At 44.9% G+C, this 115,343-nt stretch carries 100 protein-coding genes, 2 pseudogenes, 1 riboswitch and 1 other annotated feature (2 of these 104 only partly in view); of the genes and pseudogenes, 73 read left to right on the forward strand and 29 right to left on the reverse strand.

Going from position 1 to position 115,343, the window contains the following annotated elements; genetic code table 11:
• Nucleotides 1–156 carry the 5' portion of a cysteine hydrolase family protein gene (locus ACFQZT_RS25335; RefSeq protein ID WP_379304420.1) on the reverse strand. 333 nt of this gene lie to the left of the window's left edge, so 156 of the gene's 489 nt are visible here — the first part of the coding sequence; it begins with the start codon at nucleotides 154–156; the stop codon falls past the left edge of the window.
• A gap of 53 nt (nucleotides 157–209) precedes the next feature.
• Complete coding sequence (locus ACFQZT_RS25340) at nucleotides 210–719, reverse strand: GNAT family N-acetyltransferase (RefSeq protein ID WP_379304422.1); 510 nt, start codon at nucleotides 717–719, stop codon at nucleotides 210–212.
• A 141-nt stretch (nucleotides 720–860) separates the two neighbouring features.
• On the opposite strand from ACFQZT_RS25340, the gene ACFQZT_RS25345 reads away from it, so the two are divergent.
• From ACFQZT_RS25345 to ssuE, 3 genes are all read left to right on the forward strand, one after another.
• A complete protein-coding gene (locus tag ACFQZT_RS25345; RefSeq protein WP_379304424.1) occupies nucleotides 861–1,088 on the forward strand; it encodes a DUF7667 family protein in 228 nt (75 codons plus the stop codon).
• Nucleotides 1,089–1,177: 89 nt separating this feature from the next.
• Nucleotides 1,178–4,381: a glycosyltransferase family 39 protein gene (locus ACFQZT_RS25350; RefSeq protein ID WP_379304426.1), complete on the forward strand. Its 3,204-nt coding sequence runs from the start codon at nucleotides 1,178–1,180 to the stop codon at nucleotides 4,379–4,381.
• 160 nt (nucleotides 4,382–4,541) lie between these two features.
• The gene (gene ssuE / locus ACFQZT_RS25355; RefSeq protein WP_379304428.1) at nucleotides 4,542–5,090 is read left to right on the forward strand and encodes an NADPH-dependent FMN reductase; all 549 of its coding nucleotides are present in this window, start codon (nucleotides 4,542–4,544) and stop codon (nucleotides 5,088–5,090) included.
• A 69-nt stretch (nucleotides 5,091–5,159) separates the two neighbouring features.
• Here the strand turns inward: ssuE and ACFQZT_RS25360 are convergent, their stop codons facing one another.
• Nucleotides 5,160–6,179, reverse strand: a complete 1,020-nt coding sequence (locus ACFQZT_RS25360) for an aldo/keto reductase (protein ID WP_379304430.1) — start codon at nucleotides 6,177–6,179, stop codon at nucleotides 5,160–5,162.
• A gap of 218 nt (nucleotides 6,180–6,397) precedes the next feature.
• Between ACFQZT_RS25360 and ACFQZT_RS25365 the strand changes: the two genes are divergently transcribed.
• From ACFQZT_RS25365 to ACFQZT_RS25380, 4 genes are all read left to right on the forward strand, one after another.
• Nucleotides 6,398–7,246, forward strand: coding sequence for an AraC family transcriptional regulator (locus ACFQZT_RS25365; RefSeq protein ID WP_379304432.1), 849 nt, complete (start codon nucleotides 6,398–6,400; stop codon nucleotides 7,244–7,246).
• A 660-nt stretch (nucleotides 7,247–7,906) separates the two neighbouring features.
• Nucleotides 7,907–8,179, forward strand: a complete 273-nt coding sequence (locus tag ACFQZT_RS25370; protein ID WP_379304648.1) for an RNA polymerase factor sigma-54 — start codon at nucleotides 7,907–7,909, stop codon at nucleotides 8,177–8,179.
• A gap of 16 nt (nucleotides 8,180–8,195) precedes the next feature.
• Nucleotides 8,196–9,086: a dihydrodipicolinate synthase family protein gene (locus tag ACFQZT_RS25375; protein ID WP_379304434.1), complete on the forward strand. Its 891-nt coding sequence runs from the start codon at nucleotides 8,196–8,198 to the stop codon at nucleotides 9,084–9,086.
• 26 nt (nucleotides 9,087–9,112) lie between these two features.
• Nucleotides 9,113–10,549 (forward strand): aldehyde dehydrogenase family protein, encoded by a 1,437-nt coding sequence (locus ACFQZT_RS25380; protein WP_379304650.1) that lies wholly within the window; start codon nucleotides 9,113–9,115, stop codon nucleotides 10,547–10,549.
• A gap of 385 nt (nucleotides 10,550–10,934) precedes the next feature.
• Here the strand turns inward: ACFQZT_RS25380 and ACFQZT_RS25385 are convergent, their stop codons facing one another.
• From ACFQZT_RS25385 to ACFQZT_RS25395, 3 genes are read right to left on the reverse strand one after another with little or no spacing between them, the layout of a single operon-like run.
• Entirely contained in the window at nucleotides 10,935–12,137 is a 1,203-nt protein-coding gene (locus tag ACFQZT_RS25385; RefSeq protein ID WP_379304436.1) for an NAD(P)/FAD-dependent oxidoreductase, read from the reverse strand.
• Nucleotides 12,134–12,472 (reverse strand): (2Fe-2S)-binding protein, encoded by a 339-nt coding sequence (locus ACFQZT_RS25390; RefSeq protein WP_379304438.1) that lies wholly within the window; start codon nucleotides 12,470–12,472, stop codon nucleotides 12,134–12,136. Before ACFQZT_RS25390 ends, ACFQZT_RS25385 begins: the two co-directional genes overlap by 4 nt.
• Nucleotides 12,469–12,741 carry a (2Fe-2S)-binding protein gene (locus ACFQZT_RS25395; protein ID WP_379304440.1) on the reverse strand — a complete coding sequence of 91 codons (273 nt, stop codon included), beginning with the start codon at nucleotides 12,739–12,741 and terminating at the stop codon, nucleotides 12,469–12,471. The genes ACFQZT_RS25390 and ACFQZT_RS25395 overlap by 4 nt, the downstream gene beginning before the upstream one ends.
• Before the next feature lie 176 nt (nucleotides 12,742–12,917).
• Between ACFQZT_RS25395 and ACFQZT_RS25400 the strand changes: the two genes are divergently transcribed.
• On the forward strand, nucleotides 12,918–14,024 hold the full coding sequence (locus ACFQZT_RS25400) for a M24 family metallopeptidase (RefSeq protein ID WP_379304442.1): 1,107 nt from the start codon (nucleotides 12,918–12,920) through the stop codon (nucleotides 14,022–14,024).
• A gap of 93 nt (nucleotides 14,025–14,117) precedes the next feature.
• Here ACFQZT_RS25400 and ACFQZT_RS25405 read toward each other — a convergent pair whose 3' ends face one another.
• On the reverse strand, nucleotides 14,118–15,866 hold the full coding sequence (locus tag ACFQZT_RS25405) for a sigma-54 interaction domain-containing protein (protein ID WP_379304444.1): 1,749 nt from the start codon (nucleotides 15,864–15,866) through the stop codon (nucleotides 14,118–14,120).
• Between the two features lie 165 nt (nucleotides 15,867–16,031).
• Between ACFQZT_RS25405 and ACFQZT_RS25410 the strand changes: the two genes are divergently transcribed.
• The 7 genes from ACFQZT_RS25410 (at nucleotide 16,032) to ACFQZT_RS25440 (ending at nucleotide 23,647) form a co-directional block, all read left to right on the forward strand.
• Complete coding sequence (locus tag ACFQZT_RS25410; RefSeq protein ID WP_379304446.1) at nucleotides 16,032–17,222, forward strand: NAD(P)/FAD-dependent oxidoreductase; 1,191 nt, start codon at nucleotides 16,032–16,034, stop codon at nucleotides 17,220–17,222.
• Nucleotides 17,219–18,241 carry a proline racemase family protein gene (locus ACFQZT_RS25415; protein ID WP_379304448.1) on the forward strand — a complete coding sequence of 341 codons (1,023 nt, stop codon included), beginning with the start codon at nucleotides 17,219–17,221 and terminating at the stop codon, nucleotides 18,239–18,241. Before ACFQZT_RS25410 ends, ACFQZT_RS25415 begins: the two co-directional genes overlap by 4 nt.
• 53 nt (nucleotides 18,242–18,294) lie before the next feature.
• Nucleotides 18,295–19,299 carry a proline racemase family protein gene (locus tag ACFQZT_RS25420; protein WP_379304450.1) on the forward strand — a complete coding sequence of 335 codons (1,005 nt, stop codon included), beginning with the start codon at nucleotides 18,295–18,297 and terminating at the stop codon, nucleotides 19,297–19,299.
• Nucleotides 19,300–19,325: 26 nt separating this feature from the next.
• Entirely contained in the window at nucleotides 19,326–20,162 is an 837-nt protein-coding gene (locus ACFQZT_RS25425) for a TIM barrel protein (protein WP_379304452.1), read from the forward strand.
• 256 nt (nucleotides 20,163–20,418) lie between these two features.
• Nucleotides 20,419–21,786 (forward strand): ABC transporter substrate-binding protein, encoded by a 1,368-nt coding sequence (locus tag ACFQZT_RS25430; protein ID WP_379304454.1) that lies wholly within the window; start codon nucleotides 20,419–20,421, stop codon nucleotides 21,784–21,786.
• 72 nt (nucleotides 21,787–21,858) lie between these two features.
• On the forward strand, nucleotides 21,859–22,749 hold the full coding sequence (locus ACFQZT_RS25435) for a carbohydrate ABC transporter permease (RefSeq protein WP_379304456.1): 891 nt from the start codon (nucleotides 21,859–21,861) through the stop codon (nucleotides 22,747–22,749).
• A gap of 22 nt (nucleotides 22,750–22,771) precedes the next feature.
• Nucleotides 22,772–23,647 (forward strand): carbohydrate ABC transporter permease, encoded by an 876-nt coding sequence (locus ACFQZT_RS25440; protein WP_379304652.1) that lies wholly within the window; start codon nucleotides 22,772–22,774, stop codon nucleotides 23,645–23,647.
• A gap of 776 nt (nucleotides 23,648–24,423) precedes the next feature.
• Here the strand turns inward: ACFQZT_RS25440 and ACFQZT_RS25445 are convergent.
• The 6 genes and pseudogenes from ACFQZT_RS25445 to ACFQZT_RS25470 form a co-directional block, all read right to left on the reverse strand.
• On the reverse strand, nucleotides 24,424–24,684 hold the full coding sequence (locus tag ACFQZT_RS25445; protein WP_379304458.1) for an AraC family ligand binding domain-containing protein: 261 nt from the start codon (nucleotides 24,682–24,684) through the stop codon (nucleotides 24,424–24,426).
• A 245-nt stretch (nucleotides 24,685–24,929) separates the two neighbouring features.
• Nucleotides 24,930–25,865 carry an alpha/beta hydrolase fold domain-containing protein gene (locus tag ACFQZT_RS25450; RefSeq protein WP_379304460.1) on the reverse strand — a complete coding sequence of 312 codons (936 nt, stop codon included), beginning with the start codon at nucleotides 25,863–25,865 and terminating at the stop codon, nucleotides 24,930–24,932.
• 41 nt (nucleotides 25,866–25,906) lie between these two features.
• Complete coding sequence (locus ACFQZT_RS25455; protein ID WP_379304462.1) at nucleotides 25,907–26,875, reverse strand: alpha/beta hydrolase fold domain-containing protein; 969 nt, start codon at nucleotides 26,873–26,875, stop codon at nucleotides 25,907–25,909.
• A gap of 39 nt (nucleotides 26,876–26,914) precedes the next feature.
• Nucleotides 26,915–27,736, reverse strand: coding sequence for a purine-nucleoside phosphorylase (locus ACFQZT_RS25460; protein ID WP_379304464.1), 822 nt, complete (start codon nucleotides 27,734–27,736; stop codon nucleotides 26,915–26,917).
• Nucleotides 27,737–27,763: 27 nt separating this feature from the next.
• Nucleotides 27,764–28,834, reverse strand: a pseudogene (deoB, locus tag ACFQZT_RS25465) (phosphopentomutase).
• Nucleotides 28,835–28,960: 126 nt separating this feature from the next.
• On the reverse strand, nucleotides 28,961–30,346 hold the full coding sequence (locus tag ACFQZT_RS25470) for an MFS transporter (RefSeq protein ID WP_379304466.1): 1,386 nt from the start codon (nucleotides 30,344–30,346) through the stop codon (nucleotides 28,961–28,963).
• A gap of 544 nt (nucleotides 30,347–30,890) precedes the next feature.
• Here ACFQZT_RS25470 and ACFQZT_RS25475 point away from each other — a divergent pair.
• Nucleotides 30,891–31,616 carry a GntR family transcriptional regulator gene (locus ACFQZT_RS25475; RefSeq protein ID WP_379304468.1) on the forward strand — a complete coding sequence of 242 codons (726 nt, stop codon included), beginning with the start codon at nucleotides 30,891–30,893 and terminating at the stop codon, nucleotides 31,614–31,616.
• 401 nt (nucleotides 31,617–32,017) lie between these two features.
• Here the strand turns inward: ACFQZT_RS25475 and ACFQZT_RS25480 are convergent, their stop codons facing one another.
• The gene (locus ACFQZT_RS25480) at nucleotides 32,018–32,821 is read right to left on the reverse strand and encodes an AraC family transcriptional regulator (protein ID WP_379304470.1); all 804 of its coding nucleotides are present in this window, start codon (nucleotides 32,819–32,821) and stop codon (nucleotides 32,018–32,020) included.
• Nucleotides 32,822–32,982: 161 nt separating this feature from the next.
• On the opposite strand from ACFQZT_RS25480, the gene ACFQZT_RS25485 reads away from it, so the two are divergent.
• Entirely contained in the window at nucleotides 32,983–33,726 is a 744-nt protein-coding gene (locus ACFQZT_RS25485) for a phytanoyl-CoA dioxygenase family protein (protein WP_379304472.1), read from the forward strand.
• A 93-nt stretch (nucleotides 33,727–33,819) separates the two neighbouring features.
• On the opposite strand, the gene ACFQZT_RS25490 is transcribed toward ACFQZT_RS25485, so the two are convergent.
• From ACFQZT_RS25490 to ACFQZT_RS25500, 3 genes are read right to left on the reverse strand one after another with little or no spacing between them, the layout of a single operon-like run.
• The gene (locus ACFQZT_RS25490) at nucleotides 33,820–34,701 is read right to left on the reverse strand and encodes a carbohydrate ABC transporter permease (RefSeq protein WP_379304474.1); all 882 of its coding nucleotides are present in this window, start codon (nucleotides 34,699–34,701) and stop codon (nucleotides 33,820–33,822) included.
• Nucleotides 34,702–34,710: 9 nt separating this feature from the next.
• The gene (locus ACFQZT_RS25495) at nucleotides 34,711–35,610 is read right to left on the reverse strand and encodes a carbohydrate ABC transporter permease (RefSeq protein ID WP_379304476.1); all 900 of its coding nucleotides are present in this window, start codon (nucleotides 35,608–35,610) and stop codon (nucleotides 34,711–34,713) included.
• A gap of 55 nt (nucleotides 35,611–35,665) precedes the next feature.
• Entirely contained in the window at nucleotides 35,666–36,961 is a 1,296-nt protein-coding gene (locus tag ACFQZT_RS25500) for an ABC transporter substrate-binding protein (protein ID WP_379304478.1), read from the reverse strand.
• A gap of 333 nt (nucleotides 36,962–37,294) precedes the next feature.
• Here ACFQZT_RS25500 and ACFQZT_RS25505 point away from each other — a divergent pair, with 333 nt between their 5' ends.
• The 32 genes from ACFQZT_RS25505 (at nucleotide 37,295) to ACFQZT_RS25660 (ending at nucleotide 78,776) form a co-directional block, all read left to right on the forward strand.
• Nucleotides 37,295–37,975 (forward strand): ArsR/SmtB family transcription factor, encoded by a 681-nt coding sequence (locus ACFQZT_RS25505; RefSeq protein ID WP_379304480.1) that lies wholly within the window; start codon nucleotides 37,295–37,297, stop codon nucleotides 37,973–37,975.
• Between the two features lie 46 nt (nucleotides 37,976–38,021).
• Complete coding sequence (locus tag ACFQZT_RS25510) at nucleotides 38,022–39,320, forward strand: MFS transporter (RefSeq protein WP_379304482.1); 1,299 nt, start codon at nucleotides 38,022–38,024, stop codon at nucleotides 39,318–39,320.
• A gap of 136 nt (nucleotides 39,321–39,456) precedes the next feature.
• Nucleotides 39,457–40,488: a LacI family DNA-binding transcriptional regulator gene (locus ACFQZT_RS25515; RefSeq protein WP_379304484.1), complete on the forward strand. Its 1,032-nt coding sequence runs from the start codon at nucleotides 39,457–39,459 to the stop codon at nucleotides 40,486–40,488.
• A 767-nt stretch (nucleotides 40,489–41,255) separates the two neighbouring features.
• Nucleotides 41,256–42,374: a hypothetical protein gene (locus ACFQZT_RS25520; protein ID WP_379304486.1), complete on the forward strand. Its 1,119-nt coding sequence runs from the start codon at nucleotides 41,256–41,258 to the stop codon at nucleotides 42,372–42,374.
• 12 nt (nucleotides 42,375–42,386) lie between these two features.
• A complete protein-coding gene (locus ACFQZT_RS25525) occupies nucleotides 42,387–43,640 on the forward strand; it encodes an AMP-binding protein (RefSeq protein WP_379304488.1) in 1,254 nt (417 codons plus the stop codon).
• The gene (locus ACFQZT_RS25530) at nucleotides 43,637–43,897 is read left to right on the forward strand and encodes a phosphopantetheine-binding protein (protein ID WP_379304490.1); all 261 of its coding nucleotides are present in this window, start codon (nucleotides 43,637–43,639) and stop codon (nucleotides 43,895–43,897) included. The genes ACFQZT_RS25525 and ACFQZT_RS25530 overlap by 4 nt, the downstream gene beginning before the upstream one ends.
• Nucleotides 43,894–44,928: a Gfo/Idh/MocA family protein gene (locus ACFQZT_RS25535; protein ID WP_379304492.1), complete on the forward strand. Its 1,035-nt coding sequence runs from the start codon at nucleotides 43,894–43,896 to the stop codon at nucleotides 44,926–44,928. The genes ACFQZT_RS25530 and ACFQZT_RS25535 overlap by 4 nt, the downstream gene beginning before the upstream one ends.
• The gene (locus ACFQZT_RS25540) at nucleotides 44,891–46,012 is read left to right on the forward strand and encodes a DegT/DnrJ/EryC1/StrS family aminotransferase (protein ID WP_379304494.1); all 1,122 of its coding nucleotides are present in this window, start codon (nucleotides 44,891–44,893) and stop codon (nucleotides 46,010–46,012) included. Before ACFQZT_RS25535 ends, ACFQZT_RS25540 begins: the two co-directional genes overlap by 38 nt.
• 32 nt (nucleotides 46,013–46,044) lie before the next feature.
• Nucleotides 46,045–46,317: a phosphopantetheine-binding protein gene (locus ACFQZT_RS25545; protein WP_379304496.1), complete on the forward strand. Its 273-nt coding sequence runs from the start codon at nucleotides 46,045–46,047 to the stop codon at nucleotides 46,315–46,317.
• Nucleotides 46,314–47,285 (forward strand): DUF6005 family protein, encoded by a 972-nt coding sequence (locus ACFQZT_RS25550; protein ID WP_379304498.1) that lies wholly within the window; start codon nucleotides 46,314–46,316, stop codon nucleotides 47,283–47,285. Before ACFQZT_RS25545 ends, ACFQZT_RS25550 begins: the two co-directional genes overlap by 4 nt.
• Nucleotides 47,243–48,607 (forward strand): glycosyltransferase, encoded by a 1,365-nt coding sequence (locus tag ACFQZT_RS25555; protein ID WP_379304500.1) that lies wholly within the window; start codon nucleotides 47,243–47,245, stop codon nucleotides 48,605–48,607. The genes ACFQZT_RS25550 and ACFQZT_RS25555 overlap by 43 nt, the downstream gene beginning before the upstream one ends.
• Before the next feature lie 3 nt (nucleotides 48,608–48,610).
• On the forward strand, nucleotides 48,611–50,392 hold the full coding sequence (locus ACFQZT_RS25560; RefSeq protein ID WP_379304502.1) for an ABC transporter ATP-binding protein: 1,782 nt from the start codon (nucleotides 48,611–48,613) through the stop codon (nucleotides 50,390–50,392).
• Nucleotides 50,389–51,975: a class I adenylate-forming enzyme family protein gene (locus ACFQZT_RS25565; RefSeq protein WP_379304503.1), complete on the forward strand. Its 1,587-nt coding sequence runs from the start codon at nucleotides 50,389–50,391 to the stop codon at nucleotides 51,973–51,975. Before ACFQZT_RS25560 ends, ACFQZT_RS25565 begins: the two co-directional genes overlap by 4 nt.
• The gene (locus tag ACFQZT_RS25570) at nucleotides 51,944–52,210 is read left to right on the forward strand and encodes an acyl carrier protein (RefSeq protein ID WP_379304505.1); all 267 of its coding nucleotides are present in this window, start codon (nucleotides 51,944–51,946) and stop codon (nucleotides 52,208–52,210) included. The genes ACFQZT_RS25565 and ACFQZT_RS25570 overlap by 32 nt, the downstream gene beginning before the upstream one ends.
• Nucleotides 52,207–53,349 carry a hypothetical protein gene (locus ACFQZT_RS25575; RefSeq protein ID WP_379304507.1) on the forward strand — a complete coding sequence of 381 codons (1,143 nt, stop codon included), beginning with the start codon at nucleotides 52,207–52,209 and terminating at the stop codon, nucleotides 53,347–53,349. The genes ACFQZT_RS25570 and ACFQZT_RS25575 overlap by 4 nt, the downstream gene beginning before the upstream one ends.
• Nucleotides 53,350–53,364: 15 nt before the next feature.
• Entirely contained in the window at nucleotides 53,365–54,309 is a 945-nt protein-coding gene (locus tag ACFQZT_RS25580) for a hypothetical protein (protein WP_379304509.1), read from the forward strand.
• Nucleotides 54,299–55,165, forward strand: coding sequence for a sugar phosphate isomerase/epimerase family protein (locus ACFQZT_RS25585; protein ID WP_379304511.1), 867 nt, complete (start codon nucleotides 54,299–54,301; stop codon nucleotides 55,163–55,165). The genes ACFQZT_RS25580 and ACFQZT_RS25585 overlap by 11 nt, the downstream gene beginning before the upstream one ends.
• Nucleotides 55,166–55,181: 16 nt before the next feature.
• Nucleotides 55,182–56,300, forward strand: a complete 1,119-nt coding sequence (locus tag ACFQZT_RS25590) for a class-II aminoacyl-tRNA synthetase family protein (protein WP_379304513.1) — start codon at nucleotides 55,182–55,184, stop codon at nucleotides 56,298–56,300.
• Between the two features lie 44 nt (nucleotides 56,301–56,344).
• Entirely contained in the window at nucleotides 56,345–57,391 is a 1,047-nt protein-coding gene (locus ACFQZT_RS25595) for an LLM class flavin-dependent oxidoreductase (protein WP_379304515.1), read from the forward strand.
• A 191-nt stretch (nucleotides 57,392–57,582) separates the two neighbouring features.
• A complete protein-coding gene (locus ACFQZT_RS25600) occupies nucleotides 57,583–59,373 on the forward strand; it encodes a glycoside hydrolase family 36 protein (protein WP_379304517.1) in 1,791 nt (596 codons plus the stop codon).
• A gap of 30 nt (nucleotides 59,374–59,403) precedes the next feature.
• On the forward strand, nucleotides 59,404–60,429 hold the full coding sequence (locus ACFQZT_RS25605) for a LacI family DNA-binding transcriptional regulator (protein WP_379304519.1): 1,026 nt from the start codon (nucleotides 59,404–59,406) through the stop codon (nucleotides 60,427–60,429).
• The gene (locus tag ACFQZT_RS25610) at nucleotides 60,426–61,985 is read left to right on the forward strand and encodes a glycosyltransferase family 39 protein (protein WP_379304521.1); all 1,560 of its coding nucleotides are present in this window, start codon (nucleotides 60,426–60,428) and stop codon (nucleotides 61,983–61,985) included. Before ACFQZT_RS25605 ends, ACFQZT_RS25610 begins: the two co-directional genes overlap by 4 nt.
• A 241-nt stretch (nucleotides 61,986–62,226) precedes the next feature.
• Entirely contained in the window at nucleotides 62,227–63,543 is a 1,317-nt protein-coding gene (locus tag ACFQZT_RS25615; protein WP_379304523.1) for an ABC transporter substrate-binding protein, read from the forward strand.
• A 19-nt stretch (nucleotides 63,544–63,562) separates the two neighbouring features.
• Complete coding sequence (locus ACFQZT_RS25620) at nucleotides 63,563–64,504, forward strand: carbohydrate ABC transporter permease (protein WP_379304525.1); 942 nt, start codon at nucleotides 63,563–63,565, stop codon at nucleotides 64,502–64,504.
• Nucleotides 64,504–65,319, forward strand: a complete 816-nt coding sequence (locus ACFQZT_RS25625; RefSeq protein WP_379304527.1) for a carbohydrate ABC transporter permease — start codon at nucleotides 64,504–64,506, stop codon at nucleotides 65,317–65,319. The genes ACFQZT_RS25620 and ACFQZT_RS25625 overlap by 1 nt, the downstream gene beginning before the upstream one ends.
• Before the next feature lie 44 nt (nucleotides 65,320–65,363).
• Nucleotides 65,364–66,662, forward strand: coding sequence for an alpha-glucosidase/alpha-galactosidase (gene melA, locus ACFQZT_RS25630; protein WP_379304529.1), 1,299 nt, complete (start codon nucleotides 65,364–65,366; stop codon nucleotides 66,660–66,662).
• 29 nt (nucleotides 66,663–66,691) lie between these two features.
• Nucleotides 66,692–68,011, forward strand: coding sequence for an ABC transporter substrate-binding protein (locus tag ACFQZT_RS25635; RefSeq protein ID WP_379304531.1), 1,320 nt, complete (start codon nucleotides 66,692–66,694; stop codon nucleotides 68,009–68,011).
• A gap of 173 nt (nucleotides 68,012–68,184) precedes the next feature.
• Nucleotides 68,185–69,024, forward strand: coding sequence for a carbohydrate ABC transporter permease (locus tag ACFQZT_RS25640; RefSeq protein WP_379304654.1), 840 nt, complete (start codon nucleotides 68,185–68,187; stop codon nucleotides 69,022–69,024).
• Entirely contained in the window at nucleotides 69,021–69,836 is an 816-nt protein-coding gene (locus ACFQZT_RS25645; RefSeq protein ID WP_379304533.1) for a carbohydrate ABC transporter permease, read from the forward strand. The genes ACFQZT_RS25640 and ACFQZT_RS25645 overlap by 4 nt, the downstream gene beginning before the upstream one ends.
• A 45-nt stretch (nucleotides 69,837–69,881) precedes the next feature.
• Complete coding sequence (locus tag ACFQZT_RS25650) at nucleotides 69,882–73,895, forward strand: S-layer homology domain-containing protein (protein ID WP_379304535.1); 4,014 nt, start codon at nucleotides 69,882–69,884, stop codon at nucleotides 73,893–73,895.
• A gap of 95 nt (nucleotides 73,896–73,990) precedes the next feature.
• A complete protein-coding gene (locus ACFQZT_RS25655; RefSeq protein ID WP_379304537.1) occupies nucleotides 73,991–76,294 on the forward strand; it encodes a DUF5018 domain-containing protein in 2,304 nt (767 codons plus the stop codon).
• A gap of 178 nt (nucleotides 76,295–76,472) precedes the next feature.
• Nucleotides 76,473–78,776 carry a COG1361 family protein gene (locus tag ACFQZT_RS25660; protein WP_379304539.1) on the forward strand — a complete coding sequence of 768 codons (2,304 nt, stop codon included), beginning with the start codon at nucleotides 76,473–76,475 and terminating at the stop codon, nucleotides 78,774–78,776.
• Between the two features lie 72 nt (nucleotides 78,777–78,848).
• On the opposite strand, the gene ACFQZT_RS25665 is transcribed toward ACFQZT_RS25660, so the two are convergent.
• On the reverse strand, nucleotides 78,849–80,351 hold the full coding sequence (locus ACFQZT_RS25665; protein ID WP_379304541.1) for a response regulator: 1,503 nt from the start codon (nucleotides 80,349–80,351) through the stop codon (nucleotides 78,849–78,851).
• Nucleotides 80,348–82,102, reverse strand: coding sequence for a cache domain-containing sensor histidine kinase (locus ACFQZT_RS25670; RefSeq protein WP_379304543.1), 1,755 nt, complete (start codon nucleotides 82,100–82,102; stop codon nucleotides 80,348–80,350). The genes ACFQZT_RS25665 and ACFQZT_RS25670 overlap by 4 nt, the downstream gene beginning before the upstream one ends.
• Nucleotides 82,103–82,320: 218 nt before the next feature.
• Here ACFQZT_RS25670 and ACFQZT_RS25675 point away from each other — a divergent pair, with 218 nt between their 5' ends.
• From ACFQZT_RS25675 to ACFQZT_RS25700, 6 genes are all read left to right on the forward strand, one after another.
• Nucleotides 82,321–83,649, forward strand: coding sequence for an ABC transporter substrate-binding protein (locus tag ACFQZT_RS25675; protein WP_379304545.1), 1,329 nt, complete (start codon nucleotides 82,321–82,323; stop codon nucleotides 83,647–83,649).
• Nucleotides 83,650–83,737: 88 nt separating this feature from the next.
• The gene (locus ACFQZT_RS25680) at nucleotides 83,738–84,610 is read left to right on the forward strand and encodes a carbohydrate ABC transporter permease (RefSeq protein WP_379304547.1); all 873 of its coding nucleotides are present in this window, start codon (nucleotides 83,738–83,740) and stop codon (nucleotides 84,608–84,610) included.
• Entirely contained in the window at nucleotides 84,607–85,419 is an 813-nt protein-coding gene (locus tag ACFQZT_RS25685) for a carbohydrate ABC transporter permease (RefSeq protein WP_379304549.1), read from the forward strand. The genes ACFQZT_RS25680 and ACFQZT_RS25685 overlap by 4 nt, the downstream gene beginning before the upstream one ends.
• A 40-nt stretch (nucleotides 85,420–85,459) precedes the next feature.
• Nucleotides 85,460–87,394 carry a hypothetical protein gene (locus ACFQZT_RS25690; protein ID WP_379304551.1) on the forward strand — a complete coding sequence of 645 codons (1,935 nt, stop codon included), beginning with the start codon at nucleotides 85,460–85,462 and terminating at the stop codon, nucleotides 87,392–87,394.
• Nucleotides 87,395–87,572: 178 nt separating this feature from the next.
• On the forward strand, nucleotides 87,573–88,406 hold the full coding sequence (locus ACFQZT_RS25695) for a 5'-3' exonuclease (RefSeq protein WP_379304656.1): 834 nt from the start codon (nucleotides 87,573–87,575) through the stop codon (nucleotides 88,404–88,406).
• 172 nt (nucleotides 88,407–88,578) lie between these two features.
• Nucleotides 88,579–89,991: a HEAT repeat domain-containing protein gene (locus tag ACFQZT_RS25700; RefSeq protein WP_379304553.1), complete on the forward strand. Its 1,413-nt coding sequence runs from the start codon at nucleotides 88,579–88,581 to the stop codon at nucleotides 89,989–89,991.
• Between the two features lie 95 nt (nucleotides 89,992–90,086).
• Here ACFQZT_RS25700 and ACFQZT_RS25705 read toward each other — a convergent pair whose 3' ends face one another.
• A complete protein-coding gene (locus ACFQZT_RS25705) occupies nucleotides 90,087–90,929 on the reverse strand; it encodes a helix-turn-helix domain-containing protein (RefSeq protein WP_379304555.1) in 843 nt (280 codons plus the stop codon).
• A gap of 75 nt (nucleotides 90,930–91,004) precedes the next feature.
• Between ACFQZT_RS25705 and ACFQZT_RS25710 the strand changes: the two are divergent.
• Nucleotides 91,005–91,298: pseudogene (locus ACFQZT_RS25710) on the forward strand (UxaA family hydrolase); the annotation flags it as partial.
• Between the two features lie 115 nt (nucleotides 91,299–91,413).
• Here ACFQZT_RS25710 and lacZ read toward each other — a convergent pair.
• Nucleotides 91,414–94,569, reverse strand: coding sequence for a beta-galactosidase, LacZ type (gene lacZ / locus ACFQZT_RS25715; RefSeq protein WP_379304557.1), 3,156 nt, complete (start codon nucleotides 94,567–94,569; stop codon nucleotides 91,414–91,416).
• Nucleotides 94,570–94,703: 134 nt separating this feature from the next.
• Here lacZ and ACFQZT_RS25720 point away from each other — a divergent pair, with 134 nt between their 5' ends.
• On the forward strand, nucleotides 94,704–95,549 hold the full coding sequence (locus ACFQZT_RS25720) for an AraC family transcriptional regulator (RefSeq protein ID WP_379304559.1): 846 nt from the start codon (nucleotides 94,704–94,706) through the stop codon (nucleotides 95,547–95,549).
• Between the two features lie 263 nt (nucleotides 95,550–95,812).
• On the opposite strand, the gene ACFQZT_RS25725 is transcribed toward ACFQZT_RS25720, so the two are convergent.
• Nucleotides 95,813–96,121, reverse strand: coding sequence for a hypothetical protein (locus ACFQZT_RS25725; RefSeq protein WP_379304561.1), 309 nt, complete (start codon nucleotides 96,119–96,121; stop codon nucleotides 95,813–95,815).
• Between the two features lie 245 nt (nucleotides 96,122–96,366).
• Entirely contained in the window at nucleotides 96,367–96,663 is a 297-nt protein-coding gene (locus ACFQZT_RS25730) for a DUF3055 domain-containing protein (protein ID WP_379304563.1), read from the reverse strand.
• 196 nt (nucleotides 96,664–96,859) lie between these two features.
• On the opposite strand from ACFQZT_RS25730, the gene ACFQZT_RS25735 reads away from it, so the two are divergent.
• Nucleotides 96,860–97,873 carry an HRDC domain-containing protein gene (locus ACFQZT_RS25735; protein ID WP_379304565.1) on the forward strand — a complete coding sequence of 338 codons (1,014 nt, stop codon included), beginning with the start codon at nucleotides 96,860–96,862 and terminating at the stop codon, nucleotides 97,871–97,873.
• Between the two features lie 50 nt (nucleotides 97,874–97,923).
• Nucleotides 97,924–98,188, forward strand: a binding site (T-box leader).
• Nucleotides 98,189–98,234: 46 nt separating this feature from the next.
• Entirely contained in the window at nucleotides 98,235–99,497 is a 1,263-nt protein-coding gene (gene tyrS, locus ACFQZT_RS25740) for a tyrosine--tRNA ligase (protein WP_379304567.1), read from the forward strand.
• Between the two features lie 56 nt (nucleotides 99,498–99,553).
• On the opposite strand, the gene corA is transcribed toward tyrS, so the two are convergent.
• On the reverse strand, nucleotides 99,554–100,489 hold the full coding sequence (gene corA / locus ACFQZT_RS25745) for a magnesium/cobalt transporter CorA (RefSeq protein ID WP_379304569.1): 936 nt from the start codon (nucleotides 100,487–100,489) through the stop codon (nucleotides 99,554–99,556).
• Between the two features lie 411 nt (nucleotides 100,490–100,900).
• On the opposite strand from corA, the gene ACFQZT_RS25750 reads away from it, so the two are divergent.
• Entirely contained in the window at nucleotides 100,901–101,305 is a 405-nt protein-coding gene (locus ACFQZT_RS25750; protein ID WP_379304571.1) for a helix-turn-helix domain-containing protein, read from the forward strand.
• 100 nt (nucleotides 101,306–101,405) lie between these two features.
• Complete coding sequence (locus ACFQZT_RS25755) at nucleotides 101,406–101,765, forward strand: hypothetical protein (protein WP_379304573.1); 360 nt, start codon at nucleotides 101,406–101,408, stop codon at nucleotides 101,763–101,765.
• Nucleotides 101,766–101,824: 59 nt separating this feature from the next.
• On the opposite strand, the gene ACFQZT_RS25760 is transcribed toward ACFQZT_RS25755, so the two are convergent.
• Complete coding sequence (locus ACFQZT_RS25760) at nucleotides 101,825–102,058, reverse strand: hypothetical protein (protein ID WP_379304574.1); 234 nt, start codon at nucleotides 102,056–102,058, stop codon at nucleotides 101,825–101,827.
• Between the two features lie 232 nt (nucleotides 102,059–102,290).
• Here ACFQZT_RS25760 and ACFQZT_RS25765 point away from each other — a divergent pair, with 232 nt between their 5' ends.
• Together ACFQZT_RS25765 and ACFQZT_RS25770 are read left to right on the forward strand one after the other, a co-directional pair.
• Complete coding sequence (locus ACFQZT_RS25765) at nucleotides 102,291–102,491, forward strand: hypothetical protein (protein ID WP_379304575.1); 201 nt, start codon at nucleotides 102,291–102,293, stop codon at nucleotides 102,489–102,491.
• A gap of 395 nt (nucleotides 102,492–102,886) precedes the next feature.
• On the forward strand, nucleotides 102,887–103,072 hold the full coding sequence (locus ACFQZT_RS25770) for a globin family protein (RefSeq protein ID WP_379304576.1): 186 nt from the start codon (nucleotides 102,887–102,889) through the stop codon (nucleotides 103,070–103,072).
• Between the two features lie 319 nt (nucleotides 103,073–103,391).
• On the opposite strand, the gene ACFQZT_RS25775 is transcribed toward ACFQZT_RS25770, so the two are convergent.
• Complete coding sequence (locus ACFQZT_RS25775; RefSeq protein ID WP_379304578.1) at nucleotides 103,392–103,556, reverse strand: hypothetical protein; 165 nt, start codon at nucleotides 103,554–103,556, stop codon at nucleotides 103,392–103,394.
• Nucleotides 103,557–103,752: 196 nt separating this feature from the next.
• Nucleotides 103,753–103,872 (reverse strand): bacteriocin, encoded by a 120-nt coding sequence (locus ACFQZT_RS25780; protein ID WP_379304580.1) that lies wholly within the window; start codon nucleotides 103,870–103,872, stop codon nucleotides 103,753–103,755.
• Nucleotides 103,873–104,000: 128 nt separating this feature from the next.
• Here ACFQZT_RS25780 and ACFQZT_RS25785 point away from each other — a divergent pair, with 128 nt between their 5' ends.
• Complete coding sequence (locus ACFQZT_RS25785; RefSeq protein WP_379304582.1) at nucleotides 104,001–104,237, forward strand: hypothetical protein; 237 nt, start codon at nucleotides 104,001–104,003, stop codon at nucleotides 104,235–104,237.
• Here ACFQZT_RS25785 and ACFQZT_RS25790 read toward each other — a convergent pair.
• The gene (locus tag ACFQZT_RS25790) at nucleotides 104,218–104,880 is read right to left on the reverse strand and encodes an SEC-C metal-binding domain-containing protein (protein ID WP_379304584.1); all 663 of its coding nucleotides are present in this window, start codon (nucleotides 104,878–104,880) and stop codon (nucleotides 104,218–104,220) included. The genes ACFQZT_RS25785 and ACFQZT_RS25790 overlap by 20 nt on opposite strands.
• A gap of 173 nt (nucleotides 104,881–105,053) precedes the next feature.
• Here ACFQZT_RS25790 and ACFQZT_RS25795 point away from each other — a divergent pair, with 173 nt between their 5' ends.
• The 7 genes from ACFQZT_RS25795 to mqnC all read left to right on the forward strand — a co-directional run bounded on the left by ACFQZT_RS25795 (nucleotide 105,054) and on the right by mqnC (nucleotide 111,452).
• Nucleotides 105,054–105,191: a hypothetical protein gene (locus tag ACFQZT_RS25795; protein ID WP_379304586.1), complete on the forward strand. Its 138-nt coding sequence runs from the start codon at nucleotides 105,054–105,056 to the stop codon at nucleotides 105,189–105,191.
• Entirely contained in the window at nucleotides 105,188–105,409 is a 222-nt protein-coding gene (locus ACFQZT_RS25800) for a hypothetical protein (protein ID WP_379304588.1), read from the forward strand. The genes ACFQZT_RS25795 and ACFQZT_RS25800 overlap by 4 nt, the downstream gene beginning before the upstream one ends.
• 407 nt (nucleotides 105,410–105,816) lie before the next feature.
• Nucleotides 105,817–106,005, forward strand: coding sequence for a helix-turn-helix domain-containing protein (locus ACFQZT_RS25805; protein WP_379304590.1), 189 nt, complete (start codon nucleotides 105,817–105,819; stop codon nucleotides 106,003–106,005).
• Nucleotides 106,006–106,478: 473 nt separating this feature from the next.
• A riboswitch (SAM riboswitch) is annotated at nucleotides 106,479–106,607 on the forward strand.
• 101 nt (nucleotides 106,608–106,708) lie between these two features.
• On the forward strand, nucleotides 106,709–107,650 hold the full coding sequence (gene metA / locus ACFQZT_RS25810) for a homoserine O-acetyltransferase MetA (RefSeq protein ID WP_379304592.1): 942 nt from the start codon (nucleotides 106,709–106,711) through the stop codon (nucleotides 107,648–107,650).
• A 38-nt stretch (nucleotides 107,651–107,688) separates the two neighbouring features.
• Nucleotides 107,689–108,855, forward strand: coding sequence for an aminotransferase class I/II-fold pyridoxal phosphate-dependent enzyme (locus ACFQZT_RS25815; RefSeq protein WP_379304594.1), 1,167 nt, complete (start codon nucleotides 107,689–107,691; stop codon nucleotides 108,853–108,855).
• Nucleotides 108,856–110,028 carry a trans-sulfuration enzyme family protein gene (locus ACFQZT_RS25820; protein ID WP_379304596.1) on the forward strand — a complete coding sequence of 391 codons (1,173 nt, stop codon included), beginning with the start codon at nucleotides 108,856–108,858 and terminating at the stop codon, nucleotides 110,026–110,028.
• Between the two features lie 287 nt (nucleotides 110,029–110,315).
• Nucleotides 110,316–111,452 carry a cyclic dehypoxanthinyl futalosine synthase gene (gene mqnC / locus ACFQZT_RS25825; RefSeq protein ID WP_379304598.1) on the forward strand — a complete coding sequence of 379 codons (1,137 nt, stop codon included), beginning with the start codon at nucleotides 110,316–110,318 and terminating at the stop codon, nucleotides 111,450–111,452.
• 60 nt (nucleotides 111,453–111,512) lie between these two features.
• Here the strand turns inward: mqnC and ACFQZT_RS25830 are convergent, their stop codons facing one another.
• Nucleotides 111,513–112,583, reverse strand: a complete 1,071-nt coding sequence (locus ACFQZT_RS25830) for a GGDEF domain-containing protein (protein WP_379304600.1) — start codon at nucleotides 112,581–112,583, stop codon at nucleotides 111,513–111,515.
• A 199-nt stretch (nucleotides 112,584–112,782) separates the two neighbouring features.
• Between ACFQZT_RS25830 and ACFQZT_RS25835 the strand changes: the two genes are divergently transcribed.
• The gene (locus ACFQZT_RS25835; RefSeq protein ID WP_379304602.1) at nucleotides 112,783–113,727 is read left to right on the forward strand and encodes a putative sporulation protein YtxC; all 945 of its coding nucleotides are present in this window, start codon (nucleotides 112,783–112,785) and stop codon (nucleotides 113,725–113,727) included.
• Between the two features lie 370 nt (nucleotides 113,728–114,097).
• On the forward strand, nucleotides 114,098–115,343 hold the 5' portion of the coding sequence (thrS, locus tag ACFQZT_RS25840; protein ID WP_379304603.1) for a threonine--tRNA ligase. Its footprint extends 689 nt past the window's final position; the window shows 1,246 of its 1,935 coding nt (coding positions 1–1,246); it begins with the start codon at nucleotides 114,098–114,100; its stop codon lies off the right edge, out of view.

Here is a 115,343-nt window from a genome sequence, read left to right on the forward strand (position 1 = left end):
GTCTTCCACATCCTGAATATGGATGATCGGGTGCCCCTTCGCGCGAAGGATGCTAGCGACATAATTGATATATTCGCAAGCGCTTGATACGGTGTTTTGGGGTAGACTTTGCAGGAAAACCTTTTGCATATCGATAACTAAAAGTGCGATTTTCATCGAATCTCTCCTAACTAAAATGTTGATGTGTTTAAGCTGAATTTACTCGCTTTCTAGATCTGTTTATAGTAAATCACAGTCTCTTCCAGGCTTCCGTCGGCTGATTTGGCAAAAAAGGGAATGCGCCCAGCTTCGGTGTAACCGATTGATCGATATAAAAGATTGGAAGGATCGCTTGCCCGGGTATCCAGCACTAATAAGCTTCTGTCCGCCTGTTTGGCCTTCTCCTCTGCGATTTGCATAAGCAAACGGGCGGTACCTTTTCTTCGGCCCAGAGGATGTACCATTAACTTAGCAATTTCCGCTCGATGCCCGGCATTTTGCTTTAACGCTAAATGCAACTGCACGGTTCCGATCATTTGATCGTCGTCTACAGCAATCCATAAATAAACGCCGGGTTGGACAACCTCTTGCCAATAGGCGTGCGCGTCCTCAGAACTTAAAGGAGGTAAAAAACCGATCGAAGCACCATTTTCAACGACCGTTATTAAAAGTTCGCTTAAGTTGTTTAATACGTTTTGGTCCATCGCCTTTACTTCGATGATTTCAATACCATTACCCACGCAAACCAAATCCTCCCTTCTTTTGCAACTACATTTTACCTTTATTTACATATTCGTACAAGTGTTCTTGTTTCACATCCTCCATCTTTGTCCATACTGCATAATGTTAGCTACTTCTATCTTCAGGAGGACTTAGGAACGATGTTGGCCGTTCATCAACGTATGGCGGAGTTATGGACATTGCGCAGAGCGCGGGAGCTGACGAGAGCGGAACAAGATGAGCTGATGCTGTGCTTGGAAGCGAACGCGACCTATGTATGGAATCGATTAAAGCTGGAGAATTTATCGCTTTGCGCTTCACTCACCGCCGATTATGATTGGCTGCACGAGATTTGCGAGCGCATCGAAAAGCTTGAGCCTAAGCACTGACCAGGGAGTCGGTGCTTTTTTCCTTTTCTGCGGCAAGTGGGACGAGTATAATGGGAATAGTTAGGATTGGGGGAAAAGGAGATTTCTGCATGTTAAGCTGGTTCAAGCAACTGGGGAGCTCCCCCAAAAGGATGCTGATCATGGGCATTCTTCTTCTTGTCGCGCTGCTGATGCGGCTGCTGATTGCGCCCGTCTGGATTGGCTATGATACGGATGTGCGAACGTTCATGGCATGGTCCGATCGCGCTTATACGGTAGGTCTGTCTGGACTATACACGAATGCCAAAGACTATTTCCTTGACTACCCGCCAGGATATATGTATGTGCTCTATGTGGTTGGCATGCTTCACCACAAGCTCTCTATCCCTTGGGAAAACTGGGAATCGTTGATCATTTTAAAGCTTCCGGCAATCTTAGCCGATCTGGTAACCGCTTATGTCATTTATCGTCTTGCTCTAAGCAAGAATGGCGGCGCGAGAACGTGGCTTCAAGCTTTGGGTCTTGCTGCTTTGTTTGTTTTTGACCCTGCCATTTGGGTGAACTCAGCGGTTTGGGGACAGGTTGACTCGTTTTTCATGCTGTTTATTCTCGCCACCTTCTTGATGCAGCAGCAGGGAAAGCTGCCGCAAGCATCGGTTTTTATAGCGCTAGCCATCTTGCTGAAACCGCAAGCTTTGTTGTTTGGCATCTTTCTGCTGATCGATGTCATTCGCAGACGCAATGCGGTGGTATGGCTGTTAAGCATCCTGAGCGGTGCGGCGACGATCGCCGTGTCGGCGCTCCCTTTTGCCATAGGAAGAGGATATGGATGGCTGTTTGAACTGTATTCCGGTACATTGGCCTCATACCCGTATGCCTCGTTGAATGCCTTCAATGTCATGGCGCTGCTGGGCGGCAACTTCATCGATATGACTTCAGGTGTGCTGCACATCTCCTATCAATGGATAGGCTGGGTGCTTATGGGGTTTTCCATTATTTACGTTTGCTACTTGTATATACGCAGCAGGGGGCAGCGCGGAGCACTGCTTTACATCTCATTTATGTTTATCACCGCCGTGTTTATGTGCATGACCAAAATGCATGAGCGCTATTTGCATTATGGTCTGCTGCTGGCGCTTTGTAGTTTCATATACATAAAAGATCGCCGGATTCTCCGGTTGTTTATCGGATTCAGCCTTACTCATTTTATTAATGTTGCGGATGTGCTATTGCGCAGTTTCCACCAGGATTATCACATTCCGCGTTATGATTCGTTGATGCTTATCGTTTCAGCGGTAAATGTCATTTTGTTCGGCTATGCATGTTTATTGGGATGGAGGCTTTTCGTGGAACCACTTCAAGGACAGGGGGCGGAGGATCATAACCCGCATCCACCTGAGAAACTAGGTCCATCGTTCTCCGAACGCTGGGACGCCATTTTCAAACCTCGTGAAGACGAGATCGAAAGAAGCGGCAAAGGACGCTTTTTTGCTAAAAAAGATATGTGGTACTTAGGCGGTTTGGTATTGGTTTATACGCTTATTGCGCTGTCCCACCTCGGCGGGCATAAGGACCCTGTTACGTTTTGGAAACCGGCAAACTCGGGGGAAGCCGTAGTGGTTGATTTAGGGGCTGCCCATAACCTTACGAGAATTAACAGTTTTGCGGGCGTTGGGGAAGGGGCGTACTCCTATTGGTTCTCCATGGACGGGAAGGATTGGAAGAACCCGATAGCGGTGAAGTCCGATCATACGAAGGTATTTACATGGAATACCGTAGAGCCAAAGCTGGATGCGCGCTATGTAAAAATTACAATCGACTCGCATGAGAGTGCAGCGCTTCATCTCCATGAAGTGGGAATTTTCGGTGACGGGAGCACGGCGATTTTACCGATCCTTCAAGTCACCGAACAAAATGTAAGTGCGTCTGATGAAGGCAAACCTGCTCTACTGTTTGATGAGCCAAGCGTAGTGCCATACACACCTACGTATATGGAAGGTTCCTATTTCGATGAGATTTATCATGCGAGAACAGCGTATGAGCACCTTCATCAAATCGAGCCTTATGAAAGCACGCATCCGCCGCTCGGCAAAATTCTCATTTCGATTGGGATCTACGTGTTTGGCTTAAATCCGTTTGGATGGAGAATCATTGGCACCTTATTCGGTGTAGCGATGATTCCCGTCATCTATGTGTTCGCCAAGCGGATGTTCGGACGCTCTGAGTTTGCATTTGTCGCTGCATTTTTGCTTACGTTCGACTTTATGCATTTCGCGCAGACGCGGATCGCGACGATCGATGTGTATGGGGTATTCTTCATCATGCTGATGTTCTATTTCATGTACCGTTATACGACGCTCAATTTTTATCGCGAACGGCTTTGGGCGACGCTTGTACCTCTTGGTTTATCCGGATTGTTTTTTGGCATAGGGGCTGCTTCCAAATGGATCGTGATTTATGGCGGTGCAGGGCTCGCCTTGTTGCTCCTGTTATCGCTGCTTGAGCGCTTTAGCGAATATCGTTTCGCTCGACAGTTACTGCGCGAAGACTCTTCCATTACGGAATCTGAATCGACTGTAGATGCTGCTTCTGAACAGGTCCGTTTAACAGCCGAACAGAGCAGCCGATTGCAGCTTGTACAGCGTCTTTTCTTGAGAAATACGATCCTTACGCTTGCTTGGTGTGTGCTTATGTTCATCATTGTGCCGCTTGGCGTCTATACATTATCTTATATCCCGTTTATGATGGTTCCCGGACCGGGTCACGGCCTGAAGGACATCGTCACGTACCAGGTGCACATGTACAAATATCATAAAGATCTCGTCGCTACGCACCCGTTCTCATCTCCATGGTGGGAATGGCCGTTGATGCTGAGGCCGATCTGGTACTATCAGGCAAAGCTGATGCCGGAGGGCATGCTGTCCAGCATCATTTCCTTCGGGAATCCGCTCGTTTGGTGGCCGGGATTCATAGCGGTGTTATTATCGTTTTATGTGGTTTTCAAACGAAGAGATCGCAAGCTTCGCATGCTGCTGATCGCCTATTGCTCACAGTATTTGCCATGGATTCTTGTGCCGAGACTCACGTTTATTTATCATTATTTTGCGATGGTTCCTTTCCTTATTCTCATATTAACCTACTATATAAAAGAGTATTTGGAGGAAGGATCGCTGTATAGACGGAAGCGGGTATATGGATATTTGACAGGGGTGCTGCTGCTGTTCGTGCTCTTCTATCCGATCTTGTCAGGCATGATCATTCCTGCTAAGTATTCGTTTTTCCTACGCTGGCTGCCCGGCTGGAACTTCTTTTAAGCAATTAGGTGTTGACGATCAGTTTGGGCGATGATAAGATAAATCCAAGTGAAATACTATGATTTGTTCAAGTCGACCGGACTACTGGAGACTCCCCCTTTGCCCTCGTGATAAAGGCTGTGGAGTCTTTTTTTAAAACTAATAACGGAGAGTGAATGACATGGCTAAAGTAGTGATTATTTCTGGAAGTCCGACCCCAACATCCCGATTGCACGGCGTCATTGAAGTCGCCAAAGTGGAGCTGCTGCAAGCCGGATTGGACGTCGAATGGATTAAAGTTCGAGATATCCCGGCGGAGGATCTGCTGTATGCTAACTTCAATAGCGAAGCGATCGTAAAAGCCAACGCGATTGTTGCTGAAGCGGATGCCGTATTCGTCGCAACACCGGTGTACAAAGCCTCCTACACGGGCGTTCTGAAAGCATTTCTCGATCTTCTCCCACAAAAAGGGCTTGACCGTAAAATTGTGCTCCCGCTTGCAGTAGGCGGTACGATCTCGCATTTGCTTGCCATTGATTATGCATTAAAGCCAGTTTTGTCGTCGTTAGGCGCCCAGAACATTTTGCAAGGCGTATATGTATTGGATAAGCAAGTGACTTGGGGCGATCAGGGCCAGGCTATTCTGGATGATGAAATCTCTACGCGTTTACACGAATCCGTCTCCGAGTTCATTCAAGAAATCAAATGGCATACAAATCGTCAAGCATAATCCATAACAAAGCGGCAGTCCTGAACCTTTATGTTCATGGCTGCCGCTTTGTTATTGCAAAGAATGGGGTTATTTCAATGCTGCTGTAACTTGAGGGTCAAGCAGCTTGGCTGTAAACCAGTTCGGATATAGTGGCTCAGGACGTGTCAATTGATCCAGAGTTGCGAGTTCTTCCGAGCTCAGTTCCAGCTCGCTTGCGTTCAAATTTTCATTGAGTTGGGCTATTTTACTAGAACCCAGCAGAATGCTGTTTACATGAGTCTGCGCTAGCAACCAAGCAATCGACACTTGCGCAGGGGTTGCGCTATGTCGCTGCGCAATGTCCCGTACAGTATCCAGAATGGCAAAGCCATGTTCCTTGTCATGTGGAAAGAAATCGAATCCGCTCAGTCGGTTGTTCGGATCGTTGAGGTTGTCGCGCGTATATTTCCCGCTTAAGAATCCGCTGGCCAAAGGGCTCCATACCGTTAATCCCACTCCGCAGTTCGTCATGAACGGCACCGTATCATGCTCGACATCACGGCCGATTAAGGAGTAATACATTTGGCCGTTAATGAACGGGGCCCATCCGCGTTCGCGCTGCATCTGAAGCGCTTGGGCTGCAAGCCAAGCCGGCCAGTTAGAATAGCCAATATACCGGACTTTTCCTTGACGGACAAGATCGTTCAATGCTTCAAGCGTTTCTTCAAGCGGAGTGAACGGGTCAGTCTTATGGACGATATAAAGATCAATATAATCCGTATTCAATCTGGTCAAGCTCGCTTCGCATGCGTTGAACAGATGCCTGCGGGATAGTCCGGATTGAACAAGGGCAGAACCCACCCGCATGCCGGCTTTAGTGGCGACGATTGTTTCTTTCCGGCACGCACCCAGCAATCGTCCGAGCATTTCTTCGCTTTGTCCGTCTGCATAAGCGTCAGCCGTGTCAAAGAAGTTAATGCCGACGTCAAGGGCATGGTCCACCAGATTTTGCGCCACATCCTGATCGACTTTGTATACGCTTGGAATGTTCCCCGAGCCAAAAGTCATAGTCCCGAATGCCAACCTCGATACGATCAAACCGGAATTGCCTAATCTCGTGTATTTCATTATGTACACAACCTCCTAAGATAATGAATGCCTCTTGTCTTGACTCAAGTATAATATGTTCCGGACTGCTCTTTCTTGCACATAATGATCACGATATTGTACAAAATGCTCATTCATCGTACAGGTCGCATTGAACTTGATCAGAAGTCGCGATACAATGAAATGGAAATTGTTGGGCGAAGTCCCCGTAATATTCTCGCTTAATGGAGGTGAAATTCTTGCCGAACGATCCAGTCGTGACAGGCAGCGCCTTGGGGTGGTCCGATGTGAAGGTTTCGGGTTGGGAAGGCGTTTCTCCTCAAGAAGCTTTCGAGCCGGTTTTGTCCGACCATCTGCTTGTGATCCATCTGACCCCGGAGCCAGTGCGTGTGTTTGAACGGGCGGACGGGTATCGCGGAGACGGGGTGGCGCATCAGGGCGACATCAATTTGTTCTCGGCAGGCGATATGTCATTCTGCAGGTGGGAAGAGGACATCTCGTTTATTCGCCTGGATGTGCCGCCGACCTTAACCGATCAGGTGGCCGCTGAAATGGAGCTTCCGCAAGGAAGTGCCATCGATTTCGGCAGGCACATTCGGCTGCGCGATGACCGAGTCGTCCACTTGGCGCAGTGGCTGCTGGCGGATTTGAAAGACGGTGGGCCTGGCGGCAAATTGTATACCGATTCGCTCATTCGGATGTTGTCAGTTCATTTGCTGCAACGCTACGGTACGGTTGACGGAAAGCAAACAACAGCCCATCAGCGGCTGGCCCGGAAGCAATTGGTGGGCGCCCTGGAATATATTCATGCGCATCTCGGGCAGGAGATTTCCTTAGATGATCTGGCGGCGTCGGCTCATGTCAGCTCCTCACATTTGGTTCGGCTTTTTAAGGAAGCCATGGGAGTGCCTCCGCATCGTTATGTCATACAGGAGCGAATTCGTAGAGCACAGCAACTATTGCTAGGCGGAAATGCCGTACATGACGTTGCAGCGGCGCTCGGTTTCAGCGACCAGAGCCATTTACACCGCCATTTCACACGCATCCTGGGCGTTACTCCGCGTGAGTTTGTGCGTCAATCCCGATAGCATTGGCATGCAAACTTCAAGTTTTATTTTCATACACGACAGTGGGCTGGAAGAAAGAGGATCTTGGGATGCTTAAAAAATGGAGACAAACGTACTGAAACGCTTATCCATGGATCATGGGTCCACTAGCTGGAAAGGTGTTTTTCATCGTTACAGAGGCGAAGGGGAACTGAAGTCGTGTCTCTAACGATGTTTTGAATACTTACTGACGAGAAAAAAGCGGATTTGTACGCGAGTGTAGCTCTGGAAAGATGTTCTTCATCGTAACAGACATGTGTGGATGCTGCAATCGTGCCTCTAATGATATTTTTCATCTTTGCAGACGAGAAGATGGCGGATTAATTAAGACAAGTTCGTTCCCAAATGCTCCTAAGTTGGGATTTAAGGGAAGTAAAAAGACCGTTTAGCCTGTGAAATGGCTTTAAACGGTCTTTTGTCTTTTTCAGTGGAAAGGAGAGGCTTCCTTTTTGCTCAAAATTGGAGGCACACATGGTGAAAATTTTTGGTACATAACTAGATCCCGCCAAACATTGGCATGCAAATTGCTAGCTACTATATTGGATCTTGTTTCTTAACTGCTGGAGCAGTTGTTAGATAACCCATTTATGGAAATTGAAAGGATGCCGGTTTAGGCGATTGCCAGAGATTCGAACGCTATTGATGGAGCTTCAACTGTGGGTTAGGGGACATTTACAGGATCTAGCTAAAGGAATAGCTGACAAAATATCTAAGGAATTGGACATTGACACGCATCAAGTGTCTAAAATTTTAGACTGCATTCGTATGATTGATTCTCGTCCTGGTCTTACCTTGCTGAGGAGAAGCTATTTTGTTCCAACTTGCGGCGGAAAAGCAGATGATACGAGTATTTTGAGGAGGAGGGATGCGTATTCGAGCATTTCTGACGGTTTGCTGAGAAAAAACTTAAATTGAGAGGAGACAGATCAATATGATTCAATTTCCAGGTGTTTATGTTGCTACAATTACGCCTTTTACAGATGCTTATGAGGTTGATTTCAAACGTCTGCAAGAGCATGTCGATTGGTTGATCCAGAATGGTGTGAATGGCATTATTCCTACGGGGTCGCTAGGTGAGTATGCGGCTCTTACCAGAGAAGAGAGAGCGCAGGTGATTACGGCAACAATCGATGCGGCAGCGGGGCGGGTACCGGTTGTCATCGGTTCGGCGGCACCTTCTACGAAGCAAGTGGTTGAATTGATTCAGTTCTCCAAAGAGAAAGGCGCTGTTGGCGTTATGGCGCTTCCGCCAATCAATTACAAGCCGACCGAAGCTGAGGTCATTGCCCATTATGAAGCGATATCTAACGCAGGTCTGCCTGTTATCGTGTATAACAATCCGTTTGATTATCCGGTTGATTTAACACCTCGTGTCTTGCAAAAGCTATCGCAGTTTGAAAATATCGTTGCCGTCAAAGAATTTTCAGGTGATGTGCGCCGTATTTACGACATCATCCGCGAAACCGATCTGGAAGTGATGATCGGCGTGGATGATCTGGCAATGGAAGGCGCCTTGGCGGGGGCAACCGGGTGGATCGCCGGATTCGCCAATGCATTGCCGAAAGAAAGCATCGATGTGTTCGAATGGGCGAGAGCCGGGCGTGTGCAAGATTCACTCGATCTTTACCGCTATTTACTGCCGCTATTCCACTTCGATGCAAGTCCGCGCTTGGTTCAAGCGATCAAATACACGATGGATTTAATTGGCCGTCCGACAGGTCCGAGCCGTCCGCCTCGCTTGCCGCTTGCTGAAGAGGAGAGACTCGCTGTCCTGGCGGCATACGAATATGCTGTCAACCGGCCTGTTCATGCAAAACCATAATATCATAACGGGGAGAATGTTCTATGATGCAAAGTAAAAACTGGATCGGTGGTGAATGGGTCACACCGACAGCAGGTGAAATTGCCGTTACCAATCCATCGAACTTGCATGAACAAGTAGGCATCCTGCATCTTTCCGGCGAGTCCGATGTGATTCAGGCTGAACAAGCAGCCCACTTGGCACTGCCCGGCTGGGCAGGATTGTCCGCACCCAAGCGTGGTGAACATCTGTCGCGCCTGGCAGCAGCGCTTGAGGCTGATCTCGAAGAGCTGGCCACACTAGCAAGCCGGGAGATGGGCAAGCCGATCACAGAGATGAAAGGCGAAGTGATGCGGGGCGTAAACCTCCTGAAGTATTACGCGGCCGAAGGCGTACGCTCGCTCGGAAGTGTCATTCCATCTTATGAAACGAATGTTTTGCAGTATTCGAAACGTATCCCGCTCGGCGTCGTCGGCATCATCACGCCATGGAATTTCCCCGTAGCCATTCCGATATGGAAGATTGCCCCTGCCTTGATTTGCGGTAACACCGTTATTTGGAAACCGGCGGAATATGGATCACTAACGGCAACCAGAATGACGGAAATATTTCACTCAGCAGGCCTTCCTGCCGGCGTATTGAATCTTGTGATCGGCAAGGGAAGCCAAATCGGCGACACGCTGCTTAAACAATGTAACCTGAATGCAGTCAGTTTCACCGGTTCGACCGCAACAGGGTTACATGTGGCTGCCTCTTGCGCAAAGCGAAATATCAAATACCAGACGGAAATGGGCGGCAAAAATGCGGCGGTCGTACTGAAGGATGCGGATTTGGATAAAGCCGTTCCGGCGATTCTTAGCGGAGCGTTTCGATCAGCGGGGCAGAAGTGTACGGCGACCAGTCGAATCCTCGTAGAACGGGAAATTGCGCCCGCTTTTACAACTGCGATGCAAAAAGCGGTTCAATCGTTGATAATCGCACCGGCACTCAATCCTCACGCTTATCTGGGTCCTGTCGCTTCGTCACATCAATATCGAAGTGTTATGTCCTATGTGAAGATGGCCCATGAACAAGCTCAAGTGATTGCCGAATGCAGCCACAAAGTGACGGAGAGCGAAGGGCATTTTGTGTACCCGCTGCTTGCATCTGGGGTAGGAAGTGATCATCCGCTCGTTCAAGAGGAAATATTCGGACCCGTTGCCGTCATGTTGGAAGCAGACAATTACGAACATGCGGTCGATTTGTGCAACAGCACCGTATTCGGATTAAGTGCATCTGTGTTTACGAGAGATTTGTCGTACGCTCTTCGCTTTCTAGATGATACGCAAGCCGGGATGGTGCGCGTCAACCAGGAAACAGCCGGTGTGGAATATCAGGCTCCGTTTGGCGGAATGAAAATGTCGAGCTCTTACTCTAGGGAACAGGGACAAGCGGCGCTCAGCTTCTACAGTGAAGTCAAAACTTGTGCCATCAATTATGCGTAATTAAACAAATGCGGCCGAGCATGTACTGCTCTCGGCCGCATTTGTAGTTGTATTAAGTTGCTACAGTTCTCCCTTTCCGTTGAATAAAGAACCAAGGTCGCTAATAGAGAATATTTTGACGCATTTGGTGGGTAAAGGACCACCAATCAGGCTTCGAAAGAATAAAAGTCCATAATTAGCGATGATTGTTCGTTGTTTATGGACTTTTGTTCTTTCGAGCCCCGAAATGGCGATTTCTCCGAAATTTAGCGTCAAACGTGTTCACTATCAACGACCTTTGTTCTTTGTCCAGCGGGTGCCTCGAAAGTTCCTGTTATTTCTGCGAAAGTGGCTGATGGCAGTGGGTAACTCGCATATGAGTTGCGAAATTGATTCATATGATCGCTTATTTCCTGAACTCGCCGTACATCGTTTCTATTTGCCGGCGCCCTTCAGCGACCTGGGGGTGAAACTGAATGAGTGCTTGTTCACGCATCGCCCGAACATTCCTTACTGCTCGCTGCATCTCATCATTATTTCCGTTATCCCTGAGAAAAGCCGCAATCGAAATGCCCGCAACCGTGCCTTGGGCCGCCGCTATCTTGGCGCTTTCTATTCCCGTAATATTCCCCGCAACGAACAAGCCTGTAAGCGGTGTTTGCATCTGGGCGTTGTGGAGCGGGACATGCCCGCCTAATGAAGGGACGAAGCGGAAAGGGCATCCCGCTACAGCTGCCAGCTCGGCTAGAGGATACAGGCTGCCCGCCATGCATACGAAATCGACGGGATCGCTTCGTATGGAATGAGACACAATTTCGCCTTTTGGTGTAAGATCGGCGAGCTGCACGCTTTCGACTTTTTCCTTCCCTTCAATATTTATAGCTGCTTTACGCAGTTGGAGCGGGATCCCCCAAATTTTAATACCGTTCTTGGGGTAAAGACGGAGTCCCCATGTTTGCAGCGGGGAATAACGCATCAAGCCGCTGCCAAGTCGAAGAATCGGGGTGGGTGCAAGGTGCCCCAGGCGCATCATGGACTGCATCACTTTTTGAGGCGAGCTAGCCTCTCTGTTAATGATGCTCCTAGAGGGAAGCACCATGGCGGCAATATCGATGCCGGCTAATTGCAGCTCGCGTGCAATGGCCATCGATAGCACATTGATTCCGACAATGATGCCGCGCATGCCCACACGGACCCTGTGCACATTCGTCATCACCTGAGCAGCTCCGATGGACATGACACCAGGGAGCGTCCACCCTGGAATAGGGGTAGCGGTCTCAGCCGCACCAGTAGCAAGCAGCAGAGCAGTCACTGCACGTACACCGCTGGACGTATAGACTTCCCAACCGTCAGACGTTTGCTTGACATCGTATACGGAAACTCCAAGTTCAATATCCACGCTTAGAGACTTGGCTTTGTCATGAAGCTTGGCCGCTTCTTCGATTCCGTTCCACCAAGACCCGTTCGGTTCTTGATGCATCTGACCCAGCAGTCTGCCCCCGGGTTTCATGAATTCGTCGACTACTTTTACTTTTATCCCGCGTTCTGCACAGGAGATTGCGGCTGACAATCCGGCGGGACCGGCTCCGACGATAAGTACGTCAGTCATGAATGATGAGCTCCTTTCTTTAATGGGGAGGGAAGCGTTCTGCCTGAACGAATGTCCATATCGTCCTTTAGCAATGTGAGACATGCTCGCTGACCGTCTACCCCGTCAACCGTAACACGGCATTCAAAGCAGTGTCCGATATTGCAGTAAATGCCGCGCGGAGTGCCGGTATCTTCGTGATAGCGTAGCGTGCGGATACCATATGCGAGCAGGGCTGCGGCAATCGTCTCACCCTCGAACGCTTCATACTCCTGATCGTCGAACCGGAATGTCAGCCTTTTTCCTTTGTTCCATTCGCCCAAAATGGGGTGGTCCATAATTCGCCCGTTGCTCATGGATGATCTCCTCCCATGCATTGAAATGAAACAGGGCGGACAGGAGGCTGATGTTTCAGCGACAAGTCATGGGAGACAGGCGCATCCGTAAGTTCCTGAACGATTGTATCAACCAATAAACGGCAGGTGCGTCCGCCGCAATAACCCATGCCTGCCCGGGTGCGCAGTTTTAACTCGCGGGAAGAACAAGGATATCGTTTGGCGGTTTCCAGCAAATGAGCAAGGCTTACTTCCTCGCATCGACAAATAATAACGGATGTCAGATCCATGAGGTTCCTTCCTTTTCGGTTTAATGCGATTCCTTCATACACGTTTCAAGCAAAAATCGCGCCAAATCGGAACGAATACGATCGTGGAAAATGTTCAGACCAACATAAAGCCGGAAAAACTGGCACGTTATTTGCTTGAGCAGGATGATGGATGCGAAAAACGGGAGGGTATATGTATGAGTTCCATTTATGAAATGAGATTGCACAAACTGCGTGATTACTTGGAGAAAGAGCATATCGACATCGCTTTGATTACGAATCCGACGAATATTTATTACTTTACCGGGTTCCTTTCAAATCCGCATGAGCGATTTATGGCGCTTATCGTCGACACTCTCCATGCAAGAGAAAGCATGATTGTTCCCGGTCTGGATCTCGAAGCAGCAGAACAACATTCAATCGTTCGCGATTTGGTCCCCTGCTCGGACAGTGAGAATCCATACATTCTATTGAAAAACAAAGTGGGTAGAACGCGAATCGGCACGTTAGGATTGGAAAAAAAGGCTATAAGTCTTTATCGTGTTGAGCGGCTGCAGGAGTTGTTTTCCGACCTGCAAAGTACGGATATTGAGCCATTTATTAACCAGGAAAGGCTGGTTAAGTCGGAACAAGACCTCGTCAGCATCCGCAGGGCGGTTGATATCGCCGAAAAAGTGCTTGAAAGCACCGTGCAAAAAGTTAAAGTCGGCATGTTGGAACAAGAGCTTGCGGCTGAACTGGAATATAAGATCAGGAAGTTTGGCGGTGATAAGCCTGCATTCGAATCCATCATACTGACCGGAAAAAGATCATGCATGCCCCATGGCAAACCGGGCGCTTATCCGATTCGGGAAAATGACTTTCTGCTCTTCGATATGGGGGTATATGCGGACGGATTTTGTTCGGATATCACCCGGACGTTTTTAATTGGGGAAGGGACCAAGGAGCAGGAAACGATTTATGAAACCGTGCTGACCGCGAATTTAGCAGCCATTCAGGCAGTCAAAGTTGGCTTGCCATACGGCATTATCGATCAAACGGGGAGAGGTATCATAGCAGAAAAAGGATATGGTGCTTACTTTAATAATCGCATTGGACACGGTATAGGCCTGGATTTGCATGAGGATCCTTCCATTAATGGCGACAACGGGATGCTCATTGGTCCGGGTCACGTATTCACGATCGAACCGGGCATTTACTTGCCATCGCTTGGCGGAGTGCGCATCGAGGATGATGTATATGTTCAGCCAAATGGTCAAGTTGAAGTGCTGACGCACTATCCAAAACAATTGCGCAGATTGTAATATTGAATCTTTATGAGCAGGACTGTCTAAATTTTTAGGATTTGTGTCGAGCGATGTACAAAAAATTAGACAGTGTGGTTTCCCCAAATTGGATCATTCGGAAAAACCAAGCTTGTTCATCCTGTTGTACAGCGTCGCGCGAGACATGCCGAGCCGTTTGGCAGCCGCCAGCTTGTTGCCCTTCTCCAGTTCCAAAGCTTTGACAATGATCTGTTTCTCATGGATTTCCAATTCCTCCTGTAAGGTGTGGATCACATTCGAAGCTTCCTCTTGCAGGGGGGTATCAGCATTATTTTGAGATGAGTAGATCGACACAGGCAAGTCATCCCTTCTCACCGAGCCGTCTGCAGCAAAAACAACCAGTCGTTCAATCGTATTTCGCAACTCTCTTATATTGCCGGGCCAACTGTAATGAAGCAAATCCAATAAAACTTCTTGAGGGATATTCTGTATAAGCCGGTTATAGCTGATTGAGAATTCGTTCAGAAAACAATGTGTTAATTCGATAATATCTTCTTTTCTCTCGCGCAATGGGGGAATGTCGATCGTAACCACATTCAAACGGTAGTAAAGGTCTTCACGGAACAATCCTTTTTTGACTTGGGCGTCCAAATCGCGATTGGTGGCGGCTATGACGCGGAAATCGGCATTCAACTGCTTGGTTCCGCCTACGGCGTAATATTTTTTCTCCTGCAGTACACGCAAAAGCTTGACCTGCATATCAAGCGGCATTTCACCAATTTCATCCAAAAATAGGGTACCGCCTGTCGCAAGTTGGATTTTCCCCTTCTTGCCATTGTGGTCAGCACCGGAGAACGCCCCTTTTTCGTATCCGAAAAGCTCACTTTCGAATAAGGAAGGAGGAATAGCGCCGCAGTTGATCGCGATAAAAGGAGCGTCCTTTTGTTCCCGGACGTCATGGATGGCCTTCGCGAAAAGCTCTTTGCCGACACCGCTTTCACCGAGAATTAGCACAGTCGCCTTGGTTGTTCCAACCTTTTTGCACATGTCGATCGTACGTTTGATTGCGCTGCTAGTCCCTTTGATTTGGCTGAATGGGTCGGTGGAGGACTTGAGCTGGGCCATCTGTTGCTGCAGTTGATGGACCTTGGAAGTGGCGTTGAAAAGCTCCTGATTCAACCTGACCTCACTGGTGATGTCGGTTTCTGCAACAACGGAACCGATAATTTGTCCTTGTAGCCGAATGGGGTTTGAGTTAATCAGGACATATAAATCAGGCCGCGGTTGGTGCAGCTTACGGATGACGGATTCGCCGGTTTTATGTGTTTTTAAGATCTGCAGCATGTCGACGGGAAAGAAGTCGGGCATCGGTTTGCCGAGAATGTTTTCGGCTTTAATAGAAAAGATTCGCTCGGCTCCCTTGGTCCACACAACCGTCCGTTCGTTATCGTCGATCATTGAAATAGAGGCATCCATGGTATTGATCATCGTTTCAAAATAGGCTTCTAAATATCGATGTGCTTGATGAAATGCTGTAAGCATGTCGGCAGCGGTCACATACCCGCTTGGCTGGCCGGTAGCATCTTTAACAAGAATGTAATCGTTTTCGCGGAAAAGAGGAATAACAGCATCCAGCTGCGTATCTTTGGAAACGGAAACGGTGGTTTGCCAAGGCAAATCCATCAAACTAAGCTCGATAGCCGGGTGATGTCCCACATAAGAAAAAAGCCGCTCGCCGTCTTTATAAAAAAGGACCGCTTTTTGAGTCGGCTGCAGGGAGGAGATATATTGCGCCATTGTAGGTTCTGCGTCGCCTTCTTTGTCGATGAAACAATAATCGTTCCGAGTCAGCTCGTCAATGGTAGGGGCTTTGTGCTTCATTATGATGACCTCACCTTATGAATTGAAAGTTTTTTTGTTTAGATTATACACTCCATGGGGATAACTGTAAATTTTTTTAGACATACACGATTCAACGATGTGGCACGAAAATTGCTTTTTGAATGGGCAGATTGTGATTCTAATTTGTTGGAAGGGAAAATGGTCATGAGTGCGAACCATGCAGAGGTTGTCATTATTGGAGGGGGCATCGTCGGATCAGCCATTGCTTATTTTTTGGGTAAACAAGGGTTGGACGTGACTGTGCTTGAAAAAGGGGAACTTGCGAGCGGCACCTCATCTCGATGTGACGGGAACATTTTGGCGATCGATAAAGATCCGGGCTTTGACAGTCAAATGTCACGGGTTAGCCAACAGATTATTGATGAACTGAGCCGGGAATTGACCTGCCCATTCGAATACAGAGCGCCAGGCAGCATTCTCGTCTGTGAAACGGATGAAGAAATGGAGGCGGCGCAGCAGTGGGTGAGCAGACAAAAGGCGTTAGGGCTTCCGTTTCGGATGCTGGACCGGCAGGATATTCGCCAGGAATCCCCGTTCCTTGCCGACGATCTTCCGGGAGGTCTCGAATGCGGAACGGATTCGACCGTCAATCCTTATCTGCTTACTTACTCCTTATTTGATGATGCTCAAAAAAAATATGGTGTGCGCGTCTGTCTGAAAACGGAAGTTACATCCATCAACAGAGATCCCATCACAGGACATTTTACGATCAACACGAATCAGGGCGTATTTACCGCAAAAAAAGTCGTAAATGCGGCAGGCGTATGGGCGCCGCACATCGGAAGGATGGTCGGTTTGAACATTCCGATCGTTCCACGAAAAGGGCACCTGATCGTTGCCTCGCGCCAAGTCCCTGTTGGCCTAAGGAAAGTGATGGAATTCGGATATTTGATCTCCAAATTCGGCGGTCAGCGGAAGGTCGACCCGGTTACGGAAAAATACGGCGTTGCTCTCGTGTTCGAGCCTACGGAAAGCCAAAATTTCTTGATTGGCAGCAGCCGGGAGTTTGTCGGATTTGATACCCGCGTGAATCTCGAAGTTGTACGTTGTATGGCAAGAAGAACGCTCCGTTTTTATCCGAAAATCGGGGATTTTCAGATCATCCGCACCTACACAGGGTTGAGACCTTGGACAAAAGATCATTTGCCGATCGTTTCCGCTGTCGATGAGGTGCCTGGCTTTTATATCGCTGCAGGTCATGAAGGTGACGGCATCAGTCTAGCTGCGGTTACAGGGAAATTGATGAGCGAAATCATAACGGGGCAGTCCGAAACGATCCTATCAACCGAGCCGTTAAAGTTCGAGCGATTTCAAGAGAGGGTGAGCCATACGTGAAGAGCAAAAAAGTGTTTATGACCGTTGATACGCATACCGGCGGAAATCCTACGAGAACGGTGATCAGCGGACTTCCCAAACTGGCAGGGTCCACGATGTCGGAAAAAATGCTGCAAATGAAAACGGAGTATGATTGGATTCGAAAGATATTGATGTTCGAACCTAGGGGGCACGGGGTCATGTCAGGCGCTGTGCTCGTGGAACCCTGCCACCCGGAGGCGGATATCGGCGTGATCTACATCGAAACGGGCGGATATTTACCAATGTGCGGTCATGACACCATAGGCGTTTGTACGGCGTTGGTCGAGACCGGAATGATCGCCGTCAATGAGCCTATAACGAAAATAAAGCTTGATACGCCTGCGGGACTGGTTGAAGCGGAACTTGCGGTACAAAATGGGAAGGTTCAAAAAGTAGCTTTTCAAAATGTCCCTGCATTTTTATATAAGCAAGTGGAAGTTGAAGCGGAGGGACTGGGCAGCGTGTTTTGCGACATCGCATATGGCGGCAACTTTTATGCGATAACGGATGCCCGGGTGCTGGGGCTTGAGCTTACGCCATCGAATGCGGATACCATAGTGGAAATGGCAGTAAACTTGCGCAAAGCGATCAACCGATCGATCGAGGTGGTGCATCCGGAAGCTCCGTATATAAAAGGATTAACCCACGTTGAATTTTATACAGACCCTACGCATCCAGATGCCCATGTGAAAAATACCGTTATCGTCCCTCCGGGCGGAATTGACCGCTCTCCCTGCGGCACAGGAACGTCGGCCAAGCTTGCGGTTATGTTTGCCAAAGGAGAAATTGGCATGAATGAAGAGTTTGTGCATGAGAGCATTGTCGGTTCACTCTTCCGCGCTCAAGTCGTCGGCACGACGCAGCTAGACAGGTTCCCGGCTGTAATAACGAGAATCGAAGGTTCGGCTTGGATGATGGGGATGCATACCTTTTTTGTGCATGAGGATGATGAACTAAAAGAGGGATTTTTATTGATTCCGCCTGCAGAAGATCACTAAAAGGGAGAAACTTTGAGCTGTGCCCAAAGATCCCTATATTAGGAGGCCAGACGATGGAACTGAAGCAGTATTACACCACGATTGACGCGCATACGGGGGGAGAGCCTCTGCGTATGATTATTGGAGGGATTCCACCGCTAAAAGGCGACACCATCCTTGCAAAGCGGGCATATTTTCGCGAACACTTTGATTACATTCGAAAAGTGCTTATGTACGAACCGCGCGGGCATCATGGCATGTACGGATGCGTGATCACCTCGCCGGTAAGCCCCGATGCCGATTTCGGCGTACTGTTTATGCATAACGAAGGATTTAGCACGATGTGCGGACATGGCATCATAGCTGTGGTAACTGCTGCCATCGAAATGGGCTTTCTTCCGGCAACCGGGAAACGCTCGCAGATCATCATTGATAGTCCGGCTGGTAAAGTGTTTGCGAATGCCGAATACGACGGTACGGAGGTGAAATCGGTCTCGTTTCAGAACGTTCCATCGTTCGTTTTCGCTCAAGATGTGCCTGTATCCGTGCTTGGCAAGTCTTTCAAGGTAGACATTGCTTTTGGCGGCGCATTCTATGCGATTGTCAAAGCAGAGGAACTTGATGTCTCTGTTGAAATTGGACAGTTGCCACAACTTCAAAGATGGGGCTCTTCGATAAAAGCCTACATCGAGAGCCATATGACGGTAAGACATCCCTTGGAGCCGGAGCTGCAAGGCATTTATGGCGTGATCGTTTCCGATTCTCCGCGTAAGGAAGGCTCGCATCTGCGAAATGTGACGATATTCGCCGATGCGCAGATCGACCGTTCGCCTTGTGGAACGGGAACTTGCGCGCGGATGGCAGCATTATATGCCCGGGGCGAAATAGAAATCGGTCAAGACTTTGTACATGAAAGCATAATAGATAGCCAGTTTACAGGGAGTATCATGAGAACTGGAACAGTGGCTGATTTTGCAGCTATCGTACCGCAAATTAAGGGGAGAGCTTTCATCACCGGAACGCATCAGTTTGTTGTAGACCCATCTGACCCGCTAGGGGAAGGCTTCCTTCTGGGGTAATGGAAGCCAAGGAGGAGGAAAAGTAAATGTATCGATATAGCGTAACGCAATGGATCTATGGAAATGAAGATTTGGAAACGAGTCTACTTAGGTTGAAGAAGTGCGGCTATGATGGGGTGGAACTTGCCGGCGAACCTGATCAGATGGATCTGGATGCCGTTCAATCACTGCTAATCAAACACGGTCTGATTTGCACCTCCATTTGCGGAATCTATACAGCGGACCGCGACCTCTCTAGTCCTAATTCGGAAATACGGAGTAGAGCGATTCAATATGTGAAGGCGTGCGTCGACATAGCTGCGGAATTAGGTGCTTCTGTAGTCATCGTCGTTCCGTCGCCCGTCGGAAAAATCGTCCCGGAATCTTCCAGACAGGAAGAATGGAAGCTGGCTGTTTCCAGTCTTCAAGATGCAGGGTCCTACGCGGAATCGAAAAATATCGTTCTGACGATTGAAGCGTTAAATCGATTCGAAACCTATTTGGTCAATAAGTTAAGCACGGCTAAACAGCTTGCCCAAGAGGTGGGCCTAGGCAACGTGAGGATCATGGCGGATTTGTTCCATATGAATATTGAGGAAAGAAGCCACAGATCCGCGCTTCAAAACATTGCTCCTTATTTGGCTCATGTCCATATTGCTGACAACACCAGAGAAGCGGCAGGTTTAGGTCAGACAAATTTTGAGGAAGTGTTTAGAACCTTAATGGAGGTCGGATACAAGGGATGCATTACCATGGAATTTATGCCTCCGGTTTCTAATCCGTATCTGACGGCTCAACAAAGCGAAGCCGGCGTACTTTTAGATCAATATACACAACAATCAATCGAACATATTAAGGGTATCGTTAGCGCATTGACGAATTAATGTTTTGAACATTAGTATAAAAAAAAATTTGTCCCTGGCCTTGGCCAGGGTTTTTTCTATATGGAGGAGCACTTTATATCAACTATAGATACAAATCAATCAATCCTATGCATTCTACTTTCAGGACTAAATATGTACTCTAATAGAGAACATTTCAAAAAAGTTTGTTTGATAAGGGAGGGTGGTGTACATCACGAGGGATGGGATACGCAAGAATATGATAGCGCTGTCATTAATTTGCTAAGGGGTGCGAAGTATGAAGAAATTATTTCTTTCAATCTGCTTAATTTTGATGAGTGCGAATTTATTCGGATGCAACACCGGGAATAACAGCACTGCTGCAAACCCGAAGGCAACCACCCAAGATAACCTACAAAGCGAAAAAAATGATAAATCCGCCAAGAATGGCGATAAGAAAAATCTGGTTGTTTGGACGTTTGTCGATACACACAATCAATATTACCAACAAGTGAAGAAAGAGTTTGAGCAAGCACATCCCGATGTATTTGTTGATATTAAACAATTGGAGTATGATGCGTTATACGATAAATATACGGTTGTGGCCAAATCCGGAGGCAAGGATGCGCCCGACCTCATCGACGTGGAACAAGGAGCATTTCCAAGATATATTAACGGAAACATACCTTTTGAGCCTTTAGATTCCTATTTGCAAAAAGACAACTTAACCGATGCGATTCCGAAAGGACGCCGGGCTCTTTATATGGTTGACGGAAAATCATACGGTATTGAAATCGCAGCCTGTGTCTCGGCTTTATATTATCGGAAAGATCTTTATGATCAAGCAAGCATTGATGTGACCAAGATCAAAACTTGGGACGAATTTATGGAAGCTTCGAAAAAATTGACCGGGAAAGATAAGTTTATTTTTGCCGGTACGCCAAAAGATCAAAGCAAGTTCGAACAACTGCTTCGTCAAGAAGGTGGAGATATCGTAACGGCAGACGGCAAAATCGGCTTTAATACGCCAGAGGGTGTATCGGTATTAAAGCGACTACGTGTTTGGAAAGATGCAGGGATTATGGATAAAAGCAGCCCTGATGGCCCGCAATTGTGGGATGGATACAAGAAAGGAAAATATGTTGCGGGATTTGGCGCTGATTGGTGGGCCGGTATGCTAGTGCAGAACGCTCCCGATTTAAGTGGGAAATGGGTGGCTGTACCGATGCCGCTCGGAGGTCCTAATTCCGTACCGACGACAGTAACCGGCGGCACAGGGATGGCAATTACCAAATTTAGCAAGAACAAAGACCTGGCTTGGGAATTTTTAAAAATGTCTCACCTGGATACGAAGATGGTTGTGAAGAGCTTTCAAATCATCAACCTGTTTCCGGCTCTTGAGAGCGCTTCTAATGATCCCGCTTTACATGGGGAAAGTAAAATGACGAAATACTTCGGTGGCCAGGACCTTGCAGCTATGTACGGAAACCTGATTTCGAAAGCACCCAACCAGAACCAGGCTTGGTGGCGCCCTCTCGTTTCGAAAGCTTGGGATAAGTTCGAACCGGATTATCAGAAAGGCAAGATGACGCCTGAACAATTTTTAGAGAATGTAGCGAAAGAAACACAAAGTTTAATGGATGCAGAAAAAAGTAAACAAAATTAAGAAAGCAGGGAGAAGAGGTGTGTGCTTGTTTAACGCATCTCTTCTTCCAACTTTGGGTGAGGAGGGGATTGCTTGCTAACGAAGTCGGCATTTCGATTGAAGATGGCGCCGTTTTTGTTTATTAGTCCATTTTTTATAGCTTATGCGATTTTTGGATTATATCCGACACTGTTTGGTTTATGGCTTAGCTTCCAACAGGGTTTGGATAATTATGATTTTGCTGGGTTGCAAAACTACATGCTCGTCATAAAGGATGAATTGTTCTGGAAATCCATGTGGAACGGTACCAAAATGGCGATGGGCAGTTTGTTTATTATCCTGCCTTTTGCTTTGGGAATAGCGGTCTTGATTAATCGACCTCATATCGCAAAACGCAAAGGTTATTTTGCAACTTTTTTCTTTACGCCGAATATCACATCAGCGGTAGCTGTCGGGATCCTGTTCGATTTTATTTTTAATCAAGAAAGCGGCGTTCTCAATATGTTTCTTGGATTGTTCGGCACTCCGAAAATATCCTGGTTGAATGATCCGCTATGGACGATGCCGGCGCTTGTTATTCTTTGTACTTGGCGATTTTTAGGGATAAACATTTTATATTTCATGGCAGGACTTCAAAATGTGCCTGCAGATTTGATCGAGGCCGCCAAGATTGATGGAGCAAATTCTATTCAACGTTTATGGCACATCACACTTCCGCTGCTGCGTCCAATTATGACCTTTATCGTGTTCCAAGCCATTCTTGGTTCTTACAGCATATTTAGTGAAGTTTTTATATTGGCGGGAAAAGGCTTTGGCCCCGAACAATCGTTAATTTTTCCGACCAGCTATATGTATGATGAGGCCTTTCGAAGCAATAACTTTCCATATTCGTCGGCCTTGGGCTATGTATTTACCATTTTGATGCTCATCATCGGATTGCTTCAGTTAAAATTCTTTAATGTGAAGAATCAAGGCGAGGAGTAAGGGGGGGCTAACTGTGAATGAAATGGCGGTTTCTCAGAACATAAAAGCACAAGAATATGGGAGAACAACTTCTATTCAGAAACGTGTCGTAAATTCGATATCCTATCTTGTACTTGTAGCGGTTAGTCTTCTATTTGTCACACCTTTTCTTTTTATGATCGGCACGACCTTTAAACCGTACAGTGATATCGTGGGCCAGCCCCTAAATCCGTTCCCGATGCACCCTACTCTCGAGAACCTGACTCATTTATTTGAAAAGATTCCTGTCGGGACCCAGTTAATCAACAGTTTGACGATTTCCGTTTCCGTAACCATATTGTCCATCATATTCAATTCGTTAGTGGCATTTGGATTTGCGAGGTATCAATTTAAGTACAAAAATGTTTTTTTTACGGCGATGCTCGCGACGATTATGATCCCCGGACAGCTGACGCTCGTTCCATCCTTTATCATGTTTCGTTCTTTTGGCTGGCTGGACAGTTTTTATCCCTTAATACTTCCCGGTATGGTAGGGGCATTTGGCGTCTTTCTGATTCGACAGGTCATGGTATCTATACCCGGAGAGATTTATGATAGTGCCCGCATCGACGGTTGTTCGGAACTAGGCACTTTTTTCAAAATTGCTATTCCCCTAAGCATAAGCGCAACAGGCATCGTAGGGTTGCTGACCTTTATGGGCTCGTGGAACGATTATTTGGGACCGTTGATCTACCTGACATCTGACACGAAGATGACGCTTGCCGTCGGTATTACGATGATGAACAACCCTTATGAACTCGATTATGCCTCTCCGATTACGGGTGCTTGTCTCATGTCCATTCCAGTACTCATTATACTAAGCATTGTCGGGCAGAAATATTTCGTAGACGGATTGACGGCAGGCTCTTTAAAAGGATAGCGATGAGCAAAGGAGAGATTTATTGTGACGGTAGTTCGTCTGGATCTTCAGCAGTCATGGTGGGCGATGGAAAGGCTCGGGGATGGGAACCGGGAATGGAGCATGGAGGAAAAATTTGAAAAAATAGCGGAAGCCGGTTTTACGGGAATTGTAGGGTTTCTGCCAGCTCCCTCAGATGCGGATAAGTGGCGTAAGCTGTTGGACCATTATCATTTCAGCTTCGGCGTGCTTGCGTTCCCGTGGAATCGTCAAGATTTCTCCACTTTTACGCATGAAGCAAAGGAATTTGGAGTGCAATATATCAATGCGCAGGTCATGGATGCTTATGTAATCGGGACGGAGGCGGAAAACTTACTTAAAAATCTAGTAGAGGAAGCGAAGGAGCAGGGGGTTCCTATGTATGTGGAAACGCATCGCGGAAGAATCACCCAGGACCTCCATCGTACGATCGATTACGTGAACGCCATACCTGATCTTCGGCTGACCATCGACTTGTCCCATTACGTCGTTGCCGGTGAAATGTCTGGCAATATGGAGAAGGAAGAACCTTATTTCGATAGTTTATTAAAAAGGACCTCTTGTTTGCATGGAAGGGTATCGAATGGTCAACAAATCCAGATCGATATCGGTCCGAATGGCGAACACCCTATGGTGCCGCATTTCATGCGCTGGTGGGAATCGGCGATCAAATACTGGTTGGTTCAATCTAAGCCCGGGGATTCGCTTCCGGTTCTTCCGGAATTAGGACCGCCGAACTATGCCATTACGACGCAACCCTACATTTCTTCCCATGTGGAAATCTCGAACAGATGGAACCAGGCGTTGCTGTTAAAAAAACTGCTCCAAGAAGCCTGGCAGCGCGCCCTACAAGCATGGTCGGGTTTCAGTATGACAACATTTCCGGATTGCGCATTGTGCAATTCTCCGTCGATTGAAACATCCATTTGCCCGGTATGTAGCAATACTAATTGTATATCCTGTTGAAGTCTTGGGCCAAAACGGCCGCCTGGAGGATAGACAATGGGGTTCTGGCGCAACTATTGAAACTAATCAAAGACGCCACCATATTGTTGTTTGACTATGCTGTCAAACCAAACATTGTATTGATTAATTCAACTGAGGTGAGGGCAGACGAATGATTGCATTCGACCTGCCCTTTCCTTATCATATGCATGACTTCAATTCCCGCGATTGTCTTCTCGGCAGTTTTGAAGACTTGAATCCCTAATCCCAGTCCAGAAGGCACTCTACAATGAAGAATAAATAAGGCGAAAAAGTATAATCAACGGAAAGTATTCGGATGTAACGACAAGTTGGCTTTCAAAAAGTCGCTTACGACCTTAAAGACTGTGGGATTCCAAAGTCCCATTCTATGGCTCGCTCCTTTGACTTTATAGAAGGTCACGTCCTGCCCGGCATCTCTTAACGCTTCATACAAGAGCACACTCTGCTGGAAAGGAATGAGTTCGTCTCGATCACCGTGCATGATCAAGAATGGAGGCAGCGGCTTCGCAGAGTCGATATAGTTAATCGGATTGGCCGCAGCTGCCTTGTCCCTGTTCTCCTGGATGGGCCCGCCAATTAGCAAGGATGCGGGGGAATCGGCTTCATCATGGTTCATCAAGGATGGGAATTTGCTTAGTTGCAGCAGATCGGACGGTCCACAGAAATTAATGACCGCTCTCACGTCGTTGGACTGATCCATGTAATGCTCGTTCATGAATGCGTCGACACCTTCACTCATGCCCACTAACGAAGACAGATGCCCGCCGGATGAATCCCCCCATACCGCGACCCGATTCGGGTCAATCTGAAACTGCTGCGCGTTGGCCTTCAAAAATCGAATGGCAGTCAATACATCCTGGATTTGCGCCGGGAACTTCGCTTCCAGAGAATGTCTGTATTCGACGCTCGCCACCACGTAACCTTGATGCGCGAAATCGGACAACTGCGGAATCGCTTCGTAGCGCTGTTGCGGGAGCCAAGCCGACCCTTGAATGAAAATCAGCAGGGGAGCGGGGTCTAACTGAAAGGTAGGCTTGATCAAATTCAAGCGAAGCGCTCTTTCCCCATACTTTACATATTCGATGTCCGGATAATAGTTCGCCATATACTTGTCCTCCCTGTCCCCGAAGACCACCTGCATGCCTTCGGGATGGCTAACGTCGGTTGGCACGTCCACGTCGAGCAATTTGAGAGATAAATTCATTTGTTCCATCTTTTTCAGCCTCCATTGGTGTAATTGCTGACAACCGGTAATCAGCTTATTTGAGTACTCATGACTTGTTCTACCCACTTGAAAATACGATTCATATTTTCTTCCGAGTGGAATTTTACCGATCCATGAATGGCTCCCGGTAGGATATCACAAATTACTCTTTCTTCCTTGCAAATTTCATTAGTCTGCAACGTAAAGTTAATTGATTGCTGCATGGGAATAATTTCATCTCCACTGCCATGTTGGATCAAAATTGGCGGTACATTTGAATTAATATGACTAATAGGATTGGCGTGCCTTAATGATACTGCACTTTCCGGTAATGGAGATCCTAGAAAAATCGAACAGACAGAGTCTTCTGTATTGTGGAATGGAAAGCTGTCTTCTTCAGAAAGTGGAAAAGCTTCCACGTAGCTTTCTGAGATATCCTCCACCTTTTTATTAGATTTGTTAATTAAACTATTTACTTTCAACTGATAATCTAATTTCGCGAAGTCAGTAACCGGATAAAGGGCTATGGCTCCTTTAATATTTGGTGAGAATTCGATATTGGAATCTTCTTTGTTATCGAAATAAGGATTATTACGATTTAGAACTGCCATTAAGGTTAAGTATCCTCCCGCACTCCCGCCAAATATGATGAGTCTGGAAGGGTCCAAATTATATTTAGTAGCATTAGCCTGTATATATCTAATTGCTTGTTTGACATCCATTACAGGAAATGGAAAAATAGCTACATCATTCATCCGATAGTTTGTACTTACAACTGCATATCCACGATGAATTCCTTCTAAAATAAACTCGTTGGCTTCGCTGGATCTTTTATCTAGAGCAGTAAATCCCCCGCCATGTATCATAAATAATACAGGAAATGGAGAATGGTTATGATCTGGCAACCAAATATCTAGTTTTTGTGCTTCTGACTCTGTACCATATGAAACGTCAAAATAGCCTTTATTACCCGAAATATCCAATGTTGTTTGAGTGCTTGCCCACATTCTTTTTGTCATTTTCAATCCTCCGGCGGTCACTATTTTTCCTGTTATTATTCATTCCATGTTGCCAACAATTTCTTTTACCAACTCTACGAAGCTCGACCTCACCTTCCCGGTCGTTTCGATCACCTCTTCGTGGGATAACGCTTGTTCAAGGATACCTGCAGCCATATTGGAAATGCAGGAAATGCCAAGCACTTCGATACCGGTGTAATTCGCCGCAATTACTTCAGGTACTGTTGACATCCCTACTGCGTCGCCGCCTATCGCCCGCGCCATCCTGATTTCTGCGGGTGTTTCGTAAGAAGGTCCGGAAAAACCGATGTAAACACCCTCTTTTAAATTCATCCGAAGCGCCGCCGCCGCCTTGTTCGCGTGCTCGCGGAGTCTCTTCGAGTAAACTTGCGACATATCGGGAAACCGGGGTCCGAGCTTCGTATCGTTGGGTCCGATCAACGGATTCGAAGACATAAGATTGATGTGATCGGAAATAAGCATCAAATCACCCGGTTTAAGCGCAGTGTTAACCCCTCCTGCGGCGTTGGTGACGATTAACGTACGAACACCAAGCTGCTTCATTACAAAAATTGGAAAAGCCACTTTATCCATCGAATATCCTTCGTAATAATGAAACCGTCCTTGCATCGCCATGACCGGTTTTCCTTGCATCATTCCGCATACAAGCTGTCCGGCATGTCCCTCTACGGTGGAAATAGGGAACCCCGGAATTTCACGATAAGGAATCATAGCCGGATTCTCGATTTCCTCGGCAAGTACCCCCAAGCCTGAACCGAGTATCAATCCGATTTGCGGCGCTATCGATAACCGTTCCTTAATAAAGGCTGCCGATTGTTCAATGTTGTTTGTAATGCTCATAAATAATTCCTCCCGAAAAAGGGTATATTACTTTAAGTCATTCAAAAAGCTGATGCCATATACCGGCAATGCAACTCTAAAATTGTCGGCTATAGTTGCACCGATATCGGCAAAAGTTGTACGTAGCGACAGCTCTTTGCCTCCCGCCACAAAACGGGGGGAATAGACGAGCAGCGGCACATACTCACGGGTATGATCTGTTCCCTTATAAGTCGGATCGTTTCCATGATCGGCCGTGATGATGAGCAGGTCATCCCCATCCATCCCGGCAAATACCTCTGGCAACCGCCAAGCGTTTGAATCGACTTATCCATTCCGTCCATATTGGAATTTGTCCGCACTGCCCGGGTAACTCCTTCGCCATCATAAATATCCGAGATTTTATCCAATGCGATCACATCAAAACCATTGTCCTCCAGTTCGTTCATCGTCGTGCGTCCAAACGGTTTAAGCGCAAAATCATGGCGATTCGATGTCCGCTTGAAATTCCCCGGTTCCCCGACAAAAGGACGAGCAATATTCGGCCAAGCATGTAGGGATCTTCCAGCGTAATATCACGGTAATACTTGCAAATGTCATATAATTCCTGCAAAGGCACTTCATCTTCATGAGCAGCGATTTGAAGTACAGAATCCGCGGACGTGTACACGATCAGAGATCCGGTCTTGACATGCTCTTCCCCAAGCTCCTCAATAATTTCCGTGCCGCTTGCCGGCTTGTTTCCGATCACATGGCGGCCTGTCTTCTTTTCAATGCGTTGAATAAGCTCTTCCGGAAAGCCGTTCTCGAAAACCCGGAAAGAGTATCGGTATAGAGACCCATGATCTCCCAATGTCCGGTCATAGTGTCTTTCCCCATCGATGCTTCCTGCATCTTCGTGTAGTAACCGAGAGGGCGATCGGTAACGTCAGACCCTAGAATTGGCTCGATGTTGGATAAGCCAAGCTTAGCCAAATTCGGCATGTTAAGCCCATCGCATTCCTGAGCTATATGTCCGAGAGTATTGACCCCGAAATCATCGAACTGTGCCGAGTCGGGCGCTTCGCCTATACCTACCGAATCCATGACAATAAGGTGTATTCTTTTAAACGCATTTATGTTTCGCGCTCCTCCGATTAGCCGATTGCGGTAAGCATGAGTATACCGTTCATGTCATTTTTTTCCTTCGAACTCCTCTTCAAACATCTTTTTATTTATTGCCTTTATTGATTCATTGTATCGGATTTACCCTCTTTTTTTAGAAAACGAGCCCTCTGTTACCCTATACAGGATTAAACAAAACACAGAGATCAACGATAAAATGATTAAAATATTACTGTACAAGGAAACTTCAGGTTTCGTTGAATTGATAATAATTCCATGCATAGATGATTGTTGCATTAAAGCCGCTGTATAGGCTATACCAATCGTTGTCCCTACAGTCAAAATTAATCCATAAAATCCATACGCTGCCCCCGATTTTTCCTTTTCAAAAGAAGACATGCACGAATCAACTAATGGAGCATACATAAATGCGAACGAACCGGAAAATATAGTCATGGAAATTGTCGTTAGAATAACTGAAGTTTGTATAAAAATTCCACCTAGCAATAAGCTGAAGACAACTCCAACCAATGCAATAGTGATGCATTGTTTCGTCCCGAACCATCTAGCTATTTTTCCGGATAATGCTCCAACAATGGCACCAAAAACACTCGCCGGAACTAACAATAACGAAATCTTATCAAGCTTCAAAGCATAAAGCTTTTCAACGAGAAACGGAAACACGAAAATATAACCCAATTGAACGGAGTAAATAATAAAAACGAGAACTAGAAGAGCAACATAACGCAGATTTTTGAAGTAAGATATACTAATGAAAGCCTTAGAGCTTTTGCTGATGTAAATCAAGAATAAACCGGCTGCGACAATAAATGCTAAAAGATATACATAATTAAATTGATTAATATACAACAATAAGGTTCCGGCAGTTGCTCCAATTAACATTAATCCAATTACATCAACGTTTCCGCGTTTCATTTCTTCCTTTGGAAGATATTTTAAAACTAAAGGAATAAATAAAATGGTTGCTAATGGAACTAAAAATAGCGTTGCCCAATTAAGATACGTGGAAACAAACCCTCCGGTCATTCCTCCGAGAATCAGTCCAATGGCGAAGCAGCTAGTACTATATCCGTAATACTTCTTATGTTCACTTGGCGGCAAATGTTTCGATACAAATATGATATATAAAGTTTCAGCTGCAGCTAATCCCGCGGTTTGTAGCATACGTGCTAAAACGACTACCTCGAATGATTCTCGAAATAAATATCCTAGAAGTGAACTAATAGTGATAAATACAAGACTTATAGTAAAAAGTCTTCTAATCCCGATAATATCCGTTAAGGTAGAATACACGACCGCACCGATTCCAAATATAAGTCCAGCCAAAGTCGTCTGCCAGCTGACCGTAGTAGCGGAAATGTTGAAATGCTTAGCCATATCTACGGACACAATTTTAAATGAATTATCAATGACCAAACAAAATAAAAAAAGCAACAAGAGAATGGGTACTGCTTTTTTTGCATGATTACCTTGAACGTTTGAAGTGACTACATCCTGATGAATCATCTTATTTCACCTCATCTTAGAATTTATTACAGTGTTGAGAGATGGAAGATCATACAAAATACTAGAGAAGTTACAATTATTTTGAATACGTTTACATAAAAATGTTGAATTATTGCTGGGCACGAGCTTAAGGAACTTCGGTTTCACAGAACTCCAAGTCCGGAACCTAGAATCAATCCGATGTACGGACGAATGCCGCCCGAGCGCTCCAAAATACACTATGAGGCTGCTTCCCTTACACGCGCCACATTCGCTCCTCCTTCTACATTTTGTGAAAAAATGCGCCTACAAAAAACGTGATACGATAAATTGAATTCGTACTACCTCCCGTCAGACGAATGTTCTTTAGTGGTTCGTTGTATAGTTAGATGTATACAAATAGAGTATATTGTACTAAAATGAATACGTCAACCGAATTTATATCCAGTAGTCAGTCCTTTACCGGTAATCCAAATTAACGCCAACAAGTAGTAACTAAATTTGCGCAAATTTTGCAATAAGATATAATGAGGCTATCGATTGTAGTAAAGTGGGGGGATTATAAATGTCATTGAAAGGTAAGTTAAGTTTATACGCGGAAATATATGATAAAATACTAAAACTGATTAATACAGGAGTATATCCGGTTGGAAGTAAGCTACCTTCGGAAGTAGAGCTTTCTAAAACGATGAAAGTAAGCAGAATGACGTTACGTCAATCTTTAAGCCTGCTTCAAGAGGATGGATACATTGAAACCATACATGGACAAGGAAGCTTTATAAAAGACAATGCCAATATACGCGGTTTTGGATTGGAGAAAATAGGTCGCACTGTTTTCAGTTGTTGTACAGAGGATATTGACGATATCGATTCTGATTTTCGAGTCAACTTTGTAAACGATTACGATTATGTAAAAAGCATTTTTAATATCGATACAGCCATGATACTTGCATGCAATAGATGGTACAAGAGTAAAAATAAAGTTGTTGCGCATACTTTTTCTATGATGCCAAGTGAAGTGGCTTCCAAACATAAAATAAACCTAAATGATACCAAAAGTCTTCAAATCATGCTTGAAGAGGAAATCTATGGGTTAGCACATTCTTCGAGTATAGAAATAAAGCATACCAAATCCGTACCGCCATCTACGAACTATAAATTTCATTCTAAAAACAATCTATATACTCTGTTAATTGAAATTCTATATGATTCAATTGGTAACGTTATATTGCATAATAAAATATATATACCATCTGAGCTCAGTTCAATTAAGTTTAACCGGATATATTGAGCACAATCCGTACGGCAGCCCAGCATCGCCTTGTTACGCTTGTGATATCGTCATGCGCCGAGTTTCACCAATATAACAAAAAAATGTCAATACTCCTTATGAGAACTGGCATTTTTTGTTATCCAATCAAAAGTGCATTTCATGCGCTGGTGGGAATCGGCGATCAAATACTGGTTGGTTCAAGCTAAGTCCGGGGATTCGCTTCCGGTTCTTCCTGAATTAGGGCAGCCGAACTACGCCATTACAACACAACCCTACATATCTTCCCACGTGGAAATCTCGAATCGATGGAATCAGGATTTGCTATAAAAAACTGTTCCAAGAAGCCTGGCAGCGCGCCATACAAGCGGAAGCTTGAGTACGAACTTGGAAACTGTAAGTAGACTTGTTATCAAGGTCCTTTATTCTCCTTTCCAATGTTGAAAACGAATTTCTGTAGGAGTTCTGCCTGTAGTTTGTTTAATGATGCGTGCAAAATGGTAGGACGTTTTAAATCCACAACGGTTGGCAATCTCGCCAATTGACAATCCAGTTTGAGTTAACATCTCATTAGCGCGCAACACCCGACAGTTCCATAAATACTTCATTGGAGTCGTTTCCTCAAATTTGCGGAACAATCTAACTAAGTGTTCAGGAGATAGGCCGACATCACTGGCAAGCTGCTCCAGAGACATATCATCATGGAAGTTCAGTTGGATCAGTGACTTGGCACGATGAACGGAAGGGTGAATGGATTCTTGACGTATTCGGGACTGTTCGGATTCATACAAGTGGAGAGCTGATAGTCCTAAACTTCGCATCGTCTCACTTGTTCTCGGATAACTGGATTGCAGCGATAGGATCAAATCCGTCAAGCGATTTAAATCTTCGGAGATGGGCAGTGAGAAGGGGAGCGTCTGTAAGTGTTCATAAGTTTCATCAGTAATCGGCGTCAGGTTGACTGCGATCCAGCGATGCCAAGTTTCTTTGTTTTTCGAAAAGTGAAATTGTTCCATATGGCCGGGTTTCAGTATGACTACATTTCCGGATTGCGCTTTGTGTAGCTCGCCGTCGATTGAAACTTCCATCTGTCCGGTATGGAGCAAAACCAATTGTATATCCTGTTGAAGCCGAGGGCCGAATCGGCCTCCCGGAGGATAGACAATGGAGCCGGCTGCCGTCGATTGGATGCGAGGAAAGGGGAAATGTTCGTTACGGTCATCCATTTTGATTCCCTCCTAATTCCAGAGATGGACTAAAAATAACACATATCAATTACAGATACAAGATCATCAATTGGTGCCATTGTCGCATAACGTTTGCAGCTTTATGCTTAAAGTGTAATCACATACTGAGATGTTCATTTATAAGAGGGAGGAAACAAGAAATGCTATCTATGCAAAGCAAATTGCTGCAGCCGTTAACGGCGGAACAAATCGCACAATATCAAGAGGATGGTTATCTGCTTATCAAAGAAGGGTGCAGCGAGGATCTGATCGATGCATTTAATAAACACATCTATGAATTACGCTCTGCCGAGATTATGCAGGAATGGGCGCGTGTAGCGAATAAGGATCGATTTTCGACCCGTTTGTTCAATCCTCATAAGCATGATAGTTTTTCCAGACAAGTTATGAAACTCTCGCTCATTCGCGGTGTTCTTGCCCAATTGATGGGAAAAGAAGCGGTATGCGTTCAAAGCATGTTTTTTTACAAAGAACCGGGCTCTCCTGGTCAAGCAGCTCATCAGGATTACTATTACATCAAAAATGATCCAATGACAATGGTAGCGGCGTGGATAGCGATGGAAGAAAGGATCGATGAAGAGAACGGATGCCTATGGGTCATTCCGGGAACGCATAAGCTTGGATTACTCCCTCACGGTAAGGTGAAAAATCTCGATGAGCATGAGGCGTGGACCGATGAGACGGAAGGAATCGATCTTAGCCGGCAAATTCCTGTCATCATGGAAAAGGGTGATATCCTTTTCTTTCATGAGCTGCTGATTCATTCCTCAAATCGCAACCGCAGCATAGATCGTTGGCGTCGTTCTTACGTATGTCATTACATTCGCGAAGACTCAGCGGTTACACTTAGAGAAGATTTAAGGGAAAAATATCCGCTGTATTAGGAGGTCACTGACTTGTTTAGCGAAAAGCAAAAGATACGAGCCGGCCGGTCGTATCTTTTCTTTTGCCGACCTCTGTTATTTTCATAAATACATTCAACCTTTAACAGAACCAATTGCCACTCCACCCATTATCCTTTTTGAAAAAATAGAGAATACAATAATTATCGGAATAACGGACAGTGCTACACCTAAATAAAGAAGCCCGTAATCTGTACCATAATAACTCTGAACCAGTGCTACTATTACTGGAAGCGGGAATTTGTCTTCAGAAAACAGAAGAACTAACGGCCCCATAAAATTGTTCCATGATCCAATAAAGGAAAATATCCCCAATGCGGACAAAGCTGGAAAAAGCATTGGTAATATAATTCTATTATAAATCATAAATTCACCGGCACCATCCATTCGTGCCGACTCCAAAATTTCGTTTGGTATTCCACTATCGATAAATTGCTTAAGAAAAAAGACTGTAAAGGCACTTGCAGCTGCGGGCAATATTATGGCAGCATAAGAATCCAATAAATGCAAGGTATTCATCCAACGGTAACTTCCGATTAATGATAATTGACCTGGTACCATCATTGTTGCTAGCAGAAAAGTAAATATTTTCTTATTTCCTTTAAAATTAAATTTTGAAAACCCATAACCAGTTAAGGCCCCGAAATATAAGTTTAGAAAAGTAGATGAAAAAGAGATGATAATACTGTTCATGAAACCGCGCCCGATATTTACGTTCTTGATCATTCGATCAAAATTATCAAGTAATGAATGACCCGGCAAATAAATAAATCTTGCCGCGATTTCATCGTTGCTATGGGTTGAGTAAATTAGCATTAGATAAAAAGGAATCATACATAAAATAGCTAGTAAGATTAAAAAAAAGTAAATCAAAAAATTGCTTGAAAAATGATTAGAACGATGGTTATGACTTTGCAATGAAATGATTTGCTTGTTTTCTTTTGCAGGCACAAACATTCTCTCTGATCACCTCGCTACTTCTTCGTTTTTCCCATTTGTAAGTCGGAAAGAAATGATGGAGAGTATGATAATGATTAAAAACAGGCAGAAAGCGATTGATGCTCCGTACCCGAACTTATTTTGCTTGAAGGCGGTAATATATAAATACATTACACTGGTTAGCGTAGCATTGTCAGGTCCGCCAGCACCGTTAGTAAGCGTGAAAGGTTGGTCAAAGATTTGTACGCCACCGATCAGTGAAGTTACGATTTGAAATATAATAATCGGTTTAAGTAAAGGGATTGTAATTCTAAAAAATATTTGTACCTTATTTGCACCATCAATCTGAGCTGCTTCGGAATAATCGGCATTAATCCCCTGTAACCCTGCGATATAAAGTAGCATCGAATAACCAAAGTATTGAAAAAACAAAATGGATGAGATCAACAGCCTCATAAACACCGGATTATTCTTCCAGTCTATAGGATTTATTAAAATCCCAAAACTCGTAAGCATATGATTTACGCTACCCGATTGCCAGTCAAACATGAGACTGACCAATAAACCAATTGAAGCTGCTGTTACGATGTTAGGAAAGAAAAATACAGCTCGGAAGAAATCTTTGCCTTTAAGAAATTTTTCATTTAATATGACAGCCAGCACTAGGCTAACCGTTAACTGCGGAATAACGGATGGAATCCAAATGATAAACGTGTTGAATAATGATTGATAAAATACAGAGTCCGTCAGCGCACGTGTATAATTAGCAAAGCCAATAAATTGTGGGAGGCTCATTCCATCACTGTTCGTAAAGCTTAAATAAAAAGAATATAGAATCGGATATATATGAAAAATGAGAAAGATAATTAGGAAAGGTGCAATAAATAAATATCCATAATTGTCTTTTCGAATAGGATTTGAAAACATAACCTTAGCACCTCCTTTAAAGCAGACCCGATTAAACCGGGTCTGCTAATGAATTTTAATCTACATTCAATTCAGAGAAGTCATGTTTAACATCCTTTTTAAACCTGGCAATCAGCTCATCTTTTGTTTTAATGTCGCCCTTCATGTACAGCTGTACATCTTTTGAGAAGATGGTATCGATATCGCCATCATATTTGGATCTGGTCACACTTGGTACCTTATCTGCTTCAATATTGAAGAACTCAAAATATTTCTGCCCACCTAAAAAGTCATCTTTTACTTCCGATGCTAATGCAGTGTTCACTTGTTTATTACTTGTAAAGTACGTCTGCTCTTTACCTAATTGCTTTAAAAAATCTTGGTCAAAAGAGTAGAAATTAATAAATTTCCAAGCAGCTTCTTGATTTTTACTTTTGTTATAAATGCTATAGAAAGTTCCTCCACCATAAAAGGCTCCCGGTCCATGAGCTAATCCCCACTGGCCTGAAGTTTTAGGTGCATTCTGTTTCAAAGCATATTGTAAATACCAAGTAGGACCCGGATAAAACATGACTTCACCGTTCTGCATGGTAGCATATTCTCCGGGACTCCAAGGGTCTAACTTCGCCGTAACATTGGAATCGTACGCGTTTTTCCCTAAGTCCACACCGTCTAAACGTGCTTGATCGATAATTAATTTTCCTTCCTTTACCCATGGCTCTTTAACACTGCCATTGGTAACTTTTGCAACTGCATTCCAGTTTGCAAACGCATGGATCTTTCCATTGCTCTCTTGCACCACTCTTTGTCCAAGCCGCATAACCTTATCCCAAGATGAGATTGCTTCACTCACTTTATCGGGATCATCCGTCCCTAAATACGTTTTGGCAAGATCCCGCCGATAATAAAAGCCTCCAGGAGTACCCTGATATCCAACAGCTTTCACATTACCCGTAGAATCTTTCTCAGTCGCCTGAATGTAAGGATACTGTTGAGGAAGAAGATCTTTCACATTAAAAGGAGCTAGATCTGCTAGAGCAGGGTTATCGATGAATTTACGCACATCCCCATTCTCTATAGCAAAGACGTCTGGTGCTTGTGCTCCAGTTTGAAGTGCCGACGTCAATTTGGTTATGTATTGATCCCCTGCTATATAAACAAAATTCACTTTAATATCAGGATATTTGTCCTGAAATTTCTGGATGGCATATTTCGCTTCATCAGTAAAACTCCAAACGGTTATTTCTTTGGTGGACTTACTTTTAGCGCTATCAGCCGATGGAATCGTAGCTGTTGAAGAGGAACATCCAGATAACATGGCGGCAATACCAACGAAACCAACCAATAAAGAAGTAGTAAGTTGTTTACGCATTAAGGACTACACCATCCTTTTAAGAGTTCTTAAAAATTTTAAAAGATAACGCTTACAATTCGATTGATTTTCTCACCTTCATTTCCCCGTTATAATAACCAAACGTAAAACGTAATTATGTATATTTTAGTAATGTACGCGTGTACATTTTACTTTGATATTTTCAATTCTCCCATAGACAAAATAATACGTCAACCATTTTTTGTTAAGTAAATTTACTAAAAATGATTCCGACGATCGGCAAACATTAATGATATTCCTTGACACTAAGCAGTGGTAACTTTATCATAATAACTATTCAATAAAACAATTGAATAGTTGAGGTGTTTTGCTGTGAACTTAGAACGAAAATGGAAAGATCAACTTTATCAGGAGTTTGCTCGCATTGGTAAGTGCCTATCAAGTCCTAAACGCTTGGAACTGATCGACTTGCTTGCTCAAGGCGCCAAATCTGTGGATCAACTCGCTAAGATTACCGGAATGAGTGTTGCAAATGTATCGCAGCATTTGCAAACTTTGCATGAATCACGATTGGTTCGTTTCACTAAAAAGGGTAACTATGTGATTTATGAAATTGCTGAACTATCTGTAGCTAATTTTATGGTGTCCTTACATCGTCTAAGTGAAAAGCAATTAGTGGAGGTTCAGCGGCTTAAGACTGAAATTTTGCAGCATCACGCAAGTATGGAACCCATAGCTTTGGAAGAGCTTATGGAACGGATGGAAAAAGGAGAAGTTTTGTTGTTAGATGTGCGGCCAGAGGATGAATATGCAATGGGACATATCCCAGGTGCTATATCTATACCTATTGAAGAACTAGAGAAACATCTATCGTCTTTACCAGTCAATAAGGAAATTGTGGCGTATTGCCGAGGTCCTTATTGTCTAATGTCTGCACAAGCGGTTGAAATTTTGAAAAGCAACGGCATTAAAGCTTTTCGTTTGGAAGAAGGCGTGCATGAATGGAAGCGTTATGTAGAACATTCTAATATTTCTAGCAAGGAGATGCTTTAGTAAGAAAGTTGGCATCATTATAAACAACGAAAGGTGGTTCTAAGCGATGACGCATGAACCCCATAATATAACCGACAGTTCGATTCGAGGTTACTTCGACTCCCCGGATATGCAACGACAATTGTATAAGCGTACCCTACTAATTGTAGTCATATCACAAATTTTTGGTGGTGCAGGACTTGCCGCTGGAGTAACAGTCGGTGCACTCCTTGCACAGGATATGCTCAGGACGGAAAGCATTACTGGTGTTCCAGCGGCATTGTTCACCCTTGGTTCTGCTGTGGCTGCCTTGCTTATTGGACGTCTTTCACAACGTTACGGGCGTCGGTTAGGGCTCGCCGCAGGATTCTTGGCAGGTGGCATTGGTGCGATAGGGGTAATATTGGCGGCAATAAATCATAATATTGTACTTTTGTTCATATCTCTGCTTATTTACGGTGCAGGAACGGCAACAAACTTACAAGCGCGTTATGCGGGGACAGACTTAGCTAAGCCTACTCAGCGGGCAAAAGCGATTAGTACTGCAATGGTTTCGACTACTTTCGGCGCAGTTACAGGTCCTAACCTGATAGATGTTACGGGCCGATTTGCAACTTCAATCGGAGTTCCGGCTCTTGCGGGTCCGTTTATTTTAGCTGCTGTGGCTTACATTCTGGCAGGACTGATATTTTTTATTTTCCTCCGTCCGGATCCATTGGTCGTAGCGAAAGCTATAATTAAAGTACAATCAGGAGCGGCGCAAACGAACTCACATAAAATTAACAATAGAGGCTTAGTTGTAGGGGCAACAGTAATGATCTTAACTCAAATTGTTATGATCGCAATTATGACAATGACGCCAATATACATGAAGCACCACGGGCATAGTATGGGAGATGTAGGATTAGTGATAGGCATCCATATAGGCTCGATGTATTTCCCTTCACTCATTACTGGTATTCTTGTTGATAAAATCGGTCGTACAGCCATGTCAATAGCTTCTGGATGTGTTCTACTGGCTGCTGGAATTGTTGCAGCTGTTGCGCCTGCTGATTCTATGTTGGTACTCATTATCGCTCTTGCTTTGTTGGGACTCGGCTGGAACTTTGGCTTGATCAGTGGGACAGCACTTATCGTAGATGCGACAGATCCAGCAACTCGTGCAAAAACTCAAGGAACGATTGATGTGTTAATTGCACTATCGGGTGCATCGGGGGGAGCATTATCCGGTATGGTTGTAGCTCATTCCAATTACACAACGCTTTCGCTTGCTGGTGGGGGCCTCGCACTTTTACTAATTCCAATAATGATATGGTCCCGTAAAAAACAAAAGGCAGTAGCTTCAGACAGTATCTCGTTAAACTGACTCGTCAGGAGATGAAGACAATTGCCTTATAACAGTCTGTGGGTTTATTTGCATCGTAATATTGCCATCGTCACCATAAGCCTGTAGAATATTTAGTAAATATCCGATTATGGATAAGGCGAAAGTGTGGTATGACATGGTAACGATTAAAGATATCGCGAATCAAGCGCAAGTTTCAAGCGCCACAGTTTCACGTGTTCTAAATAACGATTTGACCTTGCAAGTTGCTGATGAGACCCGACAGCGGATCATTGAAATCGCCAAGCAACTGGGCTATAAAAAGACGGGGTCTCGTGCAAATAAAAATCCTGCGGCCGAACCGGAAACGGAAAAAACAAAAAGAATCGGATTAGTCATCTGGGGTTCGGAGCAGCTCGAATCGTCCGATCCTTATTTCGTTTTTATTCGTCAAGGCGTCGGGAAGGAATGCGCGAAACACGGGATTACCGTCAGCAAGGTTCTGTTCATGGATGAATTCGATATGAATATCGACGACCAGGAGCTGGACGGCTTGATCGTTATCGGCAAAGTGCATATCGACCTGCTCAGAAAATCGACCAACATCAAGAACATTGTCTCAATCGATTATGTGCTTGAAGATGATTATGACTCTGTGATGTTCGATTTGCGAAAAGCGACAAGGCAAGCTATGGACCATCTGTTTCAACTCGGTCACCAAAAGATCGGCTATATTGGCGGAATCAGTTATATTCGTACAATTGAGGGCAAAGTCCATAATATTGATGTACGTCAAAATGAATTTGAAACGATCATGAGAGAAAAAGGATGGTTCAATCCTTCATACATGTTTGTCGACGACTGGCGCACGGAACAAGGCTATCTGTTGATGAAACAAGCGCTTGAATTGAAACATCCGCCAACAGCATTCCTTATCGGCAGCGACCCGATGGCCATAGCCGCGCTTAAAGCTTTGAACGAATTCGACCGCAAAGTGCCTGATGATGTTGCCATCGTAAGCTTCGATGATATTCCGCTTGCTTCTTTTGTAGCCCCTCCTCTTACAACGGTGAGGGTACTCACGGAAGACATGGGAATTACAGCTGTAAAGCTGTTGGTGGATCGCTTTAATGGCCGGGAAGTTCCTCTCCATGTAACGATTCCAACCAAACTGATCATTCGTGAAAGTTGCGGAACGAGACTCGAATAAGGGATTGGCGACAAGGCCGTCCACTCAGATCTGAAAAGATGTGAGCGGGCGGCCTTATGTGCGCTTGGCAGCGCAATCGACAAAGGAGTGAAAGTCTCCAGTACGCCGAGAGGTGGCGGAAGTAAATAGCTAACACATAGTAGTTAGTCTGAGAGGATAGGTGCGGAGGATGTGAAGGCAAACTCCGGAACAGGTGGCGAAACCATGTTGGCTGACGAAGTCGGATAACATGGTAAGGAAAGGGAATGTCCAATGCCACCGCTGGAGGAGGCTGAGGAAGCTTCACCGCGAAATGCGTAAGCGAGGTTAGGAGAACCGAGCAATGTCCGGGCTCCGCATGACAGCATGTAGAAGTTCGCATTCCACTTACGCCCAGTATACGTTGCCTAACAAATGGTTTAAAGAGATCGGTCTATGCAACCTTCTTGCTATTTACAAAGAACTTCATCCTCGGCGGGGATAACCGTGGAGGAGCCGGATGCGAAAATCCGCATGTCTGGATCTGAGAGAGGCTTATGCGTATGCGCATAGGCCTTCTCGATTTATCAGGCTATCACCCTTATATTTACAATTAATTACTTATTTTGTAATGGAATATTATTGAATTATACTAAAATTCATGCTATTATTTACTTAAATATTTAATTGTTTTACTAAAAAAAATTCGATATTCCTGCATTTTCATCACTTTGACTGATATTTCTACTATTTTAGGTGTGGATGGATGCTTTTTTGACTGTGGACTAAGCCGAAAGGGATGATTGGCTTTGGAATATTTACTAAATGAAATTAACGAAAACAAGCTTATTAACAAATTCAATTATGTAGCCTTCAGCTGCAGTGAACGACCGCGATGGATCTTACGTGAAAATATTAAAAAATACGCTTCCTATTATTATTTTTTATTTCATGAACTCAAGAGCGGTTTTCTAGAAACCAATTTTGATGAATTTGTTAGAACAAAAACGCAAACCGACATTTATGAGCGTTATGAAGCTAGTGATCATTTTCATAGTGATCTGGCGAAAATTATTAAAGAAAGAAAATACACGATTCTAACTATAAATTTAAGTTGTTTATTCGAACCGGAAAGTCAAGAGGCGTTGGATCAGAACGGTGAGAATCACCCGCATTTTACAATATTAAAGGGTGTTGATGCCAAAGAAGTTTTGGTAATCGATGAGGATTTTTCGAAAGAATACTGGGTTGTAAGCAACAGAATCAATGGCATGGATTATGTTGAGCAAACGTTTGACATCCAAAAATTCAAGAGAATGTGTTACGGCGCTGAACAAATTGATTTTGTTAAAACTAATAAACCTTCGGATATGGAAGGCAATATGATCCATTTTCATGAAGTCATTAACTTGAACCAAGAAACAGAGTGCAATATCCATGAGATTGCGAACTCATACTATTCCATGCTTACAGAGCTCTGCCATAAAAATCAGGCCTATGAACTTGCAATCATTGGCGGTTTTAAAGAGTTGATTCGAAACTTCGACCAGTACCCGAGCTTTAATTCGAAAGAATTTTATTTGCATGATTACGGTCCATACCCAAAAGAATTGCACATGTATATGGTACATATGAACAGTCTGCAAATTAAGCAAAGATTTTTAAATCAAGTGTTATCGGAAAGTCCCGAATTGAAAAAGCTGAACGAATTGTTTGATCCTATATTGAATAACTACCAATTGATTAAAAGTTTGTTGAGAAAATCGTTTGTAGCAGAGGATAAGGGGATTTTGAATACGGTTATCGAGAAATACATAATTGGGCTAGCCAATAAAGAAAACGCTTTATATGGATACATTTTACAAAATAAGTTATTGTCCCAACTGACCGAAACGTGCCAACACCCCCAATCTCACGTCATTAATTAAGAGGTATTTTTGATGATTGTAGACAAACAAAGATATGAGAAAAGCGATTTCGATTCCATGCATATCAAGATGGCGTCCATTCCGGAACTCCACCGGCCGGAAGGCAAGTTGTATGCAATTTGCATGAAGTCTCCTTTTGAAATCATGTGCTTGCTAAGTTATTTGCGTGACAAGGATGGGGCGTTGCTTTTACTTCATGGCGATACACCGCTTGAAACGGCAAAAAAGTTAGCTGCAGACGCTCATTGTAACTATTTGGTGTATGGTAAATTGACGGAAATTTTAAAATTATGCGAATTTAATGACGCCCAAGTTCCTTCTCTATTTCAGTATAGTTCGGGTACAACAGGCGAGCCGAAGCTTATTGCACGGACATGGGCAGAAATTGATGATGAAATTAACGGTTACAATCAAAAGCTGGTCTCTTCTGCAACGCCGATTATTCTTGTTCCGGTTTCTCATTCATATGGATTGATTGCCGGGCTTATGGCTGGGATCAAGCGAGGGATCGAACCGGTTGTTGTATTTGATAAGAATCCGAAATTTGCGATTCATACCATTCATTCCTTTGAGAAATCTATCGTTTATGGTGTGCCCTTCATTTTTCAATTGCTAGATACGATGGGGAGGGGCCATTTAAGATACGATCAACTTATCAGCTCGGGTGCCCCTTTATCTGAAAGCTTACTGCAACGATTGCAGCAAACTTCCGCCGATGTCTTTCAGCAATATGGCTGTACAGAGGCAGGCTGCATCTCGATAGGTCATTCATTGGCCTCTTCATCTGATGTAGGTAAGCCTTTGCCTCATATTCGTATGATGATGCGTGAAGAAGCTGATGGCCACGACTCCGCCATTTCACCGCAAGAAATTGTGGTAATGAATGGTAAAAGGGAGATTTATACACGGGATCTAGGGTTTATCTCAGAACAGGGTACGCTCCATGTTCTTGGAAGAATGGACGACTTAATTAATGTTTCTGGTATGAAAGTCATTCCCTCGGAAGTTGAGAGGATCATTGGGAACATACATGGTGTCGTTGAATCCGTCGTATATAGAATACAACATAAGGTATGGGGCGAAGCGGTTAAGGCGCTTGTCGTTGCATCGAATGATATTAAGGCCGAAGAGATCAGGGCTTGGTGCATGACGCAATTACCGGCATATAAGGTTCCAAGCGTAATTGAACTCGTTAAGGAGATTCCAAGACTGCAATCAGGCAAAATCAGCCGAAAATTACTAGTTGAACAGGAGTGGAACAAATGATGGAACGTAATGAAATTATTGGACAACTGCGAAATTTGATTGTTGAAAATTTAGAACTTGCTGTCCCGAAGCAATTATCGGAAACAGACCGGATTTACGAGGATCTGAACATTGATTCTATAATGGTATTGCAGTTAATGGTTTACATCGAAGAAACTTTTCACGTTTCAATTCCCGAGGAAGATGTAGATCCCTCCGTATTCCAAACGCTAGGATCGCTTGTTTCATTTATTCAGGAATTAAAGAGTAAGCAATGAAGGATAAAGTAAAACTGGGCATAGTCGGGTTTGGTCGCATCGTTGAGCTCGTGCATGTACCGTTGTTGAAAAAAATACCGGAAATTGAAGTGGCAGGAGTTTACGATATAACTCCGCAGCGTCTCGAACTTGCATCAAAGCGGGGGTTCACTGTGTTTGAGCAATTAAACGATTTGTTATCAAGCTCAGTTGACGCTGTGCTGATAGCGACACCGCCAAATAGTCATTTCTTTATTGCGGCTGAAGCGCTTCGCTGCGGTAAGCATGTGTTTGTTGAAAAGCCCGTGACCCTGAATACTCATGAAGCTTTGGTGCTGCAAGCATTGGCCGAGGATGTAAACCGCACGATAACCGTATTCCACAATCGGCGGTTTGACGGGGATTTTTTACTTGTCAAACAAGTTATGGAAGAAGGCGTTCTCGGGTCCGTCCTTTTTGTTAACCGATGCATTCATCGTTTTGGTTCAGGAGCCGCTTTTGGCGTAAAATCATTTCATTCGGAATGGCGCAACGAAGCGCAATATGGCGGTGGAGCTCTGCTTGATTGGGGGATCCACTTGATCGATCAATTGCTCGAACTGCGTATTGGCGAATGTGCTTCAATAAATTCACGGATGCACAGGCTCCCCTGGAATCAAGGCGAGGTTGAAGATTACGTGCACGCGTCACTATCCCTGGAGAATGGAATTATGTTATCCATGGAAATTAATTTTGCTTCCAATGCTCCGATTCCTATTTGGGTCGTGGGCGGGGACAAGGCAACGCTTCATATTGTTTCGGATAAAGAAGCGTATTTGATCGAAAAAGGGAAGATTGTTCGCCACATCACCTCGGACATGTTCCCAAAAGCAGGAGCAGAGCGCATTTACTCCTCTTTTGCCGGATACATTTTGAGGCGGGAAGCGCTTGAAGTGACTTTGGAGCAAGCCATACTTGCCATGCAGATGTTAGATGCAATACGTGAATCCGCCCGAACAAGGAAGGAGATGTCATATGGGAGTGCTATTCTCGGCACCGCAACAGGAATTTGAAATCATTCGAGAAGAATGGTTGGAATCTGTCTATGAGATCGCTGCACATGGCGTATTCGTCGGTGGCACTGCCGTTACTCATTTTGAAAAAGATTTTGCGCAATATTCAGGAGCATTGGGAAGCGTGGGGCTCGGCAACGGAACGGATGCATTGTTTTTGGCGCTCAAAGCGCTCGGCATCGGACCTGGCGATGAAGTCATAACGACTGCCAATACATTTATTGCTACAGTTGAAGCGATTCATCATACAGGGGCGCTTCCGGTACTCGTTGATTGTGACCCGACTAACTATCTGATTGATTTGAACCAAGTAAAAAAAAGCGTGACTTCACGGACGAAAGCCATTATTCCCGTACATCTTTATGGCCAGATGGTAGACTTAGAGGCGCTGACTTCATGGGCGAATGAGAGAGGAATCCATATCGTTGAAGATAGTGCACAGGCAGCAGGCGCCCGGTTAAACGGCAAGTCGGCCGGAAGCATAGGGACGATGGGATGTTTCAGCTTTTATCCCGATAAAAACCTAGGCGCATTAGGTGATGGAGGGGCCATCACTTCTTCATCCCCCGAGTTGTTAACTCAGTTGCGGATGCTAAAAAACCATGGCGGAGAAGTGCGTTATCAGCATGATATTCCAGGGTTTAATAGTAGGCTGGATCCCATTCAAGCCAGCGCATTACGAATAAAGCTGCGATATCTGGACGAGTGGTCAGTTATTAGGCGGAGGGTGGCTGCACAATACAGCACCTATTTGGGTCGCACAGGCTCCATAATTCTGCCCAAGCACCGCATGGACGAAAGTCACGTATTTCATTTATTTGTGGTCCGTGTCGACAAGGAAGCTAGAGATCCATTGCGTAAGCACTTACAAAAAAAAGGAATTTTAACCTCTATTCAATATCCTTTGCCTGTTCATTTGACGCCTGCTTTTTCATATCTTGGTTACGATCCGGGGTCTTTCCCGGTTGCCGAATTGTACGCAGAGCAAATCATTTCCCTTCCGATGCATATTGCAATGTCGGAGGAAGCGGTAGCCATGATAACAAATGAAATCACGGCATTCCTCGGTACTGGACAAGTTTAATCAATAGTTCTTATGTGAAGGAGCAGCAGCGAATGATAAAAGAAGATCAAAAAGAAGAGGTATACCGTTTTCTGAGAACAAGAATCGCGGAACTCGCAGAAAACGATCAGTTCATACAGCAAACGGATATTCATGACCAGATCATGGAGATGGGCATTGACTCTGTTAAAATGATCAATTTAATTGTTCAAATTGAAAAACAATACGAGATTATGTTTGATGACGAAGAAATGGTCTTGGAGAATTTCGCTACGATCCATCTGTTTGCAAATAGCATTTTGGGTAAATTGGGTATCCGGGCATGAGCGGTGCTCGGCAAACCCACTGCTTTCTGGATTGCATAGCATATGTTATGCAAGCTGGGCAAGACATCGATTGCCGCCCCATGTATGTAGGCATATGGGATGCGTCGTTTGAGGCTACCGGTGAAGGAATATCCTACTACTCGGACTCAATCGGCATTGAAAGCATGTGTAATATGATCGAGCAGCTATACGGCATTTCAATAAGCAGGCTGAATGACCCGTCAAAACTAAAAGCTGAGAACTATTCAACTTTACTTCATCAGCTTATGTTTAAAAATCAAAATCAATCCATCATCATATTGGTCGACCTATTTTATCTTCCCTATCCGAATCAGTGTTATCGAACCAAGCATCGCCCGCATTTGATATTGGTCGACCATTTGAAAGACGATCATTGCTTTTTAATTGATCCGTATTTTGCTTGGAATGATTATGTGCCGATCGAGATCTTGGAAGAATCGTTTTATTGTGGCGACCTGAATGTTGCCGTCATGATCGATACGATTAAATCACATCCTCCGGATGTGTCTGTTATCGCTCATTACATGAACAAGCATCTTCATTTATCTCCCAATCGGCTTACCGAACAGGTCCAATTGCTTATCGATAAGGTCATTGCTCAAGAAGCCGGCTCTACCATTGATCGTCTTTACCAGTCCATCGAACAGGTCAGTGTCATTGCCAAGCGACTCAACGGCTATGAAATGGTTTATTCATATTTAGATGATTCGCTTAAGCGAAGCTCGAGTAATGCTTACCGCAAGATTGCTGAAATAAATAAAAAATGGGAGAGCCTCCTTTTATCCATTATGCGCATAAGCATTTTAAGAAATCTGGACGGACTTCTCCCATTGCAAAAGAAAGTAAATCATATAAGCCAATTGGAATCGGAACTGAAGCAAGAATTACTGGATTTGTCTATACAATGGGGAGGAAGGACACTATTGAAACAGCAGCAAGGAAAATAAGAATCGGTTATATTGGAGGGCAGCCGAAACGGCTCAATGAGCGAATTATCGATAACCAGTGGATACAATATTTGGGCGAATATACAGAGCTGGTGAGCATCTCTCCTTTAAAAATATTCAAGCTCTTTAATGGGTCTATTAAACGCTGGATACAGTCACTGCCACAGTCGTTACATGTTCTGTCAGCGGATTTGGCCGATTTATGCAAACAGAATGACATGAAAATGATTTATTTTAATTTACCCCAGTTCATTCCATATCTTTTAATGGCACGCAATTATTCCGGTTTGGACGTAGGCTTGCTCTTCTTGACGCATTCGGTTGGTTCTGAGTATTGGATGAAACAATGGATTGCTATCGCTCCGTGGTTAACGGAAAGGGATGTGCTTTTGACGAGTACGGCATCCAGCCGAAAAGCTTTACTGCGCATATCGGATCGGTTCCAACTGGCCCGGCATATTCCTCTATGTATTGCATTACAGCCGATCGAATCTGAGCAAGTTACCGTAACCGATGAAACGAAGAAACATCTTTTATCGATAGGCCGAATTGAAGATGTGAAAAATATCCATGTATTGCTACATTGTTTTGCAAAAATCCAACAAATTGTACCTGGTACACATCTGACGATTGCGGGTGAATACACGGGACAATCGGAGCAACAAATCCGTCAGTACAGGCAGACGCTCGAACAAATCGTGGAGGAACTATCGCTTGAATCCGCGGTTTCTTTTATCGGACCGGTTGAGGGTGAGATGAAAGCTGAGCTGTTTCGCAGATCTGAGCTTCTTATCAATCTATCGACGGATCCGGGTGAAACGTTTGGATTTAACCTCATTGAAGCAAAAATTTGGGGGCTTCCTGTCGTTTGCGCCAAATGGGACGGTTTCCAAGAAGTTGTCGTTCATGGCGTTGACGGTTATCTGGTCGATTGCGATTGGGAACAAGAGCAGCCAACACTAGACACAGAACAAATTGTCCAATACTCGGTGAACCTTTTAGAAGATGAAGATCTGCAAAAAAGGTTCTCTTCACAAGCAAAACTGGAGGCATCCGCTTACGATTACAAAAAAATAATGCCTTACATCGTTTCAGAAGCCCGGAACGCATCCATGAAAAAGATACAAGCCGTACCGCAAGCGGCACAAATTGCTCAATCCAATTTGCTTGCTTTGCCGGATATTTACCATGTCGAAAATCTGCTTCATTTACCTTTTAGCCATCATCCATTAGTATCTATGCCTCTCAGTGAAAGTGCAGAATCTTTGAATACTTGGATTCCAAAAGCTAAGCCGGTAATTCATCATTTTGCAGGAAGGTGATGTATGAAGAGCATTAAGTTATATATGAGGTTAGTCCCGTATATTCAAAGCCGCAGACAGCTGACCCTGCTTGCCTACGCGTGTACGATGATTAGTTTAGCTCTAAATCTTGCTCAACCTTTTTTACTTTCGTACTTAATCGACCGGGTGTTTATTGCGGGAAATAGCGATCTGCTTGGGACTTTACTTGGTTTATCAACAGGGTGTGCAGCTGTATCGGCTATGCTGACCATTGTTCGCTCAGGTCTTTTTCGATACCTCGGAATCCAGAATACGCTTGATATACGGGATGTCATTCTTTCGCATGTCCGCAGAATTCCTCTTACGGAGATTGAGCGCCATGGCGCCGGGAAGTTTACGGCATTAATGGGAATGGATACCGCAACAATGGGGAATTTTCTTAATCACATTCTTGTAGAGCTAACCACACAGTGGTTCACGATGCTATTTTCAATTGCCGTGATCTTTTACATGTATTGGCGCCTTGGGGTCATTTCTCTTATTAGTATAGCCATTCTATTGCTGATTCCGCGTTTATTTTCAAAAACAATCTCAAGAAACGTTGCACATGTACGTAAGCATAATGAAGAAGTAGGTACGTATCTCTTTGAAAGCATAGAAGGTTCAAGAGAAATACGCGCTCTTGGGCTCGAAACGTGGGAGAGACAAAGAAATAAGGCGATGTATAACAATTTAGTAAAAGCCAGCACAAAAGAAACGTTATTCAATGTAATCTCAGGCCAAATGAGTTCATATATGATCAGCTTGATTATCGTATTGTTGTATGCATATGGCAGCAAGCAAATTCATACAGGAACATTGACGCTCGGAATGTTGATTGCGGCCATACAGTATTTTTACAACGTCTTAAATCCTATTCAAAGTATGAATAACTTTTTTGGAGAATTGCAAAAAGGCGAAGTAGCGATGAATCGAATAGAGACTTTCTTGAATAGTCCTGCAGAACCTGCTGCAATGGTCAACTTGGAGCAAGCAGCGACAAAGGAGCAATTGACTGTCTCTGAACCGATTTTAGGCGTCTCCAAGATCATTTGCCGTGATCTGCACGTCTCTTATGATGGAATATCCATTCTTAAAGGGATTGATTTTAAGGTTAATCAGGGGCAGATTGCGGCATTCGTAGGCCGCAGCGGTTCAGGGAAATCAACTTTATTAAAAGCAACCATAGGCTTCATGCCTATTGATCGGGCGGATCTTTACCTAGGCGGGCGTTCCTATAAACAATGGTCCAGGGAAGCTTTATCCCAGAGAGTTGGTGTCGTATTCCAGGAAAGTTTTTTATTTGTTGGAACAATCTTTGAAAATATTGCATTGGGGAATTTAAAGGCGACGGAAAATGAGGTCTATGAAGCAGCCTGCAAAGCGAACCTTAAAACATTCATTGATTCATTGCCGGACGGTTTACATACCAAAATTGAGCATAGAGGGTTTCAACTATCCGGAGGACAACGGCAGCGAATTGCAATTGCCCGAGTCATTTTAAAGAAACCGGAAATTTTGATACTGGATGAACCTACCTCCGCATTGGACCGCGAATCCGAAGAGCACGTGTTAGACGCGCTAAAGAATCTCATGAAGGATAAAACGACGCTTATTTCAACGCATCGTCTTGATACGCTCATCTCGGCGGACATAATTTATGTGATGGATGAAGGACGTATCGTAGAATCCGGTACTCATGCAGAATTGATGAAAAATAGTACGAAGTACAAAGTGTTGGCAAGAGGTGAAGAACTTCAAGGTAATTTGGAGATGAGCAGATGAATTCGCTTACATTATCGGATTTTTTCCAAGAAACTGCACGAGAGGATCGCGGGTGTCTATTTGTGCATGCCTCTACCAATGAAGAACGATGGATATCTTATCTGGATATGTATCGACAAGCATGCGATAGATCCAGGCAATTATGCAGTTTCACGATACGAAAACGTTTTATCGCTGCAATTTGGATGGAACAGTCTTCGGAATGGCTTGTTGCATTCATGTCGATCGTACTGGCCGGCGGTATCCCTATTCCCCTGCATCAATCGGCTAAGGCCGAAGACATCGTGGACCTCATCGAAAGCGTTGAAGCGGAGGTGGTCATGCTTTCAAGTCCTCAAGCTTTGAAATTAAACCATGTATTAGAGGATAAGCCGCATGGGAAATCTGCGCTCGGCAATGTTTTACTGATTGATGGAGAAACAGGAGAAATGCTTCATTCGCCAATGCGGACATCAACGTTAGATCGGATAAGGCGTTATATCCCACCAAGTGAAACTGCGGTCATATTTATGTCATCCGGATCAACAGGCAGTCCGAAAGGCATTATGCTTAGCGAAAAGAATCTGCTTTCAAACCTGCACGCCATTCAAGACTACCTGCAAATAGCGGAAAGCGATCGCGTATGGCTATCAAAGTCCTTAGGATACAGTTCAACGATTACGGGGGAATGGTTTTTGTCGCTTTATACAGGGGCGCATTTATATATGTCGGCGGGATCTTTTCATCCGCTATATTCGGTTAAATTCATACGTGATTATGGCATCACATTTATGTGTGCGGTCCCTTCTATGCTTATTCCCCTTGTTAAATCGACGAAGTGGAAACCAAGTGATTTATGCGATATGAAAAAAATGATCATTGTCGGCGCGCAAATGCCGGCTGCTATGTTAATTCAATTGATAGAGAGGCTACCTTGGGTGCAAATCATGCCCGGTTACGGGTTAACTGAAGCTTCGCCTAGAGTCAGCTATCTGCCTTATCAGGCTATTAGGAATAAAGCTAACTCTGCGGGCATTCCTGTTTCCGGAGTACAGATTGGCATCCATCAAAATGGCGAGCTGCAGAAGTCGGGGACTATCGGTGAAATTGTTGTAAATGGTCCTAATATCATGCTTGGCTATTATAACGACCCGCTAAAAACTGCGCAAGTACTGTCCGAATTTGGACTTCGGACCGGTGATATGGGTTATTTGGACGATGAAGGATATATATACATCACAGGCCGGCTTGATAATGCGCTTAATGTTGCAGGACACATGTTGTACCCGGAAACGATAGAAAAAGTGATTTACAGCCACCCTGATGTGCAGGAAGCCGCGATAGCCGGAGTGCCAGACGAGATATGGGGATGCCTTCCAATAGCTTACGTAGTGCCAAACAATCCTTTTAGTAACGAAAAAGATTTCGCTCAGGAGCTATTTTCATATTGCTGGAAGCATCTGACTTCATTTCAGCAACCTGCGAAAGTCGTCATTGTCCAATCGCTTCCTAAACGAGACAACGGCAAATTAGACCGCAAACAACTTCAAAGCATTGTAGAGGAGATGGAGCATGCATCGAACCATGGAAGAGCAAGACATTGACCGCAAGGTCATTGGGATCCTTTCTGCGATTAGCAGGCGAGAGGAAGAAACGATTCATTTCAACGATTCGTTAATCGACGATCTTGGTGTGGATTCTATACGGTTTCTGGAGATCCTAGCTGAGATAGAAGCCATGTTTCATTTTGAGTTGGAAATTGACGATTTACGTCCTGAGCTTTTTCGTACTGTTCAATCTGTCATTTATTTTGTGAAAAATCGGGTGACTGCGAAATGAGCTTGTCTAATGGAGAAGAGAGGCTTCAACAACTTGTTCATGAACTAGCCGATAAATATCCATTTTACCGGAATTGGCAACAACCGATCGTCCGTTTCGAGGATTTTCCGATTGTTGACAAGTTTATTGTCAATGAACATCGTGAACAGCTGCAGCTCCCGCTCTCGGTTTCGGCTATTGAATCGTTTACGTCAGGCAGCACCGGCATACCTTTTAAGTGCGTGAAATCATCAGAGGAGCAGATGAAGCTGTCGATGGCGATTCACCGGCATCGGAGGAAATGGGGGCTGCCAACGCGGTACCGCTCGGTGCTTCTGGGGAATATGATTTTTTCACACCCCAAAATGGTATCCCATTTTGCGAATCAAATCGCACATACTTCGCCGCATATGATTCAGGGCCGCTGTTCGGCGATATATGAAGTTGCCAACTATTTTACATCACAAGGAAAAATAAAGGTTCCCGATTCTCTGCTCTTCGTGCAAAATTGGGGCGAATCTCTTCAGCCGGCACAGAGACAGCTCATCGAGGACGTCTTTAAGGTGCCGCTAGTCGATTATTACGGCATGGAAGAAATATGGATCATTGCGTTTTCCAATAAAAAGGGCCAGCTTGTCATTGATGAGCAGGTTGTGCATGTAGAAGTCATGGATCCAAAAACCGGCTCCATATTACCGGATGGGGAGATTGGAGATATTGTCGTCACTTCTTTTATTATGAAAAGCATTCCCTTTGTCCGGTACCGTTCCGGTGACATCGGACGCGCGTACCGCGAAGTTTCAACAAATGAACGAATATTGGAATTGCTACCATTTCGATCGTCTCAAATCAAGTTGCCGGATCGTACGGTAGACTCATCTATTTTTCGTTACTTTGACAATTTCTATCAAAAGCTGGCGGTTGAAATGAACGTCAGGCAGTTTCAAATGGTTCAAGAGTCTATCACATCGTTTAAGTTGCTGGTCGTTACGGATCGCAGCGAGGATGAACGGGTGGCAGCTGCCGCTGTCCAATTGGAGACACTTTTGAAACAATCGCTATTTACTGAAAATGTCCATATTACAATCGAATGCGTTTCACAAATCTCGCCAAATCCGGTTAGCGGAAAGTTCCACCCCTTTGTAAGCATGATTTCTTAGGAGGATTTCGTTGATATGAAGCAATTTAACACAGCAGGGGATATCGTTAAATTGGCGGCAATGGAGTGCGCAGCATCTTGTATCATGACCGCTTTGACAATTGCCGGACATGACTATCGTTACTTCTTGCTCAGTTATTGGAATCTGAACTACAACTCTAAAATTATCATGTCCGGAAAAAATATGAGACATAATGATTTGCAGTTTGCTTATGGCATAGCAAAAGAATGCAGGTCAGGGACTGAGGATGATCTTATCGCCTTGCTTCGTCAAAACAATATGGCTATGCTATTTTGCAAAGCTTCCAAACTTCGGTTTTTTCCAAGAAACATGCTTGGTCATGAATCCAGCGGATTTCAACATTTCATCCTTCTCTATGGCTATCAACCTGAAACGGGAAAGTTCCTTGTCATCGATCCTGTAGCAGATTACAAGGGAGAGATTTCTGCCTACGAAGTTTGGGACTGCAGCGTAAAAAGCAGCGAAATTATTTATTACTCGCTCGAATTGCCCGACTATTATGAGCAACCTTCTGCAAGCCGCATATTTTCCAAGGAGTCAAGCGCTAATTTGAGAAATTATTCCGGAGACAAAGCCATCGCGGCCTTTATTCAAGATTTACAGGCATGCCTACAATGGCCGCAGGATGAGCGTGATACTTGGATAAACCAAAATAATATTACGATCTCTTCGATTGTGAAAACCCGCTCGATCGTATGGGAATGTTTTTGTGATCTCAACCTGATGACACCCGATGAAATCAGGGCAGGCAATGAAATTGTTGAACAGATTGTAAGTTTATGGACAACCGTCAATTTTTTGCTTATTAAACTTAAAAAAAATCATTCGAACGAAGCCATCGCAAAGTCTATCGAACAAAAGCTGGAGACCTTGAAAGTCAAGGAGCTCGAATGCCTTCAATTTATTCAGCAGAAGGGGCTGGAACTTTATGCAGTATAATATCTGCACCATTTCCTTCAGGCATGAGCTCGTTTCCTTTCGTGAACTCGTCCGTTTCGCACATAGGACCGGCTTTTCAGGCATTGAACTTTGGGGGGGGCATGCCAGGTCCTTACTCGCAAATCAACCGTTGAATATCGCAAGTATGGTTGAAGATATGGAACAAGATCATATTTGCGTATCGATGATTAGCGACTATGTAAACCTTTTCGTTGGACCGGAGCAATTTGAGGAAACCGTATGCAAGTGGCGTCAGTTGATTGAAATGGCCAATTTATTTAAAACCCGTAAAATTCGCATTTTTGCCGGGAATATGGCAAGCGGAGGCGCTAACGATCAAGATTGGGCACTTTGCGCCGAACAGCTCAGAATTTTGCTTGATCTCGCAATGGATCAGGGGATCTATACGGTTATCGAGACCCATCCCGGAACATTGGCAGATACGTTGGATTCGACAATACGTCTCATTCAACAAACGGATCATGACGCTCTTCGGGTCAATCTTGATTTTTTGCACATATGGGAATCGGGCTGCGAACCGATGGAAGCATTGTTCAAACTTAAGCCATGGACGATGAATTACCATTTGAAAAATGTTCAAGCGCGAAGTTATTTATCCGTGTTTGAACCGAATAATGTGTATTCACCAAACGGGTTACGTGAAGGTATGGTCGCGTTAGCGGAAGGCGTCGTTGATTATAAACCAATCATTCAAGAACTCGTCAAGGTTCAATCGCCCTATTTGGCTTCATTGGAATGGTTCGGCTATGAGCCATATAGACAATTAGAGACGGAGATAAGATGGTTGAAGGAAGTGGAACAATCTTCCAAATGTGAACTAAATAGCATTCTGTGATAACGAGGGAGTTTATATGGAGAAAAGGTATGCTACAGAGGGCATTTTATCCCCTAAGCAAGCGCACTCGCTTGTTTCCAAACTGATATACAGCGTAGAGGGAATAACCAATTGTTATCTGGATACGGTTACGCAAGAGGTGGTTGTCGGTTTAACGGTTGAAAGTGATAGGGTCTCTTTGGATAAAACAGTAAGTCTCATGATGCAAAAAGAGAAGAATCACAGAGTGCTCAGCAATCGTGTGTATATTGAAAATCTAACGGGCCAAACATCAAGCAATCCGTTATTTGAAGTGGATACTGTTTATGAAAATGACGGATCGGTTCGAAGAGATATTGCGGTCCTTTTAATTGACCATCTTGATGCGCTCTTTGTTAAGCATACGGGTCACGCGCATCCTGAATTGCGCAGTTATCCTTCGCTGATACCTTTAAACTCATTGGAAAAATGCAGCTATATCCCTTATTTTCCTCAAAACATTCATCTGGTTTCTGAATTTCCTCATCAAATGGAAGCATTGGAACGCGTTAAGGAAACGTCGGATCTACAAGGGAATGCCCGCCTTAGCCCGTATGCTTTATCTCCTGCAGTATGCTTTCATTGCTATGAGGAACTCTCCGGCAGACGGTTAAGCGAGCCGGTTCTTTTGACCGCTAGAGGCTTGTGCTTTAGACATGAAGCCGCCTGGAGACTGGGCAAGCATCGCTTAAACGAGTTTAGCATGAGAGAGGTTGTCATTTTCGGGAGCGGCGAGTATGTGGAATCGATTCGGATGAAGCTTATGAACGACGTGTGGAATCTGTTCGTGGATCTAGGGCTAACCGGAAAAATTGAAACGGCGAGCGACCCCTTTTATTTTTCGGAGGATGCCGCCAAAAGCCAGCATCAATTAATGGCGAATACAAAATATGAATTGGTCGTTGCACTTGGGGATGAGAACTTTTCAATAGCCTCGTTTAACCATGTGGGTGACTCTCTTTGCAAGCCTTTCGATGTATGCGATTCCGGGAATAAACCGCTGAATTCGGGGTGTGTGGCATTTGGTATTGACAGGTGGGCTTATGCGCTGCTCAAAACCTATGGTACGGATTTGGAGCTTTGGCCGGGCCGGATCAGGACCATGCTGTCCGTTTAATCCAACATCATGCTTTGACTGAAATACATGTATTGGGGGAGCCTATGTATCGTTTCGGTCTTGATTTTTTTCCCGTCTGCAATCCAGAATTTACCTCTGGAGAAGCTTATTTTCGCAATAGCTTGAGTTTGATAAAGGAAGGAGAGATACTCGGTTTCGAAAGTGTGAAAACAATTGAACATCATGCTACTGCATATGGAGGATACTCGCCGAATCCGTTATTATTACTTTCCGCTGCTTCTCAAATTACTTCGCGAATGAGGCTGATCACAGGCTGTGTCATTCCATCGTTTTGGAATCCGGTGAAGCTTGCGGCGGAGCTGTCTATGGCTGACGCTATTAGCGGCGGGAGACTAGAAGTTGGTTTCGCCAGAGGCTTTCTCCCCCACGAATTCGAGTTGTTCGATCGAAGCATGGGGGCGGAACGCGCGCTGCGGTTCAGAGAAGCAATTGATTTGATTTGCAAGTTTTGGAACAACGATTCAGTCACTTTCAAAGGGGATTATTATCAATTTGAACAAGTGCAAATCTACCCGCCGATGAAAGCAGACAAGCCTAAAATATGGATAGCCGCGACACACACACTGAATTCGTTTAAATGGGCTGGGACCCAAGGATATAGCTTATTGCTGGTTCCATATGTGAGCGAATTCGCGGATTTGCGTGAAAAACTCGAAGTATACCGAGAAGCTTACCGTTCGGCAGGGCATGGAGAGCCGACAGCAAATAATGTGATGTTTACGATGCATTGTTGTGTGCACGAAGATACGGATATAGCAATCGAGCTGGCAGCTGCTCCTATGCAAAGGTACCTTCAAGCATTTATTAATACGGGAAATTTCAAGCCTGATGTTTATAAAGGGTATGCAGATAACGTGATTGTCGAGCTAATGGAGTTATCCTATGAAAGAATAATTTCTGAAAAGCGTGCGTTAATTGGATCGCCTGATCGCATACTTGATATTTTGTCTTTCTATCGCGAATATTTTGGAGCCGAATATTTTAGTTTGCAATTTAATTTTGGCGATATGCCATATGAGACGGCTCGAAACTCGATGACATGGTTTGCCGGGAAGATGATTGGAAAATAAAACTAGTTGCGAAATTCGAATCATAATCGGGCAGCCGACTTCGTCTATCCAAGGGATAAAGGGAGTCGGTTTTTCGCACACCCATGTTTTACTAAATGTAATAAAAAAATCTTGAATAACTGCTAGTATAATGCTAAAATCAAGTAAATATTTAGTAAATTTTAGGCGTGACGATAATGGAGGAAGCGGCAATGAAAACAGAAGCTTTAGGTGATTGTAGGCTAACTGTAGGTTCATATGATTTTCAATTAAAGGGGGCCGGCGACCTGTTTCGAGGCTCTATGACAGCATCTACCGTTCAAGATGGTGTGGAACTTATTCAGATCAAACTAGAAAGCGACTCTTTGCAACAGCCTCCTGAAGTTGAGTTGATCTGGCACCATCCAGGCATCGACATACAGGGGACCTGGCATCCAAGCGCATATCGTTCCAAGAGACTTCACGTGGACTGGGAACAAGGATTGGTATCGAAGTCCACTTATTCTGCGCCTGTGATCAGTCTTTTCAATATTCAAGGAAAGAACAGATTGACGTTCGCCTTTTCCGATGCGTTAAATTCAGTCTCGTTATCTGCCGGTGTAAATGAAGAGACAGCCACTTACCGTTGCGGGGTAAAGTTGTTTTTCGAACCGAGCCTGCAACTTACTGTTTACGAAGCCGTTTTGAGCCTGGATACGAGAGAAGTTCCTTATTATCAAAGCCTATCGGATGTTGGGGTATGGTGGGCGTCGCTTCCCGGCTATACACCCGCGCTAGTGCCGGAAACCGCGAAACTCCCGATGTATTCGACGTGGTACAGCTTTCACCAAGAGCTTGCTGCTGAAGGCATTGAACAGGAATGTCTGCTGGCCAAACAACTAGGTTGCGAAGCGGTCATTGTAGATGACGGCTGGCAAACGTCTGATAATGCGCGTGGCTATGCCTATTGCGGGGACTGGGAAATTTACACGGGGAAAATTCCCAATATGAGGGCTCATGTTGAACGTGTCCATCAAATAGGGATGAAATATTTGTTGTGGTACTCGGTTCCTTTTGTCGGTTTCAAGAGCAAGAATTGGGAGCGGTTTAAAGATAAAATGCTGATGACGACCAGCCGTTTGCAAACCGGCGTGCTAGATCCGCGATATCCTGATGTACGGGAATTTATTATCAAACTGTACGAGGAAGCGTTGATTGAATGGAATCTTGACGGTTTCAAGCTTGACTTCGTAGACAGCTTCAATGGAACGGAAGAAACGATCCAAAAGAAAGACATTTCCATGGACTACACGGCCATTCCAAAAGCGGTTGATCGGTTAATGAGCGATATCATCGCGAGATTGCGTACGATCAAGCCGGATATTATGATCGAGTTCCGTCAAAATTACATCGGACCCCTGATGAGGAAATACGGGAATATGTTCAGGGCGACCGATTGTCCGAACGATGCGGTCGAGAATCGAATCCGGACGCTCGACGTCCGTTTGCTTGCAGGCGATACGGCTGTGCATGCGGATATGATGATGTGGCATCCGGATGAGCCTGTGGAAAGCGCTGCCTTGCAGATCGTCAATACGCTCTTTTCGGTTCCGCAAATTTCTGTACGGTTGGATCGGATTCCGCAGCGGCATCTCCAGATGCTGCGCCACTGGCTCTCGTTCTGGCGCGAGCATCGGGACGTGCTGCTGGACGGCGAATTGAAGCCTCAGCATCCTGATTTTCTGTATCCGCTCGTTATTGCCGATAACAGTCAAAAGAGAATTGTTGCCGCTTATGGCGATGTAACCGTTAATCCGGGAAGAGGTGTTCCTCCTCAAGTTTTCTTTGTGAATGGAACTTTAAATGAACGAATCTACGTAGAAATTGACGAGGATTTAGGCGTGAAAACAGTGGAAATTCGGGATTGCCAAGGACAATTGCAGGAGACGCTCCAGGTGAATCTCAGAACCGGCATCCACCGCTTGAACATCCCGCCATGCGGATATGCCGTCATGAGTAAGTAGTTGTTTTTAAAATTGCGCTGAGAGTATGTGATGATCATAGCCACTATTAAAGATATCGCCAAGATCGCTCAAGTTTCCTCTGCCACGGTGTCCAGAGTATTAAACAATGACACGACTTTCAGCGTACCGGAAGAAACACGGCAGAGGATTGTTGAAATTGCAAAAAGGCTGCAATATCGCAGAATAGAGCGGAAACTGAAAAATGATTCCAATCAAATGGAGGAACTGAAATTCGGACTTCTGATCTGGTGTTCGGAGCAAATGGAGTACTCGGACCCTTACTATTTGTCCATCAGGCAAGGTATTGAGAACGAGTGCGTGAAACAGGGGATTACGATCAATAAAGTGTTCCGGTTTGCGGATGACTCCAATATCAACATTGAAGCTCATCAACTGGATGGATTATTCGTAATCGGCAACGTGCATATCGACCTTATCAGCAATTCGACCAGTACAAGCAATATTGTTTCTATCGATTCCGTGCTGAGCGACAGCATTGATTCGGTCATGTTCGATTTGCGTAAAGCGACGAGGCAAGCCGTGAATCATTTGCTTCAACTCGGCCATCGGAAGATCGGTTACATGGGCGGAATCAGTTATATCCGGACTTCGGAAGGCAAAGCATACAATACGGATACGCGCCAAATGGAATTTGAAATCATTTTGAACGAACTTGGCTTGTTCAATCCCAATTATGTGTTTATAGGCGATTGGCGCGCCGAGGTTGGTTATCAGCTTATGCAACAGGCGCTGGAGGCGGGGGATATGCCTACCGCTTTTCTGATCGGCAGCGATCCGATGGCGATTGCGGCGCTGAAGGCAATAAGCGAATCCAATTATTCGGTTCCTGAAGATATTGCTATTGTCAGTATTGACGACATTCAGCTGGCCTCGTTCGTGACGCCTTCTTTAACGAGCATTAAGGTGCACATGGAAGAAATGGGCGTAACCGCAGTGAAGTTAATGGTAGACCGCGTCAAGGGGCGCGAACTGCCGTTGCATGTAACAATTCCTACGAGACTTATGATCAGAAAAAGCTGCGGGGTAGATGAATGATGCAACGTTTCTTGGCAAGCCGCTGGTTCGTGGTTCTCCTGTTTGCAATTGGAATGGCTGTTAGAGTCGCGGGTATTGACCAAGTTCCGCCAGGTCTTAACCAAGACGAAGCGTCTATCGGATATGATGCATACGCGCTGCTTCACTATGGGATAGATAGAAACGGGTTCCATAACCCGGTTCATCTCGTATCATGGGGGAGCGGGCAAAATGCCCTGTATGCTTATTTAGCTATGCCGTTGATCTGGTTATTTGGGCTGACACCTCTTTCACTAAGGGGTGTCAGCATCTTGTTCGGTTTGCTAGGACTTCTCTTTTTCTACGGGGCAGCGAAAAAAATCGTTGATCGTAGATTTGCTCTCGTCACACTCTTTATGCTGGTGATTTCCCCATGGCATATCATGATGTCGCGTTGGGCGCTGGAATCGAATATATTTCCTACGGTCTTTCTAATGGCCGTTTACTTTTTACTCCATTCTGCCGAAAAGAAATTGTATTTGCCAATCTCTATGCTGCTATTCGGCGCAGCGCTATACGCTTACGGCACCTCTTATTTTTTTGTTCCTGTTTTTCTATTCTTTATTACGGTTTATTCACTAAAAACGAAATGGCTAAAAAGCAGTATTGAAGCTGCGTTTGGGCTTGCACTATTTGCAGCTGTTTCAATCCCGATCTTTTTGTTCGTCATGATCAATAAATTCAAACTTGAGTCGCTGGACACAGGTCTATTTGTCGTGCCCAGATTGACAGGCACTCCGAGATTCGATGATATTTCCACGCTGTTTTCCGGCCAGTTGTTGGAGCAATCCTTGCGTAATTTGACTGCATTCGTAAATTTGCTGCTCAATCAGAGCGATGGACTGCTCTGGAATGCGATCCCGGGTTACGGTCTTTTTTATATGTTTGGCTTGCCTTTTCTATTGCTAGGATTTGGTTACGCCTTGAGAGACTTGTTCAAAGCCGAGATGAATAAAACGGCAGTTTTCGTGATCGTTGCCTGGTTTTTTTCAGCCGTGCTTTTATCTTTCGTGATCAAAGTAAATATTAACAGGATGAACATTTTGTTGTATCCGGCTATTTTTTTTATTGCGAACGGAATTTGGCAATTAAAAAGATGGAAGACGTGGACCGTATATGTAACGATAGCGGCATTTGCTGTTCAATTCATGCTTTTTTCGCATGAGTATTTTACTAAATATCCGGCTCAGTTGAGCGGATTGTTTTATGAATCCTTTGGTGAGGCGATTCAATATGCGTCAAAAGTGGCGCCCGGGGACATCTACATTACGGATAAAGTGAATATGCCGTATATTTACGTGCTGTTTTATGAGAGAACGGACCCTAACGAGTTCATTAGGACTGCGCGCTACTTGAATCCCGATGCGCCTTTTCAAATGGTTCAATCATTTAGTCGATATCATTTCGGCGTCAGCGAGGTATCGGACAAGGAGAACCGAACGTATGTCGTTCCTTTAACGGAGAGCTACAGATTTGACCCGAACCTGTTTGCAATTCAATCCTTCAAACATTACTTGGTTGCGGTAAAAAGACCGTAGAAAACGAAGGTTGAGGAGTCGAAATTGAATCCATGAATTATTTTAGTAAATAGTATTGCAAATTATCGCATATATTAGTAAAATGAAAGCGTAGCCAATCAATAAATGTTTACTAAACCAATTGAGCCTTTCTAAAGGCTATACGGCTAACACGAAGGGAGCAAGGGTGAGTTTCAAAAAATGATGGTTATCATGTAAGCGGACTCACAGTAATAACAAACAAAATGGGGAGGGTTTACGAATGAAAAAGAAGTTTGGCCTTATTTTATCTACAGTTATGGCAAGCAGTCTTTTCTTAACAGCATGCGGAGATTCCACGAACAACACGGCTAATAACACCAAGAGCACTGAAGCGCCTAAGAGCACTGAAGTGGCGAAAAGCGGCGACGCGACCGGCAAAAAAGATCCGGTCACCATTCGATTTGCTACATGGGACACAGGGGATAGCTTGAAATACCAGCAAGATATCGCTAAAGCGTTCGAAGCGAAAAACCCAGATATCAAAGTTCAGGTAGAAGCTTACGGCGATGGATTTGACGATAAACTTGCCGCATCATTCGGTGCTCAAAATCCGCCGGACGTTACATATATGTGGGATTATCCGAAATACAGCAAGACTTTGGAACCCCTGGATACTTTCGTTAAGAACGATCCGGAAATGGGCAAACTGGTCGGCGATTTCTACCAAGGTATTTTGAATTATCACAAATACAATGGAGCTACTTACGGACTTCCGGTAGGCTTTACGACAAGGGTAATGTACTATAATAAAAAATTGTTCGATGAAGCGGGCGTCAGCTATCCGAAAAACGGCTGGACGTGGGATGATTTCAAAGCCAGCGCCGTAAAACTATCGAATAAGGATAAAAAGCAATACGCATTTGCCCGTGCTACCAAAGATAACGGCTATGCATTTCAAGAATTTGTCTGGAGTAACGGTGGTGCTCTCATTAGTCCGGATGGCAAAAAACTTGAAGGCTTTATGAACAGCAAAGAAACGGTTGAGGCGATTCAACTTTTTGGAGATTTAGTAAATAGCAATGTCATGGCAACGATGGAGAATGGCGACAAAGTATCGGATGCTTTTAAAGCCGGGAAGGTTGCGATGGTAGAGTCGGGCATTTGGCCGCTTGAAGGATTTAAAAAAGCTGGCATCGATATCGGAACGGTTACGATTCCGGCATTTGGAAGCAAACCTGTAAAAGGTGTCATTCACTCGGCTGGCGTGGCGATGACGAAAGATTCCAAACATAAGGATCTCGCGTGGAGATTTATCAAATATTATGCCGATGCCGATGCCGCTAAAATGCGTAAAGCAGACTTGCCTATTATTAAAGCAGTTGTAACAGAGCTTAAAACACAAGAAGATCCGCTAATCAAACCGTTCTATGCAATGCTTGAAAATTCTAGCGACGTACCTTCGTTCTTGATCCGCGAAAATTGGGGCGAAATCGATAAAAACCTGGATTTTGCAATCGGCGCTGTATTGCTGAAAACAACAACGGCTGAACGCGCATTGAATGATGCAGTTAAAAAATCGGAGCAGCTTCTGAAATAACAGATTAGGGGATAGGAACATGGAGACTAAAGCCAACTTAAGCTTGGTGTCCAAGAAGAAAAAGAGGGGTAGGCTAACTCCCTACCTCTTTATTTCCCCTTGGATCTTCGGTTTTTTCGCATTTACGTTAGGTCCGCTTGTTTTTTCTTTTGTCATTAGTTTTTATAATTGGCCGCTTGTAGGGACTCCAAAGTTCATTGGACTGCAAAACTATATGAACATGTTTACACAAGATCCGCGGTTTTGGATGGCGTTTAAGGTGACTTTGAAGTTTGCTCTGCTTTTGGTTCCGATCAATATAGCGCTGTCCTTGATGCTAGCCATGCTGCTGAATCAAAAAGTTCGAGGTCTTTCCTTTTACAGGACCATTTTTTATTTGCCTACGGTCATATCTGGCGTTGCACTATCTATGATATGGACTTGGGTTCTGGATGGGGAGTACGGCATACTTAATTATTTCCTTTCTTTGTTTGGCATCGAAGGGCCGCACTGGCTCAACGACCCGCAGTGGTCACTGCTGACAATTGTGTTTGCCGGGTTGTGGGGACAAGGTGCAATGATGTTGATTTTCCTTGCGGGATTGAAGAATATCCCAGGCGATCTTTATGAAGCAGCTAGGATTGACGGGGCTGGGAGATTGGCGCAATTTCGCAATATTACGATTCCAATGTTAACGCCAACGATCTTGTTTAATTTAATCACTTCCATAATCGGCGCGTTCCAGCAACTGACTTTAGCGCTTCTTCTAACAAAAGGCGGTCCATTGGAATCCACCTATTTTTATGCGATGTATGTGTATGAAAATGCGTTTAAGTTTTCTAAAATGGGCTACTCCGCTGCTAACGCATGGTTTATGTTCGTCATTGTACTTATTCTTACGTTATTGGTATTTAAGTCCTCCTCGACATGGGTTTACTATGAAGCCGAAATGAAGAACAGCAAGAAAGGGGGACTAAGCTAATGACAAAAAAAATATTTATTCATGCAGTACTTATTTTCTTTTGCATCTTGTTTGTCGCTCCTTTTTTCTGGATGGTTTTAACCGCTGTGAAAATACCGACGGAAACGTTTGTTTTCCCGCCCATTTGGATACCATCAAAAATTGAGCTGAACAATTTCGTTTATGCTTGGACTGTTATGCCTTTTAATACATTTTTGAAAAATTCGCTGGCGGTAACCGGATTTGGTCTAATCGGACAACTGATTTCGTCTTCATTAGTCGCCTATGGATTCGCAAGATTTTCATTTAAAGGTAGAAATGTTCTGTTCATCATTCTTCTCTCAACCATGATGATTCCTTGGGACGTAACTGCGATTCCTCTTTACATGGAATTTAATATGTTAGGCTGGATCAACACATTAAAACCGCTTATTATTCCTACTTGGTTTGGATCCGCCTATTTTGTTTTTCTGTTGAGACAGTTTTTAATGAGTATTCCCAAAGAACTTGAAGAGGCCGCAACGATCGATGGCGCGAACGCATTTCAAATTTACTTGAATATATTTGTTCCCTTAATGGTTCCATCACTCATTGTAGTCGGCGTATTTCAAATGATGAACAGCTGGAATGATTACCTCGGACCGTTAATTTTTCTGAATGATCAGAGCAAGTATACATTAACGCTTGGACTTAGCCAGTTTAAAGGAAACTTTGGAGTCGATATGACATCGATTATGGCTACAACATTTTTGATTTGCATTCCACCGCTCATCATTTTCTTTATAGCTCAACGATATATTTTGGATGGGCTTGCGAATACGGGAATAAAAGGATAGAAGTTGTAAAAAAAACTAGAGATATCAATCAGGAGGAAATCTACATGTCAAAAATTACTTTCTTAGGTGCTGGAAGCACCATCTTTGCGAAAAACGTTTTGGGTGACTGCATGCTCACACCGGCGCTTCAAGGCTTCGAACTGGCGCTGTTTGATATTGATGCGGAGCGTTTGAAGGACTCCGAAAATATGCTGAACAACCTGAAGGTAACTCTGGGCAGCACCTGCAAGGTGAAAGCTTATACCGACCGCAAAGAAGCGCTGCGGGGCGCCGCTTTCGTTGTCAATGCGATTCAAGTCGGCGGCTACGATCCGTGTACGATTACCGATTTTGAGATCCCGAAAAAATACGGCTTGCGCCAAACGATTGCCGATACTATCGGTATAGGGGGGATATTCCGTAATCTGCGTACAATCCCAGTGATGCTTGATTTTGCAAAAGATATACAGGAAGTTTGTCCGGATGCCCTGTTCTTGAATTACACGAATCCGATGGCGGTATTGACCAATGTGATGAACACGTATGGCGGTGTCAAAACGGTTGGTTTGTGCCACAGCGTTCAAGTATGTGTGCCGCATATTTTTGATCATTTAGGTATGGATCACACGGGTGTGCAGTGGAAAATTGCCGGTATCAATCATATGGCATGGCTGCTTGAAGTTACGAAAGATGGCGTCGATTTATATCCTGAAATCAAACAACGCGCTCGGGAGAAACAAAAAGAAATCCATGACGATATGGTTCGTTTTGAGCTGATGCTTCGTTTCGGGTACTACATTACGGAATCATCCGAGCACAATGCCGAGTACCATCCGTATTTTATCAAGCGAAATTATCCGGAGCTTATTGATAGATTCAATATTCCTTTGGATGAATATCCACGCCGCTGCGTCAACCAGATCAATCGCTGGAAAACGATGCGTGAAGAGCTTGTTGGCAATAAAAGCTTGACGCATACGAGAACGCTTGAATATGCATCTTACATCTTCGAAGCGATGGAAACGAACAATCCGTTCAAAATCGGCGGAAACGTCATGAATACTGGTTTGATTACCAACCTGCCGAAGGAAGCATGCGTAGAAGTGCCGTGCCTGGTCGACGCAAGCGGTGTGACGCCGACTTATGTCGGAGACCTGCCGCCACAATGCGCTGCTCTGAACAGGACGAACATCAATACGCAATTGCTTACGATCGAAGCGGCAATGACTGGGAAAAAGGAACATATCTATCATGCGGCATTGCTGGATCCGCATACATCTGCTGAGCTGTCTATCGATGATATCGTCGCAATGTGTGATGACCTCATCGAAGCACATGGAAATTGGCTTCCTGTATTTAAGTAAAGTACAAATTGAAAAGGGGATGCGCTCAATTGAAGAAAACCTGGTTAAGTTTAATCGCAATTATTTTGATTTTCTCTATTTCGCTCATAGGGTGCTCGCAGCGGCCGGAAAGTGCTAGCCCTGCGAAAACGGAAGCACCGAAAGAGACTCCTAAACCGGAAAACGGAAATCAGACATCCAGCGGTGGCAACAAGACTAAGGTAACCGTATACAGTTCAGTGACGCTCAAATCCATTCAAGATGTATATAAACAAATTGCTGAGGATTTCTCCAAGGAAAACGCTAATGTGGACGTTGATCTGCAGTTCCCTGGTTCCGAGTATGAGAATATTATGAAAGTTAAAATGGCCGCTAACGACATGCCTGATGTGTTCGATACGCATGGATGGGCAATCATCCGTTATGGCAAGTATTTGGCTGACTTGAAAGACCAGCCATGGGCGCCTAAGCTGACAGATACGATCAAAAACGTCGTAACTGACAAAGACGGCAAGCTGTACGCGCTCGTTTTGGCAGAGGCCAAAGACGGCTTAACGTATAACGCGGATTTGCTCAAGCAATATAACATTGAGCCGCCAAAAACTTTCGATGAGCTGATGGCAGCAGCGGACAAACTTAAAACAGCGAGTAACGGCACTGTCACTCCGTTTTATTTTTCGGGTGTTGATGATTGGTTGATCGGTCAATTTTTCGATTATTTCGCTACTTCTGCGTTCATTAGCCCGCAGCAAAATGATGCGCAAAACCTGCTGGATGGCAAATTCGACTGGCGGAAGTGGGATGTGCTGCCTGAGAAGTTCCTTGATATGTTTAATAAAGGGTACATGAATAAAGATGTGCTTTCCGCCAAATACAGCGACTTGCCGCAGCAGTTTGCACAGGGTAAGGTAGCTTTCGCGCTGCAAGGTCCGACCTTTGCCGACGAGGTGCATAAAATCAAGCAAGATGTGAAGATCGGTTTTATGCCGGTACCTTCGATGGTAGCAGGCGACGAGCCTAATTTCTCAGGCGGCGAACGTTATACAATGGGCGTTTGGAAAGACAGCAAACAGTTAGACGAAGCGAAGAAGCTGGTTGCATTCTTTGCGAAGAAAGAGAACATGGAGAAAATTGCGAATACGACCAAATTGCCGCCAGGACTCAAGGGTGTTGAATCGAAGCATGAATTTACAGAGTACTACGACAAATACGCTTCAGTCCGCGTCTTTCCATATTTTGACCGCGTTTACTTGCCGAACGGCATGTGGGACGTGATGTGCAAAACGGGTACAGCCATGCTGGGCGCCAGTGTGACGCCAAAGCAATACTCGGACAAAATGAAGCAAGAGGTTGAACGACTGCGCAAGTAGATCTTATGCAATCAAGGGGGAGTCAGGACCTCCCCCTTTTTCATGCAAAAAAAGCAATTGGAGGTAGCAGGATGACCGATTTTCAAATAGGTACACTCAGCGATTCCGCTCCAAAGATAACTAAGCGCAACGTGTTCAAACGTTGGATCAATTCTCCTGCTGTTGTAAATCTGATGTATGTGCCTTCGTTGATGCTGTTTTGCCTATTTATTTTATATCCCTTCTTGAAGGGAATTCAAATCTCGTTTACAAATTGGGATGGCTATTCGCAAGATTTCAAATGGATCGGACTGGGCAATTACAACCGCATGCTGACGGATCCCGATATTGGAAAGGTCATCTTGAATACGTTTATTTATGGTGTTGGCAGCACCGTTCTTCAGAACGTTATCGGGTTGGCTTATGCGTTATTTCTGAATATGAGTTTTCGGATCAAAGGAATTACGAGAACAATTATCTACTTACCGGTGATCATCAGTCCGCTCATTATGGGCTACATCTGGTATTTCTTCTTTCAATACCATGGCGGGGCCATCAATGACATGATTCAACTCTTCGGTTCACAGCCCGTAAATCTGCTGGGAGATCCGAAATTAAATGTTTGGATCATCACCTTCGTGAATACATACCAGTATTTGGGCGTTGCCATGGTCATCTTTCTGGCCGGGTTACAAGTAATTCCGAAAGATTACTATGAAGCATCAACCATTGATGGCGCAGGCGCTATGGCGCGTTTTATCCACGTGACATGGCCGCTTCTCGCCCCGTCGTTTACGATTAGCATCGTACTGAACTTGATTGGCGGGCTTAAGCTGTTCGATGTCGTTACGGCGATGACCAACAGTGGACCGGGATATGCATCCGCTTCGCTATCCACTTTGATGTATCAGCTATATTTCGGTAGACAGGATGCGGGTTACGCTGCTTCGATAGGAAATCTGATGTTTGTGATCATTTCGATCATTAGTATCACGGCGTTGTTCTTCCTACGGCGAAGGGAGGTTGCAGCTTGAAAAAGAAAAACCGGCTGCTCAATCTGATTGCACTGATCATCTGTATCATTCACATCCTCCCATTTTACATTTTATGTACGTCTTCATTTAAAGCGGCAGATGATCTGAGTTCAAAGTGGGTCCCACCGGGTTATTTGTTCCTGGATAACTTTACGAATGCCTGGAATGAAGCGAATCTCGGCCGTATGTTCATCAATAATACGACGATCACCTTCGCAGCTGAAGTACTGGTCATTCTTCTAGGTTCGATTGCAGCCTATCCGCTTGCAAGGTACCGAACAAAATGGAACAAGTTTATCTATACTTTATTTATTTCCTGTTTAATCATCCCTCCGCTAACGATTCTTGTGCCGCTCTATAAAGTTATGGTTGATATAGGGGGCATAAACCACTCTTGGGGGATTATCCTGCTGCACGTTACCTTTTATTTGCCGATTACGATATTTTTATATACCGGATTCATTGACTCCATTCCGGCGGAGCTTGACGAGGTGGCGATGATCGACGGTGCGGGCCGGTTTTCGCTATTTTACCGGATCATCTTGCCGCTGTTAACACCGATTACGGCAACGGTCATCATTTTGACTGGCGTACAAATATGGAACGACTTTTCGTTTTCCGTCTTTTTTCTGCAAAAGCCGGATACACGCACCATCACTGTCGCGCTATCCGCCTTTTTTGGACGGTTTAACAGCAACATCGGCTGGGTTGCAGCCGGCTCGCTATTAGGAGCCGTTCCGATTACATTCGTTTATTTGTTTTTACAGCGTTATTTCATTCAAGGTATGGCATCCGGGGCTGTGAAGGGCTGAAGGGCTAACTTAATCTTTACTGAAACCTAATAAAAGGAGATAAACATGCATAGAAAAAAATGGATATCCATTGTTATGATTTTAGCTTTTTTAATTGCTCCAATAGCGCAATGCTTGTATCCGATTCAACATGCAATGGCTTATTCGCAAAATCTGGTTATAAATCCTGGTTTTGAGGCTCAAAAAGCAGGATGGAAATTTGATGGAAGTACGGGGGTTGCCACGAATTACCCTCATTCCGGCAACGTTCAGGCTTGGTTAGATCCGGGGAGCAGCAATCGCATATCCCAACAAGTGGTTATTCAGGTTACGGGAACGTATACGTTTACGGGGTGGTTTGCAACTGGGGGAGCAGGAGGTACTTTAGGTATCCGTAAAACAGGGGGCGGCGATCTTGGAAATATTGTGTTAGCAAACAATTCTGCGCATACAAAATACGAAATACCTGGCTTAAACTTGTTACAAGGCGATCAAATAGAGGTTTATGTGACTGGTGGAAGTCAATGGGTGAATTTTGATGATGTTAAGTTATTGCGTGACGATAGCAAACAGGTGAATCTTGTCCGAAATTCCGAGTTCGATGCGGACTTGAATCAATGGGAACATACAAACGGTGTCAGTATTGTTCAACAGAGCAGTTCTTCTACAGTGAATAAAGCGGTCTACGTGGATGACGGCAACGAGCTTGTACAAAAAATTAAAGTTCCGCTTACCGGCCCCTATAAGTTATCTGCTTCCACTAAGGCTTCAGCAGGTGGGGGAACTTTGGGTGTCAGAAAAGCCGGAGGCACAGTCATTAAAAGTGCGTCCGTTACCGAAGATACATATTCGATAGTAGCTAATGACATCGTGCTGAATACAGACGACGAAGTTGAGGTTTACCTGACTGCTGCCGGTTCTGGGATTCAAGCGGATTCCTTCAATTTTCAATTTGATTTCGATAAGTTTGTGAATCTGCCTCCGTCAGCATCAAACCTTTCAGTCAGCGGCAATGCGTGGGTGGATCAGACTTTGACGGGAAATTATGCATATTCTAGTCCTGATGGTCAACTTGAGGGAACTACACATTTTAGATGGCTCGTCTCCGATACAGTGAATGGTGCATATGTGCCAATAGTTGGGCAATCAAACATTACTTTTGCGCCTGACCATAGTCTCAAAGGGAAATTTGTGAAATTTGAAGTGACGCCGGTTAATTTGTTTGGCAAAGAAGGACAGCCAGCAGTCAGTTCGGCGGTTGGGCCTATTCTTGAGAATTTGATCCAAAATCCCGGATTTGATCAAGATAAGCATGGCTGGACCTATGATGGGGCTTACCTCGAATATTGGGGTACGGATGGTGTTGTATTGATCGAGCCGGGACCGTCTACTTTTATATCGCAAACTATTAAAGTGCCGGCTTCAGGTTATTACAATTTGTTAGCGAGCTTTCCTAGAGTCCATGATGTTGGTGCAACGTTCGGCGTTCGCTTTCCGGGCGGTAGCGTTATCGCTAGCAGCGATATACCCCAAACAAGTTCCCCTCTCGATGGTCAGGTAGAACATATCTGGCTTGAGAAGGGAAGTACGGTTGAAGTTTATTTTACGGGCATAAATAAGGAATACAAGAGGGTCAGAGTAACTTTCGCTGCGCTTGTTCCGGATATTAACAATGCGAATCCGGGTCCAATGTTGAATAATATTGTAGGATTCGAAGTACCGAATCAGATTGGAATCTCGGCAATCGATACCGACAATCATCATATTTCTTTCAAAATGCCTTACGGAACGGATGTATCCGCGCTAACCCCAGCAATTACAGTTTCGGAAGGGGCAAATTTGCTGCAGGGCCCTGTCGCTCAGGATTTTACGAATCCGGTAACCTATACTGTGCATCGCGATGGTAAAGATGTAGCTTGGACCGTACAATGTTCCATTGCGCCTAAAGAAGTGACAATCCGCTCTTCGAACGATCAGTTGGTTCAAGTATTCAACAAGTCAAAGGTAAAAATGAAGTCTTATGTTCGGACCGGGATGACCGGGGTCGTGAATCGTGACGAACAAACGTACGGCTGGAACAATAACATCTTCAATATAAGAGCGTATACGCCTTCTTACTGGGCAGGTTATGCAAATCGTTCAGCCTACTATATTCGAGATATGGCACATCAAATGGCAGGTGCCCACATGCTCGGTCTTGATGCAGAAAATTTCAATATGTTGAAATCGTTTGCGGGAACGGCTAATGAAAGTTCGAAATGGTATCCGGCATGGGCGCTGAACTTTGACGGATCGATCTTCGGACTCGACCACCGCAGCGATGATGTATTTGTGCGGGAAGTGCCTGCCGTGTTTGAGCTGGTAGAGAAAGCTTATAAGATGTACTTGTGGACTGGCGATGATAACTATTTGAACGATCCTGTACTCTGGAATTACTATTCCAAGGCAGTTACTGACTTTATTTCGCTTCATGACGGTAATAAGAAGAATGTCGTTGCAGAAGGTACTGGCGACGAGAATATTTTCCTCGGGACAGCGTCTTATAACGAACGCGGCGGCGAACATTTAATTGAAGCGGGCGATGGTATTGCTTCCCAGTATCAGGCGATGCTGGCCTACGCGAAGATGCTGGAGGCGAAAGGCGATCCTGCTGCGGCGCAATTTGCTAAGAATGCACAGGATTTGAAAAATTATTTTAATACCGATTGGGGCATTAAAGGCTTAAAATCCGGCTACGTAAGGGGCTATGGCAAGGACGGTACGGCGTATAGCGATTTCGGTAAAGAAGCAAGCTGGTTCATGCCGATGAAGCAAATCACAGAGCCGGGGACAAGAACGGACGATTATTTGAACTTTATCGACACAATGTCCAGTACAGAGGGGCAAAGACCAACGAATATCGAGGCGTATACGTATTTGCCGGATACATTCTTTACTTACGGAAAAAATGAAACTGCATGGAAATGGATGAAGTATATCATCGATCAATATGATTTGCCGCATGAACATCGGGATCAAGGAACGAACGGCGACTATCCAGAGGTGTCTTATACGTTAGTCAGTCAAATGATTGAGGGATTAATGGGCGTTACACCGAATGCGCCGTCTCATGGACTTAGTACGATATCGAGACTCCCCGGGGAGGTCGGCTGGCTTGAACTTAATCATGTTATGGTTGGAGACAATGATGTTGATGTGAAGCATGAAGGGACATCAAAGACTACGCTCAGAAACAATTCAGGTTCCGGTTCCTTGACATGGGAAGTGCAATTCGCGGGAACGTATCCTTCTATTGATGTTGAAGGTGTGCGTCGAGCAGCGAGTACGAAAACTGTTAATGGCGTAACCGTAAGCTATACGATGGTTAATGTTCCTGTTGGGCAAAGTGTGTCAGCCGTTCCTGCTATAACACCGACACACACCGACACCGACACCGACACCGGCACGGCACCGGCACCAACGCCAACGCCAACACCGGCAGCACCGGCATCAACACCGGCACCAAAGCCAACACCAACACCAATACCGAATGCAGGAAAGTCATTCCATGATCTTACCGGGTATGATTGGGCGAAAGAAGCCATTGATATTCTCTCGTCGCAAGGCGTCATCAATGGGACTTCGGATACGACATTTAAACCGGGTGAGAAGATTACGAGAGCTGATTTTGTTATCATGCTCGTCAGAGGATTGAAGTTGAAAGCTGATTTCACAATGAATTTTAACGATGTAGATTCGACTGTTTACTTCTATGAAGCGCTGGGCATAGCTAAGAAGCTAGGTATCGTAACTGGGGTAGATGGCGAACAATTCAATCCGAGAGAAATGATTTCCCGAGAGGACATGATGGTCATCGTGGATCGGGCCTTAGAGGCAGCTGGAAAGAGTATGTCAGGTGAATCTAAAAATGATCTTATCAATTTCTCAGATGGATCTGATATTTCGTCTTATGCCGTGCAAAGTGCAACAAAATTGATTAAAGCAGGCATCATTCAAGGTTACGAAAATCTAATTCAACCGAAAGGGAACATGACACGAGCAGAAGCGGCCGTTGTATTGTACAGAATTTCAAGCAAGTAAATCTTTAGAAATTAGAAAGACGCTTCTCGAAGTAAAAGAACCTCCATTTCCTGCTTTTAAAAAAGAATTGGAGGTTCTTTTGTGTAAAATGCATATTGAAAGCAAACAACAGGATGGAGGCGGACGATTTCAAATTTCAATTCGATTTTGACAATTTTCCTGACTTGTTTGGCAAAGCCGGTCAAGCGGTCACGAGTGAGCCGGTAGGCCCCATAGCTGAAAATTTGATACTCAACTCCAATTTTGATGCGAAGAAGCAACATTGGGACTATGACGGAGCGTTTACGTATAACGCAGGAGAGAATGTCATTGCCTACCTGGATCCCGGGCCATCTAATTTCTTGTCTCAATCCATAACCGTCCCTACTACCGGATATTATAAGTTACAGTCCTTGTTTAACAAGGCGGATGACATCGGTGCAAAATTTGGCATCAGGTACCCGGAAGGCAGCATCATAAAAATCGGCGATGTGCCGAAGAGCGACGTTCCTGTCATGCAAACGCTCGATGGGATATTACTGGAAAAAGGCGCCCGCGTGGAAGTGTTCTTTACCAGCATTAACGCTAACGATAAATGGGTTGAAATTGATGACTCGAATTTACTGTATGATAGCGGCAATACAAATCCTCTCCCGGATCTCGCCAATATTGTTACCTTCGCAGTACCTAATCAGGCTGGCGTTACGAAGATCGACGGCGAGGCTAAGAAGATCGTAGTTAAAGTGCCTTACGGAACGAATATGAAAGCAATTAGCCCTCAGATCGCTGTTTCCGAGGGGGCCACGGTATCTCCGGCAACAGGATTGATTCAAGATTTCACCAAACCGGTAACGTATACGGTTACAGGGAAGCATGGCAAGACACAGCTTTGGACAGTGCAATGTATGGAAGCCGATAAAGAAGTCACGATTGATTCTTCCAATGCGACAATTAAAGAGGCTTTCAATTGGGCGAAACCCAAAGCGAAATCCTATGTAAGAACGGGCAAGCAAGGTCTGATCAACAGAGATGAAACATTTGGCAACTCCCCTGAAATCAAGGCATATATGCCATCTTACTGGGCGGGCTATGCGCACCGTTACGCATTCTACGCCAGAGACATGGCCCATCAGATGGCGGGCGCGCATCTATTAGGATTAGATCGTGAGAATTTTTCCATGCTGAAGGCATTTGCCGGTACATCGAACGAAGCTCAAAAATGGTATCCGGCGTGGGCGCTTAATTTTGACGGTTCCATCTTCAAGCTGGATTATCGAAACGCGAATAGCTTTGTTAGAGAAGTTCCTGCTGTGTTTGAGCTTGTCGAAAAAGCATACAAGATGTATTTATGGACGGGGGACAAAAACTATTTGAACGATGGTACACTTTGGAACTATTACAATAAAGCGGTAACAGATTTCATTGGTCTCCACGACGGGCAAATGCCTAACGGTGTCGCCGAAGGTACGGGGAAAGGCATATTCGATGGCACGGCCACTTATAATGAACGGAACGGCGAGGCTGTTGTGGAAGCGGGAGACGGTATTGCTTCCCAATATCAAGCGATGCTGGCTTATGCGGAAATAGCCAAAGAAAAAGGTGATCTGGACGCCTATAAAACGTTTGCGAATAAATCCTGGCAGCTAAAAGTTTACTTTAACCGGAATTGGGGGGTTAAAGGGATACAAACGGGTTATGTGCGGGGTTATGAAGCGAATGGCAAATCCTACAGTGACTTTGCGAGGGAGCCAAGTTGGTTCATGCCGATGAAATTGATTACAGAACCAGGCGAACGGACAGACAAGTACCTTGAGCTGATCGACAGAATGTGCGAAACACCGGATAGCGCGCCACCTAATATTGAAGCATTCACGTACTTGCCGGATACGTTTTTCCCATATGGTAAAAATGAAACCGCTTGGAAATGGATGAAGTATATCATCGGCAGTTTGGGCCAAACGCATGAAGTGAACAGTCAAGGAACTAATGGCGATTACCCTGAGGTTTCATATACGCTGATCAGCCAAACTGTGGAGGGCTTAATGGGCGTGACACCAAATGCACCGCAAAATCAGTTGACGACCTTATCCAGATTGCCGCAGGATATTCAGTGGCTGGAATTAAACCACATATCGCTTGGCGATCATGATGTTTACTTAAGACATGATAGTGTAAACAAGAGCACGTTAAGAAACAATTCCGGCAAAAAACCGATCGACTGGGAAGCGCAATTTGCAGGTGCTTACAAATATATTCAAGTGAATGGGGCCTATAGACCGGCTGAAACCAAAGTCGTAAACGGCGTAGCCGTAAGCTACGCAACCATCAAAGTGCCTCCGGGTCATAGCGTAACAGCTGTTCCGTCCAACCATAAAAGAGAGCACAACCTTAACGATGACAATGATCACAATGATCAGTAAGCCCAATAGGAAGTAACTGGGCGCCATCATCAATCCATCATAGAAAGCTGCTGATTCGGTTATCAGCAGCTTTTTAGTGTAGAAAACAGTTATGTCATCGTAGAAATCGATCATTGTAACCGCTATCATTCGAGATACAATAGCATTATTAACAAATGGGGGAGGCAATAATAGATCTATGAAAAGGATGTTAGGGAATGCATTAAGTATAATGTTGGTAGTATGTATATTGCTTTCAGTTAGTTTAATTAATGGTTTAGGCTTGGTTCCAACAGCAAAAGCAGCAACAAGCGGTCTTACACTTAACTCGTCCAGCAGTTACTTAGTAGACGCGTTCAACTGGGCAAAGCCTAAAGCGTTAAGCTATGTTCAGACAGGTATAGGCAGCAATATCCCATCTTATTGGGCGGGTTATACGTACCGGAATGCATTTTACTCACGGGATGTAGCCCACCAGACTGTAGGCGCTCATTTATTGGGTCTCGACAATGAGAATTTTTCGATGTTAAAGAAGTTTGCCCAGTCAGCGACATCGGCAAGAAAATATTATCCTTTATGGTCTTTTGGTTTTGACGGCACTATATATGGCGCTGATTATACAAGCGATACCAATTTTGTAAGGGAAATACCCGCCGTATTTGAGTTGACGGAAAAGTCATACAATCAATATCTTTGGACAGGCAACACCAACTGGATCAACGATTCCGACATGTGGAATTATTACACAAACTCAGTAAACGGTTTCATTACCAATCACGACGGTAATAACAATTCTGTTGCAGAAGAACATTCAACGAATATATTTCAGGGAGTAGCTTCCTATAACGAGAATGGCGAAGGTCTTATTGAATCTGGAGATGGAATAGCATCCCAATACCAGGCGCTGCTAGCATATGCCGGTATACAAGCTGCCAGAGGAGATTCATCAGGTTCAAGTTCAACGCAAACAAGAGCTGCTAATCTGAAAACGTACTTTAACACAAATTGGTATTCTGCCTCAGCTAACAGCTATATAAGGGGATTTGTTAGTCCCTGGACGGCAAAAACAGACTTTGGCAAAGAGAACAGTTGGTTTATGCCAATGAACTTGATAACCGACCCTGGCAGCAGGACTGACAGCTATCTGGACTATGTGGATAGCACCGTATCCGGGATGAGCCCTTTCAACATTGAAGCGTACTCATATCTTCCTGATACATTCTATCCATGGGGACGCAACGATCAAGGATGGAAATGGCTCAAAAAAATTATGGACAGCAGAGATGACTACCCTGAAATATCTTATACGGTTATTGGACATATCGGTTCAAACTTGATGGGGATTAAGCCTGATGCGCCAAACCACAAGGTAACGACTTTACCGCGCCTTCCTTCCGGCAATCCTTCGGAGGTTGCATGGGTTGACTTGAACCATATCCCCCTGGGAGGGCACGATCTGTATGTAAAACATGAAGGCAACGTAAAAACAACGCTTACACATAACTCTGGACCCAGTAGCCTTACATGGGAAGCGCAGTTTGACGGTTCGCATGCAAACCTGATCGTTAATGGCATTTCTCAAGCCGCAAGCACCAAAACAATTAATGGAAAGACTGTAAGTTACGTCAACGTAACGGTTGGGACTGGTCAAACAGCTACTGTAGCAACGGGAGATCCGATTCCCCAACAATATGTGCTACCAAACTTAATCCAAAACCCCGGTTTCGAGGCAGGCACGCTAAACTGGTCGTTTACATCGGGTACGGGGGCAAGCAGCGGTTTATCTCATACAGGTTCGCAAAGGGCATGGCTGGATCCAGGCACTTCCAACAAAGTATCGCAGACGGTTAGCATACCAACAACAGGAACTTATACATTATCGGGTTGGACAGCTGCGGCCTCTGCAGGCGGGGTATTCGGAATCAAGGTTAATGGGACAGCCAGAACAAGTGTCAATCTTCTTAACAACACAACCTACAATCAGCAAATCATGTCAAATTTATCGTTAACCGCAGGGGACAGTGTGGAAGTATATGTTACTGGGCCAAATTCAAGCACAGGCTGGGTAAACTTGGATGACGTTGAATTAAAGCTAAGCAATCAGCTTATTCAAAACCCGGGTTTTGAATCTGGCACAACAAACTGGTCGTTTACATCAGGAACGGGGGCAAACAGCGGCTTTTCTCATACAGGTTCGCAAAGGGCATGGCTGAATCCGGGCACTTCTAACAAAGTATCGCAGACGCTTAACATTCCATCGACAGGAACATATACATTATCGGGCTGGGGAGCGGCGGCAGCACCCGGTAGCGTTTTCGGAATAAAAGTCAACGGAACGGTAAAAGCCAGCGTAAATATCCTCAACTACGCGACCTATAACCTGCAAACCATTTCAAATATATCTTTAAATGCAGGGGATAGTGCGGAAATATATATTACCGGTCCTGATTCAAGCTCAGGTTGGGTAAACATGGATGACATTTCTCTGTTGAAATTAAACTAACTCAAAAAGCTGATAATCCTTGGAATTTAAGGGTTGTCAGCCTTTTTTGTATAAAGCTCGGAACGTCTCCATTCAATATTTTTCCTGACACTTCTCCCGAAATTGTGCAGGTGAACAACCGTGTAATTCCGAAAACATTTTAATAAAGTGGCTGCTGCTGTAATAACCGAGCTGTTTCGCAATATCTTGTACTTTCATACCAGGGTCTGCAATTAATAGTTCCTTGGCTTTGTGCATACGAATTTGAGTGACATATTTAGAGAACGTGACTCCACATCGCTTACTGAACAGAGAACTCAAATAATTGGGAGTAATACGAAGGGTAGAGGCTATTTGATGAATGCCGATATCATCCATATAATGGTTCTCAATATGCCGGAGGACTTGATGAATCAATTCATGCTGGGTTACCTCTTTCTTGGCGGATCCGATCAGCAGCTTATCACCCAAGTCCCTTAATGCTTTCATCCATTCTTTTACATCGTCAGTAGCCGCAAAAATTTTTTTGATAGTAATATTCAGGAAATCGCCCAATGGATTCATGATTTTCTGCTGATGTTTTGGAAGTGCGAGCAGTTGCCTCTCCAAAATATCAAGCTCTTTCATGAACGGCATGTAGTCGTTCTCTTGGTATAAGCGGCTTATCTTTTCTACGCAATGGCTCATTTCAATTAATTTGAGGTCGTGCTGCTTATAAAAACTCACGTCTTTCCATGACCATAGCCCGCTATGTGAGAATATGGTTCGCAACGAAGACAGACTTTGAAGCTGAGCGATTTGTTCCAATAGCTTATCAATGTGTTCACAAAGATCACTCTGAAAAGCGGTTACGGCAAAATAATCGGTTTGATATTCGGCCATTTTTTCCGTCATATAAGCAAATAGCTTCGACCGAATATTAAGCATCTGGGATTGATGCAAAGGATTCCATGCACAGACAATTGAATAATTTCCATCTCGCAAAATGATTTTCGCAAACCGAATATCATTAACAAGCAGTGTCTTCTTTGTATAATCATGAATCTCGTTCATCCACTTTTGAATCAATTGCAGTTTTAACGGCTCGGATAAAGAGCTATCGAAACAAAGAAGTACGCTGAACATATGAAAGGAATGAAGGTCCGTAAGGTCGGTTAACGATCGATTGCCCCATATATAGGAAGAGACTGCATATTCGAACTCCTCATTCAGCTTCAGCAAATTTTTATTGCAATCTACCATCATTTCTTCCACACATGCAGATAACGATTTTCGATCAACAGGCTTTAATAAATAATTTTTGGCTCCCAATCGAATCGCTTGTTGGGCATAATTGAAATCAGAAGAGCCGGACAAGATAACCCATTTCGTGTGGGGCGTTAACTCCTTGCTAATCTGAATAGCTTCGAGGCCATCTAATTTCGGCATCCGAATATCAACAAACACTAGCTGCGGTTGCTGTAACTGGGCGATTTGAACGAGTTCTTCGCCGTTACTCGCTTCACCGACAATATCGATTGGGAAGTCGAGTTCAAGCAGCATATTTTTAATGGTCGTCCGTGCCAAAGTTTCATCGTCGGCTATCACAATTTTCATAGGCTTGCCCCCTCAATCGGAATCGTAATCAAGACCGTCGTTCCATAATCGGGTCTGCTTTGTATGCTGAACTCTGCATTCGTATAAGACATTTGTAACCTCGCTTTTATATTCGATATGCCGATATGTTGCTCGCCTGATGAAATTTCATTTATTTCGTCTAACTCAAATCCTGCGCCATCATCACGAACCTCTATTCGTATAAACTCCGTATCCTCATGAATATGAATAGCTGCCTTGATTCCAACGGTACACGGCCTATGACAAGGTTCAACTCCGTGAATGATTGCGTTTTCCAGTAAGGGCTGAATCAATAATTTGGGAATTTGAAAAGCTCCTACCGACTTCTCATAGTGAATATGAACTTGCAATTTCTCATCAAAACGGAGCTTCTGAAGCATGGCATAACCTTGCAAAATATCAAATTCCTGTTCGATCGTAGTTTGTTGATGATTGGCCAGTATATAACGAAGCATACCGCTTAAGGCTAGTATCGATTCTTCCAGTTTCCGATGCTCGCCGCTTTGATTTAAGCCGATAAAACCGGTCAATACATTGTTAAGGAAATGAGGCTTGATTTGCGATTGTAAGGCCTGATACTCCGCTTTTTTAAGGGACAGCGCCGTTTTATACTCACGGTTAATCATATCGTCTAATTGGTAGATCATTTTGTTGAGCGATTGTCCGAGTTGTGAAATTTCATCCTTCCCTGTTGAGGTAAAGCGCGCCTGTAAATTTCCAAGTCGAGCCTTTCTCATGACTTCGCTAATTTGTTTAAATGGTGTTACAATCCAGCGTGTCAAATAGAGAAAGACGATAAACGTAACCAGAATGCCACCCGCAGAAACAATAACGGCAACGATGAAAATCCATCGTATTTTGGAGGCCATTTCTGCTTCGGAGAGCAGTACGACAATGTTCCAATTAGCAGAGTTCACTTTCTTGGTCAGGGTTATGTAATTCTGATTATCCCATGAAATTTTACTTCGATTGCTTGAAAGTTGCGTAATGATGCTATCAGGTAAATTTGCACTCGAATAAAGAAGGTGATTGTCTTCATCCATAATGGCGATCAACGAGTTCACATTGAAAGACACATCGTTGATAATTTGGTGAAGCGCACCAAAATCCGCATCAGCTAATATGACCGCCAAAGGCTCCCGAGAATCAGGGTCTTTAATCAGACGTGCGACGGAAAAGACGCGGTTAGCGCCTGCGCCGGATAAATAGTCTTGCTCGTGAGAGCCGATAAATGCAGCATGTCCATCGGCAGCGAGCGCTTTCTTGTACCAGTTCTGCTTTGTAAACGGAAACTCGGGCATAAGATCGGCTGAGTTAAATCTCGTGTTCAAATGGCCTTGACCGTCACTCGTCACAATCAGTGTATTGAGAATCTCTTTCCTGGTATTAATGAGGTAACTGGGAAGCGTTCCATTTAGAGATCGAGATGTCCTTAATTTTGTGTAATCATCGAGCGACCTCATCGGTTGATTCGCCGTAATTTTAAGAGCTTGCATCAGTTCGTCATTATAATAAGGCAGAGAAGTCAAACGATCTAAATCATCCAAATAGGTTTCAATATTTCTAGATAAGGAGTTCATCGCTCCTGAAGTCAGTGTCTGTGTTTCATTGCTAATCAAATGTTTAAAGTAAGCAGGCAAAATCATAGCGAGTGTAAGAAACGGAACAACAATCGTTACGATAAAAATAAAAGTCAATTTGCTGCGGAGAGATAAATTGATAATTGACATGATCCGGCCTCCCTGACGTTCCGCTCAGAAAAACTGACTCGTAAGCGTTTCCTCTAGAGCAAGAATATAACCGGGACGGAGGGGTGTCAATCTTTATTGAAAATTGTAGAAAATAGCAATCTCAGTGTAGATTTCAATTATTGTAAACGCGATCATCCGTGATAGGATTAAAAATGTAAACAGTTACAACATACACAAGCTAGAGGGGGAGCAAGGCCATGAAACAATTAAAATGGATATCCGCTATTTGTATCTTATCAACATCCGTGGGGATCTTATCCGCATGCGGTTCGGCGAAGCAAGCAGCGGATACCAAGCCTGCAGCAACGACAGAAACGAAACAAGAAGTAAAAAAAGAGGACAGCAAAGATGCGGTTAAGCCAGTGACGATTTCGGTGGCTACGAACGTTGTCGGTGAGCAAGCCAAAGTTTTGCAGACGATCGCAGATAATTTCATGAAGGAAAATCCTTCGATTAAAGTTGAATTCAGCGCACCAGGTAAAGATTATGAGAACATCATGAAAGTCAAGATGGCGAGTAACGACATGCCGGATGTTTTCGCCACACACGGTTGGGCCAAAATCAGATATGGCGAGTTTCTCGCTGATTTGAAAGATCAACCTTGGGCAGGATCGCTCGATGATGCCATTAAGCCTGCAGTTACCGACGATAAAGGCAAAGTATACGCACTGCCTATGGATCAAGATAAATCTGGTATCGTATATAATTCGGATGTGCTTGCTAAATACAATATTGATATTCCAAAAACGTACGATCAATTGATGCAAGCAGCGGAAACGATCAAAACCAAAAGTAACGGTACAGTGACACCTTTCCATATGGGCGGATCGGATAACTGGCCGATCGGTCAATATTTCGATTATTTTGCCAATCCGCTTTATGCAAGCGCCGCATCCAACAGCGCATCTAAATTCACGGACGGCAGTTTTGACTGGAATAACTGGGATAAATTTGCCCAAATGTTCTATGACCTCTACAAAAAAGGATACTTGAACAAAGATGTACTAACATCGAAATACAATGATGATGCAAAAGCGCTGGCAGATGGAAAAACCGCATTCCTCTTTTACGGAACTTATGCTATTGAAGAAGCCAAGAAAGTGAATCCGCAGTTGAAAGCAGGTTTCATGCCTATTCCGTCCATCGTTGATGGTGATACGCCTACTTTTGTCGGCGGTGAGAAAACAACATGGGGCGTATGGAAAAATTCCAAAAATATCGAAGCTGCCAAAAAATTCGTAGCCTACTACGCGAAGCCTGAAAATGCGGAGCAAGTAGCTGCCTCCAATGCGCTTCCTTCCGGAATTAAAGGCACGAAAGTGAATGCTGGGGATTTGAGCAAGTTCTATGAGCAGTACAAAGATGTCCGCGTATTGCCATACTTTGACCGTGTGTACTTGCCGAACGGCATGTGGGACGTAATGTGCAAAAACGGGCAGGACATCATCGCAGACGGAATTACAGCGAAGCAATTCTCTGAAAATATGAAAAAAGAATTTACACGTTTACGAGCAGCTGCAAAATAAATAATGCGAAGGTGAAAGGCCTGTGACAGAGAGCTTATTGTCACGGGCCATTTCTTTCCGCTTCGCGGTGGTATGGGGGAGAGCGAGAATGAATACTATACGAAGAAACGCGATTAATATCATGTACATCCCTGCTTTAACGTTATTTGCATTATTCATTTTTTTTCCTTTATTCAAAGGGATAAGAATCTCTTTTACAGATTGGGACGGCTACTCGCCTGCTTTCAATTCCATTGGCTGGGATAAATATGTTCAAATGTTCACCGACAAAAAAATACTTCTTACGATGAAGAATACGCTGATTTACGGACTTGGGAGTACCTTATTTCAAAATGTGCTCGGACTTGCCTACGCTATATTCCTTGATCAGCAGATAAGAGGGAAGGGTCTGGTAAGGACTATCGTCTATTTGCCGGTTATTATTAGCCCGCTAATTATGGGATACATTTGGTATTTCTTTTTCCAATATGACGGTGGTGCGATTAATGACATTGTGACATTGTTTCATCAGTCCCCCGTTGACTGGCTTTCAAATGGGCCGATGGCGGTTTGGATCATAACGTTCATCAATACCTATCAGTTTATGGGGGTGGCGATGATTATTTACTTGGCTGGACTTCAATCCATTCCGAAAGATTACTATGAAGCAGCATCGATGGATGGCGCCAAGTGGTTGTCCAGATTTAGAAACGTCACTTTGCCGCTGCTTATGCCATCCATTACGGTTAACGTGGTCGTGAATATTATCGGAGGGCTTAAGTTATTCGATGTCATTGTCGCGATGACGGGCGGCGGTCCGGGTTATGCCACGCAATCGTTGTCTACGATGATGTATAATCTGTACTTTGCGCGGCAAGACGCGGGATATGCAGCGGCGCTAGGCAATGTGATGTTTTTGTTCATCGGCGTCATCAGTTTGACTATGTTAAGAATGCTTCGTAAAAAGGAAGTGAGCTTGTGAGCAAAAATAAATTGAATGTCATTTTCGTGAGTCTGATCGCCATTGTTCATATCCTTCCTTTTTATATTCTTGTTAATATGTCATTCAAAGGTGGAACAGATGTCAGTTCGAAATGGCTTCCGCCACTTTCTCTGAATTTGCATAATTTTGAGGAGGTCTGGAAACAAGCGCATTTGGGGAAGGCAATCTTGAATAATGTGATCATAACGGCCATTGTTCTGGTGTTGGTTGTCGTAATCGGCTCTATCGCATCTTATCCTCTCGCTCGTCTTCGGACCAGATGGAACAATTTTATTTATACGCTATGTGTGTCTTGTCTCATTATTCCTGCATTGACGATTCTCGTCCCTCTGTACAAGCTGATTGTGGATATGGGCGGTGTAAACACGTATTGGGCGATTTCATTGACGCAAGTGACCTTTGCTCTTCCCATGACGATCTTTTTATATACAGGATTTGTGAGTACCATTCCTAAAGAATTGGATGAGGCTGGCTTAATCGACGGTTGCAATCAATTTGCCATTTTCTTCCGAATTATTCTGCCACTATTAAAGCCGATTACAGCTACGATCGTTATCCTAATCGGAGTTCAAGTATGGAATGACTATCAGTTCTCCTTGTTTTTTTTACAAAAGCGAGAGGTCCAAACGATTCCCGTTGTGCTTTCCATGTTTATTTCACAGTTTCAAAGCAATATCAATTGGGTAGCAGCCGGTTGTTTAATAGGCATGCTTCCGATTACCGTCGTTTATTTATTCCTGCAGAAGTTTTTTATCAAAGGGATGGCCGATGGCGCGATAAAAGGCTAACGATCAGCTTCCCTAACATAACGTTATTAAGGAGGTAAACATGGTGACTAATCATTCGGACCGATGGAAAATGTATGGTAACGGAGCGATTATATGGGATGTGCAAGCCGATTCCCGACTACCGCATCAAGATCACCTCGAAATGAGCGGGCGGAAGGTGTCTGTCATTGTCCATTATGGCGTAGACGCAGAGGGACAATTAACATTATCGCGTCAAGTCGTTTGGCCTGGTCTACGGACCATACCGAACGATACGCATGCAAGCCTGATGCAGGACTTTGGTTCAGAGCAAATGCCACTTATACATATTGATGGCAAGCCCTTGCATAGCGAAAAAGTGAAACAGGTAATTTTTGATGGAACACTCCACATTTCGAGCGTTACTGGCCAAGGGCTTGACATGGATCGGACGATATTTCCTTCAACGGTTAACCCCTGTTTAATAGAGAAAATAACACTATATAATGCAACGCCTCAACCGGTAGAAATCCAAGTCACATCTCAAAATACGCCATCGTCGGTTAAAGGAGTAGCCGGTATATATCTTTTTGACATTTTACACGACGCTCAGGAACTTCTGTATTTGCAGCCAGGGGACTCGTTTACTTATTTTGTTATCGTGCGAGCTTACCCAATTCAAAAACAAGAGCAGCTTGGTGATTTTGCTGAAGAAGAAACAAAGCGAAAAGCACTCGTTCATCTGATCGACCAATCATTGCGCTTGGAAACACCGGATCCTATCCTGAATACCATGTTCGGCTTTGCCAAGTTGAGAGCGGCGGAGAGCATCTTTCAAACCAAAGGCGGGCTTATGCACAGTCCCGGAGGCGGCCATTATTACGCTGCTATTTGGACGAACGACCAAGTCGAATATGCCGGGCCCTTCTTTCCTTATTTGGGATATGATCTCGGGAATGAGGCTACTTTAAACGCTTTGCGTCTATACATGCCTTTCATGGGCCCTGATTTTCACCCCATTCCTTCTTCCATTATTGCTGAAGGCGTGGATATTTGGGAGGGGGCAGGCGACCGTGGCGATGCCGCGATGTACGCTTACGGAGCATCACTCTTTGTTTTAACGCTCGGGGATCGCGCGGTAGCGGAGGAACTATGGCCTGCGATTGAATGGTGTTTGGCGTATTGTGAACAAAAGTTAACAAGGCATGGCGTCATCGCATCTGACTCGGATGAGCTTGAAGGGAGATTCCCAAGCGGTTCCGCAAATTTATCGACATCATGTTTGGCCTATAGCGGATACTTGAACGCTGCATTAGTAGCTTCTTCACTTGGAAAAACAGAAGCCAGTCAAGCTTACATTCAAAAAGCGAAGCTTTTGAAAGATGCAATTGTTCAATTTTTTGGGGCCAATGTCGAAGGGTATGAAACTTACCGTTATTACGAGGAAAACGACATTCTGCGGTCTTGGATTTGCCTGCCATTAACGGTGGGAATCATGGAGCGAAGAGACGGTACGATTCAGGCATTAATGTCAGATCGGTTGTGGACGGATGATGGCATGCTTACTCAAGCGGGGGACTCAACTTTTTGGGACAGGTCGACACTATACAGTCTTCGCGGGATGCTTATCGCCGGAGAGACGGATTCAGTGATTACCAAGCTTCAAGACTATTCGCGCCGCAGGCTTCTTGGAGAGCATGTGCCCTATGCAGTGGAAGCTTACCCTGAAGGAAACCAGCGTCATTTATCTGCTGAAAGTGCTCTTTATTGTCGAGTCATCATAGAAGGATTATTTGGACTTACGCCAAAAGGTTTTAAACAATTTCTATGTGCTCCCAAAATTCCCGCAGGGTGGGATCAGATGTCGCTTCGATCCATCCGTGCATTTGGTTGTGTTTTTGATATCGTTGTTAAAAAAATAGACGGATGGATTAGGCTTACTGTAACGAATGATAATCAGGTATTTGAGTTTAAAGGAGAACCTTCAACTGTTTTTAAAGTCGATTTGAATTGTTAAAGTTTCGATGTACAACGTACTCTATAGCTTTTGCCGTCACTAGCACCTTTTGCCAGTGGCGGCTTTTTGCGTGCTGAGCCGACCCTCCCATGCTATAATGTTCATAGAAATTATACATACCTAGGAGTGATCTGATTTGTCTCAAACATCCTCTGGCTCAGTACTGCTCGTAGATGGCATGGCTCTTTTGTTCCGCGGGTTTTATGCAACTTCCTCTGGCGGTTATATTATGCGTACGGATTCCGGTACACCGATTAATGCGGTGTATGGTTTTCTCAAATATTTGCTTGACGCCATTCAAACCTTCGAGCCCTCGCATGTGGTTTGCTGTTGGGATATGGGAAGCAAAACATTCCGTACTGAAATGTTCGAAGCTTACAAAGCTAATCGCGGCGAGGCTCCGGAAGAACTAATTCCACAATTTGATCTGGTGAAAGAAGTGACGGCCAGCTTCAACATTCCAAACGTTGGCGTTCGCGGATACGAAGCGGATGATTGCATTGGCACACTGGCACGTACATACAGTTCACAAACCAAAGTACAGATTCTGACAGGCGATCATGATATGCTGCAATTGGTCGATGAGAACACGGAAGTCATTATTATGAAAAAAGGGCATTCCAACTATATGGTCTATACACTCGAGACCCTCATGGAGGAAAAAAGCTTAACGCCGCCACAGATCATCGATCTGAAAGGACTAACGGGGGATACGGCTGATAATTATCCGGGTGTCAAAGGCATTGGGGAGAAGACTGCGACTAAGCTGCTGGTTGAGTATCAGAATATTGACGGCATTTTGGAAAATTTAGCCGCACTGCCTAAAGGTGTTAGAGCGAAGATTGAGGCGGAGCTTGAAATGCTGCATCTCTCTCGCGATCTGGCTACCATTCGACTAGACGCGCCAGTTGCTTGCGCATTGGAGGACTGCGCTTGGGCGATGGAACGGGATAAAGTGATCCGCAAATTCGAGGAGCTTGAATTTAAAGGTTTAATGAGACTCATAGGGTAATGAAAAAAACAGTCGATCTCATAGAGAATCGGCTGTTTTTTTTGCTCTGGTTTTTCTTTCTTTCGGAAGATCTTAATTTTGTGCAAATTTCAAATAACTTTATCTATATATGCATGGTGCCTGTTTTTTTATAATGAGAACGTAAATGAAAAACAAGGAGGCCGACTCGGATATGGAGCACAAAGCACCTTTATTATTAAGTGACGAGCAGATGAGGAAGTTCATTACGGATGGTTTTTTAATTCTTAAAACAGATTTTTCCAGCGAGTTTCACCGTCATTTGCTTGAACAATTGAATTACGTTTATGAACACGAAGGGAATCCCGGCAATAATCTGCTGCCCCGGATCCGTGAGCTCCAGCAGGTTTTCGATCATCCGGTCGTAACTGGAGCTTTAACCAGTGTGCTTGGACCCGACTATATGCTCCATGCGCATCGTCACGGTCATTTTAATGCTTCTGCCGTGGCAGGCGGCTGGCACAAAGACAGTTATTGGGGCTATCAAAAAATGCGCAATCACCATCCATGGTGGGCGATGATCATGTATTTCCCGCAAGATACGTCTGTAGAAATGGGACCGACTGGCGTAATGCCGGGGACTCAAAACTATGAGACGAGGACGTTTATCTCCGACGAAAACCCTGAAGAAGCGCTGGTCAGCGGCGAAGCGGGAACTTTTGCCTTGATTCATTATGATATTTGGCATCGTTCGACCCCGAATGTGCTCGGTAAGGAACGTTATATGCTGAAGTTTGAGTTTATGAGAACGACAGCGCCGGAAAGTCCAAGCTGGAACAATAACGAGAAGCAATGGTCTCTCCCCGCAGGCATGCAAACGCCAGCCATACCGCAGGAGTCCATGTGGGAAGAGACGTGGAACTGGTTGTCCGGGCAAGTTGGCAGTATGGCGGATACGATCGAAGCAGATCCGGAATGCGTACAGCAGTTGGTTGTTCAACTTGAGGATCCATCAGAGCCGATCGCGTTAAATGCGGCCTATGAGCTTGCTCGAAGAGGAGCGCTGGGAGTGGAGGCACTGCTAAGAGGGATCCAGCATGAAAAAGTCAGCGTTTCGCGTATGGCGGCATACGGTCTATCCATAGCGGGCCAAGAAGCGGTTAGCGGATTGACCGATGCGCTTGATAGTGATCGAATTGAAACGGTCGTACACGCCGTCTTTGCACTTGGGGAATTAAGAGGGATAGCGTCAGGGGCGGTATCTAAGTTGACGGGGCTTCTTGTACATCCTTCTGCCAAAGTGCGTCAAGCCGTAGTTGAAGCACTGGGCATGATTGGCGAACCGATTGACGAGGTTGTCTCCGGCTTGATCCAATCGTTACAGGACGAAGATGTTCAGGTCCGGTTTACCGCCGGTTTATCGCTGTCCCGGGTAGGAGCTCCGGCTGAGGCGGCCATACCGCAATTGCAAATCGCCTTGGACGATGAAAACCGTTATGTTCGCGCTCATGCCGTGGAGGCGCTGCGCTACATCGGAACAGAAGATGCCAAAGACGCGTTAATCAAGCATTTGTTCAACTCACGCTGGTGTTCAAGTACAACGCCGCAAAGCACGTTCTATCCTTAAAAAAAGAAGGGCTGTTCAGTACGGAAAATCTGCTGAAGTCTGTAATGCACCCTCCTTTCTCGACAATCTCAAGGGCTGTTTCAGCCCTCTTTTTCTCATTTTGTCAGAGGATTTAACATTAATTCCCGATAGGTGCTGGGGGCGTAGCCGCTGTGCTCCTTGAACATTCTGGAGAAATATGCTAACTCCAGGCCTATCGATTCGGCGATCGAGGAAATGCTCAAATTGGTAAAGGTTAAGAGGTGCACGGCTTTTTCCAAACGATGCCGATTGATATATTGGATGGGCGAAAGCCCGGTGAAATTTTTAAAAACGTGAATAAAATAGTTCGGTTGAAAATGCGCGATGTGGGCAAGCTCCTCGACGGTAATATGGTGAGAAGTATGCTCCTCAATATATTGGATCACCGCGTTCATTTTATCAAAGGTAGAGGATGTTTTCAGATTTAATCTGGTATGGTCGCACAGATCGATGAAAGTTGAAATAATTTCAAGCAGAATCGAGCGGATACGAAACCCGGCAGTTAACTCATTGCTATGGGCATAGTGGATGAGACGCTCGAAGAGTCTTTTCATATCTTCGGGATCAGGTACGGTTACAACGAAATCGGACGTATCGATGATATCAAACAGTTGCAGGTCTCCGAGTTTGGAAGTGAAATGGCACCAATACTTGCCTAACGTGTTTTCGCTGATTGTTCCATACGATTGAATAACGCCCGCAGGCATGATGTAGAGTTCACCCGGTTTTGGGGCATATTCCTGGTTCCCTATTTTTAAATAGCCTTCGCCTTCCATAATGTAATACATTTTATTGAAGCTCGGCGTGTAATTATAATCATGCCAGTTAAGGGGCACTTTCGTATAAGTCGCAATGGATAGGTCAAGCTGCACATTTGTTAGATACGGGCTGGAGCTAATTCCTGTTGTATCGCCCATTTTTTTGCACCATCCTCTGGTCGATCTATCTTTAATCTTAAAATGCTAAGATGGATTCAGGACATTGTCAAGCTCGGCATGGCTGCTGGTGGAGCCCACAATGTCTGCTTCACGACAGGACGCGGCACATCGACGGGCTCTGCGGTCGTACCGGTCATCAAAATCACCGGAAATCATAAGACATTCAGACATATGGAAGACAACATGGATGTGGACGTTAGCGAGATTTTAAACGGAACCCTAAGTTTACCTCAGGCGGGGGAGAGGATCTGGCAAGAAATTGTCGAGGTCGCGGGGGGAAAACAGACCAAGGCGGAAATTTTGGGTCACCAGGAGTTTAGCATTAACCGCATTGGTCCGAGTTTATAATTTATTTTTTTACATAACATCGCTACAGAGACTTGATCGTCCTCTTATAAGCATTTTTTACCTAAATGCGATAACGACAAAAGACCGGGAATTAAAATCCCGGTCTTTATACGAATCAAATTCCCTTAAACGTAAACGAATATGCATAGCTGCGGTTAGCGAACAAGGTGAACTCCGGATGCGTTCTTGCCCCCCAGCTGTCGTCACCGCCTACACCCATCTGCTTGTAATTGACCCGCACCGCGACTTTATCACTTGGCGGCAGCTTGTAAGGATGGTCGTGCGCTTCCAGCTCGGCAGGCACGTACGGCAGCGTGTTCAGCTCGACGATTGGCAGCCCGGCAATACGCAGACCCCGGCCTTTCGCGTCGGTGAGTGTCGCCCAGCGCACGTCCGTTTTATTACCGCATTCCTGCGGACGCAGATACGGCACGAATTGCTCTTTTACTGTGCCGCTATGCACGCCCAGCTTGGCGCCTACTGCACGATCCCAATAGTTCTCATGCGGGCCGCGGCCATACCACATCAGATTCTCGAATGAGCCATCCATTTGGAACAATACGCCAATCTCTGGAATTTCCGGCAAATTGCCCCCCGGTACGATCTCCAGGCGAACTTCCACCTCGCCATCCGGCGCAATCGTGTATACCAACTGCACGGTGGATACAGGCAGCGTCGGCAGCTCATAACGAACGCGCACCTCAGCACGCCCGCCGCCTATTGGCTGTGCGCTTAACCCGATCAGCGTCCTACCGCTGCCAACCTCCCGCCAAACCGCGCAGCGAATGTGATGCTGGTTGCCTCTGTCGTTATCCGTATAGGCCCGCCAGAAATTCGGCGCTGGTCCTGTCTTAAACAGCTCGACGCCCCGATAGACATAGGACGTGATATCTCCTGTTGCTGGGTCAAATTCGAGTGCAAAGTCAGCCCCGCTCACGCCGATTGCCTTCGCAGTCCGGGCAATCTCCACAGCAGCCTCATCCGCGTTCACAGACAGCGATGCCGCAGATTCGGCCTGCGTCAGCCATGCTGCGCTTGAACCGCCTGCCGCATTGACAGGAAGCAGGAACTGCTCCCATGCGACCTCGTGACCTTTTTCTGCCCATAGTGTATCTGCTTTAAGACCAAGAATGATCGTCAGCACAAGCTCGTCGCTCGACAAATTCTCTCCCGGTACGTCGTAAGGCAAAGTAATGACTCCGGATTCATTAGGTTTCACTGGAAAGCTTCCGCTTTTCACTTCGACCACAGTCTTGCCATTTCGCACGATCGACCATGTCCAATCGAACTCGCTTAGGTCAGTGAATAGATACTGATTGGTAACGAGTACCTGCCCCTTGGCCAGATCGACAGCTTCGATCTTCACATTCTGGTAGCATTTCTTTACCTCATAAATCTTAGGAGAAACCGTCCGGTCGGCAAAAATGAGCCCGTTTCCGCAAAAGTTGCCATCATTCGGTGTGTCCCCGAAATCACCGCCGTAGGCTAGATATTCCGTGCCATCTGGCGTAGTTGTACGGATCGATTGATCGATCCAATCCCAAATAAATCCACCTTGCAGAACGGGGTACCGCTCGAACAGCTCCCAGTATTTGAACAGATTTCCACACGAATTGCCCATCGCGTGGCTGTATTCGCATAAAATAAACGGTTTTTTCGGGTTGTTTTTCGCGTATTCCTCGACCCTGTCGATCTTCGTATACATCTGGCTTTCAATGTCTGACGCGGCCTCCGACCCCTTGAAGTGAAAGATACCTTCATAATGAACCACTCTGGTCGGGTCTGCCTCGCGAAGGAAATCGTGCATTTTAATAAAATTATCGCCCCCGAAAGACTCGTTTCCAAGTGACCATATGACGATGGAAGGATGATTTTTGTCTCTTTGCAGCATCGAATTGCAGCGATCCAGCACTGCGTCCGTCCACTCAGGCTTACTGCCCGGAACCGTTTCCCCTTCAGCTTCCTGCCCGTAGCTCCATAAACCGTGTGTCTCTAAGTTCGTCTCGTCAATGACGTACAGCCCATATTCGTCACACAGCTCATACCACAGCGGGTGATTAGGATAGTGGGAAGTCCGCACGGCATTAATATTATATTTCTTCATCAAAAGTACATCAGCCAGCATGCTTTCGGCATTCACAGAGCGTCCGCGCTCGCTATCAAATTCATGGCGGTTAACACCTTTAAACATGATGCGCTCACCGTTAATTTGCATGAGACCGTCTTTAATCTCGAACTTACGGAAGCCGACCTTGCAGCTTTCTGTCTCAAGCAGCTGTCCGTTCTCATCTTTCAAACTGAGCACTAATGTATAGAGATAAGGCTTCTCAGCACTCCATTTGTGCGGATGCTCGACATGCGCCGACAGCTGCACTTCCTGCGATGCGGCACCGCTCACGTTAATGTTGACGCTCAGCGCTTCACCCCACAGCGGACGCCGTTCATGGTCGTAAAGCATCGCTTCCACCGTATAAACGCCTAAGCTCTGGACGTCATAATTCGTCACTTTCGCTTGAATGCTCAAGTCAGCATTCTCGAATGCATCGTCAAGCTCTGTCCGTACTGAGAAGTCATAGGTATGCACTTGCGGCGTCGAATATACATACACATCACGGAAAATGCCGCTCAAGCGCCAGAAGTCCTGATCCTCCAGCCAGCTCGCATCGCACCAGCGGTACACTTCTACCGCAAGCTTGTTCTCGCCTTCCACCAAATAAGGCGTAATATCGAATTCTGCAGGCGTGAACGTATCCTCGCTGTACCCAACCAAATCACCGTTCACCCAGACATAGAACGCAGATTCCACACCCTGGAAGCTAAGATAAACAGGCTGTCCCGCCCACATTTGAGGGATATTAAAGCTGCGCGAATAAGAGCCAACAGGATTATATTTCACCGGAGCAAAAGGCGGCTTCAAATCCTCATGTCCCACCCATGGATAAATGATATTCGTATATTGTGGGTAATCATACCCCTGCAATTGCCAATGAGAAGGCACCACCATGTCAGCCCAGCCGCTACAATCGTAATCCGTCCGGTAAAAATCATTCGGACGCGCTTCCGCATTTTCCGCGAAATGAAATTTCCAGCTGCCATTCAGCGATTGATAAAAGTCGGATGCCTCACGGTCTCCGGTTAGTGCTTCAGCAACAGAGCGGTAAGGCATAAGCGTCGCATGCGCTTCCAGACGATTCAATTGAAAAATATTCGGATTGTTGTTCCACTCGGGATAGCCGTTTTGCGGCGGTACATATTTAAATTTTGTGGTCATTAGAGATTCCCCGCTTTGCTTAATGTATGATTATTATCAACTGCATCCTCATTGTACAAGACATCAAATTCCTTTAAAATATAAGATATAACGCATCGTATATTAAAAAATGAAAGAGATGTGCTCAATCCACCATGACTGTGGACTACAGGAAATTTTTCGTCATTACGGAAACGGACCGTAAGCTTCCATTAATTTTAGAAACCGTCGGCTTTGAGAACGAGCAACAGCCCACGAAGCGAGAAGAAGGCTATCCCTGCTTTCACTGGCTGCAAACGACGGAGGGCAGCGGTGACATCGTGATGGGCAGCGGAACGATTAAACTAGGCGAGCAGCAAGGCATGCTCTTGCCGTCTGGCATACCGCATGAATACAGGACTTCCGGCAGCGCTTGGTCCACATGGTATTTGACCTTCGACGGCGCACTTGCAGCATCCATCGTCCACGCGCTGGAGCTTCCCCTGATGACGACAGTCAGCTGGGAACTCGACACACCGCTTGCAAGCATTCATAAGGACTTTTACGAAAAATACAGGTACAGTTATGATTTTACGGGGATGAACGGGTCGCTGGAGGTGTATCAATTTCTAACACTTCTAAAAAGGCATGGCCACGTGAACCGTGGCGCCTCCTTCTCGCAAAGCCACGAACGACTGTTGCCGCTATTGTTCCGGCTCGAAGAATGCTTCGCGCAGTCCGAGGTCGGGCTGGGTTGGATGTCTGAGCTGCTTGGGGTAAGTCCACAGCACGTCAACAACCTGTTTCGCAAGGCGTTTGGCATTTCTCCCTACCAATACCTGCTTCAGTTGCGTATCCAGAAATCCAAAGAAATGCTCATCGTGAAGCCGCTGCAAACGGTGAAACAGGTGGCCGAAGCGACCGGATTCCTAGATGCTTCGCACTTCATTTCGACATTTCGTAAATCTGTGGGCATGACGCCGGATTTTTTCCGAAACCGATATAAAGAAAGAGACAACTGATATGTAGATGCGATTGTTTCGCTTGCGAGCGTAAGCGACGATCAATTGCCGGACTATATGAACGAAAATAACGCTCGCCAGCTGCTGACGAATTCTTTCAGATTCTCACCGAGCAGGAAGAAGTGTTCGCGGAGGGCTTGAAACAGCATATCGGCAAGCATTAAGAGCTGCTGGGCAAATAAGTACGGAGTCGCGTCGTTCCTAAATGCACAAACAGCCAGAGCGAGAATCACATCTCACTCTGGCCGTTATTCGTGTTCCTTCTAATCTTCACTGACACCCGGATCGTTGCGTAAATCAAGATCGCCCGGATGTTCGCGCGGGATACCTTGATGAAGCTCCCGATTTTCATAAGTATAGCTGTTAGGCGACCGCTGGTCTTCCCGCCATGGCGTGCTTTTGCCTAGGGATTCCGTAATTAAGTCCGATCCGTACGGACCTTCGGGAAACTCCTCGGCGGTCAGATCGTTGCGCTGTGATTCGACGGTTTCCAGATCAGTGTATTCGTCCCGGTTCTCGTGAATGAAGCCGTCAGGCTGTTTCTTCTCTTGTTCATCGAAATCTTTACTCATGGAAAAAGCCTCCAGTCTTTTTTGATAATAAGGGTTTAAAAAAGCTCGCTTTCAGAACCGAGAAGGTTGGACGAAATCCGGAGAAGGAGGAACGGAGCGTAGAGATTTGCTACGAGAGTACCGGACTTCCCGGGTTCGTTCAAGATTCGATGTCGAGACACATCCTGAATAGCTTCGTTATCAAAGTGAGCTTTTTTAACTTCCTCTAAAAAAGAGTGCTTTTTCCATTTTCCCCAATGAGGGAGTTAAATATCCGTGAAATGGATAGAACCGATTACTTGGGACAAGAAGGCATTGAGTTCCTGCGCTTCTTCTTCGGTAATTTTAAATGCATACTCCAAATAGCCTTCTTCGGCTAAATCGTCAGGCCCCATCACCGCACTGCGCCCTGTTTGCAAATCAATAACTAGCTTCTTGCCGTAATAGCGGGTTGTGGTCATAATCGCAAGGTCAAAACGGTGCATCGACTCACCGCCGATAAAACAAACGAAACGAGTGGTCGTTTCCTCCGAATGGTCGTATAAAAAATCAAAATCAGACATGATGGCCCTCCATCCTCTTCCTAGTATGCACTTATTATACCTGAAAAGAGTCCGGCAACAAAACACCTCTTGCGCCCATCTGACAGACATGGTATGATTTGGATATTCGAAAGGGAAGCACCTTTTCTACGCAATCGTAGAAGAGGTGCTTTTTGTTTTTCTGAATCTAATTTTATTCAGGCTTGGAGGAGATGGAATGAACGTCGTATTTTTGAACACTTTAGAGAAGGAAGCGGGGGAGCATCGGGTAACGTCGGCACAAGTATCCATTGGTGAAGTTCAGGGGATCTGGCAAGTATTCTGGAATGAACCGGATCACGCGGGCAAAATCATTCAGGATCAATGGTATCAAGGCATCAGTTGGGATGAGATGCTGGGCGCGTTCCGCCAAGGCCTTCGCGATAAAATGCGAAACGGATTTCGCCCGCTGGTGAGCACGGACCTGGAGTCAGCCCAGAGGCTGTCGGGTAAAGCGAAGTTAACGCAAATGCTTACGTTTTACAGTGAGGAGAATCCGAATGAAGCAATGTTCGAGAGCCTGCGGGCATGGAGAAGAGAGCAGGCTGCTCGTGAGGGCAAAGCGCCTTATATCCTAGCGACGAATCGCGTACTGCGCATGATCTCGGTCTTCCTGCCGCAGAGTACGGACGAGCTGCTGCAAATCCCCGGCTTTGGCGAGCAAAAGACGTCCATGTACGCAGGCGATATACTCAAGCTTACTGCAGAGGGGGAGCGCTCGCACGGATTTCCTTTGGATTGGGTCATGAATACCGTTGACGCTTCAAAGTTTGAAGCATGGCTGATCGCGCAAAAAGAGCAAAAGCTGCGTACGGAGCTCGATCGGGAAGTCAGCAAGCGCAAGCTGCTCGAAATTGTCGCCGGGAGTGGCAGCCTGGACGATTTACAAACTGCTTTGTCCATGCCCCGCAGGGAGCTTTTGCTTTGGGTAGAAGAGCTCGAACGGGAGGGCTACGATATGGATCCGCTTGTGGAAGCGGAACTCAGCTCCGTCTCCGAAGAGGATCAGATCAAGGCTTGGAGCGCCTTCGAGGCGGAAGGCGACCGTTATTTGAAGCCTGTGCTACAGCGCTTCGCTTCCGCCGAAGAACTGAAAGGCAAAGAGCTCGACCGCGCGTACGAGTGGCTTCGCTTGCTGCGGCTTCGTTACCGCCGCGAGAAGGAGAGCGCCGCCGCGCAGGCAGCGAGCTAGTGTTGACACGATTAGCGGAATGTGATTTAATGAACACTAATTTACATACAATCAAAGCGATGACGGATATGGGGGATACCCTGAGTAGGAGAAATGCCGCTGCTTCAGAGAGTCGGTGGATGGTGCGAACCGGCGCAAGCGTGGATCCGAATTACAGTCCTGAGTTGGAAAAGGGAACGTGCCATTGTTGGCATTAGTAGCTTTTACCCGGCACTAACATGCCGTTACGAATCTAAGTGAAAAAGAATATTCCCTTTAATTAGGATATTCTCTTTAATTAGGGTGGTACCGCGAGACAACCTTCTCGTCCCTTTGTGGACGTGAAGGTTTTTTTTGTTTTCACAAAAAGGAGGTTTTTCCAATGGTTGCATGGGATCAATTGACGAAAGAGCAGCAGGCTGAAGTTGAGCGTCAATGGCAGATCGTTCGAAGAGGGACTGCCCAAATCGTTCCTGAAGAGGCATTGAAGCAGAAAATCGTAAAAGCAGTCCACACAGGCAAGCCTTTGAAGGTGAAACTCGGCCTGGATCCATCCGCGCCGGATATTCATATCGGGCATACGGTCGTCTTGCAAAAGCTGCGCCAAATTCAAGAGCTTGGGCACGAGGTGCAGCTTATCATCGGCGACTTCACTGGCAGAATAGGCGATCCGACAGGAAAGTTGGAAACGCGCAAACAGCTGACGGAAGAGGACGTTAAGCGGAATGCGGAAACGTATCAGAAGCAGCTGTACAAAATTTTAGATCCTGGCAAAACGACGTTTTACTATAATTCATCGTGGCTCGGTGAACTGAAATTTGACGATGTGCTTAAGCTGGCCGGGAAAGTAACGGTTGCCAGGCTGCTGGAACGGGATGACTTCGCTAAAAGGTATGCAGGGAATCTTCCCATTCATTTACATGAATTTTTCTACCCGCTTATGCAGGCCTACGATTCCGTTTCCTTGCATACGGATATCGAGCTTGGCGGCACAGATCAAACGTTCAATATTCTGATGGGCCGAACGCTGCAAGGCGCTTATGAGATGAATGACGGGCAAGTCGCTATGTTGATGCCACTGCTTGAAGGGGTGGACGGCGTTCAGAAGATGAGCAAGAGCTTGGGGAATTATATCGGTATTGATGAGTCGCCCAACGAGATCTACGGAAAAACGATGTCTGTTCCCGATCACTTGATGCCAAAATACTTCGAACTCACTACAGCCATCAGCAATGAGGAGCTTGAAGAATTGAAGCAAAGTCTTGATGCAGGAACTGTACACCCGCGGGACGCTAAGATGAAGCTGGCCAAAGATTATGTGCGTATGTTCCATGGCGATCAGGCAGCTGAAGATGCGGAGCAGCATTTCATAACGGTTTTTCAAAAGCGAGCTTTACCCGATGTGGTCGAATCCGTTCCTCTGCGTTCCGAGTTGTTGGAGGAAGGGTCAATCTCCCTCATTAAGCTGCTAGTTACTTTAGAGCTGCAAGCTTCCAACGGTGAAGCGAGACGCAGCATAGAGCAAGGGGCTGTTAAAATCAATGAGCAGAAAATGACTGACATCCATGCCGAAGTCGTTCCGCAGGATGGCGATATCGTGCAGGTCGGCAAGCGCAAATTTGCCCGGATCGAGCTGGTTAGGTAGCAGAAAGGGGCTTTCCCGAACAGTAAAACCTGCTCTTGAAAAGCCCCTTATCCTTGCTATAGCCATTCTTTTTTACGAAACAGCACATACATGCCCATGCCTAACACCGCCATAAAAACAAGCACGATTTCGTCGCCATGAGGAATCCTCAGACCGAGAATATTATCAAAATTCATCCCGAATACCCCAGTAATGAACGTAAGCGGCATGAAGATCGTGGTCAGCGCGGTAAATACACGCATGATCTCATTCGCCCGGTTCGCAACGCTGGACTGGTAAGCTTCTCGTAAGTTGCCCATCAAATCGCGCAGCGTATCGAATGTATCGACGATTTTGACCGCATTCTCATAAATATCGCCGAAATATTTTTGCAGCTGATGATCGATTAATCTTAGCTCTTTTTTGCCGAGTGTGCCAACGACATCGCGCTGCGGAACCAGTACTTTTTTAAGCCATAAAATCTCTGAACGCAGCCCGATGATCTCATTCAAGTGCGACTTCTTCGTCGCCATGAGAATATCTTCTTCCAGCTTTTCAATCTTGGCCTCGATACGGTCACCGACCGCTACGTAATTATCGACGACAAGATCGACCAGATGATAGAGGAATCGGTCGGCGCTGTTCACTTCTTCTTCCCACAAAAACGGCTTCAACGCGCGAAGTTCATTAATTTTTTGCTTCGTAACCGTAATAATCACATGTCTGCCCAAAAAGATATTAAGAGAACGTAAGAAAATTTCCTCATCATCAAACCGAATGCTGTTAATAACTATAAAATAATGCGAATCGTATATTTCAATCTTAGGTCGCTGCTCTTCCTCGCTTAAGCAGTCCTCCACGGCCAAATCATGCAAATGAAACATGGGTTGAAGAATTTCCAGATCCTCAATCCCTGCGTCAATCCAATAAAAGCCTCTCTCTGGAGGGGAAAGCGCGACGGTCACATCCTCAATCAAAGTAAATACGCCGTCTTGTACCCATCGTGTTTTCATCTGATCCACCCCTTCGAATGGAACCAGCCAGCAAATAATCCAAACGCGATCAGGCTACGGATGGATGGAGAACCGACTGTATTCCCGCCATATAAAATTGTTCACTTTCTTTGCAGCTTCTACTCCTCGGGTCTCCGTCCATACGTATGCCCCCCTTTTCCGTCCGTGTCGAATACTTGTCTAGTATAACCCTTCATATTACGCGTTTCAAGCCGAAAAGTTTGGATTCCAGCACGATTGGGTGATTAGGATAAAGTATGGGAATCAGACTTGTCTGGTTCATGTTTGGAAACAACTATTGCCCAAAGTTCAGCTGCAAGGTATGATCAAATTTATAAAGTGATGTTAAATAACTTTGCATATAAGCTAAATTTCTTGGCATAGAATTTATAAGGAAGGAGTTCAACTATCATGTCGGTATTTCGAAACCGGATCCAAGAACTTCGAATGAAAAAAGGGGCTTCGCAAGATGAGCTTGCCGCTTACTTAGGAAGAAAACGGGCAACTGTGTCCAACTATGAACTAGGGAAAACGGAGCCTCAGTATGCGGATCTTGTGAAAATCGCGGATTATTTTAACGTGACAGTCGATTATTTACTAGGCAGACCGGGTGCTGAGAAGCATTACTTCGATTCCAACAGTTCCAATACTCTTCCCATCGAAGAGCAAACGCTGCTAGCCCAGTTCTTGAAAGACACGGAAGCGCTGTTGCGTGAAAAAGGAAATTTGGATGAAGAAAAATTGGCCTATTCGCTTAAATTCATGGAATTTACATTCTTGGAAGATCTTGAGGCAAGTAAACGGAGCAAAAAATAACAATAAAACACCTAAAATTTTCACTTTTCCCATTTTCTTATTCATTTTTCGTGATATAATTATTTCCAGTAATGTCCAATTTTTGAGGGAGTTGATTTGTTTGGATCATATAGAGGATTTATACAAAGGGATTGGAGAACGGTGCCCTTATAAGTTAGCCAAACATCAAGGGGTCAAACTTACATATCTCGATGATCTAGGTGAAATCTGCGGATTATACAAACAAACGACACCTGATAGTTATCGCATTTTTTTGAATGCCAATGTAGATATTGAGATGCAAGAAAATGTGGTTCATTTATTAATAGAACATCATAATACAGAGCTGAAGGGTACACAGCGGCTTATACTTAAGAAAGACCTGCACCTGCTTCAGCATTTAGGCGATGAAATTCGTAAAGCCGACACCTATATCGCCGATATTTTCCTTCAAGGCTTCCTCGGTATCCATAACAAATAAATAATGCCAAAACCCTTGAATTGCCAAGGGGTTTGGCATTTGTTTGCGGCGAAAAGCGTTTATTCCGCCACGACATCCTTCAATATTTTTTCTTTCATTTCCAGGTAGGTTTCAATGATTTCCGAATTACCGCAATTCATTAATTCTTCTTCATTCTCGGCACCATAGAGAAGACTTAAAAGTTTAACAGCCTCTTCGGCCTGCTGGAGCGTTGGCTTGGAGTGTTCAAGCAATGCGGAATATCGATTTAAAGAAGCGAAAGCGGCGAAGCTTTCCGATGGTTGAATGGACATGATATACCTCTTTTCATAGTTGAGTGTAGTATTTTGCGATAGAATAATTTTTAGTCGGTGCCACCTCGGGAATAAAAATAGATTTCGGGATACGATATGTATCAATTTTACCATATGTGAAATATAGCTGCAAATAATTATAAATCCTTTCATCGAAATCTAATTTGAATTTCATATTACTTTAATCTGAAGTCGTTACACTAATAAAAACTGGCTTATGGAGATGCTATTTATGAGGAATCTTAAATACGATCTTTGGTTGGATGAGTTTAATGACAATATCAGATTATACGAAATGTTTGGAGATTTTGAGTATCTGCAGCAAGCTGAAGAAGTATTCAAAGAACTTAGGTCAGTCATTAATAAAAGAGTAGAATATGAGATTTTTGTAAGGCAACTGGATAGCATTAAAATATCTTTATTTCTAAAATGACACAGGCTGTTCTCTAAAGAGAACGGCTTTTATTTTTGCACGATACTGGGAGTGGAATTGCCCTCTTTTTGATTTTCTTTTGGGGAAATCGATCATAATAAACAACATCAGCGTTCAAAAGCGAAGGGGTTGTTAATGGATGATCAATGAATTAAAAGTTGGAGATGAGCTAGTCTCCGTAACGAATTCATCATGGTTGAGTGAAGGAAGAGTGTACCGGGTCTTGCAAATCAATGAAACCGAGCTCGTACTGGATAGAGGGTTACGGTGGCCTAAAGCAACAGTTGAGATGAATTTTAGAGTTAAGAAGTAAGAACTTTCCTTGTTGCTTTTTGTTGGTTTGATTTTTCCTCTCATCCGGGTATGATGGAATCATGTAGAGAGGGGTGAAACGAATGGTTAAACTTGGTTTGGATCAAACAGAACTTGAGGCGTTGCTTACGGATATCGCGGATGAGCAAGCACGAACAGCGATTGCAAAAGCCATATCCGCCAATAACGAGGCAATCGCCAAGCAAGTGCTGGCATTAGTCTCCAGCGATCTCATGAACGCTTTTAAGGCAATGGGAATGAAATCATAAAGCGTACTTGATTAGAGACACCAACGATAGAATAATTCCCCATAAGGGGAGCGAGAGAAGTAATCCGTTTACGAATCCTCTCAGTGGGTTATCATTTTCGTTCAATGGATATACCTCCTTTATGATCCAGTATTTCCATAAAGAAGATGTTTAAAAACTACATAGGATTGATTTTTCTTTCAAACAAAAAGAAACCGTTCTTTTGTAAAACTAGGAACGGTTTCTTTTTGCATTCACTATTTCATGGAACGACGAAGATGGCTTTCAACGCGAAGTGACCGCAGCGGCACGTCGGAAAGGTGCTATGTCCGGATTGATATTAAGTTTCATCATTACGTGGTTCATTTGGGACGAGTAATACTCCGCTCACTTGCTCGAACAAATTAATAAATATTTGTTGGGCATCCTTGTAGGGCATGGGTTCACTAAGGACTTTCCCATTAGAAAGCTTTACAACGAATTTTAATTCATCCGATGTACTCAACTATTTCCCCTCCTACATTTAATTAGTGGTCGTTCGATGGACTTTCATACGATATGTATCCTAAGCTAGTTAGTTGTAATTCTATCGGAATAGTGATTGATTGCAATCCCCCATTCAGGGGAGTTTTCAGTGGGCTATTCTGAATATTAAGTTAGAGTTCATCCTTACTTTCGGTTCAAAGTTCAAATGATGGCGATCAATAAAAAAAGAGGTTTCCCTCTTCCTTAGCTTGTGCGGCGTTTAATTCTCTCACCTTAATCCCACCTTGAACATTTTTCATTTCTTCTTTGGATAATTCTTGAGTGAGGTCATTCAATTCAATCTTACTTCCTGCTCAGCTGGTTTTTGATTTTCAGACATAGGTTAATCTTCCTGAAAAGTGTTTTGTAGGTATCATATCAGATATTAATCGGTTTCACAGTTAACTAAAGTTAATAGGAGCGCGTGAACCATTACCAGGCGACCGATTCTGTTCAGGATCATGCGCGGTCCGTTGCGTACGATACCGCGATGGGTTATATAAAAGGCGTAGGTGACCTGCTGATTGATCTTTCCTACTGCATCGCTCTGATCGGTGCGGGGTTGTGCATCATCCTTCATGTGGCCGGCTGGGAAAAATGCGCGCGGTGGGCAAGGATTCTGACGGTGGCGTACGTGTTAATCAAATATTTATTGGGGTGATTGGGGAAACAAAGTCGTATTGATGTACTCGTTTCATAATTTTGTATTTCGAACGAAACTCCTGGATTGTTGTGGTGATTCCGAGTTTGGTGGCAATTCGTTGAACTATCGACCACCCACCGTCTTCGTAAAAAGGGCATTGATCCATATACTCGCCAAACGGAGTCTCATACACATCGCGTCCTACCATATCTAGTTCGCAATTTATTCCATAGGTATATGGTGCAGGTAGAATACTTGAAATATCGAAGCCAGCAAACACAGGTGAACTTTGCTCTCCGTTCAAAATATGTTGAATGGCGACATCGAAAATGCGATTCTCAATCTCGACCCATGAATGAGTAAAAACCTGATCATCAGACTTACGTCTCACAACGCCAATTTTTAAATCTGACGAAATACCCTGCTCGGCAAAAAGTACACCCATAACACTTGATAATAGATGGCATGCACCCGCAAGAGGGCGCTCATTAAAATCAGCTTGGGCTTCCAAAAAAGTACGTTCAATCACTTCACGCTGGGGGTGATGGAAATAAATTTCACTAATAACATCTTGCAAGTATTTAGTCTGCAGACCGTGACATCGCTTGAATTTCTTTCCACTACCACAATAACAAAGTTCATTTCTGCCCAAAATTTTCATTTTTACCTTTCTCCATTCAAGACTGATCTATTCTACTCATCAGGCGGGATTTTAGCCTTATAGTAATTAAACATTTTGAAGGAACAATGAAGGGAACCTTAAAAACAGGTAAAAATGACCTTAATGGTTGCTTAAGATATTCGATGTTAGATTTGACTTCGAATGGAGGGGGGATGACCGGATTGGCTGCAGCCGCCGCACTTCTTATAAAAATTGGACCGTATGTGATCGGCTTGAAAGTTTGTACGTCACTTGTCGATATAGGTACGACGTACGTAAAATACCAGATAACGAAGGAGGGGCGCCAATGAAATCTATTAAGCTCACTGACGTTATCCGCATCATCAAACCGGAGTATGTCTTTCTGAAGCTCAAACCTAACTCGATTCGTAACAACTATACACAAAAGCTGGCAAGAACGATCAGCAGCCTTTATAAAAACGTCATGGAGAACGTGAAGAAAGAATATCTGCGGGCTGTCCGGGTGCTTGGTAGACAGTTCTTCATTCCGAGTAAGATATCACATTGAATAGGCGGTGCGGTGTTCATATGGGATTTGCGGATATTGAGCAATTGGCATTGACTGAACCTGTTGTCCATCAATGTTTACAGTTATACCGTCGTAAATAGCTTTCCAAAGAAGATGCATTAATCTTGAGGGTCGAGGCATTGGTGGAGCAGAAGAATCATTTTCTCAATGAGGCAGTAAAGCTACGCCAAGAATAAAATGCATATTAAGGATAATAAGGAGTGAATTCCTGGAAGCAGAATGAAGAACAGATACAACATCTCGACAGATTAAAGTGCTCGAGCTGGATGACAGGGTTGTATAGAAAGTAATGGAAGTGGTGTTTGAGCAAATAGGCACTCAAAAGAGTAATTGGGCAAATTGGCTTGAACATAGATAGTAACAATTGATCACGGGAGGTATGTTTAATGGACACAACGGAATTATTAAAGGAGTATCCTCCGCTCCTCGATGTTAAAGATGCCCAGAACATCTTAAGGCTAGGAAGGGCGGCGACATACAGGCTCATGAATGATCCTAGCTTTGGGGCAATTAAGATCGGTGGAGCGCTGAGAATTTCGAAATCAAAACAAAGCAAATACCTGGAAAAAGCTTAGAGCGTATCATTCTCTAAGCTTTTTTCTTTATGCATTCAAGCTAGACGCATGATCAAAAGCTTGACGATTTTTTTGATCGAATTTTTCATCACCGTCATATGCACCAATTAAATAAGCAAGCATCTGAGCTAATTTTAACCTTGTCATTAATAATTGACTTAACTAATTCACTAGTTGTTTTTCCATAAATTAAATGCACGCTCCTCATAAATTGGCTCTGTGAAGTGCCTCGTTACGTTTGAGTTTGAATATGAATGTCTGCCTATTACGATTGACTTGACCACCAAAATGTGTGTTTCTTGTCAATAGCTTCACCCTCCTGAAAAGTGGTCACATATTGGTCACGGGAGCATTATAAAACGCCTAAATACTAGTAATAATCATTAATAACAACTAAACAATTCGTGAGCACCAAAATCCTTGACAACGGTGCATTTTATAGTATTATTAATAACAACTGAATATGTTTGACTTTCTTATCAAGAGTAGGTGGAGGGACTGGCCCGATGATACCCGGCAACCGACAAACCTTTGGAAACAAAGGAATGCACGGTGCTAATTCTTGCGGAAACGCTGTAATAAGCGAATCTGGGAGATAAGAGCGAGGACATGACATTTGAATTTCTATGACCTTTCTCTGATTCCGGAGAAGGTCATTTTTGCTTTTACCAACATCCAAATTGTGACAAAAGGAGTGAACAGGATGCCGATCAAGATTCCAGACAACCTGCCAGCCAAAGAAATTTTAAACCAAGAGAATATTTTCACGATGGATGAATCTGTTGCGTATCATCAGGATATTCGTCCGCTTCGAATTGCTTTATTGAACTTGATGCCGACCAAAGAGACAACGGAGACGCAATTGCTTCGCTTAATCGGGAATACCCCGCTGCAGGTGGAATTCGTGCTGCTTCATCCTAAAACTCATACTTCCAAAAACACTTCCGCAGAGCACCTGGAATTGTTCTATAAAACATTTGAAGATATTAAAGACGAGAAGCTGGATGGCATGATCATCACAGGCGCGCCGGTTGAACAAATGGAGTTTGAAGATGTGAATTACTGGGAAGAATTGACGCAGATTCTCAATTGGAGTAAAGAGAATGTCACTTCCACCCTGCACATTTGCTGGGCTGCTCAAGCCGGATTGTATCATCATTTCGGCGTACCGAAGTATGCGCTCGACAACAAAATGTTCGGTGTTTTCCCTCACACGGTGGGCATTCCGAATACAAAACTGCTGCGCGGCTTTGATGAAGTATTCTTTGTGCCGCAATCCCGTCATACGGAAGTTCGCCGTGAAGATATCGAGCGATGTCCGGAGCTGGAGATTTTATCCGAATCGGAAGAAGCGGGCGTTTATATCGCAGCGACTCGCGATGGCAAGCATATTTTCGTTACCGGTCATTCCGAGTACGATGCATGTTCGCTGAAATGGGAATACGATCGCGACGTGAATAAAGGGCTTGAAATCGCCATTCCCAAAAATTATTACCCGAACGATGACCCAAGCAGACAGCCTTATAACACTTGGAGAGCACATGCGAACTTGCTGTTTTCGAACTGGCTGAACTACTACGTATATCAAGAAACGCCGTTTGATCTAAGCGCTGTGAACAAAAGTCTGGCCAGTGCACAATTGTAAAAATGAACCTGTAACCCATGAAGGAGGAGCTCTCTTTAATGAAAATCGAAAGTCGTCTCGCCCAAATCGGATCTCAAAATGAACCTGTTACCGGAGCTGTCAGCTTCCCGGTTTATCAAGCAACCGCCTTCCGCCATCCGAAGCTTGGAGAAAGCACAGGATTTGATTATGCCCGTACCAAAAGTCCGACCCGCACGGTACTTGAGAATGCCATTGCGCAGCTTGAATCGGGAGATGCAGGCTTTGCCTGCTCTTCGGGTATGGCGGCTTTGCAAACGATTTTTGCTTACTTTAGCCAAGGTGATCATTTGATCGTTTCCTTGGATCTTTATGGCGGGACATACCGCTTGCTGGAGAAAATTATGTCTCGTTTCGGCGTGACGGCAACGTATGTGGACACAAATGATCTGGACGGTCTCGAGGCTGCGTATCAGCCGAATACCAAAGGGCTCGTCATAGAGACTCCGACGAATCCGCTCATGATGATTACGGACATCGAGCTTGTCTGTACATGGGCCAGAAAAAAGGGCATCGTATCGATCGTCGACAATACGTTGTTGACGCCGTTCTTGCAGCGCCCGATCGAGCTTGGCGCCGATATCGTCATACATAGCGCCACTAAGTACCTTGGTGGACATAATGACGTGCTTGCCGGCCTTATCGTGACCAAAGGCAAAGAGCTTTCCGAGCAGATGGCGTTCCTTCATAACTCCATTGGAGCTGTGTTAGGGCCGCAGGATAGCTGGCTGCTTATGAGAGGAATGAAGACACTGGCACTCCGCATGGAGCGTCACGAGTATAATGCAACCGCCATCGCCAAGTTTTTGCTTGCGCATCCGCTTGTCGATGAAGTGTTCTACCCGGCGCTAGAGAGCCACCCTGGCTATGCCGTTCAGAACAAACAATCGAGCGGCAACACCGGCATCTTCTCCTTCAAAGTGAAGGATGCCAGACTGATTGAACCGATTCTCCGCCATATTCAGCTGATCGCATTTGCAGAGAGTCTTGGAGGCGTCGAATCCTTGATGACCTATCCGGCTGTGCAAACTCACGCGGATATTCCGCTCGAAATTCGCCAAAAAGTAGGCGTTGACGATCGCCTGCTGCGCTTCTCCGTCGGCATCGAGCACGTTGACGATCTGATCGCCGACCTGACGAATGCTTTCAATCAAGCGCAAGCTGAACTTGAAGGAGGTGCTCTCTAAATGAGCACTTCCAATGAAGATAAACGCAAGCCGCACGGCAAGTTTGCCACGAAGCTTATTCATTTCGGCGCCGAGATTGATGAGGCGACCGGCGCATCCAGCGTGCCGTTGTATCAGGCTTCAACATTCCATCAAGCAGATTTGGAGGTTTCGCCTGAGTATGACTACACACGCTCCGGCAACCCAACGCGCCAAGCGCTGGAAGACTACATCGCTTTGTTGGAAGGCGGTCACCGCGGTTTCGCATTTGCTTCCGGTATGGCAGCGATTTCGTCCGCGCTCATGCTGCTTTCACAGGGAGATCATGTAATTTGCACAGAGGATGTGTATGGCGGCACGTATCGATTGTTGACAACAATCATGAACCGGATGGGCGTTGAATCCACGTTTGTCGATATGACCGATATCGAACAAGTAAAAGCGGCGCTGCTTCCCAATACCAAAGCTGTGTTCATGGAGACCCCATCCAACCCGACACTCAAAATTACGGACATCGCTGAAATTACGGCATGGGCCAAAGAGCATGACCTGCTTACGATGCTGGATAATACCTTCATGACACCATATCATCAGCGTCCGATTGAGCTAGGCGTTGATATCGTACTCCATAGCGCAACGAAATTCCTTGGAGGTCACAGCGACGTTCTTGCCGGCTTGGCCGTAACCGCCAATTCCAGTCTGGGACGCCGGATGAAGCAAATTCAGAACGGCATGGGCAATGTGCTCGGCATTCAGGATTCATGGCTGCTCATTCGCGGCATGAAGACGTTGAAAGCACGTATGGAAGCGTCGGAGACAAGCGCTCGCCGATTAGCGCAGTGGCTGTCCGAGCAGCCTGATATCGATTATGTATATTATCCTGGGCTGCCAAACCATCCGCGAAGAGATGTTCACGAGAAACAATCTCTGGGGTATGGCGCGGTTGTTTCCTTCGATGTAGGATCGGGTGAGAAAGCAAAGAAGCTCTTGAGCAAAGTACGTATTCCATTGGTCGCCGTGAGCTTAGGTGCGGTTGAGAGCATTTTATCCTATCCGGCCATGATGTCTCATGCGGCGATGCCGAAAGAGGTGCGCTTGCAGCGGGGCATCACCGACGGTCTCGTCCGTTACTCGGTCGGCCTTGAGGATATTGAAGACATCATTGAAGATTTGGAACAAGCGCTTAGAAGCTAATGGAAGTTAATTGCTAGAGCCGTTCATATATGTACCTTTTAGCTTATGATTAAGCAAACAGCAAGATTTACAAAAGCAGCGTTAAGCTGCTTTTTTGCCGTTTTCGTGAATATTGCCCGCTGAACGGCGCAAAAAACTGGGAATTGCCGTGACGGTGCACGGTGAATATGGTACCATAGATGGATACAAGCAAAGTTCCCCAAAAGTGAAGAAATCCTTCGAAGCCTATTCCTGTTACTTTTGGGGGAGCCCCCGTGAACCACAATAATAAAAAGGAGTGAGTAGTCGTGAAACCGATTGATCGCATCTTGCATAAATCACTTTCGGGCGGACGTATTGATGTGGAGGAATGCATCACACTGTTCGAATCCGATCAAATAGAAAAAATTGGCGATACAGCCAATCAAATTATGAAAAAATGGCATCCGGATCCCATTACTACGTTCGTGATTGGTCGAAACATTAACTATACGAATATCTGCGATGTGTACTGTAGATTTTGTGCCTTTTATCGCGCTCCCGGTTCGGTCGAAGGCTATGTGCTTCCGGATGAAACGATTTTCCAAAAAATCCAGGAAACGCTTGATGTCAACGGCACAGAGATTCTGATGCAAGGCGGTACGAATCCGAACTTGCCATTCAGCTATTACACGAATCTTTTGCGTGAAATTAAAAAACGTTTCAACATAACGATGCACTCGTTTTCCCCGGCTGAAATTATGAAAATGAAGGATGTTTCAGACGGTCTGTCATTGGAAGAAGTCGTACGCCAATTGCATGAAGCAGGATTGGATTCCCTACCTGGCGGCGGCGCCGAAATTTTGGATGATCGCACCAGACGCAAAATCAGCAAGCTGAAAGGTTCGTGGCGCGATTGGATGGACGTTATGCAGACTGCGCACAAACTGGGCATGCATACAACGGGCACGATGGTTATCGGCTTCGGCGAATCGATGGAAGAACGTGCGCTCCACATGCTGCGCATTCGTGACGCACAAGATGACGTTCTGCTTCAAAAGCTGAACACGCCTGGTTTCCTTGCCTTCATTCCTTGGACATTCCAACCGGACAATACGAACATGAAAGCGGAAAAAGTGACGCCTGAGGAATATTTAAAAACGCTGGCGATCAGCCGCATCATGCTCGATAATGTACCGAACTTCCAGTCGTCTTGGGTGACGATGGGACCTGAAGTCGGTAAACTCACGCTCAGCTACGGCTGCAACGATTTCGGCAGCACGATGATCGAGGAAAACGTGGTCTCCGCCGCGGGCACGACGCACAAGGTTAACGTCAGCTCGACGCTGGACATTATCCGCCAAGCTGGTAAAATCCCTGCGCAGCGCAATACGAAGTATGAAATCCTGCGTGTATTTGACGATGAGAATGTCAAAGTGGATCGGGATTTTGTGATGCAGAACTAAAATAGTCTAAAATGAAACGCTCTACTCCACATTCAATATGAATGGAGAGAAGAGCGTTTTTCATTTTGCTTCTTGCAGCGGAAACATATGGATGACTGTTTTGTTTTTGCCTGACTTCTTGGCGGTATAGAGCGCTTGATCGGCTCCGCAGAAGAGCTGCTCCTTGCCCATGCCTTTCTGATACTCGCAAAGGCCGATGGAGATGGTCACCGCTTGACCGTTTAGCTCGTCGTATTTGTTCTGAGAAACATGCCAGCGAATCCGCTCCACAATCTCATGTACTTCCTCTGTGCTCTTTTCCGTGAAGATGACCGCAAATTCCTCGCCACCATATCTTGCAGCAAAATCGTTGAGCCCGACGTGCTCTTTCAAAACCCCGCTTACACGGGTCAACACGGCATCTCCAGCCCGATGTCCATAAGTGTCGTTCACTTTTTTGAAGTTATCGATATCAAGGACGGCAACATGAATGCATAAGTGCCCGTATTCGCTCTGTTCAATTAATTTTTCGAGATACTCATGAAAAGTAATATGGTTGTAGAGGTCTGTCAGCGCATCTGTCTTCGATAGCTTATCCATAATGATATTTTTAATCATAAGCTCTTGTTTGAGTTCGGTCGTGGTATGCAGGTTCGTTAAAATTTCAACGCCTCTCTTCATAATCCCGAAAGCGATGAGAGTGGCTAATCCTAGTATAGGAATGGCTGCGAGTAAGTCTGAGAGGGTAAAAACGATTGTTAAAGAAAGTAAAGAAAGCACGACTGAAATTAAAAATTTGGCTCGTTGAAAATAAAAGATCGATACTAAAATGGGGATCAACACATGGAGCGGAGCCATTCTCACATCGTAGTTGAAGTAAATGATGGTAAAGGTCAGTGCGGAACCGCCGGTTATAATGAAATAATCTAATTGATGTCGGGCCAGCCGGTATGCCGTTTCCATTGCAACCATGATGATGATCATGATAAGCGTGGAAATGAAGATTTGATAGGCGATGGCTTGGTCTTGGTTGTCCCCTCGAAGGAAGTAGTATAATTCCACGGGAATTTGAATGAGGACAAGTCCCCAATAAATGTGAAGCAGTTTGCGGTTCCAGTTTGATTTGTCTGGATTATATGCACGGGTATACATGTATACTCACTCCACCATATCCTACTAAAGAACTATTGTCGTATACATCATAACATGAATATTGCAAGGATTGGAATAACTTTCCTTAAAGAATCGACAGAATGTGAAAAAGGAAATGGCAAATTGTTGTTTGTATATATGATTCCGATCGACCATATACTTTTAAGAGGATGCACTTACAGCGGAAAGGAGTGAGCCCATGGAATGGTTTACAGTTACTGTGATGAGCGTCAATGAGTCATATGTTCGTTCGCTTCATGCTCAAATTGAGCATGAGCTTCGGCGTTTACATAGCGTACAAGACGGTCTGACTGTTCACTGTGATTTGCATGATAATTACGCACATATTCGTGGTGTAGGGATGAGCCATGGTCAGGATGCATCGTCTTCTTTGCGTAAAAAAATCATGGGAGGTCTTGCCGGTGTACTCGCTGAGCATATTATGGCGGAGAAAGAGTCACAAATCCTTCGTCAATTGATTGTGAAGGAATTTAAATACGAGGCCAAGGAAGATTTGGAGTTAATTGAGGGCTATTGTAAGCAATTTTTGTACGGAGAAATTGAGTCTGAGGAATCTTCCGTATCGCGTTTAGAAGAGGGAAGGATTCGCAGAAAACAGCTGGTTGTTCAGCCCTTAATCGAATACTTCGAAGAGCATTCAGAACTTGTTTTGGACGGTTTTTTAAAATTCCGTTTGCAAGATTATGTGGAAGAACTTAGAGAAATTGCCGAATATGCAATTGATGAATATATGATGGATCGTCAATACCAAGAGTTCATATCACTCTTACAATACTTTGTTTATATCCAAGAGGCTAAGATTCCAGTAGCCCACCTGATTCACAAGGGGGGGCACGAATTTGTCATTTTGAATGACAAGCTGGAACCCATTGATGCCAATGAATTTGATGCGACTTTTAAGCTGGAAGTTATTGAGAAAGACATTAATTTCGAGGATATGATCGTTAGTACGCTCATTACCGTGTCACCGGCGAACATTTATATTCACACAAGAGATCCTGAAATGACGATTATTAAAACAATTCGGCAAATATTTGAAGATCGGACAACGGTCTGCTCGTACTGCCGCACCTGCGATACGTATTTGGGTGAAGGTAAAAAGCAGGATCAACTATCCCCTTGACCTTGTGTGTGGAGCCAATTATAATAATGTTCGAAGGCGTTAAGATCAAAGACATGAACTTTCGGAAATGAACTGCCCAGAGAGAGGAGACGCGGCTGAAATCTCCTTCCGTGACACCGTAAGTTTACCCCTTTGTAGCCGTGTTGTGGAATTTAGCCTACGATCAGGTTAATAGTATACAACACCGGAATCATTCCCGTTACCGAATGCTGATGAGGATTCGCTTCATTCTTTGGATGGATATGCGGCGAGTCGAACTAGGGTGGAACCACGAGCTGAGCGCACTCGTCCCTTTTGGGATGCAGTGTGCTTTTTTGCGTTCAATATCAAATCACGTTACATTGTGAGGTAAATTTAGGAGGATAACAACATGGTTGTACAAGTAAAATTACCGGATGGAGCTATCAGAGAGTACGCGGTTGGGACGACAATTGAGCAAGTAGCGGAGTCGATTTCATCCGGTCTGAAGAAAAATGCGGTTGGTGGCAAAGTGAATGGCAAATCCGTCGATCTGTCTTTCGCTCTGGAGCAGGATGCAGACGTCGAAATCTTGACCTTGGATAGTGAAGCGGGTCTTGAAATGTATCGCCATAGCACAGCGCACTTAATGGCTCAAGCGATCAAGCGTATTTATGGCGAGAAAGCAGTGAAACTGGGTATCGGTCCCGTGATCGAAGACGGATTCTACTATGATATTGATTTGGAAACTCCACTGAATCCAGAGGACTTGGTGAAAATTGAGAAGGAAATGGAGCGCATTACTCAGGAAAATTTGGCGATTACGCGCCGAGTCGTTTCCCGTGAAGAAGCGATCCGCATTTTTACAGAGCTCGAGGATCCGTTCAAGCTCGAATTGATTCGTGATTTGCCGGAGGATTCGGTTCTTACGATCTATGATCAGGGCGAGTTCTTCGATCTTTGCCGCGGACCTCATTTGCCATCTACCGGCCGGATTAAAGCTTTCAAATTGCTTAGCGTAGCTGGCGCTTACTGGCGCGGAGACGCAAAGAACAAAATGCTGCAGCGGATTTACGGCACAGCTTTCCCGAAAAAAGCGCAGCTGGATGAGCATTTGCATTTGCTTGAAGAAGCTAAAAAACGCGACCACCGCAAGCTCGGCAGAGAGCTCAAAATGTTCTCCTTTTCCAGAGAAGTAGGACAAGGCTTGCCGTTGTGGCTGCCAAATGGAGCTAAATTGCGCCGCACGATGGAACGCTATATTGTCGACTTGGAAGAACGTCTAGGCTACCAGCACGTTTACACGCCGGTACTCGCGAACGTAGAACTCTACAAAACTTCCGGTCACTGGGAGCATTACCAAGAAGATATGTTCCCGAAAATGGTGATGGACAACGAGGAGCTTGTTCTCCGTCCGATGAACTGTCCGCATCACATGATGGTATACAAAAGCGATATGCGCAGCTACCGCGATCTGCCGATCCGGATTGCTGAACTGGGCACTATGCACCGTTACGAGATGTCGGGTGCTCTGACAGGCCTGCACCGCGTTCGCGCAATGACTTTGAACGATGCGCATATTTTCTGCCGCTTGGATCAAATCAAAGAAGAGTTTTCACGCGTTGTGAATTTGATTCGTCAGGTTTATGCAGACTTTG

This window comes from Paenibacillus sp. GCM10027628 (genome assembly GCF_042676385.1).
GTDB lineage: Bacteria > Bacillota > Bacilli > Paenibacillales > NBRC-103111 > Paenibacillus_E.

What these genes read in the sequence shown, in the direction of transcription:
- ACFQZT_RS25620 (WP_379304525.1), top strand. Translation starts at nt 63,563, where the DNA reads ATGGAGACTAAAGCCAACTTAAGCTTGGTGTCCAAGAAGAAAAAGAGG.
- ACFQZT_RS25360 (WP_379304430.1), bottom strand. Translation starts at nt 6,179, where the DNA reads ATGAAATACACGAGATTAGGCAATTCCGGTTTGATCGTATCGAGGTTG.
- ACFQZT_RS25600 (WP_379304517.1), top strand. Translation starts at nt 57,583, where the DNA reads ATGAAAACAGAAGCTTTAGGTGATTGTAGGCTAACTGTAGGTTCATAT.
- ACFQZT_RS25455 (WP_379304462.1), bottom strand. Translation starts at nt 26,875, where the DNA reads ATGACAAAAAGAATGTGGGCAAGCACTCAAACAACATTGGATATTTCG.
- ACFQZT_RS25805 (WP_379304590.1), top strand. Translation starts at nt 105,817, where the DNA reads ATGGACACAACGGAATTATTAAAGGAGTATCCTCCGCTCCTCGATGTT.
- ACFQZT_RS25565 (WP_379304503.1), top strand. Translation starts at nt 50,389, where the DNA reads ATGAATTCGCTTACATTATCGGATTTTTTCCAAGAAACTGCACGAGAG.
- ACFQZT_RS25790 (WP_379304584.1), bottom strand. Translation starts at nt 104,880, where the DNA reads ATGAAAATTTTGGGCAGAAATGAACTTTGTTATTGTGGTAGTGGAAAG.
- ACFQZT_RS25675 (WP_379304545.1), top strand. Translation starts at nt 82,321, where the DNA reads ATGAAACAATTAAAATGGATATCCGCTATTTGTATCTTATCAACATCC.
- ACFQZT_RS25590 (WP_379304513.1), top strand. Translation starts at nt 55,182, where the DNA reads ATGGAGAAAAGGTATGCTACAGAGGGCATTTTATCCCCTAAGCAAGCG.
- ACFQZT_RS25725 (WP_379304561.1), bottom strand. Translation starts at nt 96,121, where the DNA reads ATGAGTAAAGATTTCGATGAACAAGAGAAGAAACAGCCTGACGGCTTC.
- ACFQZT_RS25470 (WP_379304466.1), bottom strand. Translation starts at nt 30,346, where the DNA reads ATGATTCATCAGGATGTAGTCACTTCAAACGTTCAAGGTAATCATGCA.
- ACFQZT_RS25570 (WP_379304505.1), top strand. Translation starts at nt 51,944, where the DNA reads ATGCATCGAACCATGGAAGAGCAAGACATTGACCGCAAGGTCATTGGG.
- ACFQZT_RS25580 (WP_379304509.1), top strand. Translation starts at nt 53,365, where the DNA reads ATGAAGCAATTTAACACAGCAGGGGATATCGTTAAATTGGCGGCAATG.
- ACFQZT_RS25395 (WP_379304440.1), bottom strand. Translation starts at nt 12,741, where the DNA reads ATGGATCTGACATCCGTTATTATTTGTCGATGCGAGGAAGTAAGCCTT.
- ACFQZT_RS25625 (WP_379304527.1), top strand. Translation starts at nt 64,504, where the DNA reads ATGACAAAAAAAATATTTATTCATGCAGTACTTATTTTCTTTTGCATC.
- ACFQZT_RS25480 (WP_379304470.1), bottom strand. Translation starts at nt 32,821, where the DNA reads ATGGATGACCGTAACGAACATTTCCCCTTTCCTCGCATCCAATCGACG.
- ACFQZT_RS25490 (WP_379304474.1), bottom strand. Translation starts at nt 34,701, where the DNA reads ATGTTTGTGCCTGCAAAAGAAAACAAGCAAATCATTTCATTGCAAAGT.
- ACFQZT_RS25820 (WP_379304596.1), top strand. Translation starts at nt 108,856, where the DNA reads ATGAGCACTTCCAATGAAGATAAACGCAAGCCGCACGGCAAGTTTGCC.
- ACFQZT_RS25450 (WP_379304460.1), bottom strand. Translation starts at nt 25,865, where the DNA reads ATGGAACAAATGAATTTATCTCTCAAATTGCTCGACGTGGACGTGCCA.
- ACFQZT_RS25690 (WP_379304551.1), top strand. Translation starts at nt 85,460, where the DNA reads ATGGTGACTAATCATTCGGACCGATGGAAAATGTATGGTAACGGAGCG.
- ACFQZT_RS25410 (WP_379304446.1), top strand. Translation starts at nt 16,032, where the DNA reads ATGAGTGCGAACCATGCAGAGGTTGTCATTATTGGAGGGGGCATCGTC.
- ACFQZT_RS25440 (WP_379304652.1), top strand. Translation starts at nt 22,772, where the DNA reads ATGGCGGTTTCTCAGAACATAAAAGCACAAGAATATGGGAGAACAACT.
- ACFQZT_RS25540 (WP_379304494.1), top strand. Translation starts at nt 44,891, where the DNA reads ATGGGAGTGCTATTCTCGGCACCGCAACAGGAATTTGAAATCATTCGA.
- ssuE (WP_379304428.1), top strand. Translation starts at nt 4,542, where the DNA reads ATGGCTAAAGTAGTGATTATTTCTGGAAGTCCGACCCCAACATCCCGA.
- ACFQZT_RS25460 (WP_379304464.1), bottom strand. Translation starts at nt 27,736, where the DNA reads ATGAGCATTACAAACAACATTGAACAATCGGCAGCCTTTATTAAGGAA.
- ACFQZT_RS25475 (WP_379304468.1), top strand. Translation starts at nt 30,891, where the DNA reads ATGTCATTGAAAGGTAAGTTAAGTTTATACGCGGAAATATATGATAAA.
- ACFQZT_RS25485 (WP_379304472.1), top strand. Translation starts at nt 32,983, where the DNA reads ATGCTATCTATGCAAAGCAAATTGCTGCAGCCGTTAACGGCGGAACAA.
- ACFQZT_RS25760 (WP_379304574.1), bottom strand. Translation starts at nt 102,058, where the DNA reads ATGTCCATTCAACCATCGGAAAGCTTCGCCGCTTTCGCTTCTTTAAAT.
- ACFQZT_RS25430 (WP_379304454.1), top strand. Translation starts at nt 20,419, where the DNA reads ATGAAGAAATTATTTCTTTCAATCTGCTTAATTTTGATGAGTGCGAAT.
- ACFQZT_RS25375 (WP_379304434.1), top strand. Translation starts at nt 8,196, where the DNA reads ATGATTCAATTTCCAGGTGTTTATGTTGCTACAATTACGCCTTTTACA.
- ACFQZT_RS25650 (WP_379304535.1), top strand. Translation starts at nt 69,882, where the DNA reads ATGCATAGAAAAAAATGGATATCCATTGTTATGATTTTAGCTTTTTTA.
- ACFQZT_RS25795 (WP_379304586.1), top strand. Translation starts at nt 105,054, where the DNA reads ATGACCGGATTGGCTGCAGCCGCCGCACTTCTTATAAAAATTGGACCG.
- ACFQZT_RS25700 (WP_379304553.1), top strand. Translation starts at nt 88,579, where the DNA reads ATGGAGCACAAAGCACCTTTATTATTAAGTGACGAGCAGATGAGGAAG.
- ACFQZT_RS25405 (WP_379304444.1), bottom strand. Translation starts at nt 15,866, where the DNA reads ATGAAGCACAAAGCCCCTACCATTGACGAGCTGACTCGGAACGATTAT.
- ACFQZT_RS25535 (WP_379304492.1), top strand. Translation starts at nt 43,894, where the DNA reads ATGAAGGATAAAGTAAAACTGGGCATAGTCGGGTTTGGTCGCATCGTT.
- ACFQZT_RS25640 (WP_379304654.1), top strand. Translation starts at nt 68,185, where the DNA reads ATGTATGTGCCTTCGTTGATGCTGTTTTGCCTATTTATTTTATATCCC.
- ACFQZT_RS25695 (WP_379304656.1), top strand. Translation starts at nt 87,573, where the DNA reads ATGGCTCTTTTGTTCCGCGGGTTTTATGCAACTTCCTCTGGCGGTTAT.
- ACFQZT_RS25680 (WP_379304547.1), top strand. Translation starts at nt 83,738, where the DNA reads ATGAATACTATACGAAGAAACGCGATTAATATCATGTACATCCCTGCT.
- ACFQZT_RS25560 (WP_379304502.1), top strand. Translation starts at nt 48,611, where the DNA reads ATGAAGAGCATTAAGTTATATATGAGGTTAGTCCCGTATATTCAAAGC.
- ACFQZT_RS25350 (WP_379304426.1), top strand. Translation starts at nt 1,178, where the DNA reads ATGTTAAGCTGGTTCAAGCAACTGGGGAGCTCCCCCAAAAGGATGCTG.
- ACFQZT_RS25390 (WP_379304438.1), bottom strand. Translation starts at nt 12,472, where the DNA reads ATGAGCAACGGGCGAATTATGGACCACCCCATTTTGGGCGAATGGAAC.
- ACFQZT_RS25705 (WP_379304555.1), bottom strand. Translation starts at nt 90,929, where the DNA reads ATGGGCGATACAACAGGAATTAGCTCCAGCCCGTATCTAACAAATGTG.
- ACFQZT_RS25750 (WP_379304571.1), top strand. Translation starts at nt 100,901, where the DNA reads ATGTCGGTATTTCGAAACCGGATCCAAGAACTTCGAATGAAAAAAGGG.
- ACFQZT_RS25730 (WP_379304563.1), bottom strand. Translation starts at nt 96,663, where the DNA reads ATGTCTGATTTTGATTTTTTATACGACCATTCGGAGGAAACGACCACT.
- ACFQZT_RS25800 (WP_379304588.1), top strand. Translation starts at nt 105,188, where the DNA reads ATGAAATCTATTAAGCTCACTGACGTTATCCGCATCATCAAACCGGAG.
- ACFQZT_RS25550 (WP_379304498.1), top strand. Translation starts at nt 46,314, where the DNA reads ATGAGCGGTGCTCGGCAAACCCACTGCTTTCTGGATTGCATAGCATAT.
- ACFQZT_RS25345 (WP_379304424.1), top strand. Translation starts at nt 861, where the DNA reads ATGTTGGCCGTTCATCAACGTATGGCGGAGTTATGGACATTGCGCAGA.
- ACFQZT_RS25735 (WP_379304565.1), top strand. Translation starts at nt 96,860, where the DNA reads ATGAACGTCGTATTTTTGAACACTTTAGAGAAGGAAGCGGGGGAGCAT.
- ACFQZT_RS25370 (WP_379304648.1), top strand. Translation starts at nt 7,907, where the DNA reads ATGGAGCTTCAACTGTGGGTTAGGGGACATTTACAGGATCTAGCTAAA.
- ACFQZT_RS25495 (WP_379304476.1), bottom strand. Translation starts at nt 35,610, where the DNA reads ATGTTTTCAAATCCTATTCGAAAAGACAATTATGGATATTTATTTATT.
- ACFQZT_RS25615 (WP_379304523.1), top strand. Translation starts at nt 62,227, where the DNA reads ATGAAAAAGAAGTTTGGCCTTATTTTATCTACAGTTATGGCAAGCAGT.
- ACFQZT_RS25420 (WP_379304450.1), top strand. Translation starts at nt 18,295, where the DNA reads ATGGAACTGAAGCAGTATTACACCACGATTGACGCGCATACGGGGGGA.
- tyrS (WP_379304567.1), top strand. Translation starts at nt 98,235, where the DNA reads ATGGTTGCATGGGATCAATTGACGAAAGAGCAGCAGGCTGAAGTTGAG.
- ACFQZT_RS25830 (WP_379304600.1), bottom strand. Translation starts at nt 112,583, where the DNA reads ATGTATACCCGTGCATATAATCCAGACAAATCAAACTGGAACCGCAAA.
- ACFQZT_RS25380 (WP_379304650.1), top strand. Translation starts at nt 9,113, where the DNA reads ATGCAAAGTAAAAACTGGATCGGTGGTGAATGGGTCACACCGACAGCA.
- ACFQZT_RS25670 (WP_379304543.1), bottom strand. Translation starts at nt 82,102, where the DNA reads ATGTCAATTATCAATTTATCTCTCCGCAGCAAATTGACTTTTATTTTT.
- metA (WP_379304592.1), top strand. Translation starts at nt 106,709, where the DNA reads ATGCCGATCAAGATTCCAGACAACCTGCCAGCCAAAGAAATTTTAAAC.
- ACFQZT_RS25660 (WP_379304539.1), top strand. Translation starts at nt 76,473, where the DNA reads ATGAAAAGGATGTTAGGGAATGCATTAAGTATAATGTTGGTAGTATGT.
- ACFQZT_RS25515 (WP_379304484.1), top strand. Translation starts at nt 39,457, where the DNA reads ATGGTAACGATTAAAGATATCGCGAATCAAGCGCAAGTTTCAAGCGCC.
- lacZ (WP_379304557.1), bottom strand. Translation starts at nt 94,569, where the DNA reads ATGACCACAAAATTTAAATATGTACCGCCGCAAAACGGCTATCCCGAG.
- ACFQZT_RS25815 (WP_379304594.1), top strand. Translation starts at nt 107,689, where the DNA reads ATGAAAATCGAAAGTCGTCTCGCCCAAATCGGATCTCAAAATGAACCT.
- ACFQZT_RS25770 (WP_379304576.1), top strand. Translation starts at nt 102,887, where the DNA reads ATGGTTAAACTTGGTTTGGATCAAACAGAACTTGAGGCGTTGCTTACG.
- ACFQZT_RS25500 (WP_379304478.1), bottom strand. Translation starts at nt 36,961, where the DNA reads ATGCGTAAACAACTTACTACTTCTTTATTGGTTGGTTTCGTTGGTATT.
- ACFQZT_RS25510 (WP_379304482.1), top strand. Translation starts at nt 38,022, where the DNA reads ATGACGCATGAACCCCATAATATAACCGACAGTTCGATTCGAGGTTAC.
- ACFQZT_RS25765 (WP_379304575.1), top strand. Translation starts at nt 102,291, where the DNA reads ATGAGGAATCTTAAATACGATCTTTGGTTGGATGAGTTTAATGACAAT.
- ACFQZT_RS25385 (WP_379304436.1), bottom strand. Translation starts at nt 12,137, where the DNA reads ATGACTGACGTACTTATCGTCGGAGCCGGTCCCGCCGGATTGTCAGCC.
- ACFQZT_RS25400 (WP_379304442.1), top strand. Translation starts at nt 12,918, where the DNA reads ATGAGTTCCATTTATGAAATGAGATTGCACAAACTGCGTGATTACTTG.
- ACFQZT_RS25525 (WP_379304488.1), top strand. Translation starts at nt 42,387, where the DNA reads ATGATTGTAGACAAACAAAGATATGAGAAAAGCGATTTCGATTCCATG.
- corA (WP_379304569.1), bottom strand. Translation starts at nt 100,489, where the DNA reads ATGAAAACACGATGGGTACAAGACGGCGTATTTACTTTGATTGAGGAT.
- melA (WP_379304529.1), top strand. Translation starts at nt 65,364, where the DNA reads ATGTCAAAAATTACTTTCTTAGGTGCTGGAAGCACCATCTTTGCGAAA.
- ACFQZT_RS25665 (WP_379304541.1), bottom strand. Translation starts at nt 80,351, where the DNA reads ATGAAAATTGTGATAGCCGACGATGAAACTTTGGCACGGACGACCATT.
- ACFQZT_RS25575 (WP_379304507.1), top strand. Translation starts at nt 52,207, where the DNA reads ATGAGCTTGTCTAATGGAGAAGAGAGGCTTCAACAACTTGTTCATGAA.
- ACFQZT_RS25595 (WP_379304515.1), top strand. Translation starts at nt 56,345, where the DNA reads ATGTATCGTTTCGGTCTTGATTTTTTTCCCGTCTGCAATCCAGAATTT.
- ACFQZT_RS25530 (WP_379304490.1), top strand. Translation starts at nt 43,637, where the DNA reads ATGATGGAACGTAATGAAATTATTGGACAACTGCGAAATTTGATTGTT.
- ACFQZT_RS25720 (WP_379304559.1), top strand. Translation starts at nt 94,704, where the DNA reads ATGACTGTGGACTACAGGAAATTTTTCGTCATTACGGAAACGGACCGT.
- ACFQZT_RS25585 (WP_379304511.1), top strand. Translation starts at nt 54,299, where the DNA reads ATGCAGTATAATATCTGCACCATTTCCTTCAGGCATGAGCTCGTTTCC.
- ACFQZT_RS25835 (WP_379304602.1), top strand. Translation starts at nt 112,783, where the DNA reads ATGGAATGGTTTACAGTTACTGTGATGAGCGTCAATGAGTCATATGTT.
- ACFQZT_RS25555 (WP_379304500.1), top strand. Translation starts at nt 47,243, where the DNA reads ATGGGGAGGAAGGACACTATTGAAACAGCAGCAAGGAAAATAAGAATC.
- ACFQZT_RS25605 (WP_379304519.1), top strand. Translation starts at nt 59,404, where the DNA reads ATGATCATAGCCACTATTAAAGATATCGCCAAGATCGCTCAAGTTTCC.
- ACFQZT_RS25545 (WP_379304496.1), top strand. Translation starts at nt 46,045, where the DNA reads ATGATAAAAGAAGATCAAAAAGAAGAGGTATACCGTTTTCTGAGAACA.
- ACFQZT_RS25425 (WP_379304452.1), top strand. Translation starts at nt 19,326, where the DNA reads ATGTATCGATATAGCGTAACGCAATGGATCTATGGAAATGAAGATTTG.
- ACFQZT_RS25610 (WP_379304521.1), top strand. Translation starts at nt 60,426, where the DNA reads ATGATGCAACGTTTCTTGGCAAGCCGCTGGTTCGTGGTTCTCCTGTTT.